This window comes from Streptomyces sp. MMCC 100 (assembly GCF_041538145.2).
Classification (GTDB): Bacteria; Actinomycetota; Actinomycetes; order Streptomycetales; family Streptomycetaceae; genus Streptomyces.
In genome coordinates this window covers 6974131-7087394 of record NZ_JBGORK020000001.1, presented here as the reverse complement: position 1 = coordinate 7087394, position 113264 = coordinate 6974131, and the positions used below count along the sequence as shown (strand labels likewise).

General features: G+C 72.7%; 103 protein-coding genes, 1 pseudogene and 1 riboswitch (1 of these 105 running past the window's edge). Of the genes and pseudogenes, 59 read left to right on the top strand and 45 right to left on the bottom strand.

Annotated features, from left to right (window positions below):
• Both ABS735_RS32665 and ABS735_RS32660 read right to left on the bottom strand, forming a co-directional pair.
• Positions 1-207: the start of a M23 family metallopeptidase gene (locus ABS735_RS32665; RefSeq protein WP_373901525.1), read on the bottom strand. 1434 nt of this gene lie to the left of the window's left edge; 207 of the gene's 1641 nt are visible here — the first part of the coding sequence; the start codon lies at positions 205-207; its stop codon lies off the left edge, out of view.
• A gap of 196 nt (positions 208-403) precedes the next feature.
• On the bottom strand, positions 404-1408 hold the full coding sequence (locus ABS735_RS32660; protein ID WP_373901526.1) for an esterase/lipase family protein: 1005 nt from the start codon (positions 1406-1408) through the stop codon (positions 404-406).
• 423 nt (positions 1409-1831) lie between these two features.
• Here ABS735_RS32660 and ABS735_RS32655 point away from each other — a divergent pair, with 423 nt between their 5' ends.
• Positions 1832-2248: a cobalamin B12-binding domain-containing protein gene (locus ABS735_RS32655; protein WP_373901527.1), complete on the top strand. Its 417-nt coding sequence runs from the start codon at positions 1832-1834 to the stop codon at positions 2246-2248.
• 371 nt (positions 2249-2619) lie between these two features.
• On the opposite strand, the gene ABS735_RS32650 is transcribed toward ABS735_RS32655, so the two are convergent.
• Positions 2620-4401 carry a DUF5691 domain-containing protein gene (locus ABS735_RS32650; RefSeq protein WP_373901640.1) on the bottom strand — a complete coding sequence of 594 codons (1782 nt, stop codon included), beginning with the start codon at positions 4399-4401 and terminating at the stop codon, positions 2620-2622.
• A 235-nt stretch (positions 4402-4636) separates the two neighbouring features.
• The gene (locus tag ABS735_RS32645; RefSeq protein ID WP_373901528.1) at positions 4637-5899 is read right to left on the bottom strand and encodes a hypothetical protein; all 1263 of its coding nucleotides are present in this window, start codon (positions 5897-5899) and stop codon (positions 4637-4639) included.
• 131 nt (positions 5900-6030) lie between these two features.
• Here ABS735_RS32645 and ABS735_RS32640 point away from each other — a divergent pair, with 131 nt between their 5' ends.
• From ABS735_RS32640 to sucD, 6 genes are all read left to right on the top strand, one after another.
• A complete protein-coding gene (locus ABS735_RS32640; protein WP_373901529.1) occupies positions 6031-7140 on the top strand; it encodes an ATP-binding protein in 1110 nt (369 codons plus the stop codon).
• Positions 7141-7263: 123 nt separating this feature from the next.
• Complete coding sequence (locus ABS735_RS32635) at positions 7264-9693, top strand: DUF5682 family protein (protein ID WP_373901530.1); 2430 nt, start codon at positions 7264-7266, stop codon at positions 9691-9693.
• The gene (locus tag ABS735_RS32630) at positions 9690-10886 is read left to right on the top strand and encodes a vWA domain-containing protein (RefSeq protein ID WP_373901531.1); all 1197 of its coding nucleotides are present in this window, start codon (positions 9690-9692) and stop codon (positions 10884-10886) included. The genes ABS735_RS32635 and ABS735_RS32630 overlap by 4 nt, the downstream gene beginning before the upstream one ends.
• A 170-nt stretch (positions 10887-11056) precedes the next feature.
• Entirely contained in the window at positions 11057-12106 is a 1050-nt protein-coding gene (locus ABS735_RS32625) for a hypothetical protein (RefSeq protein WP_373901532.1), read from the top strand.
• A gap of 695 nt (positions 12107-12801) precedes the next feature.
• Positions 12802-13986: an ADP-forming succinate--CoA ligase subunit beta gene (gene sucC / locus ABS735_RS32620; protein ID WP_030145559.1), complete on the top strand. Its 1185-nt coding sequence runs from the start codon at positions 12802-12804 to the stop codon at positions 13984-13986.
• 28 nt (positions 13987-14014) lie between these two features.
• Positions 14015-14899 carry a succinate--CoA ligase subunit alpha gene (gene sucD / locus ABS735_RS32615; protein WP_030145560.1) on the top strand — a complete coding sequence of 295 codons (885 nt, stop codon included), beginning with the start codon at positions 14015-14017 and terminating at the stop codon, positions 14897-14899.
• 141 nt (positions 14900-15040) lie between these two features.
• On the opposite strand, the gene ABS735_RS32610 is transcribed toward sucD, so the two are convergent.
• On the bottom strand, positions 15041-16279 hold the full coding sequence (locus ABS735_RS32610) for a sigma factor-like helix-turn-helix DNA-binding protein (protein ID WP_373901533.1): 1239 nt from the start codon (positions 16277-16279) through the stop codon (positions 15041-15043).
• Positions 16280-16375: 96 nt separating this feature from the next.
• On the opposite strand from ABS735_RS32610, the gene ABS735_RS32605 reads away from it, so the two are divergent.
• Positions 16376-18085, top strand: coding sequence for a cell division protein PerM (locus tag ABS735_RS32605; RefSeq protein WP_373901534.1), 1710 nt, complete (start codon positions 16376-16378; stop codon positions 18083-18085).
• A 314-nt stretch (positions 18086-18399) separates the two neighbouring features.
• Here the strand turns inward: ABS735_RS32605 and ABS735_RS32600 are convergent, their stop codons facing one another.
• Entirely contained in the window at positions 18400-19179 is a 780-nt protein-coding gene (locus ABS735_RS32600; protein WP_373901535.1) for a hypothetical protein, read from the bottom strand.
• Positions 19180-19474: 295 nt separating this feature from the next.
• Here ABS735_RS32600 and purN point away from each other — a divergent pair, with 295 nt between their 5' ends.
• Together purN and purH are read left to right on the top strand one after the other, a co-directional pair.
• Positions 19475-20122, top strand: a complete 648-nt coding sequence (gene purN / locus ABS735_RS32595) for a phosphoribosylglycinamide formyltransferase (protein WP_373901536.1) — start codon at positions 19475-19477, stop codon at positions 20120-20122.
• Positions 20119-21714 (top strand): bifunctional phosphoribosylaminoimidazolecarboxamide formyltransferase/IMP cyclohydrolase, encoded by a 1596-nt coding sequence (gene purH, locus ABS735_RS32590; protein WP_373901537.1) that lies wholly within the window; start codon positions 20119-20121, stop codon positions 21712-21714. Before purN ends, purH begins: the two co-directional genes overlap by 4 nt.
• Positions 21715-21838: 124 nt before the next feature.
• Here purH and ABS735_RS32585 read toward each other — a convergent pair whose 3' ends face one another.
• The 4 genes from ABS735_RS32585 to ABS735_RS32570 all read right to left on the bottom strand — a co-directional run bounded on the left by ABS735_RS32585 (position 21839) and on the right by ABS735_RS32570 (position 25804).
• Positions 21839-22309: a hypothetical protein gene (locus tag ABS735_RS32585; RefSeq protein ID WP_373901538.1), complete on the bottom strand. Its 471-nt coding sequence runs from the start codon at positions 22307-22309 to the stop codon at positions 21839-21841.
• 97 nt (positions 22310-22406) lie between these two features.
• Positions 22407-24338, bottom strand: coding sequence for a serine/threonine protein kinase (locus ABS735_RS32580; RefSeq protein ID WP_373901539.1), 1932 nt, complete (start codon positions 24336-24338; stop codon positions 22407-22409).
• On the bottom strand, positions 24335-25081 hold the full coding sequence (locus ABS735_RS32575; RefSeq protein ID WP_373901540.1) for an FHA domain-containing protein: 747 nt from the start codon (positions 25079-25081) through the stop codon (positions 24335-24337). The genes ABS735_RS32580 and ABS735_RS32575 overlap by 4 nt, the downstream gene beginning before the upstream one ends.
• Before the next feature lie 141 nt (positions 25082-25222).
• On the bottom strand, positions 25223-25804 hold the full coding sequence (locus ABS735_RS32570; protein WP_373901541.1) for a hypothetical protein: 582 nt from the start codon (positions 25802-25804) through the stop codon (positions 25223-25225).
• Positions 25805-26099: 295 nt separating this feature from the next.
• On the opposite strand from ABS735_RS32570, the gene ABS735_RS32565 reads away from it, so the two are divergent.
• From ABS735_RS32565 to ABS735_RS32525, 9 genes are all read left to right on the top strand, one after another.
• Entirely contained in the window at positions 26100-26954 is an 855-nt protein-coding gene (locus ABS735_RS32565; RefSeq protein WP_373901542.1) for a bifunctional methylenetetrahydrofolate dehydrogenase/methenyltetrahydrofolate cyclohydrolase, read from the top strand.
• 232 nt (positions 26955-27186) lie between these two features.
• A complete protein-coding gene (locus ABS735_RS32560) occupies positions 27187-27822 on the top strand; it encodes a DUF3017 domain-containing protein (RefSeq protein ID WP_373901543.1) in 636 nt (211 codons plus the stop codon).
• A gap of 429 nt (positions 27823-28251) precedes the next feature.
• Positions 28252-29565 (top strand): helix-turn-helix domain-containing protein, encoded by a 1314-nt coding sequence (locus ABS735_RS32555; protein ID WP_373901544.1) that lies wholly within the window; start codon positions 28252-28254, stop codon positions 29563-29565.
• A 379-nt stretch (positions 29566-29944) separates the two neighbouring features.
• Positions 29945-30934: a malate dehydrogenase gene (locus tag ABS735_RS32550; RefSeq protein ID WP_373901545.1), complete on the top strand. Its 990-nt coding sequence runs from the start codon at positions 29945-29947 to the stop codon at positions 30932-30934.
• A gap of 247 nt (positions 30935-31181) precedes the next feature.
• Complete coding sequence (locus tag ABS735_RS32545) at positions 31182-32711, top strand: aldehyde dehydrogenase family protein (RefSeq protein ID WP_373901546.1); 1530 nt, start codon at positions 31182-31184, stop codon at positions 32709-32711.
• A gap of 58 nt (positions 32712-32769) precedes the next feature.
• Entirely contained in the window at positions 32770-34302 is a 1533-nt protein-coding gene (locus ABS735_RS32540) for a GMC family oxidoreductase (protein WP_373901547.1), read from the top strand.
• A complete protein-coding gene (locus ABS735_RS32535; RefSeq protein ID WP_373901548.1) occupies positions 34299-35489 on the top strand; it encodes a quaternary amine ABC transporter ATP-binding protein in 1191 nt (396 codons plus the stop codon). The genes ABS735_RS32540 and ABS735_RS32535 overlap by 4 nt, the downstream gene beginning before the upstream one ends.
• Positions 35489-37432, top strand: coding sequence for an ABC transporter permease (locus ABS735_RS32530; protein WP_373901549.1), 1944 nt, complete (start codon positions 35489-35491; stop codon positions 37430-37432). Before ABS735_RS32535 ends, ABS735_RS32530 begins: the two co-directional genes overlap by 1 nt.
• 1 nt (position 37433) lies before the next feature.
• Positions 37434-38408 (top strand): ABC transporter substrate-binding protein, encoded by a 975-nt coding sequence (locus ABS735_RS32525; RefSeq protein ID WP_373901550.1) that lies wholly within the window; start codon positions 37434-37436, stop codon positions 38406-38408.
• 3 nt (positions 38409-38411) lie between these two features.
• Here ABS735_RS32525 and ABS735_RS32520 read toward each other — a convergent pair whose 3' ends face one another.
• The 3 genes from ABS735_RS32520 to ABS735_RS32510 are packed head-to-tail and all read right to left on the bottom strand — an operon-like array spanning position 38412 to position 40092.
• Positions 38412-39131 (bottom strand): isocitrate lyase/PEP mutase family protein, encoded by a 720-nt coding sequence (locus tag ABS735_RS32520; RefSeq protein ID WP_373901551.1) that lies wholly within the window; start codon positions 39129-39131, stop codon positions 38412-38414.
• Positions 39128-39574: a carboxymuconolactone decarboxylase family protein gene (locus ABS735_RS32515; RefSeq protein ID WP_373901552.1), complete on the bottom strand. Its 447-nt coding sequence runs from the start codon at positions 39572-39574 to the stop codon at positions 39128-39130. Before ABS735_RS32515 ends, ABS735_RS32520 begins: the two co-directional genes overlap by 4 nt.
• On the bottom strand, positions 39571-40092 hold the full coding sequence (locus tag ABS735_RS32510; protein WP_373901553.1) for a carboxymuconolactone decarboxylase family protein: 522 nt from the start codon (positions 40090-40092) through the stop codon (positions 39571-39573). The genes ABS735_RS32515 and ABS735_RS32510 overlap by 4 nt, the downstream gene beginning before the upstream one ends.
• 46 nt (positions 40093-40138) lie before the next feature.
• Between ABS735_RS32510 and pdxR the strand changes: the two genes are divergently transcribed.
• From pdxR to ABS735_RS32490, 4 genes are all read left to right on the top strand, one after another.
• Entirely contained in the window at positions 40139-41524 is a 1386-nt protein-coding gene (pdxR, locus tag ABS735_RS32505) for a MocR-like pyridoxine biosynthesis transcription factor PdxR (RefSeq protein WP_373901554.1), read from the top strand.
• An 89-nt stretch (positions 41525-41613) separates the two neighbouring features.
• Complete coding sequence (locus ABS735_RS32500) at positions 41614-42000, top strand: hypothetical protein (RefSeq protein ID WP_373901555.1); 387 nt, start codon at positions 41614-41616, stop codon at positions 41998-42000.
• 8 nt (positions 42001-42008) lie between these two features.
• A complete protein-coding gene (locus ABS735_RS32495) occupies positions 42009-43193 on the top strand; it encodes a glutathionylspermidine synthase family protein (RefSeq protein WP_373901556.1) in 1185 nt (394 codons plus the stop codon).
• A 60-nt stretch (positions 43194-43253) separates the two neighbouring features.
• A riboswitch (ZMP/ZTP riboswitch) is annotated at positions 43254-43342 on the top strand.
• A 35-nt stretch (positions 43343-43377) separates the two neighbouring features.
• Complete coding sequence (locus ABS735_RS32490; protein WP_373901557.1) at positions 43378-44829, top strand: glycine hydroxymethyltransferase; 1452 nt, start codon at positions 43378-43380, stop codon at positions 44827-44829.
• Positions 44830-44856: 27 nt separating this feature from the next.
• Here ABS735_RS32490 and ABS735_RS32485 read toward each other — a convergent pair whose 3' ends face one another.
• Entirely contained in the window at positions 44857-45492 is a 636-nt protein-coding gene (locus tag ABS735_RS32485; RefSeq protein WP_373901558.1) for a hypothetical protein, read from the bottom strand.
• A 121-nt stretch (positions 45493-45613) separates the two neighbouring features.
• On the opposite strand from ABS735_RS32485, the gene trpS reads away from it, so the two are divergent.
• Positions 45614-46633: a tryptophan--tRNA ligase gene (trpS, locus tag ABS735_RS32480; RefSeq protein WP_373901641.1), complete on the top strand. Its 1020-nt coding sequence runs from the start codon at positions 45614-45616 to the stop codon at positions 46631-46633.
• A gap of 176 nt (positions 46634-46809) precedes the next feature.
• A complete protein-coding gene (locus ABS735_RS32475; protein WP_373901559.1) occupies positions 46810-47388 on the top strand; it encodes a 2'-5' RNA ligase family protein in 579 nt (192 codons plus the stop codon).
• A 59-nt stretch (positions 47389-47447) separates the two neighbouring features.
• Here the strand turns inward: ABS735_RS32475 and ABS735_RS32470 are convergent, their stop codons facing one another.
• Positions 47448-48203, bottom strand: coding sequence for a decaprenylphospho-beta-D-erythro-pentofuranosid-2-ulose 2-reductase (locus ABS735_RS32470; RefSeq protein ID WP_373901642.1), 756 nt, complete (start codon positions 48201-48203; stop codon positions 47448-47450).
• A 25-nt stretch (positions 48204-48228) separates the two neighbouring features.
• Positions 48229-49635 (bottom strand): FAD-binding protein, encoded by a 1407-nt coding sequence (locus tag ABS735_RS32465; RefSeq protein WP_373901560.1) that lies wholly within the window; start codon positions 49633-49635, stop codon positions 48229-48231.
• A 133-nt stretch (positions 49636-49768) separates the two neighbouring features.
• Here ABS735_RS32465 and ABS735_RS32460 point away from each other — a divergent pair, with 133 nt between their 5' ends.
• The 4 genes from ABS735_RS32460 to ABS735_RS32445 are packed head-to-tail and all read left to right on the top strand — an operon-like array spanning position 49769 to position 52671.
• Positions 49769-50278: a phosphatase PAP2 family protein gene (locus ABS735_RS32460; RefSeq protein ID WP_373901561.1), complete on the top strand. Its 510-nt coding sequence runs from the start codon at positions 49769-49771 to the stop codon at positions 50276-50278.
• Positions 50271-51236 carry a decaprenyl-phosphate phosphoribosyltransferase gene (locus ABS735_RS32455; protein WP_373901562.1) on the top strand — a complete coding sequence of 322 codons (966 nt, stop codon included), beginning with the start codon at positions 50271-50273 and terminating at the stop codon, positions 51234-51236. The genes ABS735_RS32460 and ABS735_RS32455 overlap by 8 nt, the downstream gene beginning before the upstream one ends.
• Entirely contained in the window at positions 51197-51727 is a 531-nt protein-coding gene (locus ABS735_RS32450; RefSeq protein WP_373901643.1) for a GtrA family protein, read from the top strand. The genes ABS735_RS32455 and ABS735_RS32450 overlap by 40 nt, the downstream gene beginning before the upstream one ends.
• Positions 51715-52671, top strand: a complete 957-nt coding sequence (locus tag ABS735_RS32445; RefSeq protein ID WP_373901563.1) for a YihY/virulence factor BrkB family protein — start codon at positions 51715-51717, stop codon at positions 52669-52671. Before ABS735_RS32450 ends, ABS735_RS32445 begins: the two co-directional genes overlap by 13 nt.
• Here the strand turns inward: ABS735_RS32445 and ABS735_RS32440 are convergent.
• Positions 52619-53893: a D-alanyl-D-alanine carboxypeptidase family protein gene (locus ABS735_RS32440; RefSeq protein WP_373901564.1), complete on the bottom strand. Its 1275-nt coding sequence runs from the start codon at positions 53891-53893 to the stop codon at positions 52619-52621. The two genes, ABS735_RS32445 and ABS735_RS32440, sit on opposite strands and share 53 nt — an antisense overlap.
• Before the next feature lie 91 nt (positions 53894-53984).
• Here ABS735_RS32440 and ABS735_RS32435 point away from each other — a divergent pair, with 91 nt between their 5' ends.
• The gene (locus tag ABS735_RS32435; protein ID WP_003974124.1) at positions 53985-54224 is read left to right on the top strand and encodes an SCO4848 family membrane protein; all 240 of its coding nucleotides are present in this window, start codon (positions 53985-53987) and stop codon (positions 54222-54224) included.
• Positions 54225-54278: 54 nt separating this feature from the next.
• A complete protein-coding gene (locus tag ABS735_RS32430) occupies positions 54279-55589 on the top strand; it encodes a metallophosphoesterase (RefSeq protein ID WP_373901565.1) in 1311 nt (436 codons plus the stop codon).
• On the opposite strand, the gene ABS735_RS32425 is transcribed toward ABS735_RS32430, so the two are convergent.
• From ABS735_RS32425 to ABS735_RS32380, 10 genes are all read right to left on the bottom strand, one after another.
• Positions 55580-56338, bottom strand: coding sequence for a TetR/AcrR family transcriptional regulator (locus ABS735_RS32425; RefSeq protein WP_373901566.1), 759 nt, complete (start codon positions 56336-56338; stop codon positions 55580-55582). The genes ABS735_RS32430 and ABS735_RS32425 overlap by 10 nt on opposite strands.
• A gap of 11 nt (positions 56339-56349) precedes the next feature.
• A complete protein-coding gene (locus ABS735_RS32420) occupies positions 56350-56838 on the bottom strand; it encodes a thiol-disulfide oxidoreductase DCC family protein (protein ID WP_373901567.1) in 489 nt (162 codons plus the stop codon).
• Positions 56839-56844: 6 nt separating this feature from the next.
• Positions 56845-57252, bottom strand: a complete 408-nt coding sequence (locus ABS735_RS32415) for a hypothetical protein (protein ID WP_159323980.1) — start codon at positions 57250-57252, stop codon at positions 56845-56847.
• Between the two features lie 96 nt (positions 57253-57348).
• Positions 57349-57759: a VOC family protein gene (locus tag ABS735_RS32410; protein WP_373901568.1), complete on the bottom strand. Its 411-nt coding sequence runs from the start codon at positions 57757-57759 to the stop codon at positions 57349-57351.
• 41 nt (positions 57760-57800) lie between these two features.
• Positions 57801-58421, bottom strand: a complete 621-nt coding sequence (locus ABS735_RS32405) for a Uma2 family endonuclease (RefSeq protein ID WP_373901569.1) — start codon at positions 58419-58421, stop codon at positions 57801-57803.
• 165 nt (positions 58422-58586) lie between these two features.
• Complete coding sequence (locus ABS735_RS32400) at positions 58587-59360, bottom strand: succinate dehydrogenase iron-sulfur subunit (RefSeq protein WP_373901570.1); 774 nt, start codon at positions 59358-59360, stop codon at positions 58587-58589.
• Positions 59360-61114 carry a succinate dehydrogenase flavoprotein subunit gene (gene sdhA, locus ABS735_RS32395; protein ID WP_153178286.1) on the bottom strand — a complete coding sequence of 585 codons (1755 nt, stop codon included), beginning with the start codon at positions 61112-61114 and terminating at the stop codon, positions 59360-59362. The genes ABS735_RS32400 and sdhA overlap by 1 nt, the downstream gene beginning before the upstream one ends.
• Positions 61115-61133: 19 nt before the next feature.
• Complete coding sequence (locus tag ABS735_RS32390) at positions 61134-61616, bottom strand: succinate dehydrogenase hydrophobic membrane anchor subunit (RefSeq protein ID WP_373901571.1); 483 nt, start codon at positions 61614-61616, stop codon at positions 61134-61136.
• 5 nt (positions 61617-61621) lie between these two features.
• Positions 61622-62002: a succinate dehydrogenase, cytochrome b556 subunit gene (gene sdhC / locus ABS735_RS32385; protein ID WP_031107855.1), complete on the bottom strand. Its 381-nt coding sequence runs from the start codon at positions 62000-62002 to the stop codon at positions 61622-61624.
• Between the two features lie 180 nt (positions 62003-62182).
• Positions 62183-62734, bottom strand: coding sequence for a 2-oxo-4-hydroxy-4-carboxy-5-ureidoimidazoline decarboxylase (locus tag ABS735_RS32380; RefSeq protein ID WP_373901572.1), 552 nt, complete (start codon positions 62732-62734; stop codon positions 62183-62185).
• Between the two features lie 230 nt (positions 62735-62964).
• Here ABS735_RS32380 and ABS735_RS32375 point away from each other — a divergent pair, with 230 nt between their 5' ends.
• The 8 genes from ABS735_RS32375 (at position 62965) to ABS735_RS32340 (ending at position 70447) form a co-directional block, all read left to right on the top strand.
• The gene (locus ABS735_RS32375; protein WP_373901573.1) at positions 62965-64587 is read left to right on the top strand and encodes a beta-N-acetylhexosaminidase; all 1623 of its coding nucleotides are present in this window, start codon (positions 62965-62967) and stop codon (positions 64585-64587) included.
• A gap of 111 nt (positions 64588-64698) precedes the next feature.
• Positions 64699-65310, top strand: coding sequence for a hypothetical protein (locus ABS735_RS32370; protein ID WP_373901574.1), 612 nt, complete (start codon positions 64699-64701; stop codon positions 65308-65310).
• Between the two features lie 87 nt (positions 65311-65397).
• Positions 65398-65967, top strand: a complete 570-nt coding sequence (locus tag ABS735_RS32365) for a hypothetical protein (RefSeq protein WP_373901575.1) — start codon at positions 65398-65400, stop codon at positions 65965-65967.
• A gap of 164 nt (positions 65968-66131) precedes the next feature.
• Complete coding sequence (locus ABS735_RS32360) at positions 66132-66554, top strand: hypothetical protein (RefSeq protein ID WP_373901576.1); 423 nt, start codon at positions 66132-66134, stop codon at positions 66552-66554.
• A 125-nt stretch (positions 66555-66679) separates the two neighbouring features.
• Positions 66680-67297, top strand: a complete 618-nt coding sequence (locus tag ABS735_RS32355; protein ID WP_373901577.1) for an RNA polymerase sigma factor — start codon at positions 66680-66682, stop codon at positions 67295-67297.
• Entirely contained in the window at positions 67294-68136 is an 843-nt protein-coding gene (locus tag ABS735_RS32350; protein WP_373901578.1) for a hypothetical protein, read from the top strand. Before ABS735_RS32355 ends, ABS735_RS32350 begins: the two co-directional genes overlap by 4 nt.
• A 386-nt stretch (positions 68137-68522) precedes the next feature.
• The gene (locus tag ABS735_RS32345; RefSeq protein ID WP_373901579.1) at positions 68523-69185 is read left to right on the top strand and encodes an RNA polymerase sigma factor; all 663 of its coding nucleotides are present in this window, start codon (positions 68523-68525) and stop codon (positions 69183-69185) included.
• Positions 69185-70447 carry a hypothetical protein gene (locus tag ABS735_RS32340; protein WP_373901580.1) on the top strand — a complete coding sequence of 421 codons (1263 nt, stop codon included), beginning with the start codon at positions 69185-69187 and terminating at the stop codon, positions 70445-70447. Before ABS735_RS32345 ends, ABS735_RS32340 begins: the two co-directional genes overlap by 1 nt.
• Before the next feature lie 225 nt (positions 70448-70672).
• Here ABS735_RS32340 and ABS735_RS32335 read toward each other — a convergent pair whose 3' ends face one another.
• Entirely contained in the window at positions 70673-71518 is an 846-nt protein-coding gene (locus tag ABS735_RS32335; protein ID WP_373901644.1) for a L,D-transpeptidase family protein, read from the bottom strand.
• 251 nt (positions 71519-71769) lie between these two features.
• Here ABS735_RS32335 and ABS735_RS32330 point away from each other — a divergent pair, with 251 nt between their 5' ends.
• Positions 71770-73350 carry an acyl-CoA mutase large subunit family protein gene (locus ABS735_RS32330; protein WP_373901581.1) on the top strand — a complete coding sequence of 527 codons (1581 nt, stop codon included), beginning with the start codon at positions 71770-71772 and terminating at the stop codon, positions 73348-73350.
• Positions 73351-73424: 74 nt separating this feature from the next.
• Here ABS735_RS32330 and ABS735_RS32325 read toward each other — a convergent pair whose 3' ends face one another.
• Complete coding sequence (locus ABS735_RS32325) at positions 73425-74852, bottom strand: FAD-dependent oxidoreductase (RefSeq protein WP_373901645.1); 1428 nt, start codon at positions 74850-74852, stop codon at positions 73425-73427.
• 81 nt (positions 74853-74933) lie between these two features.
• Between ABS735_RS32325 and ABS735_RS32320 the strand changes: the two genes are divergently transcribed.
• Positions 74934-75584 (top strand): TetR/AcrR family transcriptional regulator, encoded by a 651-nt coding sequence (locus ABS735_RS32320; protein WP_373901582.1) that lies wholly within the window; start codon positions 74934-74936, stop codon positions 75582-75584.
• Here the strand turns inward: ABS735_RS32320 and ABS735_RS32315 are convergent.
• Both ABS735_RS32315 and ABS735_RS32310 read right to left on the bottom strand, forming a co-directional pair.
• A complete protein-coding gene (locus tag ABS735_RS32315) occupies positions 75569-76588 on the bottom strand; it encodes a class I SAM-dependent methyltransferase (protein WP_373901583.1) in 1020 nt (339 codons plus the stop codon). The two genes, ABS735_RS32320 and ABS735_RS32315, sit on opposite strands and share 16 nt — an antisense overlap.
• Positions 76589-76700: 112 nt before the next feature.
• Positions 76701-77612, bottom strand: a complete 912-nt coding sequence (locus ABS735_RS32310) for a class I SAM-dependent methyltransferase (RefSeq protein ID WP_373901584.1) — start codon at positions 77610-77612, stop codon at positions 76701-76703.
• Between the two features lie 395 nt (positions 77613-78007).
• On the opposite strand from ABS735_RS32310, the gene ABS735_RS32305 reads away from it, so the two are divergent.
• Complete coding sequence (locus ABS735_RS32305) at positions 78008-79081, top strand: acyltransferase (RefSeq protein WP_373901585.1); 1074 nt, start codon at positions 78008-78010, stop codon at positions 79079-79081.
• Between the two features lie 72 nt (positions 79082-79153).
• Here ABS735_RS32305 and ABS735_RS32300 read toward each other — a convergent pair whose 3' ends face one another.
• From ABS735_RS32300 to ABS735_RS32275, 6 genes are all read right to left on the bottom strand, one after another.
• A complete protein-coding gene (locus ABS735_RS32300) occupies positions 79154-80509 on the bottom strand; it encodes a polysialyltransferase family glycosyltransferase (RefSeq protein WP_373901586.1) in 1356 nt (451 codons plus the stop codon).
• A gap of 3 nt (positions 80510-80512) precedes the next feature.
• Positions 80513-81478 (bottom strand): glycosyltransferase family 2 protein, encoded by a 966-nt coding sequence (locus ABS735_RS32295; RefSeq protein WP_373901587.1) that lies wholly within the window; start codon positions 81476-81478, stop codon positions 80513-80515.
• A gap of 144 nt (positions 81479-81622) precedes the next feature.
• Complete coding sequence (locus ABS735_RS32290) at positions 81623-83878, bottom strand: polysaccharide pyruvyl transferase family protein (protein ID WP_373901588.1); 2256 nt, start codon at positions 83876-83878, stop codon at positions 81623-81625.
• Positions 83875-85149, bottom strand: a complete 1275-nt coding sequence (locus ABS735_RS32285) for a hypothetical protein (protein ID WP_373901589.1) — start codon at positions 85147-85149, stop codon at positions 83875-83877. Before ABS735_RS32285 ends, ABS735_RS32290 begins: the two co-directional genes overlap by 4 nt.
• Positions 85150-85395: 246 nt before the next feature.
• On the bottom strand, positions 85396-86778 hold the full coding sequence (locus ABS735_RS32280) for a polysialyltransferase family glycosyltransferase (RefSeq protein WP_373901590.1): 1383 nt from the start codon (positions 86776-86778) through the stop codon (positions 85396-85398).
• Positions 86775-87764 (bottom strand): glycosyltransferase family 2 protein, encoded by a 990-nt coding sequence (locus ABS735_RS32275; RefSeq protein WP_373901591.1) that lies wholly within the window; start codon positions 87762-87764, stop codon positions 86775-86777. The genes ABS735_RS32280 and ABS735_RS32275 overlap by 4 nt, the downstream gene beginning before the upstream one ends.
• A 198-nt stretch (positions 87765-87962) precedes the next feature.
• Here ABS735_RS32275 and ABS735_RS32270 point away from each other — a divergent pair, with 198 nt between their 5' ends.
• The 4 genes from ABS735_RS32270 (at position 87963) to ABS735_RS32255 (ending at position 92811) form a co-directional block, all read left to right on the top strand.
• The gene (locus ABS735_RS32270) at positions 87963-89363 is read left to right on the top strand and encodes a DUF6716 putative glycosyltransferase (protein WP_373901592.1); all 1401 of its coding nucleotides are present in this window, start codon (positions 87963-87965) and stop codon (positions 89361-89363) included.
• Between the two features lie 95 nt (positions 89364-89458).
• A complete protein-coding gene (locus ABS735_RS32265) occupies positions 89459-90745 on the top strand; it encodes a cytidylyltransferase domain-containing protein (RefSeq protein WP_373901593.1) in 1287 nt (428 codons plus the stop codon).
• A 13-nt stretch (positions 90746-90758) separates the two neighbouring features.
• A complete protein-coding gene (locus ABS735_RS32260) occupies positions 90759-91697 on the top strand; it encodes an N-acetylneuraminate synthase family protein (protein ID WP_373901594.1) in 939 nt (312 codons plus the stop codon).
• 43 nt (positions 91698-91740) lie between these two features.
• Positions 91741-92811: a hypothetical protein gene (locus ABS735_RS32255; RefSeq protein ID WP_373901595.1), complete on the top strand. Its 1071-nt coding sequence runs from the start codon at positions 91741-91743 to the stop codon at positions 92809-92811.
• Between the two features lie 80 nt (positions 92812-92891).
• Here ABS735_RS32255 and ABS735_RS32250 read toward each other — a convergent pair whose 3' ends face one another.
• Positions 92892-93338 (bottom strand): ALF repeat-containing protein, encoded by a 447-nt coding sequence (locus ABS735_RS32250; RefSeq protein WP_373901596.1) that lies wholly within the window; start codon positions 93336-93338, stop codon positions 92892-92894.
• 371 nt (positions 93339-93709) lie between these two features.
• Here ABS735_RS32250 and ABS735_RS32245 point away from each other — a divergent pair, with 371 nt between their 5' ends.
• The 9 genes from ABS735_RS32245 to ABS735_RS32205 all read left to right on the top strand — a co-directional run bounded on the left by ABS735_RS32245 (position 93710) and on the right by ABS735_RS32205 (position 104225).
• On the top strand, positions 93710-94948 hold the full coding sequence (locus ABS735_RS32245) for a M20 family metallopeptidase (RefSeq protein WP_373901597.1): 1239 nt from the start codon (positions 93710-93712) through the stop codon (positions 94946-94948).
• Positions 94949-95107: 159 nt separating this feature from the next.
• Positions 95108-96151, top strand: coding sequence for a BMP family lipoprotein (locus ABS735_RS32240; RefSeq protein ID WP_373901598.1), 1044 nt, complete (start codon positions 95108-95110; stop codon positions 96149-96151).
• A gap of 347 nt (positions 96152-96498) precedes the next feature.
• The gene (locus tag ABS735_RS32235; RefSeq protein ID WP_373901599.1) at positions 96499-97545 is read left to right on the top strand and encodes a BMP family lipoprotein; all 1047 of its coding nucleotides are present in this window, start codon (positions 96499-96501) and stop codon (positions 97543-97545) included.
• A gap of 241 nt (positions 97546-97786) precedes the next feature.
• A complete protein-coding gene (locus tag ABS735_RS32230) occupies positions 97787-99463 on the top strand; it encodes an ABC transporter ATP-binding protein (protein WP_373901600.1) in 1677 nt (558 codons plus the stop codon).
• A complete protein-coding gene (locus ABS735_RS32225) occupies positions 99463-100587 on the top strand; it encodes an ABC transporter permease (RefSeq protein WP_373901601.1) in 1125 nt (374 codons plus the stop codon). The genes ABS735_RS32230 and ABS735_RS32225 overlap by 1 nt, the downstream gene beginning before the upstream one ends.
• Entirely contained in the window at positions 100584-101858 is a 1275-nt protein-coding gene (locus ABS735_RS32220; RefSeq protein ID WP_373901602.1) for an ABC transporter permease, read from the top strand. Before ABS735_RS32225 ends, ABS735_RS32220 begins: the two co-directional genes overlap by 4 nt.
• Entirely contained in the window at positions 101855-102247 is a 393-nt protein-coding gene (locus ABS735_RS32215; RefSeq protein ID WP_373901603.1) for a cytidine deaminase, read from the top strand. The genes ABS735_RS32220 and ABS735_RS32215 overlap by 4 nt, the downstream gene beginning before the upstream one ends.
• A gap of 35 nt (positions 102248-102282) precedes the next feature.
• The gene (locus ABS735_RS32210) at positions 102283-103560 is read left to right on the top strand and encodes a thymidine phosphorylase (protein WP_373901646.1); all 1278 of its coding nucleotides are present in this window, start codon (positions 102283-102285) and stop codon (positions 103558-103560) included.
• A gap of 170 nt (positions 103561-103730) precedes the next feature.
• Positions 103731-104225: a Uma2 family endonuclease gene (locus ABS735_RS32205; RefSeq protein WP_373901604.1), complete on the top strand. Its 495-nt coding sequence runs from the start codon at positions 103731-103733 to the stop codon at positions 104223-104225.
• A gap of 1 nt (position 104226) precedes the next feature.
• Here the strand turns inward: ABS735_RS32205 and ABS735_RS32200 are convergent, their stop codons facing one another.
• Together ABS735_RS32200 and ABS735_RS32195 are read right to left on the bottom strand one after the other, a co-directional pair.
• Positions 104227-105147 carry an AEC family transporter gene (locus tag ABS735_RS32200; protein WP_373901605.1) on the bottom strand — a complete coding sequence of 307 codons (921 nt, stop codon included), beginning with the start codon at positions 105145-105147 and terminating at the stop codon, positions 104227-104229.
• Between the two features lie 148 nt (positions 105148-105295).
• A pseudogene (locus ABS735_RS32195) lies at positions 105296-105550 on the bottom strand (hypothetical protein); the annotation flags it as partial.
• A gap of 141 nt (positions 105551-105691) precedes the next feature.
• On the opposite strand from ABS735_RS32195, the gene ABS735_RS32190 reads away from it, so the two are divergent.
• Positions 105692-106078 carry an STAS domain-containing protein gene (locus ABS735_RS32190; protein ID WP_373901606.1) on the top strand — a complete coding sequence of 129 codons (387 nt, stop codon included), beginning with the start codon at positions 105692-105694 and terminating at the stop codon, positions 106076-106078.
• Here ABS735_RS32190 and ABS735_RS32185 read toward each other — a convergent pair.
• Positions 105971-106975 (bottom strand): sigma-70 family RNA polymerase sigma factor, encoded by a 1005-nt coding sequence (locus ABS735_RS32185; protein WP_373901607.1) that lies wholly within the window; start codon positions 106973-106975, stop codon positions 105971-105973. The genes ABS735_RS32190 and ABS735_RS32185 overlap by 108 nt on opposite strands.
• A gap of 129 nt (positions 106976-107104) precedes the next feature.
• Positions 107105-108415 carry an MFS transporter gene (locus ABS735_RS32180; protein WP_373901608.1) on the bottom strand — a complete coding sequence of 437 codons (1311 nt, stop codon included), beginning with the start codon at positions 108413-108415 and terminating at the stop codon, positions 107105-107107.
• Between the two features lie 63 nt (positions 108416-108478).
• Here ABS735_RS32180 and ABS735_RS32175 point away from each other — a divergent pair, with 63 nt between their 5' ends.
• The gene (locus ABS735_RS32175) at positions 108479-109432 is read left to right on the top strand and encodes a LysR family transcriptional regulator (protein ID WP_373901609.1); all 954 of its coding nucleotides are present in this window, start codon (positions 108479-108481) and stop codon (positions 109430-109432) included.
• Positions 109433-109452: 20 nt separating this feature from the next.
• Here the strand turns inward: ABS735_RS32175 and ABS735_RS32170 are convergent, their stop codons facing one another.
• The gene (locus tag ABS735_RS32170) at positions 109453-110214 is read right to left on the bottom strand and encodes an alpha/beta hydrolase (RefSeq protein ID WP_373901610.1); all 762 of its coding nucleotides are present in this window, start codon (positions 110212-110214) and stop codon (positions 109453-109455) included.
• 147 nt (positions 110215-110361) lie between these two features.
• On the opposite strand from ABS735_RS32170, the gene ABS735_RS32165 reads away from it, so the two are divergent.
• Both ABS735_RS32165 and ABS735_RS32160 read left to right on the top strand, forming a co-directional pair.
• Positions 110362-111531 carry an adenosine deaminase gene (locus ABS735_RS32165; protein WP_373901611.1) on the top strand — a complete coding sequence of 390 codons (1170 nt, stop codon included), beginning with the start codon at positions 110362-110364 and terminating at the stop codon, positions 111529-111531.
• A 140-nt stretch (positions 111532-111671) separates the two neighbouring features.
• The gene (locus tag ABS735_RS32160) at positions 111672-112040 is read left to right on the top strand and encodes an ATP-binding protein (protein ID WP_373901612.1); all 369 of its coding nucleotides are present in this window, start codon (positions 111672-111674) and stop codon (positions 112038-112040) included.
• 81 nt (positions 112041-112121) lie between these two features.
• Here ABS735_RS32160 and ABS735_RS32155 read toward each other — a convergent pair whose 3' ends face one another.
• Together ABS735_RS32155 and ABS735_RS32150 are read right to left on the bottom strand one after the other, a co-directional pair.
• On the bottom strand, positions 112122-112325 hold the full coding sequence (locus ABS735_RS32155) for a PspC domain-containing protein (protein WP_003974070.1): 204 nt from the start codon (positions 112323-112325) through the stop codon (positions 112122-112124).
• Between the two features lie 95 nt (positions 112326-112420).
• Positions 112421-112972: a VanZ family protein gene (locus ABS735_RS32150; RefSeq protein ID WP_373901613.1), complete on the bottom strand. Its 552-nt coding sequence runs from the start codon at positions 112970-112972 to the stop codon at positions 112421-112423.
• Positions 112973-113264 lie beyond the last annotated feature (292 nt).

The following is a 113264-nucleotide window of genomic DNA, read 5'->3' as shown; positions in this document are numbered from 1 at the left end:
GCCCGGCATGCTGCCGAAGAGAGGGTCCGCGTCGAAGGCCGAGGAGTCGGAACCGCCGGTGGAGAAACCCGTGGCGTCGTAGCCGACGTACGTGGTGAGGTCGCCGTACTGGGCTTCCCCTGTGCCGTACGACGCGTACTGCGCCGAAGCGGCGTCGGAAGCCGAAGCCGGGGTGTTTCCGGTCCCCGACGGGTGACGGTCGTTCACCAACTTCTCTTTCGCCTCGACAACAGGGGCTGCGAGAGCAGTGCGGCGACTGTACCCGGCGGTATACGGGCACGACAATCTTCGGCAGGTTTCGCGCGCGAAGGAAACGGGCAATCGGCCGTGTTTTGGGGGAGGGCGGGCGCGGGTTTGGGTTTGTGTTCGACCTTTGTTCGAGTCCGAACGGGTTGCTTCGGCCTCAGGCGACGGTGAGTCCGCCGCCGCGCTTGCCTGAATCCGAACCCGTTTCGGTTCCCGTTTCCGGTCCGGCGGTGTCGAGTGCCTGCCGTATCCCCGTGGCGACGGTGGGGTGCACGGGCAGCGCGAGGTGGCCGATGCCGCTCACCCGTACGTTCTGCACGCTCAGGTCGGGATGGTCGAGGCAGGCCGTCTCCAGCGGGTCCATCACGTGGTCCAGGTCGCTCCAGAAGCTGACGAACTGCGTACGGCAACCGGGGGACGGCCGGGTCAGCTCCTCGATCACCGCCGATCCGGGGCGCATCTGCCGCACGATCGGGTGCGCGTTCGCCAGCGGGACCACCTTGGTGCCGGCGTGCGGAGTGCCGAGCGTCACGAGGGTGCGGACCCGGAGGTCTCCGCCGAGGCGCTGCACGTAGTAGCGCGCGATCAGGCCGCCGAGGCTGTGCCCGACGACGTCGACGCGTTCGTTGCCCGTCCGCTCGCAGATCTCCTCGACGTGCCGGCCGAGCAGCTCGGCGGCGGTGCGGATGTCGCAGGTCAGGGGGGAGTAGTTCAGCGACTCGATCTCATGCCTGCCGTGCTGGGCCAGGCTGCGGCGCAGCAGCAGAAAGACCGAGCGGTTGTCGATGAAGCCGTGCAGCAGGACGACCGGGGGACTGGCGGGTGCCGGGAGCCTGGGGGCCGGGGGTGACGGCTCCGGGCCCTGGGCGTCCGTCGGCCGGAGCGCCTGGGCCGGACGGCGCTCCTGGATGATCCCGGAGGGATAGAGGAGAAGGTGCCCGGCGAGGATCGCCGCCTCCAGGGCGCTCGCCTTCAGGAGGGTCAGGGACAGCCCGGTCAGCCGGCCAGGAAGCGCTGCCACGTCGGACAGTCCTGGAAGCGTGGGGAGTCCGGGGAGCCCAGGGAGTCCGGAAAGCCCAGGGAGTCCGGGAAGCCCTGGCAGGCCGGGCAGGAGACGCTGAAAAAGCGGGAGAAGGGGCAGTGCTGCCGTGGTGACCTTCATGGGCCGACCTCCTGTCGGCACGCGCGGGGACGCCTCTGTCCCCCGTGTGCCCTCGTGGAGCGCCGTGACACCAGCGATTGGTGGTGTTCGCGACGTTTATGCACGTCGCAGGGCCTTGCGGGCCATATGAGGCCTGTGGTGTCGGTGAAACGGCGACGAGGCTCGCTCGCTGCTCTCCTGTGCTGCCCTCGCTGCGGCGCTCCGTGCGCATATTGCCGCCGCGCCCTGGAGCGGTGCGCGGCGAACGTGTCCCACGTGTGATTTCCCCCTCTGTATCCACCGCGAAACTGCCGGTTGCGGGATGCTGGCGATAACGTTCGTTCACTTCCCCGGACGCTGTGGTGCGGGGTCTCCGCGCCGCGAGACACGAAGTGTGCGGTACTTGTCGGTACGGATGGATGTAGTCGCTTCATGGAGGCAGTGATGGGTGTGGCAGCCGGTCCGATCCGCGTGGTGGTGGCCAAGCCGGGGCTCGACGGCCACGATCGCGGGGCCAAGGTGATCGCGCGGGCCCTGCGCGACGCCGGTATGGAGGTCATCTACACCGGGCTCCACCAGACTCCCGAGCAGATCGTCGACACCGCGATCCAGGAGGACGCCGACGCGATCGGGCTGTCCATCCTCTCCGGTGCGCACAACACGCTCTTCGCCGCCGTGATCGAGCTGCTCCGGGAACGGGACGCGGCCGACATCCTGGTTTTCGGCGGCGGGATCATCCCCGAGGCGGACATCGCCCCGCTGAAGGAGAAGGGCGTCGCGGAGATCTTCACGCCCGGTGCGACCACGGCGTCCATCGTGGACTGGGTCCGGGCGAACGTGCGGGAGCACGCGGTGGCGTAGCCGCCGCCCGCTGTGCCGGTGCGGGTCCCGCACCGGCGCCGACGCGGGACCGCCTCGGACCGCCGTGGCCGCGGGCGGCGTTCCCGTGACCGTGGGTCGCGTCCGTGAGGGCGCGTCTGCCCCTCGGACTCGCGTTGCCCCCACGGGCGGGTGGCGCTCCGGCGGGTGCCGGGTACCGGGTGCCGGGTGCCGGGTGCGTTCGGGAGTGAAGGGCGGGCACGTGCGCCGGTGGGCGCGGGGCGCATGCCGGTGGGCGCTGGTCTGTGGGCGCTGGTTTGTGGGCGCCGGTCTGTGGGCGCCGGTCTGTGAGTGCTGGTCCGTCGGCGCTGGGCCCTGCACGACGGCGCGCCCGTGCCGATGCGGCGCCATCCCTACCCCGCCCGGAGCTCCTCGGCCATCGCCGCCCGCAACCGCAACGTCGTGACGAGCCGTTGGAACGCCTCCGCCCAGTACCCTCCGGCCCCCGGCGACGCGTCCTCCGGCTCGTCCGGTATTGCCAGCAGGCCGTCGAGGCGGCCCGCCTCCGAAGGGTCGAGGCAGCGTTCGGCCAGCCCCATCACGCCGCTGAAGCTCCACGGGTAGCTTCCGGCGTCCCGGGCGATGTTGAGCGCGTCGACCACCGCGCGCCCGAGCGGCTTGGCCCACGGCACACCGCACATGCCGAGCAGCTGGAACGCCTCGGACAGCCCGTGCGTCGCGATGAACCCGGCGACCCACTCGGCGCGTTCGCCGGTGCTCAGCGTGCCGAGCAGCTTGGCCCGCTCGGCCAGGGACACCGCACCCGGACCGCCGGCCTCGGGCGCCGTGGGCGCGCCCAGCAGTGCCCTCGCCCAAGCGCCGTTGCGCTGCCGTACCGCCGCACGGCACCACGCCGCGTGCAGCTCGCTCTGCCAGCCGTCCGACACCGGCAGAGCGACGATCTCCTCGGCCGTACGTCCCGCGAGCCGGTCCGGCCAGGTGGCGAGCGGGGCCGCCTCCACCAACTGGCCGAACCACCACGACCGTTCACCCCGCCCAGCGGGCGGATTGGCCACCACGCCGTCCCGCTCCATGCCCGCGTCGCACTCGTGGGGCGCCTCGACGACGATCGCCGGTGGGGTGAGAGCGCGGTCGAGGGACACACACGTCGAGGCTCGCGCCCCCATTCGGGCGGCCAGTGCCGAGTGCGGCAGCGCCGACAGCAACTCCGCCGCCGTGGCCCGGACGTTGCGGCTGCGGTCGGCCAGCGCCTGCTCCAGGAACGGCTCGTCCGCCGCTTCCAGCCCCGTCCTCAGCGAGTCCAGGAACATCAGCCGGTCCTCGGCCCGTTCCGTCGCCCAGGTCGACGCCAGCAGCTCGCGTGCGCCGGCGGGGTCGCGGGCGCGCAGGGACGCCAGGAGAGCGACCCGCTCGGCGAACAAGCCCTCGTCCCAGAGCCGCCGCACCCGCTCCGTGACGTCGGATCCGGGCAGCGCGGCAACGCCACCGTGCGTCGCGCGCAGGGCGAACCGCCAGTCCGGGTTCAGCCGGGCCAGCCACAGGGCACGGGGCCCCGCGAACGTCAGCGCCGCCGGCCGCAGGTCCGTACGGCCTCGCGCCGCGTCCAGCAGCGCCGGAAGCGCCTGGGGCGGCGCAGCGAAGCCGCGGGCGTTCGCCGTCGCCAGCCACTGGGGCAGCAACTCCATCAGATCGGGCGCGCTGCCTCTGCGGCCGCCGCCCGCCGTGCCGGGGCGGTCGGTGAGCAGCATCATGAGCCGGCGGGCGGCCGCGGCCGGCAGTGGCGGGCGGGGGTCCTCGGGCGCGGGGTCGGGGCGCCGGGCCGCGTGGGCCGGTCGCAGTCCTGCGCGACGGCGAACGGTCTCCGCGGCCGCCGCGTCCAGCAACGCGGCCGCGGCACCCGGCCCGCGCTCGCCGCCCGGTGGAGTACGCCGGTCCGTACCCAGCAGCGCCGAGGTGACCAGCCCCTCCCACACGCCGGGCCCGGAAGCCACCGCGGGCGGGGAAGAGGCCGCAGGCTCGATGGCTGGTGCTGGTGCTGGTGCTGGTGCTGGTGCGGGTGCGGGTGCGGGTGCGGGTGCCGGAGTGGGAGCGGGACTGGGTTCCGCTGCGGGTCCGGCTTCGGGGCCGGGTCCAGGTCCGTTGGTGGCTGTTGCCTGGACGGCGGTCCGGGGCATGGCGTCAACCTTGGATACGGCGCCCGCCCGGAGCCCGAAGTCTGCCCCGGGCGGTGTGGAGCCCACGGCCGCGTCGGCCGGTGTGGCGATCGTGGGTTCGACGGCCGACCCCGGCACGGTGGCCGACCCCGGCACGGTGGCCGACGCCGGTGCGGACGTGTCCGCGGGGGTGGGCGTCCTGGTCATGTGGTTCCCCTCTGGTTGTGTTCCGGTCCCGCCCGTCGCCTGCGACGGATCAGCACAGCGGCACCGCTGGGCCCGGTCCCGCCGGCCAGGCCGTCAGCGGTGTGAAGCCCCGGTGGCCGCACTCGCCGAAGACCGTGACGGGCGCACCGCCCGACAGGGCGACCAGCCGCCACAGACCCGGCTGGCTTCCGGTGGTCCGGGTGAGCGGCAGCGCCGTGCCCCCGTCGGCGTCCGCCAGTTGCCAGCCGTCGCCGTCCCGTACGGGGACCACCCGGTCCAGGGCCACCGGCACCGAGTCCAGCCACGGGTCGTCGCGGAGGGCCTCGCCGTAACGGACGGCTGCCTGCGATGTCGTGAGCCCCCTCGGGCGTGTCCGCGTGGGCCCGGGCGGTGCGAACCGTCGGCCCAGGGCCGCTCGCTGCCGTCCCGCGCCCGGATACGTCGAGAGCTCCGCGTCCAGGGTCAGCCCCACCGGCAGCGTCAGCTCCGGTGCCCGGCCCGCGGCTCCGTAGGAGAGGAGCAGCGCCGTGCGGTCCGACTCCGCGCCGTGCAACCAGACACGACGGGTCGTCAGCCGCGCGTCCGCGGTGTCGTACTGGGCGAGGACCAGCCAGTGGTCCCGCAGCGGCGGGCCGTCCGCGGCCGCCTGCAGGCCTACGCGCGAACGGACCGTCGCCGCCAGATCGCTCGGCAGTTGCTCGCGGCGCAACCAGCCCTGGTCGAGCAGGTGGAGCAGAGCGCATTCCTCGAGCAGTCGCACCGGCCAGCCGGGGCCCGACGACGGTATGGACCCCAGCTCCCGTACGCGCGAGGCCAGTCCCGGTGCCTGGGCGTCCACCATGCGGGCCGCCGTCTCCTCCCACAGTCCGTGCCCCGCTTGTCCGGCGTCGGCCAGACCGCCGCGCAGGAGATCCGCGAGGCGCTGCTCCAGCTCCGTCGCGCCCGCGGTGATCCGCTCGGCCCGCCGCTCCGCCCGGCGTCGCGCCGCCTCTGGGTCACCGGTCACGGCAGTAGGGGCGGACGGGCCCGCTGTCCCCTCCTCCGCGTGCCCGTGCCGTCCGGCGACCCACCGCTCCGCACGGTCCGGCGTCTCCGCACGGTCCGGCGCCTCCGCCTCCGGCGCCGCACCCTCCCCGCTCGGTCCTTGCACGGCCCGCACACCTCCCCCTCGTCGCATCTCCCCGCCTCGGACCCCGGGCTTCGCCGTGCCGAGCCTGCCGCCCGCCCTGCGTGACGTCGCGTCAAGTGCCGGTGCCGGCACCTGGTCCGTGGTCCGGCGCACCGCCTGCTGACGCACCGCCTGCTGACTCATGCCATCGAAGGTAGATCCCGCCACTGACAATGACCTGGCGGAGAGTGTTTTGGCAGGTCAGAGCGATTGTCAGTGGCGTGGTGCACCGTGGATGGCAGATCGAACCGGCCTAGCTGGAGGGGGAATCAGCCATGTCCACATGCGTAGAGCAGACGTCCGGGGCCGAGGTGTTGCGGCCGCACGCCGAGCACGCGTTCGCGGCCGAACTGGCCGTGCTCGCCGCGCAGGACGACCGTCCGCGTCCGGACCGCTGGAAGCTGTCGCCGTGGGCGGTCGCCACCTACCTGCTCGGCGGCACCCTGCCCGACGGCACGGTGATCAGCCCGAAGTACGTGGGCCCGCGCCGCGTGGTCGAGGTCGCCGTCACCACGCTCGCCACCGACCGCGCCCTGCTCCTGCTCGGCCTGCCCGGCACGGCGAAGACCTGGGTGTCCGAGCACCTCGCCGCGGCCGTCAGCGGTGACTCGACCCTGCTGGTGCAGGGGACGGCCGGCACCCCCGAGGAAGCGATCCGCTACGGCTGGAACTACGCACAGCTCCTCGCCCACGGCCCCGACCGGGACGCCCTCGTGCCCAGCCCGGTCATGCGGGCCATGGCGGAGGGCATGACCGTCCGGGTGGAGGAGCTGACCCGTATCCCGGCCGATGTGCAGGACACCCTGATCACCATCCTGTCGGAGAAGACCCTGCCCATACCGGAGCTGGGCCAGGAGGTGCAGGCGGTCCGTGGTTTCAACCTGATCGCCACCGCCAACGACCGCGACCGCGGGGTCAACGACCTGTCCAGCGCCCTGCGCCGCCGCTTCAACACCGTCGTGCTGCCGCTGCCGGAGAGCGCCGAGGCCGAGGTCGACATCGTCACGCGTCGCGTCGACCAGATCGGCCGCACCCTCGACCTGCCGTCGGCGCCCGACGGCATCGACGAGATCCGCCGTGTCGTCACCGTCTTCCGCGAGCTGCGCGGCGGGCTGACGAGCGACGGTCGTACGAAGGTCAAGTCGCCCAGCGGCACGCTGTCCACGGCCGAGGCGATCTCCGTCGTCACCGGTGGTCTCGCGCTGTCCGCCCACTTCGGCGACGGGGTGCTGCGGCCCGGCGACGTCGCGGCGGGCGTCCTCGGCGCGGTCGTCCGCGACCCGGGAACCGACCGCGTCGTCTGGCAGGAGTACCTCGAGACGGTCGTGCGCGAACGCGACGGCTGGCAGGACTTCTACCGGGCCTGCCGGGAGGTGTCCGCGTGAAGGGCACGGGGATGCGGACACGACGTGGGGCGGGGGCAGCGATGACCGGTACGACGGCAGCGGTGGCCGGTACGACGGGGGACGACGGGGACTCGAGCTGGACCCGCAGGCGAGGGGGACGGTGTGGCGGGCACTGACCGGGCCGGGAGCGGCGCGCCCGGCGGGCCGGGCGGTACCGGTGGGCGGGAGGGCCGGCCGCTGCTGCTGGGCGTCCGTCACCACGGGCCGGGATCGGCCCGGGCGGTGCGGGCCGCGCTGGAGGCTGCCCGGCCCGGGGTCGTGCTGGTTGAAGGGCCGCCGGAGGCCGACGCCCTGATCCCGCTGGCCGCCGACGAGGACATGCGGCCGCCGGTCGCACTCCTCGCCCACGCCGTGGACGAGCCGGGCCGCTCGGCGTTCTGGCCGCTGGCCGAGTTCTCCCCGGAGTGGGTGGCCCTCCGCTGGGCCCTGGAACACGGCGTCCCCGCCCGCTTCATCGACCTCCCAGCCGCACACACGCTGGCGTGGCGAGCGGACGAGGACGTGGACGGGCACGCGGCCGGCAAGGAAGCGGGGGACGCGCCCGGTACGGCTTCCCCCGACGTCCGGGGCGATCCGCTCGCCGTCCTCGCCGCGGCCGCCGGACACGACGACCCCGAGCGCTGGTGGGAGGACGTGATCGAGCACCGGGGCCCGGGGGAGGGGGACGCGTTCGCTCCGTTCGCGGCACTCGAGGAGGCCATGGCGACGCTGCGCGAGACCGAGGAGGACGGCGAGGAGAACGGCGAGGAGGACGGCGAGGAGAACGGCGCGCGCGACCGGGACCTCGTGCGGGAGGCCTACATGCGGCTCCAGGTCCGGGCGGCGCGGCGGGAGTTCGCCCAGGACATGGCCGTGGTCTGCGGGGCCTGGCACGTGCCCGCGCTGCGGCGCAAGACCGCCGTGGCCGCCGACCGGGCCCTGGTGAAGGGGCTGCCCAGGACCAAGGTGGACATGACCTGGGTGCCCTGGACCCATCGCAGACTGTCCCGGGCCGGCGGGTACGGGGCGGGCATCGAGTCACCGGGCTGGTACGGGCATCTGTTCGCCGCGGTCGACCGGCCCGTCGAGCGATGGCTGACCAGGGTGGCCGGACTGCTGAGGGAGGAGGACAGGATCGTCTCCCCGGCCCACGTCATCGAGGCGGTGCGGCTGGCGGAAACGCTGGCGGTGATCCGTGGACGCCCGCTGCCCGGACTGAGCGAGACGACGGACGCCGTGCGGGCGGTGCTGTGCGACGGCTCGGACGTGCCGCTGGCGCTGGTCCACGACCGGCTGGTGGTGGGGGACGTGCTGGGAGAGGTCCCCGCGGGGGCGCCCGCGGTGCCGTTGCAGCGGGACCTGACCCGGACCCAGCGGCGGCTGCGGCTCAAGCCCGAGGCACCGGAGCGTGAGCTGGAACTCGACCTGCGCAAGGAGACCGACGCCGGGCGCAGCAGACTGCTGCACCGGCTGCGGCTGCTCGGCGTCGGCTGGGGCGTGCCGACCGCCTCGCGCGGCACGGGCACGTTCCGGGAGACGTGGCGGTTGCGGTGGGAGCCGGAGCTGTCGGTGCGGGTCGCCGAGGCCGGGGTGTGGGGCACGACGGTGCTCTCCGCCGCCACCGCCAAGGCCGAGGCGGACGCCGTCACCGCACAGGGCCTCGCCGAGGTCACCGCGCTCGCCGAAAGCTGCCTGCTGGCCGAACTGCCGGACGCGCTGTCACCGGTGATGCGGATACTCGCCGACCGGGCGGCGCTCGACACGGACGTCGGCCACCTCGCCGAGGCCCTGCCCGCCCTCGTCCGTTCACTGCGCTACGGCGATGTGCGCGGCACGGACACCGGAGCGCTGGCCGCGGTCGCCGCGGGCCTCGCCGAGCGGGTCTTCGTCGGACTCCCCGCGGCCTGCACCGCACTGGACGCCGACGCGGCCGAGGAGATGCGCCGCCATGTGGATGCCGTGCACACAGCCGTGGGCCTGCTCGGCGACGCCCCCGCGCCGGGCCACGGCGACCTGCGGTCCCGCTGGCAGGCCGTGCTGCGGACCCTGTCCGCACGGGAGGCCGTGCCCGGCATCGTCCGCGGGCGTGCCGTACGGCTCCTGCTGGACAACGGCGAGCTGGCACCGGACGAGGCGGCGCGGACCATGGGCCTGGTGCTGTCCCCGGGGACTCCGCCGGCGGACGCGGCGGCCTGGATCGAGGGCTTCGTCGGCGGCTCGGGCGGCGGCATGCTCCTGCTGCACGACGAACGGCTGACGGCCCTGATCGACGCCTGGCTGACCGGTGTGCCGGCGGACGTGTTCACGGACGTACTGCCCCTGCTGCGCCGCACCTTCTCCGCCTACGAGCCGGGAGTGCGCCGCAGCCTCGGCGAGCTGGTCCGGCGCGGACCGGAGGCGCGGGGGAGCGTGACGACGGCCGGTTCCGGCATACCGGGCTTCGCGGCCGGCCTCGACACCGCGCGGGCCGACGCGGTGCTGCCAGTGGTCCGGCTGCTGCTGGGCCGGGACCCGGCGTCGGACGACAACGACCTGGTGGGAGTGGGCACATGACTGAACACAGGGCCGGACACATGACGGCGACCGGGCCGGTGGACGCCGCCGGGGCGCAGGAGCGGCTGCGGCGGTGGCGTCTCGTCCTCGGCGGTGACCCGGCCGACGGCACCGGCCACACGCTCTCCGGACGGGACGCCGCGATGGACGGCGCGCTCACCGCGCTCTACGGGAAGGGCGGCACACCGCGGTCCGGGCGGGACCGTGCGGCGGGACTCGGGGCCTCCGCACCGGCCGTGGCGCGCTGGCTGGGGGACATCCGGACCTACTTCCCCTCCTCCGTCGTACAGGTCATGCAGCGGGACGCGATCGACCGGCTCGGGCTCGCCACACTCCTGCTGGAGCCGGAGATGCTCGAGGCCGTGGAGGCCGACGTGCACCTCGTCGGCACCTTGCTGTCCCTGCACAAGGCGATGCCGGACACGACGAAGGAGACGGCGCGGGCCGTCGTGCGCAAGGTCGTCGAGGACCTGGAGAAGCGACTGGCCAACCGCACCCGTGCCACCCTGACCGGCGCCCTGGACCGCAGCGCCCGCACCGGCCGGCCGCGTCACCGCGACATCGACTGGAACCGCACGATCGCGGCCAACCTCAAGCACTACCTGCCGGAGCACCGCACGGTCGTACCGGAGCGGCTCGTCGGCTACGGGCGGGCGGCCGGCTCGGTGAAGAAGGAGGTCGTCCTCTGCGTCGACCAGTCCGGGTCGATGGCGGCGTCCGTCGTGTACGCGTCCGTGTTCGGCGCGGTGCTGGCGTCCATGCGCTCGATCGACACCCGGCTCGTCGTCTTCGACACGGCGGTCGCCGACCTCACCGACCAGCTGGACGACCCGGTCGACGTGCTCTTCGGCACGCGACTCGGCGGCGGTACGGACATCAACCGCGCGCTGGCGTACTGCCAGTCGCGGATCACCCGGCCCGCGGAAACGGTGGTCGTACTGATCAGCGACCTGTACGAGGGAGGCATACGCGACGAGATGCTCAAGCGGGTCGCGGCGATGAAGTCGGCGGGGGTGGAGTTCGTGGCGCTGCTGGCCCTGTCCGACGAGGGGACGCCCGCGTACGACCGGGAACACGCGGCGTCGCTCGCCGCGCTGGGCGCACCGGCCTTCGCCTGCACGCCCGATCTCTTCCCGGAGGTGATGGCGGCGGCGATCCAGAGGCGGCCCCTGCCGATACCGGATGACGAGTGACGATTTGTCGATCCGGGGTGACCCGATTCCCACGGGTAAAACGGATATGACTGCCCATCGGTGGAACCGGGCTTGCGCAACCTGTGGATCCCCGTGCGAGTATCGCGCGGCGTGTCGATGCGTTGTTCGACGCGCGGCCCGTTCCGCCGCACGGGAGGAATCTCCCCCTCTTGATCTGGTCAGCAGTCCTGCCCGGTGCCGCTCTGCGCGTCCTGCGCACGGCGGCCGGGCGGCGTGCGCTGCACGTGGCGCTGCTGGTGGGGGGGTTGTTCGTGCTCGGCCTGCTCTGCGGAGGGCGGGCGCAGGCGGCCGACGGGGCGCCGGGATCTTTGAAGGACACGGTCGGCCGGGTCCTCGACGTTCCCGCGCAGACGCAGACGCAGACGCAGACGCAGACGCAGACGCAGACGCAGACGCAGACGCAGAGCCGGCTGGGCGCCGGATCCGTCCAGGACGCCGAAGCCGTCCCGGAGACACGAGCCGACACCGTGCTTCCGGACCTCCGTCCCGTGTCCGACGCCGTGCTTGCGGACCTCCGTCCCGTCCCCGAGAAAGTCGTCGGGGCCGTGAAGGACCGGGTCGTGCGACCGGTCGGTGACGCGGTGGAGACGGTGACCGACGGGGTCGAGGGGCTCGAAACGGTCGTGCGGACCGAGGTGCCGCCGCTGCGGCTGCTCCCCGACCTCTCCGGCCTGACAGACCCGTCGGACGCGACCGACGTGCCGGACCTCACCGATGTGCCGAGCCTGACCGACCTGACCGATCCGACCGGTCCTTCCGGTCCTTCGGCGTCGGCCGTCCAGGACCCGCGGACCGAGCCCGCGCCTGCGGCGACGACGCCGGCAGACACCTCCGACGCAGAGGGCCGGTCCGAGGCCTCCGACCCCCCGGTCGCCGAAGGAGCCGCAAACCCTGCAGGCGTCGTCGGCTACGGGCCGGAGCCCCGCCTCGGAACGGCGCCCGCCGCGCACGCACGCACTCACCCGGCCGGGATCGCGCACAGCGAGTACGCCCCCGCCCAGCCCGAGCCCACCGGCGACCCCGACGGCGCGCTCGGTACCGCGTCCGGTGCCGACCAGTGCACGTCCCGTCACGGGGACGCCCGCGCGGTCACCCCGCTGCACCGGATCACCTTCCGGCTCGTGCCCGGCGCCCCGGAGCGGGCCGACGTGGCCGGCGTCCGGGAGCCGTACCGGGACATTCCCGTCTCTCCCACCTAGAACGGTTGCTTCCTCCGTCGCGCGACCGCCACGCATCCGCTGATCCGCCGCATTCGCCGAACCCGCCGTGCCGGGCAGTGAAGCCCCGCCGTGCCGGGCAGTGAAGCCCGTTCGCCGTCCGGACGTCCCCGCGTCCGGCTCCCACGGTTCGGCGTCCCCGTCCCGGCGTACCGGACACTCCCACCCCACCCAGGTGTCCGGCGCTCGGCACCGGCACCCTCGTGGCCCCGTTGCCGCGGCAGGCACAGACTCCGCGGGGCGGCAGGCCCCGGACGGCCGAAAGCCGTCGGCCTCCGTCCGGCCGAACCCCCGCGGTCCGGGCCGACTGGTCCCCATTGGGGTGGGGATCAGCCGGCCCGTCCCCCGGCGGACCGCACCGCGCGGCCCGCCGGGGGAACCCACGGGCCTCACCGGGTCAACCCCAGCCCGGTGAGGCCCTTCACCTGTGCGCGGAGAGGGCTCACATCCGGCACCCCGTGCCAGTGAGCGCGGCATCATGTGACAGGCATCACCGCTCAGGTGTGACCCACGATTTAGAGACCCTCCGCATGCGGCGATAACCTGCGAGACGGACATGCCGCGCGCTCGGACACCGTGTGCGCCCCCCTTGTGACTCACAGCGGACGTCACGTTGCCCTTCGCGGCACGCCCACGCATCCAACGAACCGCGAGATCACTGATAGGGACGGAAGCGCGTGGACCTGTTCGAGTACCAGGCGAGGGACCTCTTCGCCAAGCACGATGTACCGGTGCTGGCCGGTGAAGTCATCGACACGCCTGAGGCGGCGCGCGAGATCACCGAGCGTCTGGGCGGCAAGTCCGTCGTCAAGGCGCAGGTGAAGGTCGGTGGTCGTGGCAAGGCCGGTGGCGTGAAGCTGGCCGCCTCCGCGGACGAGGCCGTCGCCCGTGCGACGGACATCCTCGGGATGGACATCAAGGGCCACACGGTCCACAAGGTGATGATCGCCGAGACCGCCCCCGAGATCGTCGAGGAGTACTACGTCTCCTTCCTCCTCGACCGTGCCAACCGCACCTTCCTCTCCATCGCCTCCGTCGAGGGCGGCATGGAGATCGAGGAGGTGGCGGCCACCCGACCGGAGGCCGTCGCCAAGACCCCGATCGACGCGATCGACGGCGTGACGCCCGAGAAGGCGCGCGAGATCGTCGAGGCCGCGAAGTTCCCGGCCGAGGTCGCCGACAAGGTCGCCGACATCCTGGTCAAGCTGTGGGACACCTTCATCAAGGAGGACGCCCTCCTGGTCGAGGTCAACCCGCTGGCCAAGGTCGTCTCCGGCGACGTCATCGCCCTCGACGGCAAGGTGTCGCTGGACGACAACGCCGAGTTCCGTCACCCCGACTTCGAGGCCCTCCACGACAAGGCCGCGGCCAACCCGCTCGAGGCCGCCGCCAAGGAGAAGAACCTCAACTACGTCAAGCTCGACGGCGAGGTCGGCATCATCGGCAACGGCGCGGGTCTCGTCATGAGCACCCTGGACGTCGTCGCCTACGCCGGTGAGGCGCACGGCAACGTCAAGCCCGCCAACTTCCTGGACATCGGTGGCGGCGCCTCCGCCCAGGTGATGGCGAACGGCCTGGAGATCATCCTCGGCGACCCGGACGTCCGCTCCGTGTTCGTCAACGTCTTCGGCGGCATCACCGCCTGCGACGAGGTCGCCAACGGCATCGTCCAGGCGCTGAAGCTCCTGGAGGACCGCGGCGAGAAGGTCGAGAAGCCGCTCGTCGTCCGCCTCGACGGCAACAACGCCGAGCTGGGCCGCAAGATCCTCACCGACGCCAACCACCCGCTGGTCCAGCGCGTCGACACCATGGACGGCGCGGCCGACAAGGCCGCCGAGCTGGCTCACGCCGCCGCCAAGTAAGCACTCAGGACGAGGACACCAACACACCATGGCTATCTGGCTCAACAAGGACAGCAAGGTCATCGTCCAGGGCATGACCGGTGCCACCGGCATGAAGCACACCAAGCTCATGCTGGGTGACGGCACCGAGGTCGTGGGCGGCGTGAACCCGCGCAAGGCGGGCACCACCGTGGACTTCGACGGCACCGAGGTACCGGTCTTCGGCACCGTCAAGGAGGCCATCGAGAAGACCGGCGCCAACGTCTCCGTCATCTTCGTGCCGGAGAAGTTCACCAAGGACGCCGTCGTCGAGGCCATCGACGCCGAGATCCCGCTGGCCGTCGTCATCACCGAAGGCATCGCCGTGCACGACTCGGCCGCCTTCTGGTCGTACGCCGGCAAGAAGGGCAACAAGACCCGGATCATCGGCCCGAACTGCCCCGGCATCATCACCCCGGGCCAGTCCAACGTCGGCATCATCCCGGGCGACATCACCAAGCCGGGCCGCATCGGTCTGGTCTCGAAGTCCGGCACGCTGACGTACCAGATGATGTACGAGCTGCGTGACATCGGCTTCTCGACCGCCGTCGGCATCGGTGGCGACCCGATCATCGGCACCACGCACATCGACGCGCTCGCCGCGTTCGAGGCCGACCCCGAGACCGACCTGATCGTCATGATCGGCGAGATCGGCGGCGACGCCGAGGAGCGTGCGGCCGAGTACATCTCGAAGAACGTGACCAAGCCGGTCGTCGGCTACGTCGCGGGCTTCACCGCGCCCGAGGGCAAGACCATGGGCCACGCCGGCGCCATCGTCTCCGGTTCGTCCGGCACCGCCCAGGCGAAGAAGGAGGCCCTCGAGGCCGCCGGCGTCAAGGTCGGCAAGACGCCGACCGAGACGGCGAAGCTCGCCCGCGCCATCCTGGCCGGCTGACACCGCCTCGTGCGCAGGCCGAGCGCCTGATCCACACCGAGTGGCCCGCCCTTTGTCCACAGGGGGCGGGCCACTCGGCGTTCCGGGTGCCGAGCCCCGTCATCCGAGCACCGTTGTCCGAGCCCGGTCATCCGAGCCCCGTCATTCGAGCCTCGGGCTCAGCCGTGCCGGCCCGTCCTGCAACTGGTCCCGCAGCTCCAGCTCCTCGTCCGACAGCGCGCCCTGAGCCGCCCTGGGCGGCACCCCGTGCACGGCCTGCCCGGGGGACACGGGCGGTTCGTAGTGCGTGGGCGCGGTGCGCACGGTCAGGGCCGTGGTCCCGATGAGGGCGACCGTGAAGGCGATCGCGGCCCGGGTCCGGAACCTTGCCCGGCGTTCGCCGCCCCTGCGCACCGTGGGCGGCTGCTCCGCGCCCAGCCGCTCGTTCGACGCCAGCTCGGCCAGCCTCCGGTGCAGTACCTGCGGGTCGGCCAGCGCGGGCAGCCGGTCGGCGACGGCCTCGCGGGCGCGCAGCAGGCGGTTCGCCGCCGCCGGGGTGCTCGCCTCCGTCTCCGCCGCCGTCTCGGGCAGGTCCAGGCCCACACCGTCGTACAGCACGAGCGTGCGGCGGTGCCTCGGGGGGAGCCTGAGCAGGGTGTTCAGCAAGGTGCGGTCGCCGGGGTCGGCGGGTGGCGGCTCCGGGTGCCGGTGGCGCGGGCGGAACCGTTGCCAGGGCGAGAGCGCGTACTCGTACGCCGTCGCCCGCACCCAGCCCACCGGGTCCCGGTCGCGGGCCACCTCGGGCCAGTGCTCCCAGGCCGTCTGGAACGCCCGCTCCACCGACTCGCGCGCCTGCTCGCGACGGCCGGTCAGCAGGAAGGTCTGCCGTACGAGGGCGGGGGCGCTGAACTCGTACAGCGCGTCGAAGGCCTGAGCGGGTGTCAGCGCGACGGGCGCGGGCCGCGGTTCGGGCACCGACTCGGGCCGCGGTTCGGGCACCGACTCGGGCTGCGACTCGGGCGCCGACTCGGGCGCCGACTCGGGCGCCGACTCAGGCTCCGGCTTCGGCTCCGGCTCCGGCTCCGCGTGAGTCTCCGGGTCGGCTGCTGGTTCTGATGCCGGGTCTCGTACCGGTGCCGGCTCCGCGCCCGGTGCCGGTTCCCGTTCCGGTGCCTGGGTGGCCTGTCGTGCCGCCTCTTCCTCGGCCAGCGTCTTCAGCAGCTTCGCGTACGCCTCCCGCTTCCGGCCTCGCGGAGTCGTGCGGCCGCTCTCCCACGCGCGGACCGTCCCGGGAGTGACGCCCACCCGTGTCGCGAGCTGAGTCTGTGTCAGTGCGGCCGTCTCCCGCATGCGTCGGCGTGCCTTGGGGGGTGGGAGCGGGGTTGCGGGGCTGCGGGTCACAGGACGCCCCTTCGTACGAAAAAGTACATAAACATATATTGAGCGACACAACGGGGCTTCGCTCGTTACGCCTGGAAAGCGCGTGTCGTTGGGAGCATGGCGGGCGTGATCCAGACGACCGCCCGTCCAGCCCCGCTCTCCCAACTGCGCACCCGGTGGCGCGACCGGTCGCCCGGGCTGGCCGCCGGCCTCCTGGGAGGCGTGTTCGCGGCACTGCTGGGACTGGCGGCGTGCGCCGCGCTCGTGACGTTGCTGTGGATCAGTTCGCCGTACCCCGACAGCGGGCCGGGCGGCGCCCTCCACGTCGCCGCGGCGCTGTGGGCCCTGGCGCACGGGGCCGAACTGGTGCGTGCCGACACGCTCTCCGGCACCCCCGCGCCCGTCGGCGTCACCCCGCTGCTGTTCCTCCTTCTGCCGGTGTGGCTGCTGCACCGTGCCGCCCGGGACGCCACGGACCCCGGGGACGGGGTGGGCGTGGCCGTCGGGGCGGCTCCGAAGGCGGGAGCCGGCGTGCGCCCGGCGTGGATGGCGGGTGCCCCGGACGCCGGGCCGCCGCCCGTCTCCGCGCGCATGGCCTGGACCGGGGTCGTCCTCGGCTACCTCGGCGTCGCCGCGCCCGTCGTCCTGTACGCGCAGGGCGGCGCGCTGCGGCCCTCCTTGTGGTGGGCGGCGCTGTGTCTGCCGTTGGTCGCCATGGGCGCGGCGGGCGCCGGTGTGTGGACGGCGTTCGGCCGGCCGGGCGGGCCGGTGGGACGGGCGCTGCGCGTGCTGCCCCGGAAGCTGCGGGAGCTGATGGTGGAGCCGGACGCGCGCCTGGGCGCCGCGACGCGCGCCGCGGGCGCCGGTGCGGCGGTGCTCGTCGGGGGCGGCGCGCTGCTGCTCGCGGTGTCGCTCGTGGGGCACGGGGCCGCCGCGGGGGAGGCGTTCCTGCGGCTGACCGAGGGGTGGTCGGGGCGGTTCGCCGTGCTGCTGCTCTGTCTGACGCTGGTGCCGAACGCGGCGGTGTGGGCGGCGGTGTACGCCCTCGGCCCCGGCTTCGTGCTCGGCACCGGGCACGTCGTGGCCCCCGCCTCCTCCGCCCCGGCACCGCTGCTGCCACCGTTCCCGCTGCTGGCGGCGGTGCCGGACGCGGGTCCTGGTACGCCGCTGCACTGGGTGGCCGGGGTGGTGCCGTTGGTGGCGGGCGCGGTGGTGGGGTGGTTCACGGCGCGGGCGGCCACGGCGGGTGTGACGGGTGCGGTGGGTGGGGTTGGTGCGGTTGGCGCGGTGGGTGTGCCGGGAGTGGAGACGGCCGTCGAGGCGTGGTCGTGGCGGCGGACCGCTGCCGCCGCCGTGGTGGCCGCCGTCCTGTGCGCGGTCCTCGTCGCCCTGCTGGCCGCGTTCGCCGGCGGGCCGCTCGGGAGCGCCGCGCTCGCCCGGTTCGGGCCGGTGTGGTGGCAGGCCGGGGGCGCGACGCTGGCGTGGATCGTGGTGATGGCCGTCCCGGTGGCGGTGGCTGCGCGGGCGTGGCGGTGCCGGGGCGCTGCCGCTCGGGAGGGCGGGGCGGAGGCGGCCGGGGGCGGCGAGGCGGTCGACGGAGGTGGGCGTCGGCGTCGGTGGGCGCGGGTTCTGTTGCCCTCCGTGCCTTCCGTGAGGCCGTGGTGGACGCGGGACGTATCGGCCGGGGCCGGGGCCGGGGTGGGGGATCATGGGGTGGACGAGGAGGCGGTGCCGGTCGGGTTGTACGACGTCGACGACGACGGTGGTGCGGCGTATGACTTTCTGCCGGTCGACGGTCCTGTGGAGTCGCCTCGCGGCGGGGTGTGATGCCGGGGGCGGGGCGCCGGCCAGGTTTTTTCGCCCCCGCCGCCCCTTCCCGTTCCCGTCCCTGGGGCTGCCGCCCCCAGACCCCCGCTTCGGCCTGGACGGCCTCGTCCTCAGGCGCAGAGCCGGCTGAAAGACTTGCCGTTCCCGGCCCTGGGGCTGCCGCCCCCAGACCCCCGCTTCGGCCTGGACGGCCCCGCCCTCAGGCGCAGGGCCGGCTGAAAGACTTGCCGTTCCCGGCCCTGGGGTTGGCGCCCTCAGGCACCCGCTTCGGCCTGGACGGCCCCGCCCTCAGGCGCAGGGCCGGCTGGAAGACGTCAGTCGCCCGTGCCCAGCAGGTCCCGCAGCTGTTCCGGCAGGTGGCGCTCGCAGGACTGTTCCGCCGCGTTGGTCAGGGCGTCCTCGCGGCAGGTGTAGTAGTCGCTGTAGATCAACTGGGCGCCGAAGGACGCGGCGACCAGGACGATGGCCAGGGACGACGTGACCAGGCCGCTGATCGCGGCGGTGCGCTGCGGGCGGCCGGTCTGCTCGGCGGGCGGGGCCGGAGCGTCCGGGTCGGAGGCGGCGCGGGGCTTGGTGCGCAGCGCGCTGATGCCCCAGTACAGGGCCAGGGCGCCGAGCAGCAGGGCCACGTACGGCCAGGTGAAGAGGGCGAAGAAGAGGGCCCACATGCCGCTCAGCAGGGCGTAGCGGGCACGCCGCTGGGCGGGGTCCGTCGGGTCCCAGCGCGGGCCCGGGCCGCCGCCCGAACCCTCGGGGCCGCCCGAGCCGCCGGGCCGCTCACCGAAACCGCCGGGGGACCGGCCGGGCTGTCGGTCGCTCCACCGGCCGCCCCAGGGAGACCGCTCGCCGTCGCCCTGGGAATCGCCGTCGCCCGACGGGTGCCGCGGCTGCCAGGGGCGGTCAGGCGTGCCCTCGGGGGGCGGGGCGAACGGGTTGTCCTTGTCGGTGGCGCCGTCCTGCTCGCCGCCGTTCCTCCGGTCCGAGGACGAGTCGGGCGGTGACGAGGGGCGCTCCCGCAGCAACACGGTGCTGCGCTCCCCTGGCTGCGCCGACTGCTGGGGGAGTGTGAGCAGTCGCAGGCTGCGGTCCGGCATCAACTGAGCGTCTTCCCCTTGGCGACGGTGAACGGGCTGCTGGTGGAACGGGCGGGCTGGTGGAGCGGGCGATCCGGTCGGTACATCTGGTGAACGCGTGACGCACGGGCGCCGTTCCCGCTCCGGCTCCACGCAGACGCTACCTTCCGGTCACGCCCCCGTCCCGAGGGGGCCGTCCGGTGTGCCGGTATCGTTGCTGACGGTCGGCCGCTTCGTAGACTTCCCCGTATCCAGGGACGCGAAGCATTCGTACGACCGCACAAAGAGATTCGCTTTCCCGAGAAAGGCCCCCACCGTGGCCGCCAAGCCCGTGGACCGGCGAGCCAAGCGCCTCGTCGTGCTGGTCTCCGGATCCGGCACCAACCTCCAGGCGCTCCTCGACGAGATCGCCGCCACCGGCGTGGAGGCCTACGGGGCCGAGATCGTGGCCGTCGGCGCCGACCGCGACGGCATCGAGGGGCTCGCCCGCGCCGAGCGTGCCGGGGTGACGACCTTCGTACGAAAGGTCAAGGACTACGGGACCCGCGAGGAGTGGGACGCGGCGCTCGCCGAGGCCGTCGCGGCCCACGAACCGGACCTCGTCGTCTCGGCCGGGTTCATGAAGATCGTGGGGAAGGAGTTCCTCGCGCGGTTCGGCGGGAGGTTCGTCAACACCCATCCCGCCCTCCTCCCCAGTTTCCCGGGAGCCCACGGTGTGCGGGACGCGCTCGCGTACGGCGCCAGGGTCACCGGCTGCACCGTCCACTTCGTCGACGACGGCGTCGACACCGGGCCGATCATCGCGCAGGGCGTGGTGGAGGTCCGGGACGAGGACTACGAAGACGAAGGTGTCGCTCTGCACGAGCGCATCAAGGAAGTCGAGCGAAGGCTGCTCGTCGATGTCGTGGGGCGGCTCGCCCGCAACGGCTATCGCATTGAGGGACGAAAGGTAGTTATCCAGTGACCGCCACCGCCACCGCCACCGCCACCGCCACCGCCGGGAGCAACAAGCGGGCCATCCGTCGCGCGCTCGTCAGCGTCTACGACAAGACCGGGCTCGAGGACCTCGCCCGCGGGCTGCACGAGGCGGGCGTCGAACTCGTCTCCACCGGGTCGACCGCCGGGCGGATCGCCGCCGCCGGCGTCCCCGTCACCAAGGTCGAGGAACTGACCGGCTTCCCCGAGTGCCTGGACGGCCGGGTCAAGACGCTGCACCCCAAGGTGCACGCCGGCATCCTCGCCGACCTGCGCCTGGAGAGCCACCGGCAGCAGCTCGACGAGCTGGGCGTGGCGCCGTTCGACCTGGTCGTGGTCAACCTCTACCCGTTCCGGGAGACCGTCGCCTCGGGCGCCACCCCAGACGAGTGCGTCGAGCAGATCGACATCGGCGGCCCCTCCATGGTGCGCGCCGCGGCCAAGAACCACCCCTCCGTCGCCGTGGTCACCAGCCCGGCCCGGTACGCCGACGTGCTCTCCGCCGTCAAGGACGGCGGCTTCGACCTGGCCGCCCGCAAGCGCCTGGCCGCCGAGGCCTTCCAGCACACCGCCGCGTACGACGTGGCCGTCGCCTCCTGGTTCGCCTCCGAGTACGCCCCGGTGGACGAGTCGCAGTTCCCCGACTTCCTCGGCGCCACCTACGAGCGCGCCCACACCCTGCGCTACGGCGAGAACCCGCACCAGCCCGCCGCCCTCTACACCTCCCCCGAGGGTGGCGGCCTCGCCCAGGCCGAGCAGCTGCACGGCAAGGAGATGTCGTACAACAACTACACGGACACGGACGCCGCCCGCCGTGCCGCGTACGACCACGCCGAGCCCTGCGTCGCGATCATCAAGCACGCCAACCCGTGCGGCATCGCGGTCGGCGCGGACGTCGCCGAGGCGCACCGCAAGGCGCACGCCTGCGACCCGCTGTCCGCGTTCGGCGGCGTGATCGCGGTCAACCGCCCGGTCTCCAGGGAGATGGCCGAGCAGGTCGCCGAGATCTTCACCGAGGTCATCGTCGCGCCGGACTACGAGGACGGCGCCCTCGAAGCCCTCACCAAGAAGAAGAACATCCGCGTGCTGCGCGCCCCCGAGGCGCCCGCCGCCCCGGTCGAGGTCAAGCCCATCGACGGCGGCGCCCTCCTCCAGGTCACCGACCGCCTCCAGGCCGAGGGCGACGACCCCGCCACCTGGACCCTGGCCACCGGTGAGGCCTTGTCCGAGGCGGAGCTGGCCGAGCTGGCCTTCGCCTGGAAGGCGTGCCGGGCCGTCAAGTCCAACGCCATCCTCCTCGCCAAGGACAACGCCTCCGTCGGCGTCGGCATGGGCCAGGTCAACCGGGTCGACTCCGCCAAGCTCGCGGTCGAGCGGGCCGGCGCCGAGCGCGCGCAGGGGGCGTACGCCGCCTCCGACGCCTTCTTCCCCTTCCCGGACGGGCTGGAGATCCTCACCGCGGCCGGCGTGAAGGCCGTGGTCCAGCCCGGCGGTTCGGTCCGCGACGAACTGGTCGTCGAGGCCGCGAAGAAGGCCGGCGTCACGATGTACTTCACGGGGACGCGGCACTTCTTCCACTGAGGTCCCGGCCCCCGGCCCGGGCTTCGTACGGCTTCGTACGGCTCCGTACGGCGAAACGGCGGCCCCCGGCCCCCTCCGAGGAGGGAACCGGGGGCCGCCGGACGAGCGGACCCGGGTGAGCGGGTCAGCAGGGACGCAGCGACCAGATCGGGTCCCAGGTGGCGGTGCCCGCCTGGTAGGCCGTCGACGTCCAGCGGACGCTGCCGTCCTTGTTGAAGAACCTGGCGACCGTGCCCCGCGTCTGGTTGTTGGTGAACGGTCCGTCGCCGGTCCAGTTGGTGAGCTTCCACGTCTGGCACTTGTAGAAGTCGAACTTCGTGCCGTGGACGACCATGCACAGGTGGCCGTAGTCGCAGGCCAGGTCCTGGGCGCCCTTGGTCACGGGCGCGTCCGTCACGGTCAGGCCCTCGTACTCGACCGCGTCGGCGGCCACGCGCAGGGGCTTCGGGCTGTCGGCGAGCACCTGGTCGGCCTTCTGCTGGAGGCCGGTCACCCGGGTGCCGTCCGGGCTGTCGGCGGCCGTGGCCGCGACCGTGGAGCTCGCGGCCAGGGCCGTGGCCGCGAGGAGGAGTGCTGCGGGCTTGATGATGTTCATCGTTGTACCCCCGTGAACGTCGGTGTCGTACCGCCGAAGCGGTGTGCACACACCGTCCCCCGGGCTCCCGCCGCGCGGTACCTCGGAACTCTCAGGGTCACTTCCCGCGCCGGGGCGTGTACTCCTTGAGGTGGTGAGCGACGCGGTCGGCGTAGTCGCGGTACTTCGGGGGAACCCCGCCCGCGTCGTTCACCTTCCGGTACGACGTCCGGTAGGCGACGGCGACCAGCACCCCGCGGTCGCCCGGCAGGCCGGCGTCGAGGCGGGGCGTGATCCAGCACAGGTAACGGCCCATCGCCGGAATGGACTCGGCGGGCGGGAACGGCGGCTGGGGCACGGTCTCGCCCGGTGTGCCGTCCTCGTTCATCCACCAGCGCAGCACGCTCGGGGTCCAGCGGGCGATGCCGTACTCGTCCCTGGCCGGGTCGGCGAGGTCCGGGTCGAAGCCGCTCTCGACCTTCAGCATGGCCGCGATCAGGGCCGGGCTGACCTCCTCGTGCCCGCAGTCGTGCGCCGTCTCCACGATCAGCAGGCGGTAGGCGGGCGGTACGTCCCGGTCGGTGCGCAACTCGGCCGCGCCGTAGGAGGCGGCGGCGACGACGCTCGCGGTGCCGCCGGGGCGCGCGCCCGCGACGGGCTCCCGGCCGTCGCCGGCCCAGCGGGCGACGCCGTACCCGAGCGCGGCGAGGGCGACGAGTCCCGCGGCCGCGGCGGCCAGGGCCCTGCGCCGGGGGCGGGCACGGGGCCGGAGCGAGAACCTCGCCGGGCCGCTCGCGCTCCCCGTCGCGTCCGTCACCCGGCGCAGCAGGGCGTCGGTGCCGATCCGGTCGGCGTGCGTACGGGTCAGGCACGCCCGTACGATCTCCCGCCACGGCGACGGCAGTTCGGGTGACAGGCGCAGCTCGTGGGTGCCGCGGGAGTACGCGACGGCGGCGTCCCGGCGGGCCGTCGGGGTGCCGCCGGGCAGCGGGAAGGACCCGGTGAGCACCAGGTGGGCCAGGACGCCGAAGGCCCACACGTCGGCGGAGGGGCGGATCCGGCGGCCCCGTTCGCCGATCTCGGACCACAGCAGCTCGGGCGGCGTGTAGTCAGGGGTGGAGAAGGCGGGCGTGTAGGCGTGGGTGCCCTCCAGCTCGGCGGCCATGTTGAAGTCGGCGAGCCGTACCGAACCGTCCGCCATCAGCAGCACGTTGGCCGGTTTCAGGTCGCCGTGCACCCAGCCCGCCCGGTGCAGCTGGTGCAGGCCCTCGCAGACCTGCGCGAGCAGCGCGGGCCCGGTCGGCGGGCGGGGCGTGGCGGAGAGCAGGGCGGACAGCGATCCCTCGGCCCGCTCCAGGACGAGCACGGTGGCGCCGTCGAGCCGTGGGCGGTCGGGGTCGTCGACGGTGAGGGTCTCGTACATCCGGATCAGCCGGGGCCGCCGCAGCCGGCGCAGCAGCTCGACCTCCCGCTCGATGAGGTCCCGCAGGTGCGACAGCTGCCGCGGGGTGCCGGTACCGGTGGGCAGGAACTTCAGCGCGGCCGTGTCCGGCAGACCCGTGCCGGTGCGACCGTCGCCGACGGTACGGTCCTCGTCGGGGCGACCGTCGCCGACGCTGCCGTCCTCGTCGGGGCGACCGTCGCCGACGCTGCCGTCCTCGTCGGGGCGGCTGGTGTCGGCGGTGCGGTCCTTGCCGGGGCGGCCGGTGCTGCTGGTGCGGTCGGTGCCGTGCGTGGCGTTCGGTTTGGTCGGGTCGTTCGCGCCGTTCACGGTGTTCGGACCGTTCGGACCGTTCGGACCGTTCGGACCGTTCGGGCCGTTCGGGCCGTCCTCGCCGGTGCGGCCCGCGCCGTCCCCGTCCTCGTCGCCGGTGGGACCTGTGCCGTCCCCGTCCTCCCCGCCGGTGCGGCGGCCCGTGTCGTCCGGGTCGGCGTCCACGCGGCGTGCCGCGTACACGCTGCCGAAGGCGCCGGTCGCGATCGGCTCGCGCACCTCCCAGCCGCCCACCCGGTACCCCCTGGGCACCGGGACGGCGTACGGCTCGGTCACCGCAGCGCCTGTCCGGACGGTGCCGCGAGGACCACCAGGTCGTCCTCGCGGACCAGGTCGAAGCGGAGCGCCAGTGAGACCAGCGACTCCTTCTTGCCGTTCAGCCGGGTGCCCGGCTCGGCGGCCTCCGGGCCCGGCTTCAGCCGGAGCTTGACGGCGAGGTAGTCGATGTTCCACTGCACCGACGTACGCGAGGCGGCCGGCCAGGCCGGACGGAGCCGCTCGACGACCTGGTCCATGGTCGGCAGCGGCGCGTGCGGCGCCCCGCGCAGCCGCGGCTCGCACAGCGCGGCCAGCACCGCGAAGTACCGCTTGGTGCGGTCGACGGAGAAGGCCGGGGCGGTCGGCTCGCCGTCGGTGCCGTCCTCGCCGCGCAGGTAGTCGTGGCGCGGCGCCCACACCTCGACCGGCAGCAGGTCACCGGCGGCGGGCAGCACGATCCGCGAGAACTCGAACGGCACCGGGGCGTCGAGGCGGCCCGGCGCCACCTTGATGTGCTCGCCGGCGCCCTCCGGGTTCTCCACCACGTAGGTCTGGTGGGCGGAGAGGTTGCTCACGGTCCAGAAGGTGCCGTGCGCCGTGATCTCACCGGCTCTGCGGGACACCCCGTCGTGCCCGATCAGCAGCCCGCCCTCGGGCACGGACCGCCCGAAGACGAGCCGTTCGCCGGGTGCGAGCCGAAACTGGGTGCTGGTGTCTTCGTCCTCCGTGGTCGGCGGAGGTACCACGATGATGCTGTACAAGGTGCGTCTCCCCGTGCCTGACGGCTACCCGGGCCAGACTAGGGCGACGCACCAGGGCCGTGCCCCCCTCGTACGGGTGAGACACGGCCCTGCGTGGTGATTGGCGCGAACTGTTCAGTCGCCGGTACTCGGTCCCCGCCCTCAGTAGCGGGGACGCTTGTACCAGGCCGATCCGTTCGAGTTGCCGACGAATACGGCGACCAGGATGGCGAGCACCGTGTGGACCAGACCCACGACGATGAACGGGTACAGACCGAGGATCGCGGTGATGATGGCGAAGACCATCGTCGCTATGCGGGCGCCGTTGCCGCCCTTGCCGACCTTGATCGCAGCCAGGAGCGCGAGCACTCCCCACACCAGCGCGAACACTGCGAGACCCCACAGCCTGCCGGACGAGTAGTCGGCCAGCTGCTGGAAGGTGGCGTCGTCCTTCAGCGCGTCGTCGTTCTTCGCGGCGTCCACGCCCGCGGCGCTGATGGCGAAGAGGATCACGCCGACGACCTGGAGGCCGAAAATGATCCACAGCATGACGCGGGCCGCGCTGACCGTGCCGGGCATCGAGGTCGGGGCGGCCGGGTGGCCGTAGCCGCCCGACACCGGGGGAGCCTGCGGGTACCCGTAACCGGGCTGTCCCTGCTGCGGCTGCTGCTGGGGATAGCCGTAGTTCGGCTGCTGGCCGCCCTGCGGCGGGCCGTAGGGGTTGTTCGGATCGCCGAAACTCATGGCGGGTCTTCCTCCGTCGCTGTCAAGTGCGGGGACGACGCGCGGCTCGACTCGGAGGAGATTCTTCGTAAGCGGTTCGTCCCCCCGGTACGGCCCCGCGGCACTGTGCTGCCCAATCGTTCTTGACCGAACTCTTACTTGTCCAGCCCGTCCGCAATGCGTTGTGCAAGTGCAACACCGCCGATCATGAGCGGACAGGGCCGGACGTGTCCCGTGGCGTCCCGAAGGTTCCCGCGCGGTGCCCGCATGCCGACCTGATTGGAACCGGGGGCCGGTCATCCGCGAGGATGGGGGTATGACCGCCCAGATTCTCGATGGCAAGGCCACCGCAGCCGCGATCAAGTCCGAACTGACCGCCCGCGTGGCGGCGCTGAAGGAGAGGGGTGTCACGCCCGGCCTCGGCACCGTTCTGGTCGGCGACGACCCAGGCAGCCAGAAGTACGTCGCCGGCAAGCACCGCGACTGCGCCCAGGTCGGCATCGCCTCCATCCAGCGCGAACTGCCGGCCACGGCCACGCAGGAGGAGATCGAGGCGGTCGTCCGCGAGCTGAACGAGGACCCGGCCTGCACCGGGTACATCGTCCAGCTGCCGCTGCCCCGGGGCATCGACGAGAACCGCATCCTGGAACTGATGGATCCGGACAAGGACGCGGACGGCCTGCACCCGATGAACCTGGGCCGCCTCGTCCTGAACGAGCCGGCGCCGCTGCCCTGCACCCCCAACGGCATCATCACCCTCCTGCGCCGCTACGGCGTCGAGATCAAGGGCGCCGAGGTCGTGGTCGTCGGCCGCGGTGTCACCATCGGCCGCCCGATGCCGCTGCTGCTCACCCGGCGCAGCGAGAACGCCACCGTGACCCAGTGCCACACCGGCACCCGGGACCTGGCCGCCCACCTCAAGCGCGCGGACATCGTGATCGCCGCGGCCGGCTCCCCGCACCTGGTCCGCCCCGAGGACGTCAAGCCGGGCGCGGCCGTCCTGGACGTCGGCGTCTCCCGCAACGCCGAGGGCAAGATCATGGGCGACGTCCACCCCGGCGTGGCCGAGGTCGCCGCCTGGATCTCCCCGAACCCCGGCGGTGTCGGCCCCATGACGCGGGCCCAGCTGCTCGTCAACGTGGTGGAGGCGGCGGAGCGCAGTGCCGGCTGAGGACACCAACTCCCCCGAGCGGCCGGGCGACGCGGGGGCCACGGAGGAAGCGGGGACCTCACGGGCCTCGCGAAAGCCGGACGCCTCGGACAAGGGCGGCAGTACCCCGGACGGCTCTGAGACCCCGGAGAACTCCGGTACCCCCGGAGCGCCTGAGACCTCGGAGAACTCCGGTACTTCCGGGGCGCCTGAGACCTCGGAGAACTCCGGTACCCCCAGGGCGCCTGAGACCTTGGAGACCGCCGCTACCCCCGAGGCATCTGAGACCGCGGAGACTGCCGCTGTCCGGGCGGCCCCTGAGGCCTCTGAGAAATCCGGTACCCCGGAGGCGCGTGAGACCTCCGAGACCGCCGGTGACCCGGAGGCCTCGAAGACCTCCGCGGACGCGGGGGACTCGGGGAGCTCGGAGAGCGCCGGGCACCCGGACGAGATCACCGTCCGCGACCCCGTCAGCGCGCCCGACGCCAAGGGGCGGCCGCGACGTGTCACGCGCCGGTTCCCGCTCTTCACCCGTGACACCGCCCGCCCCGAGGGCGGCGGCCGCGCCGCCGCCCGCGACGCCCCGGCTCCCGCCCGGCAGTGGCCGGTGCTCGCGGTGGTGCTGCTGGTCGGACTCGGCCTGCTGCTGACCGCACTGGACGTGTTCCGCTGGGGCACACTGCTGGTCGGTGCCGCCCTGCTGGTGGGCGCCGCGCTGCGCTGGGTGGTGCCCGACGTCGGCATGCTCGCCGTGCGCTCGCGCTTCACGGACATCACGACCTACGGCATCCTCGGCCTCTCCATCGTCCTGCTGGCGCTGATGGCCCAGCCGAAGCCGGTGCTGGAGATCCCGTTCCTCAAAGACACCCTGCACTTCACGGTCAGCTAGGGCGTCTTCGCGATCGGCCGGCGTGTCTTCTCGATACGACGGCCCGTCCTCACCCCCGTGGAAGGACGGGCCGTCGCCGGGACCAACCTTCCTGCACGCGGAACGCCCTGTTCAACGCCTGTAGGGCGCTGTGGCACGGAAGTGACCGTTCCGCTACTCCGCTACGCGACTCGTTCCCGGGGGTTCCGTTCAGGGCGGGGCAGCGCCGGTGGGACACTGGACCACGGGTCGGTGGGCGTGCGACTGTGCACGCTCACGGCCTCTGTGCTCCTGTGCGCCCCCACCCCGGGAACTGAGATCCTGACCGGGCGCATCCCTGTGGGTAGCCAGAACCAGGTACCGCGCGCTGGACGCCGCGCGGAGACCAGCGGGGGAACGACCAGCACGTCACCGGGGGAAGAGGGGGAAGCAGTGCCTCGTTGGAAGGCCTTGCCGGATGAACTCGATCCGCAGATCAGGGAGTTCACCAGCCAGCTGCGTCGGCTCGTGGACCGCAGCGAGTTGAGCGTCGCGTCGGTGGCCGACGCCACGGGCTACAGCAAGACGTCCTGGGAGCGCTATCTGAACGGCCGTCTGCTGGCGCCCAAGGGTGCCATCGTGGCCCTGGCCGAGGTGACGGGGACCAATCCGATCCACCTGACCACCATGTGGGAGCTGGCCGAGCGTGCCTGGAGCCGCTCGGAGATGCGCCACGACATGACCATGGAGGCCATCCGGATCTCCCAGGCGCGCGCCGCGCTCGGCGAACTGGGCACGCCCGCGGCCAAGTCGGGCGACTCCGCGGCCAAGTCGGGCAACGGCGACAGGAGCGGCGGCAGGAACGGCAGGGGAAGCCGGACCGGTCGCCACGGCGGCGGCTTCTCGGCCGCACCCGGGGTCGCCGGGCCGGCCGGTGTGTCGCCCACGCTGCCGCCGACGGTCCCGGCACAGCCGACCGCCGCCGACAGCCCCGACTCGGTCCTCGGCGCGGTCCGGGGCGGCGGTGGCCCCGGTGCCTCCTCCGCCCCGCCCCCCGGCGGAGCGACCGACGGCAACTCGTGGGGGCTCGCCGGATACCGGGGGCCCGCGCCGACCGGTGACCGCGCGGCCCGGACCCGGACCGGCACCGGCACCGGCACCGGAGAGGCGGCGGGGCCGGCCGGACCCGTCGAGCCGAACGGCCCCGGTCCCGTCACCGTCCCGCCGGGCGCCTACGGCGAGCCTCCCCACGGCGGCCGCCTCCCTTCGTCCGGCCGGTCCCCGGGCGGCGGCAACAAGCGGCTGACGACGCTCGTCGCGGGCGTCGTCGGGGTGCTCGTCGTGGCCGCGGGCGCCTTCTTCCTCCTGAACGACGGCGGTGGCGAGAAGGACGAGGGCACCAAGCCCTCCCCGTCGCCCACCGTGAGCAGCGAACCGAAGCTGCCGCCGGGCGTGAAGTGCGGCGGCGACGACTGCACCGGCAAGGACCCGGAGATCATGGGCTGCGGCGGCGACCTGGTGACCACCGGCGCGACCACCGTCGTCGGCACGGCCGCCGTCGAGGTCCGGTACAGCAAGGTGTGCGGCGCCGCGTGGGCCCGCGTCACCCAGGCCGCACAGGGCGACGAGGTCCAGGTGAACGCCGGCGGTGCGAACGAGCAGAGGGCGACGGTCGGCAACGCCGGGGACACCGCCGCGTACACCGCGATGGTCGCCGTGGACTCCGCGGCCGACGCCACCGCGTGCGCGACGCTGGCGTCGGGCCCGCAGGGCTGCACGAAGTAGGGGCGCGGGGGATGCGTGAGCGGGCGGACCAAGAAAAGTTCGCCCGCGGCACGCATGCCCCGCCGTGTCACGGGCACGCGAGAAGTACCCCCACGGGAGTCCGGCAACGGTATCCCCGAGCGGCGGTCGTCTTCGTCCCCCCTCTCCCGGACAGGCGGCCGCCTCTTTTTCCGCGTCCCCCCTCGCGTCCCCCTCGTGTCCCCCCTCGCGTCCCCCGCGCCCTTCCAGGCAGTCCTGTGGGCCGGGCCACACCGACCCGGACGTGCCGGACACCACGGGCGCGATAGCCTGACGGCTGGATCGATCTCTTGATACCAAGAGATCGATCAAACGCCCGGGGCCGGGACGCCCCACCGCCAGCTGTCATACGGAGAACGCCATGACTCGCACTCCCGTGAACGTCACCGTCACCGGCGCGGCCGGCCAGATCGGTTACGCCCTGCTCTTCCGCATCGCCTCCGGCCAGCTGCTCGGCGCGGACGTGCCGGTCAAGCTGCGCCTCCTGGAGATCACTCCGGCGCTCAAGGCCGCCGAGGGCACCGCGATGGAGCTGGACGACTGCGCGTTCCCGCTCCTCCAGGGCATCGAGATCACCGACGACCCGAACGTCGCCTTCGACGGCGCCAACGTCGCCCTCCTCGTCGGCGCCCGCCCCCGCACCAAGGGCATGGAGCGCGGCGACCTCCTCGAGGCCAACGGCGGCATCTTCAAGCCGCAGGGCAAGGCCATCAACGACCACGCCGCGGACGACATCAAGGTCCTCGTCGTCGGCAACCCGGCCAACACCAACGCCCTGATCGCCCAGGCCGCCGCCCCGGACGTACCGGCCGAGCGCTTCACCGCCATGACCCGTCTGGACCACAACCGCGCGCTGACCCAGCTCGCGAAGAAGACGGGCTCGACGGTCGCCGACATCAAGCGGCTGACCATCTGGGGCAACCACTCCGCCACCCAGTACCCGGACATCTTCCACGCCACCGTCGCCGGCAAGAACGCCGCTGAGGTCGTGGGCGACGAGAAGTGGCTGGCCGACGACTTCATCCCGACCGTCGCCAAGCGCGGCGCTGCCATCATCGAGGCCCGCGGCGCCTCCTCGGCCGCCTCCGCCGCCAACGCCGCCATCGACCACGTGCACACCTGGGTCAACGGCACCGCCGAGGGCGACTGGACCTCCATGGGCATCCCGTCGGACGGCTCCTACGGCGTTCCCGAGGGCATCATCTCCTCCTTCCCGGTCACCACCAAGGACGGCTCGTACGAGATCGTCCAGGGCCTGGACATCAACGAGTTCTCCCGCGCCCGCATCGACGCCTCCGTCAAGGAGCTGTCGGAGGAGCGCGAGGCGGTCCGCGGTCTCGGCCTCATCTGAGCCGACCCCGACGCCCGCACGGGCCCCGTTCCGGTTCAGGCCGGGACGGGGCCCGTGCCCGTTACGGGGCCCGTGCCCGTTTCCGTGCACCCCTATACGTCGTTCGTCCCTTTCCTCCGTGATGCGCCACACTTTCGGCCACCGATTCGGCATGCAAACGGGGCCGCGGGGCAGGGGCTCACGGTCCCCGAGAGCTGCACCCGGGTGACGCAGGGGGTTCGATCAGGAACGAAAGGCAACACCGACCATGGCGAACAGCACGGCAACCCCGGCGGAGCAGGCGCACCGGACCATTCACGCGGGAGGCGAGTGGCTCGCGGCGTCCTCCGGCGCCACGCGCGAGATCCTCGACCCCGCGGACGCCCTGCCGTTCGCCGTGGTCGCGGAGGGCGACGAGAAGGACACCGACCTCGCGGTGGCCGCCGCCCGCCGCGCCTTCGACGCGGGCGACTGGCCGCACACCCCCGTCGCCGAGCGCGCCGCCCTGCTGCGCCGCGTCGCCGGCCTGCTCGTGCGCGACCGCGAGCGGCTCGGTCTGCTGGAGAGCCGCGACGCGGGCAAGACCGTCGAGGAGGGGCGCGTCGACATCGACTGCGTCGCCGACGCCTTCCGCTACTTCGCCGACCTGGTGGCCGGCGAGGCGCCCGGCCGGGTCGTCGACGCGGGTTCGCCCGACATCCACAGCGTCGTCGTGCACGAGCCGGTCGGCGTCTGCGCGATGATCACGCCCTGGAACTACCCGCTCCTCCAGGCCAGCTGGAAGATCGCCCCGGCGCTCGCCGCGGGCAACACCTTCGTGATCAAGCCCAGCGAGGTCACCCCGCTCACCACGGTCGCCCTGATCGGCCTGCTCGTCGAGGCCGGCCTCCCCACCGGCGTCGCGAACATCGTCACCGGGCCCGGCCACACCGTCGGCGCTCGCCTCGCCGAGCACCCGGACGTCGACCTGGTCTCCTTCACCGGCGGTCTGGTCAGCGGCATCAAGGTCGCCCAGGCCGCCGCCGTCACCGTCAAGAAGGTCGCCCTGGAACTCGGCGGCAAGAACCCCAACGTCGTCTTCGCCGACGCCTGCGAGACCGAGGAGGGCTTCGACACCGCCGTCGACCAGGCCCTCAACGCCGCCTTCATCCACAGCGGCCAGGTCTGCTCCGCCGGCGGCCGCCTCATTGTCGAGGAGTCGGTCCGCGAACGCTTCGTCGCCGAACTCGCCCGCCGCGCCGGGAGGATCCGCCTCGGCCGCGGCACCGAGGAAGGTGTCGAGTGCGGCCCGCTCGTCTCCGAGCAGCAGCGTGCCAAGACCGAGGACTTCGTCGCCTCCGCCCTCGCCGAGGGCGCCGAACTCCGCTGCGGCGGCAAGCGCCCCGAGCCGTCGCCCCAGCGGCCCGAGAGCGGCTACTTCTACGAGCCGACCGTCCTCGACCACTGCCACCGCGAGATGAGGGTCGTACGGGAGGAGGTCTTCGGGCCGGTCCTCACCGTCGAGACCTTCCGGACCGAGGACGAGGCCGTAGCCCTCGCCAACGACACCGAGTACGGTCTGGCCGGTGCCGTCTGGACCGCCGACGCGGGACGGGCCCGCCGGGTCGCGGGCCGGCTGCGGCACGGCACCGTGTGGATCAACGACTTCCACCCCTACCTGCCGCAGGCGGAGTGGGGCGGCTTCGGCAAGAGCGGCGTCGGCCGCGAACTCGGCCCCGCGGGCCTGGCCGAGTACCGCGAGAGCAAGCACGTCTACCAGAACCTCGCGCCCAAGCCCGTCCGCTGGTTCGCCGGCTGACCCCACCCGCGTCCCCACGCTCCTCTTCATCGTCCGCTCGTCCCACTGGAGTACCCCCATGCCCGAAACCACTCATGTCTACGACTACGTCGTCATCGGCGGCGGCACCGCGGGGTCGGTGATCGCCTCCCGGCTCACCGAGAACCCGGACGTCACCGTCGCCGTCATCGAGGGCGGCCCCAGCGACGTCGGCCGCGACGACGTGCTGACCCTGCGCCGCTGGATGGGCCTGCTCGGCGGCGAACTGGACTACGACTACCCCACCACCGAGCAGCCGCGCGGCAACTCGCACATCCGGCACAGCCGCGCCCGCGTGCTCGGCGGCTGCTCCTCGCACAACACCCTCATCGCCTTCAAGCCGCTGCCGTCCGACTGGGACGAGTGGGAGGCCGCCGGCGCCAAGGGGTGGGGCGCGGTGCAGATGGAGGCGTACTTCGCCCGGCTGAAGAACAACATCGTCCCGGTCGACGAGAAGGACCGGAACGCCATCGCCCGCGACTTCGTCGACTCCGCGCAGAAGACGCTGGGAGTCCCCCGGGTCGAGGGCTTCAACAAGAAGCCGTTCACCGAGGGCGCCGGCTTCTTCGACCTCGCCTACCACCCCGAGAACAACAAGCGGTCCTCGGCGTCGGTGGCGTACCTGCACCCGGTGATGGACGAGCGCCCCAACCTCACGCTCATGCTGGAGACCTGGGCCCACCGGCTGGAGCTCGACGGCACCCGCGCCGAGGGCGTCCACGTCCGCACCAAGGACGGCGAGGAAATCCTGGTCAAGGCCCGGAACGAGGTCGTCCTGTGCGCCGGCGCCGTCGACTCCCCGCGCCTGCTGCTGCACTCGGGCATCGGCCCGAAGGCCCAGCTGGAGGCCCTCGGCATACCCGTGGCGCTCGACCTGCCCGGCGTCGGCGAGAACCTGCTCGACCACCCCGAGTCGGTGATCGTGTGGGAGACCGACGGCCCCATCCCGGACAACTCCGCGATGGACTCCGACGCCGGTCTGTTCGTGCGCCGCGATCCCGAACACGCGGGCCCCGACCTGATGTTCCACTTCTACCAGATCCCGTTCACGGACAACCCGGAGCGACTGGGCTACGAGCACCCCGAGTTCGGCGTCTCCATGACCCCGAACATCCCCAAGCCGAAGTCCCGCGGCCGCCTCTACCTCACCAGCGCCGACCCGTCCGTGAAGCCCGCCCTGGACTTCCGCTACTTCACCGACGAGGACGACTACGACGGCCGCACCCTCGTCGACGGCATCCGCATCGCCCGCGAGATCGCCAGCACCCAGCCGCTGGCCGGCTGGCTCAAGCGCGAGGTCTGCCCCGGCCCGGACGTCACCGGCGACGAGGAGCTGAGCGAGTACGCCCGCAAGGTCGCCCACACCGTCTACCACCCGGCCGGCACCTGCCGCATGGGCGCCGCCACCGACGAACAGGCCGTCGTCGACCCCGAGCTGCGCATCCGCGGCCTCCAGGCCATCCGCATCGCCGACGCCTCCGTCTTCCCGACCATGCCCGCCGTCAACCCGATGATCGGCGTCCTCATGGTCGGCGAGCGCGCCGTCGAGCTGATCGGCGGTGACGCCCGATGAGCACGACCGCCAACACCACCGCCGCCGCCACCGACACCGTGGCCGAGCGACCCCCGGTCTTCTCCGTGGACGGCCTGTGGAAGGTCTTCGGCCCCAAGGCCGCCCGCGTCCCCGCCGACCCGGACCTCACCGCCCTGAGCCCGGCCGAGCTGCGCTCCCGCACCGGCTGCACCGCCGCCGTCGCGGACGTCTCCTTCGACGTGCGCAGGGGCGAGGTCTTCGTCGTCATGGGCCTGTCCGGCTCCGGCAAGTCCACCCTCGTACGCTGCCTGACCCGCCTCATCGAGCCGACGGCCGGATCCATCGCCATCGACGGCGAGGACGTCCGCGCGATGGACAGGTCCCGGCTGCGCGAACTGCGCCGCCACCGTGCCGCGATGGTCTTCCAGCACTTCGGCCTGCTCCCGCACCGCACCGTCCTGGACAACGTCGCCTACGGCCTGGAGGTCCAGGGCATGGGCCGCGCCGAGCGCCGCGAGCGCGCCGCCGCCGTCGTCGCCAAGGTCGGCCTTGAGGGCCTGGAGCACCGCCGGCCCGGCCAGCTCTCCGGCGGCCAGCGTCAGCGCGTCGGCCTCGCCCGCGCCCTCGCCGTCGACCCCGAGGTACTGCTCTTCGACGAGCCGTTCAGCGCCCTCGACCCGCTGATCCGAAGGGACATGCAGGAGGAGGTCGTCCGGCTGCACCGCGAGGAGGGCCGCACCATGGTCTTCATCACCCACGACCTCCAGGAAGCCCTCAAGCTCGGCGACCGCATCGCCCTGATGCGCGACGGCCGCGTCGTCCAGCTCGGCACCCCGGAGGAGATCGTCGGCTCGCCCGCCGACGACTACGTCCGCGAGTTCGTCCGCGACGTCCCGCGCGAGCAGGTCCTCACCGTCCGTACGGCGATGCGCCCCGCGTCCTCGTCCGACGAGGCGGGCACCGGCCCGGCGATCCGCCCCGAGGCCACGGTCTCGGAGGCCATCGAGGCCGTGGCGAGGGCAGGCACGTCAGCCCGAGTCACGGACGACGGCCGCTGCCTGGGCGTGGTGGACGCGGAGACACTCCTGTCGGTGGTGGCGGGCGCAGCCGCCCCAGCCGCGGGCAGTCGGGCCGCCGGGGCGGCTCCCGTACCGCAGCAAGCGGCACCGGCGACGCGCAGCGAGCCGACCACCCCGCCCCCCGCCACCACCGAGGAGCCGGTCTGATGGCAACGATCACGGCCACGGCCCGAAAACCCGCTCCGCCGGGCGTCCTCGCCCACAGAGCCGTCCGCAAGCTCCTCACCCTGGCGGCGCTGGCCGCGATCCTCGTCCCCCTAGCCGTCACCCAGTGGCCCGGCACCGCCTGGCCCACCGCCCTCACCGTCGACGTCTCCGAACCGCTCGGCAGAACCAGCGACTGGATCATCGACAACCGGGACAGCCACCCCCTGTTCCTCTACTTCCTCGGCCACGTCAGCAACGTCGTCGTCATCGCCGTACGCGCCGTGTACCTCGCCCTCCTCGCCGTCGGCTGGGCCGGGGTCACCGCGGTCGGCGCGCTGGTCGCCTGGCGGGTGGCCGGAGTGCGGCTCGCGGCAGGCACCGCCGCCGCGCTCCTGGCCTGCGGTCTGCTCGGCATGTGGGTGCCCACGATGCAGACGCTCGCCCTGATGGTCGTCGCCGTCCTCGCGTCGGTCGCCGTCGGCGCCCTGCTGGGTCTCGCCGCGGGCCTCTCCGACCGGATGGACCGGGTCCTGCGCCCGGTGCTCGACACCATGCAGGTGCTGCCCGCCTTCGCCTACCTCCTGCCCGTCGTCCTGGTCTTCGGCATCGGCGTCCCCGCCGCCGTCCTGGCCACCGTCGTCTACGCCGCCCCGCCCATGGCCCGGCTCACCTCGCTCGGCCTGCGCGGCGCGGACAAGGAGGTCCTGGAGGCCGTCGAGTCGCTCGGCACCACCGCCCGCCAGCGGCTGCTGACCGCCCGCATCCCGCTGGCCCGCAAGGAACTCCTCCTCGGCGTCAACCAGACGATCATGATGGCGCTGTCCATGGCCGTCATCGCCTCCGTCATCGGCGCCGGCGGCCTCGGCGACCGCGTCTACCAGGCGCTCGCCTCGGTCGACGTCGGCGCCGCCCTCGCGGCCGGCATCCCGATCGTGCTGCTCGCCGTCGTCCTGGACCGTGTGACCGGCGCGGCGGGGGAGCGGCTCGGCGAGTCCGGGAAGTCCCCGGTGACCTGGCTGTACGCCCTCGTCGTCGCCGCGGCCGTCGCGCTCGCCGGGCGGCTGGCCGGCTTCCTCGACTGGCCCGACGGATGGGAGCTGGACATCGCCGAACCCGTCAACCGGGCCGTCGACTGGATGACCGCCCACCTGTACTCCGGCGTCCCCGTCGTCGGCGGCACCGCCGACTGGGCCGCGCACTTCACCAGCTGGGTGCTCAACCCGCTGCGCGAAGGCCTCCAGTGGCTGCCCTGGTGGTCCGTACTCCTCGTCGTCGCCGCCCTGGCCTGGCTGATCGGCACCTGGCGCACCGCGCTCACCGCCGTCCTCGCGATGGCCGCGATCGGCGTGCTCGGCGTGTGGAACCCGTCCCTGGACACGCTCTCGCAGGTGCTCGCCGCCGTCGCCGTGACCCTGGTCATCGGCTTCGCCACCGGCATCGCCGCCGCCCGCAGCGACCGCTTCGAGCGCCTGCTGCGGCCCGTGCTCGACGTCTTCCAGACGATGCCGCAGTTCGTGTACCTGATCCCGGTCGTCGCCCTGTTCGGCGTGGGCCGCGCGCCCGCCGTGGCCGCGGCCGTCGTCTACGCCCTCCCGGCCGTCGTCCGCATCACCACCCAGGGCCTGCGCCAGGTCGACCCGGCCGCCCTGGAGTCGGCCCGCTCGCTCGGCGCCACCAGCGGGCAGCAGCTCCGGCAGGTCCAGCTCCCGCTGGCCCGCCCCGCCCTGCTGCTCGCCGTCAACCAGGGCGTCGTCCTGGTCCTCGCCGTCGTCATCATCGGCGGCCTGGTCGGCGGCGGCGCCCTCGGCTACCAGGTCGTCTTCGGCCTCGCCCAGGGCGACCTGGCGACCGGCCTGGTCGCGGGCGCCGCGATCGTCTGCCTCGGCCTGATGCTCGACCGGGTCACCCAGCCCACCGAACGCCGCGCCAAGAAGGGAGCCTGAGATGCGAATCCGCATGCGCATGCGCGGACGCACCGCCGTCGCCGTCGCCTCGGCCGCCGCGCTGACCCTGCTGACCGGCTGCGGCGCCGCCGACATGACCAAGCAGGCGTCCCCGTACGCGGGCGCCCAGGGCGCGAAGACCGTCACCCTGTCCGTGCAGTCCTGGGTCGGCGCGCAGGCCAACGTGGCCGTCGCCCAGTACCTGCTGGAGCACGAGCTGGGCTACCGCGTCGACACCGTCCAGGTCGACGAGGTCCCCGCCTGGGACGCGCTCAGCCAGGGCCGCGTCGACGCCATCCTGGAGGACTGGGGCCACCCCGAACAGGAACAGCGCTACGTCCAGGACAAGAAGACCATCGCCGCGGGCGGCGACCTCGGCGTCACCGGACACATCGGCTGGTTCGTGCCGACGTACTTCGCGAAGAAGCACCCGGACGTCACCGACTGGAAGAACCTCGACAAGTACGCCGACCTGCTGCGCACCGCGGAGAGCGGCGGCAAGGGCCAACTCCTGGACGGCTCCCCGTCCTACGTCACCAACGACAAGGCCCTGGTGAAGAACCTGAACCTGGACTACCAGGTCGTCTTCGCCGGCTCCGAGGCCGCCCAGATCACCCAGATGCAGCAGTTCGCCAAGGAGAAGAAGCCCTTCCTGAGCTACTGGTACACCCCCCAGTGGCTGTTCGAGAAGGTCCCGATGACCGAGGTGAAGCTGCCGCCGTACAAGGAGGGCTGTGACGCCGACCCGGCGAAGGTCGACTGCGCCTACCCGGTCACCCCGCTGCAGAAGTACCTCAACGCCGGCTTCGCGAAGGACGGCGGCAAGGCGGCGGAGTTCCTCAAGCGGTTCAAGTGGACCACGGAGGACCAGAACCAGGTCTCCCTGATGATCGCCGAGCAGAAGATGCGCCCCGAGGAGGCGGCGAAGAAGTGGGTGGACGGCCACGAGTCCGTCTGGAAGAAGTGGCTGCCCTGACACTCACCCGGCCAGCCGGTCCGCGATCTCCCGTACCGCCCCCGCGGCATGCCGCTGGAGACCCGGACCGAACGTGATCCTGGTGGCCCCGAGTCCGCCGAGTTCGGCGGGCGAGGGGCCCTCCCCGGGACGCGCGACCACGTTCACCGGCCCCTGGATCCCCGCCCGCAGCAGCGGCAGTACGGCGGTGGGGGCGGCGATCGGATACACGCAGTCGGCACCCGCGGCGACGTACGCGGCGGCCCGCTCGATCGCCGCTCCCGGATCGTCGACGCCCCGGATGAACGTGTCGATCCGGGCGTTCAGGAAGAGCCGGTCACCGGCCTCCTCCCGCACCTCGGCCAGCCACGCGGCGTGCTCCGCCGGGTCCTTGAGCCCCTCGTGGGTGGAGTCCTCCAGGTTGCAGCCGACGACGCCCACCTCGAGGAGCCGCTCCACCAGCTCCTTCGGCGCCAGCCCGTAGCCGCCCTCGACATCCGCCGACACGGGTACGTCCACGGCGCGCACGATCCGCGCGACCGCGGCGAACATCTCGTCGGCCGGGGTCGCCCCGTCCTCGTACCCGAGCGAGGCCGCCACCCCGGCGCTCGGTGTCGCGAGCGCGGGGAACCCGGCCTCGGCGAACACCCGGGCGCTCGCCGCGTCCCAGGGCCCGGGCAGGACGAGGGGGTCGTCCGGGACGCGGCCGTGGTGCAGGGCGCGGAACGCGGCGACGTGACTCACGGTGTGTAACCCCCCGGTGGGACCCTGCGGCTGACCATCAGCCGGTTCCAGCTGTTGATGACGGTGATCAGGCCGATCAGATGGGCCAGTTCCCCGTCGCCGAAGTGTACGGCGGCCTCCTCGTACACCGCGTCGGGCACGAAGCCCGCCGTCAGGACGGTCATCGCCTCGGTCAGCGCGAGCGCGGCCCGCTCCCGCCCGTCGTACAGGCCCTCCGCCTCCTCCCAGGCGGCGAGCAGACCCAGGCGCTCCTCGTCCTCCCCGTTCTTGCGGGCCAGGGTGAGGTGCATGTCCAGGCAGAACGCGCAGTGGTTGAGCTGCGAGGCCCGGATCATCACCAGCTCGGCGAGCACGGGGTCGCCGAGCCCCTTCTTGGCCGCGGCGCTCAGCGCGGACAGCGCCCGCCCGACCTCCCGGTCCAGGAGCTGGGTGCGCGCCGTCACGCGTGCTGACCGGGCGTGTAGTGGCCCGGCGTCATCCGGCAGGTCACGCCGAAGCGGTTCCAGGCGTTGATCGTCGTGATCGCGGCGATCAGCTGCGCCAGCTCCGGCTCGTCGAAGTGCTTGGCCGCCCTCCCGTACACCTCGTCCGGCACGAAGCCGTCGGTCAGTACGGTCACCGCCTCGGTCAGCTCGATCGCCGCCAGCTCCTTCTGCGTGTAGAAGTGCCGTGACTCCTCCCAGGCGGCCAGCTGCACGATCCGCTCCACGCTCTCCCCGGCGGCCAGGGCGTCCTTCGTGTGCATGTCCAGGCAGAAGGCGCAGTGGTTGATCTGCGAGGCGCGGATCTTCACCAGTTCGTACAGCTTCGGGTCCAGCCCCCGCCCGGCGGCGGTCTCGAGCCGGAGCATCGCCTTGTAGACCTCGGGGGCGTGCTGGGACCAGTTCAGCCGGACGGGCACCTCGGCGGCGTGCTCCGTGGTCTTCGTGCCATCGGTGTGTTCATCGGTGTGTGTCGTCATGCCTCGACCCTAGGAAGGAAGCAGCCCAGCTGTATGGTCCATTTCCATGGCGGAATCATGGGCCACTCTCGGCATCGACCTGCACCTGGAACCCACCGGTCCTGGCCTGCGCCGCGGTCTCACCGACGCCCTGCGCGAGGCCGTCCGCACCGGCCGCCTGGGCCCCGGCACCCGGCTGCCCTCGTCCCGCGTCCTCGCCGCCGACCTCGGCATCGCCCGCAACACCGTCGCCGACTCCTACGCCGACCTCGTCGCCGAGGGCTGGCTCACCGCGCGCCAGGGCTCGGGCACCCGCGTCGCCGACCGCGTCGCCGCCCCACCGCCCCGCACCCCGGCCCGACGCCCCGGGGAACACGCACGCCCCGCCTACGACCTGCGCCCCGGCACCCCCGACCTCGCCTCCTTCCCGCGCGCCGAGTGGCTCAAGGCCGCCCGCCGCGCCGTCACCGCCGCTCCCAACGGCGCCCTCGGCTACGGCGACGGACGCGGCCGGCCCGAGCTGCGCTCCGCGCTGGCCGGCTACCTCGCCCGGGCCCGGGGCGTGCGCGCCGACCCCGAGACCCTGCTGGTCTGCGGCGGCGTCGCGCACGGCCTCGTGCTGCTGGCCGGCGTGCTGCGGGCGCGCGGCGTGCACACCGTGGCCGTCGAGTCGTACGGCCTCCACGTCCATCGCGACCTGCTCGGCAGAGCCGGTCTGCGGACCGTTCCGCTGCCCGTCGACGAGCGGGGAGCGGACACCGGCGCGCTCGAGCACGCGGGCGCGCTGCTCCTCACCCCCGCCCACCAGTTCCCGACCGGCGTCCCCCTGCACCCCGACCGCAGAGCGGCGGCGGTGGCCTGGGCGGACCGCACCGGCGGGCTGATCCTGGAGGACGACTACGACGGGGAGTTCCGCTACGACCGCCAGTCCGTGGGTGCCCTCCAGGGCCTGGACCCCGACCGCGTCGTGTACCTGGGCACCGCCAGCAAGTCCCTCGCCCCCGGACTGCGCCTGGGCTGGATGGCACTGCCGCCGGCACTGGTCGGGGACGCCATGGACGACCCGGCGAGCCGTACCCCCGGCGTGCTCGACCAGCTGACCCTCGCGCAGTTCCTCGACTCCGGCGCCTACGACCGGCACGTGCGGTCTGCCCGCCTGCGCTACCGGCGCCGCCGCGACGCCCTGGTCGCCGCCCTCGCCGAGCGCGCCCCCGAGGTCCACGTCACCGGCATCGCCGCCGGACTGCACGCCGTCCTCCAACTGCCCCCCGGCACCGAGCAGCAGGTCGCACGGGCGGCCGCCTGGCACGGGCTCGCGGTCCACGGCCTGTCCATGTTCCGGCACCCGGACGCGTCCCTCCCTCCACTGGACGCCCTCGTCGTCGGCTACGGCACCCCGCCCGACCACGCCTGGGCGGGGGCCCTGGACGCGCTCTGCCGCGCGCTGCCGTAAAGTCCACCCGCGACGGCGGCCGTACACTCGACCGGCTCAACTGTCGTACAGGCGCACGGTCAACGGACGGACAACGGGGAGACAGGGACATGGCGGAGACCCGGCGACGGCTGCGGTCGAGCACCGTGGTGCTCGGCGGCATGGGCGTGCTCGCGGCGGCCCTGAGCGCGTGCGGTTCGGACCCCGACCGCCGCTGCGTGGACCGCGACAGCTACGACTACCTCAACGGCTACAAGGTCGTCGCCGACAAGAACTGCAAGTCGACCTCCTCCGGCAGCTCGTCCGGCAGCTCCTCCGGCGGTTCGTACGGCAAGGGCGGCAAGAAGACCGGCTCGTCGGGGCCCGTGGACGACGCCGACTGGTACTACGACGGCGACGTCAGCAACGGCTGGACCGACTCCGGCACCTTCAGCCGGTCCGAGGCCGTCGACCGGGGCGGCTTCGGCTGCTCGGGCTCCGGCAGCGGCGGCGGCTGAGGCCGGCCGTGGAACGCCGCACCACCGAACCTCGCCCCGGCTGGCAGCAGACCGTCGAGGAACAGGGGCTGATCTACCCCCTGACCCGCTACCCCGACGACTCCCTGCGCCCCTACTGGGACGAGAGCGCCTACTACGTCTTCTCCCTGCCGGAGGTCGAGGCGCTGGAGGAGGTCGTCGAGGAACTGCACCGCATGTGCCTGGCGGCCGCCGCACACATCGTCGCCGCGGACCGCTTCGGCGACCTGGGCATCACCGACCCGCGCGTCGTCCGCGCGGTCACCGAGGCCTGGCACCGCCGCGCCGAACTCCCCTCCGTCTACGCCCGCTTCGACCTGCGCTACGACGGCACGGGGCCCGCCAAGCTCCTGGAGTACAACGCGGACACCCCGACCTCCCTCGTCGAGGCCGCGTCCCCGCAGTGGTTCTGGATGGAGGACCGCTTCCCCGGCGCCGACCAGTGGAACAGCCTCCACGAGCGCCTCGTCGGGGCCTGGAAGAAGCAGGCCGCGCTCCTCCCGCCCGGCAGCCCCCTGTACTTCGCGCACTCCTCGGACGACGAACTCGGCGAGGACCTCATGACCGTCGCCTACCTCAAGGAGACCGCCGAGCAGGCGGGCCTGGAGACCGACTGGATCTCCATGGAGGAGATCGGCTGGGACCGCCTCTCCGGCCGCTTCGTCGACAACAGGCTCCGCTTCATCCGCAGCCTCTTCAAGCTCTACCCCTGGGAGTGGCTCACCACCGACCGCTTCGCCGGCCACGTCCTGGACACCCTCGACAACGGCGGCGGCACCGGCACCACCCTGTGGATCGAGCCCGCCTGGAAGATGCTGCTCAGCAACAAGGCCCTGCTGGCCATCCTCTGGGAGCTGTACCCGGACCACCCGAACCTCCTCCCCGCCTTCCTGGACGGCCCGCGCGACCTGGCCGGCACCACGGGCTGGGTCGCCAAGCCCCTCCTGGGCCGCGAGGGCGCGGGCGTCACGATCCACGAGCCGGGCACCGACCCCGCCCCGCGCCCCGAACCGTGCTGCTACCAGGAACTGGCCCCCCTGCCTACCTTCGACGGCAACCACGTGGTCCTGGGCGCCTGGGTCGTGGAGGACGAGTCGGCGGGCCTGGGCATCAGGGAGTCGAGCGGCCTGGTCACGGACGAGTACGCCCGCTTCCTGCCTCACGTGATCTTGTGACCGGCCCGCTCCCGCATCCCGGACACCCACCGCACCCGCGGAGCACAGCCGGTAATCTGGGCCCCGGGCCGTGACTGGCGCGCAGGGATGGGACGAACCATCGGGGAGCGGCCCGCGAGGAACACGTGCCGTGCGCCTGGGCCATCCGTACCGTGAACGCTGACCACAACGTCCGGAGGTCCCCATGTCCGCCGAGCAGCCGCTCACCCCCGAGTCCACCGCCTACCGAGCCGCGCTCGACGTCATCCGCGCCGTGGAGCCCGGCGTCGCCGACGCCATCGGCCAGGAGGTCGCCGACCAGCGCGAGATGCTCAAGCTGATCGCCTCCGAGAACTACGCCTCCCCGGCGACGCTCCTGGCGATGGGCAACTGGTTCAGCGACAAGTACGCCGAGGGCACCATCGGCCGCCGCTTCTACGCCGGCTGCCGCAACGTCGACACCGTCGAGTCCCTGGCCGCAGAGCACGCGAAGGAACTCTTCGGCGCCCGCCACGCCTACGTCCAGCCGCACTCCGGCATCGACGCCAACCTGGTCGCCTTCTGGGCCGTCCTCGGCGCCCGCGTCGAGGTGCCCTTCCTGGAGAAGACCGGCGCCCGCCAGGTCAACGACCTCACCGACGCCGACTGGGCCGAGCTGCGCCAGGCCTTCGGCAACCAGCGGATGCTCGGCATGTCCCTGGACGCCGGCGGCCACCTCACCCACGGCTTCCGCCCGAACATCTCCGGCAAGATGTTCGACCAGCGCTCCTACGGCACCGACCCGGCCACCGGCCTCATCGACTACGACGCCCTGCGCGCCACGGCCCGCGAGTTCAAGCCGCTGATCATCGTCGCGGGCTACTCCGCCTACCCCCGGCTGGTGAACTTCCGGATCATGCGCGAGATCGCCGACGAGGTCGGCGCGACCCTCATGGTCGACATGGCGCACTTCGCCGGCCTGGTCGCGGGCAAGGTGCTCACCGGCGACTTCGACCCGGTCCCGCACGCCCAGATCGTGACGACGACCACGCACAAGTCGCTGCGCGGCCCGCGCGGCGGCATGGTCCTGTGCGACGACTCGCTCAAGGACCAGGTCGACCGCGGCTGCCCGATGGTCCTCGGCGGCCCGCTCCCGCACGTCATGGCCGCCAAGGCCGTCGCCCTCGCCGAGGCCCGGCAGCCCGCCTTCCAGGACTACGCCCAGCGCATCGTCGACAACGCCTGCGCGCTCGCCGAGGGGCTGACCAAGCGCGGCGCCACCCTGGTCACCGGCGGCACGGACAACCACCTGAACCTGATCGACGTGGCCTCCTCCTACGGCCTCACCGGCCGCCAGGCCGAGGCCGCGCTCCTCGACTCCGGCATCGTCACCAACCGCAACGCCATCCCCGCCGACCCGAACGGCGCCTGGTACACCTCCGGCATCCGCATCGGCACCCCGGCGCTGACCACGCGCGGCCTCGGCACGGCGGAGATGGACGAGGTCGCGGGCCTGATCGACCGCGTCCTCACCACCACCGAGCCCGGCACCACCAAGTCCGGCGCCCCGTCCAAGGCCTCCCACGTCCTCGACGCGAAGGTCGCCGACGAGATCGCGCAGCGCGCGACCGACCTGGTGGCCGGCTTCCCGCTGTACCCGGAGATCGACCTCGGCTGACCCCAGCGGTGTCCCCGGCGGGCGCCCCTAGAGGTCGATCAGCTCCTGACGCGGCTCCCCGCGCGGCGGTCCGGCACGGTACCGGTCCGCCGCGCGGCGTATCAGCAGCGTCCCCGCGACGCCCGCCCCGAGCCCGGCGGCCGCGGCCCACCACACCCCGTACCGCCCGCCGTCGTCCCCTCCGGCGCCGGTCCCGTCCGCCGCGAGGAAGCCCTCGCCGGTCAGCCGCTCGTAGGTGTCCCGCGGCACCCGGTGCCAGCGGATGTCGTCGTCCGTCAGGTCCGGCGCCGGGTCCGTGCGCACCCACGGGGTGCCGTCCTCCGCCACGAACAGCTGGTCCTGACGCAGCATCGCCACGTCCCCGCCCGGCGCCCGCTGCGTCTGCGGCCAGCCCCCGACGCCGGTCAGCCCCCACAGCACCGGGGGCCGCCGGCCCTCCGTCCAGGCCTCCGGGACCCGCTCCGTGCCCGTGAAACCCGGGTCGAGCAGGCTCCGGAGCCGGTCGAAGTCGTCCTGGCCCGCGTGCCAGGACGCGGTGCGCCCGTCACCCGCCCACACGACCACGGCCACGTCCGGCTCATCGACGGCCTGAGCACCGTCCGCCGCGACGCCCACCGTCGGGCCCGCCCACCACAGCGCCGCGGCCGCCGCCACCGCACACACCCACCGTCTCCCCACAGGGCCCCCTCCCACCCGCTCCCGCCCTTGTTACACCGCCGGGCACGGAATGGAGCCCCCCTGTACCGAACCAGTGCCCGATCGCCCCGCGAAGCCTGAGAGAATGGTGAACATGGCCAACGATCGTCCCCGCGTGCTCTCCGGTATCCAGCCGACCTCCGGCTCGTTCCACCTCGGCAACTACCTCGGCGCCGTCCGCCAGTGGGTCGACATGCAGAACACCCACGACGCGTTCTACATGGTCGTCGACCTGCACGCGATCACGGTCCCGCAGGACCCGAAGGAGCTGCGCCAGAACACCCGCGTCGCCGTCGCCCAGCTCCTCGCGGCCGGTCTCGACCCGGACCACTGCACCCTGTTCGTGCAGAGCCACGTCCCCGAGCACGCCCAGCTCGGCTGGCTGATGAACTGCATCACCGGCTTCGGCGAGGCGTCCCGGATGACGCAGTTCAAGGACAAGTCCGCCAAGCAGGGCAACGACCGCACCACCGTCGGCCTGTTCACGTACCCGATGCTGATGGTCGCCGACATCCTGCTCTACCAGGCCGACCAGGTCCCCGTCGGCGAGGACCAGCGCCAGCACCTGGAGCTGACCCGCGACCTCGCGGACCGCTTCAACCAGACCTACGGCGACGCCTTCACCGTCCCGAGCGCCTACATCCTCAAGGAGACGGCGAAGATCTACGACCTTCAGGACCCGACCGCCAAGATGAGCAAGTCGGCGGCCACCCCGAAGGGCCTGATCAACCTCCTCGACGAGCCGAAGGCCACCGCGAAGAAGGTGAAGAGCGCGGTCACGGACACCGACACCGTGGTCCGCTTCGACCGCGAGCACAAGCCCGGCGTCAGCAACCTGCTGACGATCTACTCCACCCTCACCGGCGCCGAGATCGCGGAGCTGGAGCAGAAGTACGAGGGCAAGGGCTACGGCGCGCTGAAGACGGACCTCGCCGACGTCGTCGTGGAGTTCGTCACCCCCTTCCGGGAGCGCACCCAGCAGTACCTGGACGACCCGGAGACGCTCGACGCGATCCTCGCCAAGGGCGCGGAGAAGGCCAGGACCGTCGCCGCGGAGACCCTCGCCCGGGCGTACGACATGGTGGGTTTCCTGCCCGCCAAGCACTGACCCGGCGCACCGCCCACGACCTCGCCCGGGACACCGGACCGGGCACCGTCCGTGCGCCCCGGCATGCCGCCGTAGCGCTGCACATCACTCCGGTTGCGCCTGCCCACGGCACGGCGGTGGCCGTACAGTCGATATCCGGGTGTCCGACCGAAGGACACACGACGACAGGAGACGAAGTGGGGACCGTAACGATCGGCGTGTCGATCGCGGTCCCGGAGCCTCACGGCAGCAAGCTCCAGCAGCTGCGCGCGGGCTTCGGCGACGCCGCTGCTCACGGCATCCCCACGCACGTCACCCTGCTGCCGCCGACCGAGGTCGACGGCGCCGCGCTGCCCGCGGTCGAGGCGCATCTGGCGGAGGTGGCGGCGCGCGGCCGGCCCTTCCCGATGCGGCTGTCCGGCACCGGGACCTTCCGCCCGCTCTCGCCCGTCGTCTTCGTCCAGGTGGTCGAGGGCGCGGCGGCCTGCTCCTGGCTGCAGAAGCGGGTGCGCGACGCGTCCGGCCCGGTCCCACGCGAACTGCAGTTCCCGTACCACCCGCACGTCACCGTGGCGCACGGCATCGACGAGGCGGCGATGGACCGCGCCTACGCGGAGCTGTCCGACTACGAGGCCCAGTGGCCCTGCACCGGCTTCGCGCTGTACGAGCAGGGCCCCGACGCGGTGTGGCGCAAGCTGCGCGAGTTCCCCTTCGGCAGCGCCACGGTGCCCCCGCAGGCCGGACGCGTGGAGACCGGCTCCCTGCCGACGCGGTAGCCGCGCCCTACATCGGCAGCCGCCGGAACACCGTCACATCGGCAGCCGCCGGAACACCGTCACATCGGCAGCCGCCGGAACACCGTCCGCGGCAGGTGCCGCACCGCCGACATCACCACCCGCAGCGCACCCGGCACCCACACCGTCTCCGAGCGCCGCCGCAGCCCCAGCTCGATCGCCGTGGCGACCGCTTCGGGCGTCGTGGCGAGCGGCGCCTCCTCCATCCCCTCGGTCATCCGCGACCGCACGAACCCGGGACGTACGACCATCACGTGCACGCCCGTGCCGTGCAGCGCGTCGCCCAGGCCCTGCGCGAAGGCGTCCAGGCCCGCCTTGCTGGAGCCGTAGATGAAGTTGGCGCGGCGGGCCCGCTCCCCGGCGACGGAGGAGAGCACCACCAGCGAGCCGTGCCCCTGCGCCTGCAGGGCACGGGCGGCGACCAGCCCGGCGGAGACCGCGCCGGTGTAGTTGGTCTGCGCGACCCGTACGGCGTTCAGCGGCTCGCGCTCGTCGTGCGCCTGGTCGCCCAGGATGCCGAAGGCCAGCAGCACCAGGTCGATGTCGCCCTCGGCGAACACCTTGCCGAGCGCCGCCTCGTGGGACTCGGGGTCCAGCGCGTCGAAGGCGACCGTGCGCACCTCGGCGCCGAGGCCGCGCAGCTGCCCGGCGGCCGCCTCCAGGGCGGGGGAGGGGCGCCCGGCCAGCCACACCGTGCGGGTGCGGCGGGCCACCAGACGGCGCACGGTGGCGAGCGCGATCTCGGACGTACCGCCGAGGACGAGGAGGGACTGGGGGAGGCCGAAGGCGTCCTTCACGACTGCTCCAGACATGTCAGGGGTGTCAGAGGGCGAGGCGGCGGGCCAGGTCGGAGACGAACACCCCGCGCGGGTCCAGCTCCGCGCGCAGGGCGCGGAAGTCGTCCAGGCGGGGGTACATCGCGGTGAGCAGTTCCGGGCGCAGCCGGGAGTCCTTGGCGAGGTAGACCCGGCCGCCGGCGTCCGCGACCTCCTCGTCCAGCTCGTCCAGGAACGCGCCGAGGCCGGGCAGGCCCGCCGGGATGTCCAGCGCGAGGGTCCAGCCCGGGACGGGGAAGGAGAGCCAGCCCGGGTCGGCCTCGCCGAAGCGCTTGAGGACGGCGAGGAAGGAGGGGCAGCGGCGGGCGGAGATGCGGCGCACGATCCGGCGCAGGGCCTCCTCCCGGCCGTGTCCGACGACGAACTGGTACTGCACGAAGCCCCCGCGGCCGTAGACCCGGTTCCAGTGCGGGACGCCGTCCAGGGGGTGGAAGAAGGTGGAGATCCGCTGGAGCCGGCCCCGGCTCACCCGGGGGGCCTTGCGGTACCAGACCTCGTTGAACAGGCCCACCGTCGTCCGGCTGAGCAGTCCGCCCGGCAGGAAGTCGGGGGTCGCGGGGAGGCGGGAGGTGCGGAAGGCCAGCGGCTCGCGCCGCGCGCGCGAGCGGGCGGGCAGCGCGTCCAGCGGGGCGTGGTCGCCGCGGGTGAGCACCGCGCGGCCGGTCGCCCGGCCGCGCGCGAGGAGGTCGATCCAGGCGACCGAGTAGCGGTAGCGGTGGTCGGTGGCGGTCAGACGGGCCATCAGGTCGTCCAGGTCGCCGGCCCGCTCGGTGTCCACCGACATCAGCGCCGTCTCGACCGGCTGGAGCCGCAGCGTCGCGGTGAGGATCACGCCGGTCAGCCCCATGCCGCCCGCGGTCGCGTCGAACAGGGGCGTGCCCGGGGCCACGGTGCGGACCCGGCTGTCCGCGGTGAGCAGCTCCAGGGAGAGCACGTGGCGCGAGAAGGACCCCGAGACGTGGTGGTTCTTGCCGTGGATGTCCGCGCCGATCGCCCCGCCGACCGTCACGTAGCGGGTGCCGGGCGTCACCGGCACGAACCAGCCGAGCGGCAGCAGGACCTGCATCAGCCGGTGCAGCGAGACGCCCGCGTCGCACAGCACGGTGCCGCCGGCGACGTCGACGGCGTGCACGCGGTCCAGGGCCGTCATGTCGAGGACGGCACCCCCCGCGTTCTGCGCCGCGTCCCCGTACGCCCGTCCCAGCCCCCGCGCGATGCCGCCGCGCACCCCGCAGTCCCGGACGGCGACGGCTGCCTCCTCGTACGTCCGCGGACGGACGACGAGCGCCCCGGTGGGCGCCGTACGGCCCCAGCCGGTGACGGTGTCCCAGTCGGCGTCGGGGTGGCGGGCGCCGGGGTCCCGGTCGGTGTCGGGCACGGTGTCGGCAGACATGGCGGTGACCGTATCGCCCCTATGTGAATGATTAGTTCCAAAACATTCAGGCCGTCCCTGAAACGGGTGATTAATGGTATGTCGCTCCGGCGTGCCCGACTTCCCGTGCCGCGGGCGTGGACAGTGAGTCCACATGGACGACCTCGACGACATGGACCACCGGATCGTCACCGCGCTCAGGGCCTGCGGCACCGACCCGCGCGTCGCGGGCGCGGCGCGCGCCCTGTCCTGGGCCGGGGAGCACGGGGCGCTGTGGCTCGCGGCGGGCCTCGCCGCGGCCGCCGTCGACGCACCCCGGCGCACGGCCTGGCTGCGCGGCACCGCGCTCACCGCCGGCGCCCACGTCGTCAGCATGGGCGTGAAGCGCGTCGTGCGCCGCCCCCGCCCCGCGCACGTCGAACCCCTGGTGCGCACCGCGGGCCGGCACTCCTTCCCCAGCTCGCACGCCACCTCGGCCGCCGCGGCCGCCGTCGTCTTCGGGGCGCTCGGGGTGCGGGCCGCCTGGCCGCTCGCCGCCGCCGTGTGCGCCTCCCGGCTGGTCGTCGGCGTCCACTACCCCTCCGACATCGCGGCGGGCGCCGCCCTGGGCGCGCTCACCGCCCGCCTCGGCGCCGACTGGATGCGCGGAGGCACCCGTGACTGACACGGCCGTCACCGACGGCGCCGTCCTGCACCAACGCGCCCCGGAACAGGAGCAGGAGCCCGCACCGCCCCGCGCGACAGGCGTCCTCGCCGGGCTGCTGCGCACCGCGCGCCCCCGGCAGTGGATCAAGAACGTCCTGGTCGTCGCCGCCCCGGCCGCCGCCGGCGAGCTGTTCTCCGTCCACGCCCTCGGCCGGCTCGCGCTCGTCTTCGTCCTGTTCACCGCCTGCGCCGCCGCCGTCTACCTCGTCAACGACGCCCGCGACGCCGAGGCCGACCGCGCCCACCCCGTCAAACGGCACCGCCCGGTCGCCGCCGGACAGGTCCCGGTGCCGCTCGCCCACGCCGTCGGCGGAGTCCTGGGCGTCCTCGCGCCCGTCGCCGCGGCCTGGCTGTGCCCCCCGCCCGTCGCGGCCCTGCTGACCGCCTACCTGGTGATGCAACTGGCGTACTGCGTCAGCCTCAAGCACGTCCTGGTCGTCGACCTCGCCGTCGTCACCACCGGTTTCCTGATGCGGGCGATGATCGGCGGACTCGCGCTCGGCATCCCGCTGTCGCGCTGGTTCCTCATCACGACCGGTTTCGGCGCCCTTTTCATGGTCGCCGCCAAGCGCTACTCCGAAGCCGTCCAGATGGCCGGGAAGGAGGGCGCCACGCGCGCGCTGCTCACCGAGTACACCACCGGCTACCTGCGCTTCGTCTGGCAGCTCGCCGCCGGTGTCGCCGTCCTCGGCTACTGCCTGTGGGCCATGGAGGAGGGCGGCGTCCCGCACACCAGCGTGCTGCCCTGGCGCCAGCTGTCCATGGTCGCCTTCGTCCTCGCCGTCCTGCGCTACGCGGTCTTCGCCGACCGCGGCACCGCCGGCGAACCCGAGGACGTCGTCCTGCGCGACCGCGCCCTCGCGCTGATCGGCGTGGTCTGGCTCGCGATGTACGGGCTGGCGGTGGCCAATTGGTAGCCGACCGGCGCGAACTGCTGGGCTTCGCCTCGGCCGGGCTGCTCGCCTACGCCGTCGACCTCGGCCTCTTCACCTGCCTGCGCGGCCCGGCCGGACTCGACCCGCTCACCGCCAAGACCCTCTCCTTCGTCGCCGGGTGCTCGGTCGCCTACGCGGGCAACGCGCTGGGCACCTACCGCCACGTCCGCCGCCCCCGGGGCCTGCGGCCCTGCGTCGTGTTCTTCGCCGTGAACGCCGCCGGCGCCGCCGTACAGCTGCTCTGCCTGGCCGTCAGCCACTACGGCCTCGGCCTCACCTCGCAGCGGGCCGACACGGTCTCCGGTGCCGGGGTCGGCATGATCCTGGGCACGATCCTGCGCTTCTGGGGCACAAGAACACTGGTCTTCCGGTCCGGGACCGGAGCCGGTGACCACACCGGCGGCGGATCCGGTGGCCGGACGAGATCATGGAACGGGACGAGCGGGGGCAGGGTCGGATCATGGACTGGCTGAAGAAGCTCCCCGTCGTGGGGCCCTGGATCGCGCGCCTGATGACCACGCACGCCTGGCGCTCGTACGAGCGGCTCGACCGGGTGAAGTGGTCCCGGCTCGCCGCCGCCATGACCTTCACCAGCTTCGTCGCGCTCTTCCCGCTGCTCAGCCTCGCCGCCGCCGTCGCCGCCGCCACGCTCAACAAGAAGCAGCAAAACAAGCTCCAGGACAAGCTCGCCGAGCAGATCCCCGGCATCTCCGACCAGCTGAACATCCAGGGCCTCGTCGACAACGCCGGCACCGTCGGCGTCATCGCCGCCCTCCTGCTGCTGTTCACCGGCATGGGCTGGGTCGAGGCCACCCGGGGCTGTCTGCGCGCCGTGTGGGAGGTGCCCGACGAGGAGGAGAACCCGATCCTGCACCGGGCCAAGGACGCGGGCGTCCTCGTCGGCCTCGGCGGCGCGCTGCTGGTCACCGTCGGCATCTCCACCGTCGCCTCGGCGCTGGTCGGCTGGATCATCCGCACGGCCGGACTCGCCGAGGGCGGTGTCGGCGGCGTCCTGCTCTACGTCGCCGCCTTCGCCGTCGCCGTCCTCGCCGACTTCCTCCTGCTGCTGTACGTCCTGACCCTGCTCCCCGGCGTCCAGCCCGAACGCCGCCGCCTGGTGGTGGCCGCACTGATCGGCGCGGTCGGCTTCGAGCTGCTCAAGCTGCTGCTCAGCGGCTACATCCAGGGCGTCGCCGCGAAGAGCATGTACGGCGCCTTCGGCGTCCCCGTCGCCCTGCTGCTGTGGATCAACTTCACCGCCAAGCTGGTGCTGTTCTGCGCCTCCTGGACGGCGACGGGCAGCAAGGAGCAGGAGGTGGGCGACGAGGGCGCCGGGGACGACGGAGCCGGGGGCGACCCGGACGTCAAGGACGGGTCCGGCGGCGGACCAGGTCCGGCAACGGCCACTTCCGGTTGATCAGGAACGCGCCGCCCGCGAGCAGCACCAGCACCCCGGCGGTGATGCCGGCGGCGATCCCGACCCCGCCGGCGCCGCCCGCGGCCGGGGCGCCCGCCACCGGCTTCGTGCCTCCCGCGCCCTTGCCGGTGCCGCCGGCCTCACCGGAGGCCTCGGCCGAGGGGCTCGCCTGAGCGGCGCTCCTCGGTCCCACCAGCTGCCCCACCGGCCGCGCCTTGCCGGCCGCCGCGAACCCCCAGTCGAACAGGCGGGCGGTCTCCTTGTAGACCTCGTTGTGCTCGTCCTTCGCCGGGTTCATCACGGTGACGAGCAGCACCCGGCCGTCGCGCTCGGCGACGCCCGTGAAGGTGGCGCCCGCGTTGGTGGTGTTGCCGTTCTTCACGCCCGCGATGCCCGGGTAGACCTCCACGTCGTAGTCGCCGGCCAGGAGCCGGTTGGTGTTCTGGATCTCGAAGGGCTTGCGGGACGTCTTGCCCTTCTTGTCCTTCTTCGTCTCGCCCGGGAACTTCGCCCGGACGGTCGAGGCGTACTCGCGGAAGTCCTTCTTCTGCAGCCCCGAACGGGCGAACAGCGTCAGGTCGTACGCGGAGGACACCTGCCCCGGCATGTCGTAGCCGTCGGGGCTGACCGCGGTGGTGTCGAGGGCCTGCAGTTCCTCGGCGTGCGCGTTCATGTCCGCGACGGTCTTCTCGACGCCGCCGTTCATGGCGGACAGCACGTGCACCGCGTCGTTGCCGGAGCGCAGGAAGACCCCGAGCCACAGGTCGTGGACGGTGTAGGTCTCCTCCTCCTTGACACCGACCATGCTGGACCCGGAGCCGATGCCCGCGAGGTCCGAGACCTCGACCTTGCGCTTCGTGGTCTTCGGCCACTTCGGCAGCAGCGTGTCCGCGAACAGCATCTTCAGGGTGCTCGCCGGAGCCAGCCGCCAGTGCGCGTTGTGCGCGGCCAGCACGTCGCCCGACTCGGCGTCCGCCACGATCCACGAACGGGCCGTGAGGTCCTTCGGCAGCACCGGCGCCCCGCCCGCCAGGTCCACCTGCGTCCCGGGCTTCCCGAGCCTTGCGCCGCCCACGATCGACGTCGACGCCGGGGGAGTGGCCGACGGGCTGGCCGACGGACTGGGTGCGGCGAGCGCGGCGGGGGAGAGGAGGGCGAGAGCGGTCAGGGCGGCGGAGGTGACCGTCAGGGATCGCCTGAGGGTCTTCTTGGGAGCGGGCACGAGCGGAAACGTACCCCCAGTGATCGCGTCGGTCCCACCCCCCTCCCCACCCCGTGCACGGATCCGGACACGCGGCGGAGATACTGAACCCATGAAGCTCAGCCGCCCCGTCTCCTGGTTCCTGCTCGCTTTCGGGGTGTGGAGCTGGATCATCTGGATCACTTTCGTCAAAAACCTGGTCAAGGACGGCAGCGGGCTCGCCTTCGAGGACGGCGACCCCACGGCGTACTTCTGGGTGCACCTGCTGCTCGCGATCGTCTCCTTCGTATTGGGGACGGTCGTCGGGGTCATCGGGTTGCGCGGGGTGCGCGCACTGCGCCGAACGTCATAGGCGTCGAGGACGGCCCGGACGCCCCGGGCGTCACAACCGAGGGGATACGACGGCATGGTGGTCGTCTTCGTGCTGGTCGCGTTGCTGGTGGTGGGCGTCCTCGTGACGGCCAACCGGTACGTGTGGCGGCGCCTGTTCCGAGACACGACCAGCGCTCCGGGCCCGGTGCGCCGGATCGGCGCGGCGGTGATCGCCGGGGGCTGGCTGCTGGCGGTCGGCGCGCTGGTCGCCGAGCGCGCGGGTGCCCCGTTCTGGCTCCAGCGGGCGCTGGCCTGGCCGGGCTTCCTGTGGCTGGCCCTGTCGATCTACCTGCTGCTCGCGGTGGTCGCGGGCGAGATCGTCCGGCCGCTGCTGCGGCGGTTCCTGGAGCGCCGGGCGGCCGCGCGGCGCACGGAGGGGGCGGAGCCGTCGGTGTCCCAGGCCGAGGACACGAAGCGCATACCGGCCGGAACGGCTCCGCCGAAGGCGCCCGAGACGCCTGAGGCACCCGAGGTGCCGGGCCCCGGCGCCGAGAACGCGTCCGTGAGCCCCCTGGCCGTCCCCTCCCGCCGGCTGTTCGTCTCCCGCGTCGTCGCCGGTGCCGCCGCCGCGGCGGCCGTCGGGACGGTCGGCTACGGCACGTACGGCGTGCTGAGCGGCCCGAAGGTGAAGCGGGTCACCGTGCCGCTGGCCAAGCTCCCGCGCGCGGCGCACGGTTTCCGCATCGCCGTCGTCAGCGACATCCACCTCGGCCCGGTGCTCGGCCGGGGCTTCGCGCAGCAGGTCGTCGACACCATCAACGCCACGCAGCCCGACCTGATCGCCGTCGTCGGCGACCTGGTCGACGGCAGCGTGAAGGACCTCGGCCCGGCCGCCGCCCCGCTGTCCCGGCTGAGGGCACGGCACGGCGCGTACTTCGTCACCGGCAACCACGAGTACTTCTCCGGCGCCGAGCAGTGGGTCGCCGAGGTGCGGCGGCTCGGGCTGCTCCCGCTGGAGAACGCCCGCACCGAGCTGCCCCACTTCGACCTCGCCGGGGTCAACGACGTGGCGGGCGAGGACGAGGGCCAGGGCCCCGACTACGCCAGGGCCCTCGGCGACCGGGACCGCTCCCGCGCATGCGTGCTCCTCGCCCACCAGCCGGTGCAGATCCACGACGCCGTCGACCACGGCGTCGACCTCCAGCTCTCCGGCCACACCCACGGCGGCCAGCTCTGGCCCGGCAACCTCATCGCGGCCGCCGCCAACCCGACGGTGGCGGGCCTGGAGCGCTACGGCGACACCCAGCTGTACGTCAGCCGCGGCGCGGGCGCCTGGGGGCCTCCCACGCGCGTGGGGGCGCCCTCGGACATCACGGTGATCGAGCTGGCGTCCCGTCAGGCCTGATCGCCGGGCTCGCGGGCGGTCTTGCGGGAGGCGGGGTCCGGCAGGGCCTTCGTCATCCCCGGCAGGAAGTCCGTGAACAGCTCGTGCACCTCGCGTACCAGCGGACGCAGCACCCGGAAGCGGGCCAGCACGACGCCCCGCGCGGTGAGCCGGGCGCCGCGTTCGGCGAGGCGGTAGCTGCGCTCGCGGCCCTCGGTGCGGTCGAAGATCCAGTACAGGACCAGGCCCATCTGGGAGAGCCACATCAGCTCGGGCAGGATGTCCCGCAGCTCCTCGGGCACCTTGGTCTTCGCCCCGGCGAGCACCGCGCGGTGGATGCTGATGGCCTCCACGCGCGCGTGCTCCGACTCCGGGGAGAAGGGGCTGAGCGGGCTGTCCGGGTCGGCGGCGTTCTTGAAGAACTGCACCGCGAACTCGTGGTACGGCGTGGCGATGTCCAGCCAGACCTTCAGCACGCCCGCCAGCCGTGCCTCCAGGTCGGTCTCCCTGGCCAGGACCTCGCGGACCGCCGCCTGGTGCTCTGCGGCGATCCGGTCGTAGAAGCCCTGGATCAGGTGTTCCTTGCCGGCGAAGTAGTAGTACGCGTTGCCGACGGAGACCCCGGCCTCCTGGGCGATGGCCCGCATCGTGGTCCGGTCGTAACCCCGTTCCTGGAACAGCCGCATGGCCGTCTCCAGGATCAGCGCGCGGGTCTGCTCGGACTTGCTGAGGTGGGCACCGTCGTCGGGGCCGTCGTTGGTCGCAGGCACGGGTCCAGAGCCTATCCAGTGGTACAGGTGCTGTCGTCACAGCCCGGCCCGGTGTACAGCCACCCCAGGCCGGGCTCGTAGACCCAGCCGTCCGCGCGGCGGTATCCGTTGCCGCCCCACTGCCGCTGCCCGCCCCGCCACTTGGCGGCGGCCAGGACGGCCCCGCGGGCCAGCCAGGCGCCCTTGGGCGTACTGAGCCGGTGGGCGAGCCTGCGGTACCGGCGCAGCGCCCACAGGACGACCACCCAGGCGGCGGCGCCCCGGTAGACCTGCCCGGCGTCGCCCACGGCGGTGACCTCGTCGAGGGTGGCCCCGTGGTCGAGCCCGGGGAAGCGCCTGCGCGCCTCGTCCGAGGCGGCCGGGACCAGCTCCAGCGGCACCAGCCGGGGCTGGTGCAGCAGCCAGTCACGTACGTGGGTGCACAGGGAGCACTCGGCGTCGTAGAGGACGGTGAGCCGGCGCACGGGGGCGCCGGCCGTCGTCCCGGCAGCGGGAGCCATCGGTGTTCAGGCCCCCGCCGTCGGTGCCACCCAGCCCTGCGGCGGGACCGGCGGCACCTGCTCGCGCTCCATCAGCCCGCGCCGCCGGATCTTGTTGAGCACGTACACGTTGCCCAGGTGCATCACGCCGAGCACCAGCAGCACCACGCCGAGCTTGGTCGACAGCGCCTCGAAGATGCCCCGGGTGTCGGTGATGGTCTCGTCGTCGCTCAGGTAGAGGGCGACGAAGCCGAGATTGACGAGGTAGAAGCCGACCACCAGGAGGTGGTTGACGGCGTCCGCGAGCTTCTCGTTGCCGTGCAGGACGTCGGCGAGGAACACCCGTCCGTTGCGGCTGAGCGTGCGGGCCACCCAGACGGTCAGACCGATGCTGACGGCCAGGTAGATGACGTAGGCGATGACGGTGCGGTCCATGCCCCACCCCTTCTTGAACGCGTTCAAAACGCTGACAGGGCTGACTGTAGACCTGTTTTTGAACGCGTTCAAGCCTGATCCGCGGGCGCGGGCGGCTCAGGGGCGGCGGCCCAGTTCCGGGCGCTTGGAGTAGTCCGTGAGGCCGATGACGTTGCCCCACGGGTCGGCGAACTCGACGGTCCAGCCGGTGGCCACGGGGAACGGCTCGTCCAGCGGCGGCACCCCCGCCTCGCGCAGCGCGCGGGCCGCCTCCCGGGCGTCGGTCACCTCCAGCCACACCCGCGCGGAGGGCCACATCGGCGGCTGGCGCCCGAACTCCTCCTCCACGCGCAGCAGGAGCCCCGGCGTCTCGACGCCCACCTTCAGCAGTGCGATCCCGGCTTCGTCGAGCCGGTAGGCGACCGGGAAGCCGGCCCGCTCGTAGAACCCGACGGCCTCGGCGAGGTCCCCGACGGGCAGCAGTACGTTGTCGAACCCGAGCAGTTCGTACGACTCGTCATCTGACATGGCGTCAGGTTAGGACGATCGTCGCCCGGAACGGCTGATTGTCAGCCCTCGTCGGGCGCGGGCTTCGGCCGTCCGGCGGCAAGGATCTCGGCGACGTCCAGCGTGACCTCGGCACCGAGGGAGTCGGGGAGGGTGACGGTCTCACCGGGGGAGTGGACGCGGTGGGTGGAGTAGTCGGCGCAGTCGGGGTCGGTGAGGACGTGCAGGCGCTGGTGCTTGCGGTCGACGATCACGTAGACGGGGACCATGGCGGCGGCGTAGGCGGTGACCTTGGTCCTCAGGTCGTTCTTCCAGTTGCTGGAGGTGACCTCCAGGACGAGGCGGAAGCAGACCGGGTCGTAGCAGTTGTTCTCGACGAGGTGGTCGTCGATGTCGGCGTCCACGATCGCCAGGTCGGGAATCGCGTAGTCCTCGGCGTCCATGGGCAGCCAGAGTCCGATGCCCTGGTGTACTTCGGTCTCGCCATCGTCCAGGCCCGCCGCGATGAACGGGCGCATGAGTTTGGTGAGGGCCCGCGAGTGCGGAACGTCCGGTGGCGGGGTCACGACGAGCTGGCCTCCGATGATCTCGACGCGGTAGCCCGGATTGCGCTCCATGAGGCGGTTCGCCTCCGCGATCAGCGGAAGGTCGCCGTGGGGCAGCTCGACGGATGCTGCGGACATCGCGTGCCTCCTAGGGGCTGGTGTCGAGGCCATCATCGTAGGACGGAGGGTAGCTGTACGGCCCGTTGCCGACGGGTTCACCCGATGGTGTGGCATATGCCAGAGGGCCCCGCTTCCAGGGGAAACGGGGCCCTCACAGCCGTGAACCGGCGTACACCGACGGAGTCAGAAGCGGCGCGTGATCAGCGCTCGCTTCACCTCCGCGATGGCCTTGGTGACCTCGATGCCGCGCGGGCAGGCGTCCGTGCAGTTGAAGGTCGTACGGCAGCGCCACACGCCGTCGCGGTCGTTCAGGATCTCCAGCCGCTGCTCGCCGGCCTCGTCGCGCGAGTCGAAGATGAAGCGGTGGGCGTTGACGATCGCGGCCGGGCCGAAGTACTGGCCGTCGTTCCAGAACACCGGGCACGAGGACGTGCAGGCGGCGCACAGGATGCACTTGGTCGTGTCGTCGAAGCGCTCGCGGTCCTCGGCGGTCTGGAGGCGCTCACGCGTCGGCTCGTTGGTGTCCTTCGTGATCAGGAAGGGCATCACGTCCCGGTACGCCTGGAAGAACGGCTCCATGTCGACGACCAGGTCCTTGAGGACCGTCAGGCCCTTTATGGGCTCGACCGTGATCGGCTTCTCGGGGCCGAGGTCCTTGATCAGCGTCTTGCAGGCGAGGCGGTTCTTGCCGTTGATCCGCATGGCGTCCGAGCCGCAGATGCCGTGCGCGCAGGAACGGCGGAACGTCAGGGTGCCGTCCAGTTCCCACTTGATCTTGTGCAGCGCGTCGAGGACGCGCTCCTTCGGGTCGATCTCCAGCTGGAAGTCTTCCCAGGTCGCCTCGGCCGCGACCTCCGGGTTGAACCGCCGGACGCGGAAGGTGACCGTGATGTAGGGAGAGTCGGCGAAGCCCGGCTCCGGGGCCTTGTCGCTCTTCTCCATGACAGGGGTAGCCATCAGTACTTACGCTCCATCGGCTGGTAGCGGGTCTGGACGACCGGCTTGTAGTCGAGCCGGATGGACTCGGCGCCGTCGTCGCCCACCTCGCGGTACGCCATGGTGTGGCGCATGAAGTTGACGTCGTCGCGGTTGGGGAAGTCCTCGCGGTAGTGACCGCCGCGCGACTCCTTGCGGGCGAGGGCGGAGACCGCCATCACCTCGGCCAGGTCGAGCAGGTTGCCCAGCTCGACGGCCTCCAGCAGGTCGGTGTTGAAGCGCCGGCCCTTGTCCTGGATCGACACGTTCTTGTAGCGGGCGCGCAGCTCGGCGATCTTCTCGACGGCCGTCTTGATCGTCTGCTCGGTGCGGAACACCATGACGTTGGCGTCCATGCACTCCTGCAGCTCGCGGCGGATCGTCGCCACCCGCTCGGTGCCGGTGGACGACCGCAGCCGCTCGATCTGCTCGACGACCAGGGACTCCGGGTCCTCGGGCAGCTCGACGAAGTCCGCCTTCTGCGCGTACTCCGCGGCGGCGATGCCCGCGCGGCGGCCGAAGACGTTGATGTCGAGCAGCGAGTTGGTGCCCAGGCGGTTGGCGCCGTGCACGGACACGCAGGCGACCTCGCCGGCCGCGTACAGGCCGGGGACGACGGTGGTGTTGTCGCTGAGGACCTCACCCTCGACGTTGGTCGGGATGCCGCCCATGGCGTAGTGCGCGGTGGGCTGGATCGGGATCGGGTCCGTGTAGGGCTCGATGCCGAGGTAGGTCCGCGCGAACTCCGTGATGTCGGGCAGCTTGGCGTCCAGCTGCTCCGGCGGGAGGTGGGTGAGGTCCAGGTAGACGTGGTCGCCCTCGGGGCCGCAGCCGCGGCCCTCGCGGATCTCCGTGTAGATGGAGCGCGAGACGACGTCACGCGAGGCGAGGTCCTTCATGACCGGCGCGTACTTCTCCATGAAGCGCTCGCCGTCCTTGTTGCGGAGGATGCCGCCCTCACCGCGGGCGCCCTCCGTCAGCAGGATGCCCATGCGCCAGATGCCGGTCGGGTGGAACTGGAAGAACTCCATGTCCTCCAGCGGCAGCCCGCGCCGGTACACGGCCGCCTGGCCGTCACCGGTGAGCGTGTGCGCGTTGGAGGTCACCTTGAAGAACTTGCCGGTGCCGCCGGAGGCGTAGATCACGGACTTCGCCTGGAAGACGTGGATCTCGCCGGTCGCCAGCTCGTAGGCCACCACGCCGGCCGACTTCTTGACGCCGTCGACCTCGGTGATCAGCTGGTCCAGGACGTAGAACTCGTTGAAGAACTCCACGCCCTCCTTCACGCAGTTCTGGTACAGCGTCTGGAGGATCATGTGACCGGTGCGGTCGGCCGCGTAGCAGGAGCGGCGGACCGGGGCCTCGCCGTGGTTGCGGCTGTGACCGCCGAAGCGGCGCTGGTCGATCGTGCCGTTCGGGGTCCGGTTGAACGGCAGGCCCATCTTCTCCAGGTCGAGGACCGAGTCGATGGCCTCCTTCGCCAGAATCTCGGCGGCGTCCTGGTCGACCAGGTAGTCACCGCCCTTGACCGTGTCGAAGGTGTGCCACTCCCAGTTGTCCTCCTCCACGTTGGCCAGCGCGGCGGCCATGCCGCCCTGCGCGGCACCCGTGTGGGAGCGGGTGGGGTAGAGCTTCGTCAGCACGGCGGTGCGGCTGCGCTTGGTCGACTCGATGGCCGCGCGCATGCCGGCGCCACCGGCGCCGACGATGACGGTGTCGTACTTGTGTACCTTCATGATTTTCGCAGCCCCGTGCCTAGCGGATGTTCGGGTCGAAGGTGAAGATCACCAGCGTGCCCAGCAGGATGGTGAACACCGTGGCGGTGTAGAGCAGGCCCTTGAGCCACAGCCGGGTGTTCGGACGCTCCGCGTAGTCGTTGATGACCGTGCGCAGGCCGTTTCCGCCGTGCAGCATCGCGAGCCAGAGCATCAGGAGGTCCCAGACCTGCCAGAACGGCGAGGCCCAGCGGCCCGCCACGAAGGCGAAGCCGATCTTCGAGACACCGCCGTCGAGCACCAGCTGGAGCAGCAGGTGGCCGATGACCAGGACGACCAGCACGACGCCGGACAGGCGCATGAAGAGCCAGGCGGCCATCTCGAAGTTGCCCCGGGTGGACTTCGGGGTCTTCTTCGTGCGCTGGCGGGGGGCCTCGATGAGCGGCGCCGGGTTGTCGACCGTGTACAGGGAGGCGCCCTCGACGGGGCCGATCCCGGAAGCGGGGGATTCAGTCGTGGACATTGGCGTCAGCTCCCGAACAGTTCACGAGCGGCGTGGCCGAGGACGGGGTAGATCGCCCCGAGCATCAGCACGACCCACAGGGCGACGACGGTCCAGAGCATCTGCTTCTGGTAGCGGGCGCCCTTGATCCAGAAGTCGACGGCGATGACACGCAGGCCGTTGAGCGCGTGGAAGAGGATGGCGGCGACGAGGCCGTACTCCAGCAGCGCGACGATCGGCGTCTTGTACGTGGCCACGACGGTGTCGTAGGCCTCGGGGGACACCCGCACGAGAGCGGTGTCCAGCACGTGAACGAACAGGAAGAAGAAGATGAGGACGCCGGTGACTCGGTGAGCCACCCAGGACCACATTCCTTCCCGGCCGCGGTACAGCGTTCCAGCCGGCACGGAAATTTCCTCCGGGAGCGGGGATTGGGGCCGCGCCGGCTTTCCTTGTCGGTCGGGCCCGGCCGGGTACGGTCCACCGGCCCCCAGCATGGTAGCGACGGTTGCCCGCGGCGCTTACGGGGGGCCTGCCGTTGTGATCAAACTTGCACTCAAAGGAGCAGTGGGGTTCCTGCGCGGCGGCTAAAGGAGTGGGGGTTCGGGGTGATTTGCCGGGTGCGGGCTGTGGGTGGCTGGTCGCGCAGTTCCCCGCGCCCCCAGATGTCGGCACACTCGCCCGTGCGCCAAGCGGCGCAGTTCCTCGGACGCGACCAGGCGTTCCTCTTCCGGATCGTTGGCCAAACGTGACCGGATGCCTGCAAGTACGTGATCCAAGGCCTCGTTCGCCTTCAGATCATCCAGACAGATGACGAACGCGTGTCCGAAGCGGGACTCGTAGGCCGCGGCGGCCGCGCTGAGCGCCGTGTGGGCCGCCGCGTACGTGTCCTCCGGCAGGGCCGGCAGCGCCTCCGCGGCCAGGGCCTCGGTCAGGTCGTCCGGGGAGAGGTCGTACGCCGCCTCGTCCGCTGCCGCCAGGAGGGCGGTGAGGTCCGGATAGGGGCGGTGGGCGACGAGGCGGTGGGCCCAGGCGTGGCTGTTCAGGCAGGCGAGGAGGGTCCGGGCGGCCTCCTCGGCCGGGGCCGTGTTGAAGCGCTCCAGCGGGGTGGCCGTTGCCGGTGTGGCGCGTGTTTGCACCGGTACCGGTATGGCCACTCGGCGGGGGAGGTCTGGGAGACGGTGCGCAGGCAGCGTGTGTCCTCGTGGGCTTCACGTGTGTGTCGGCAGGGGATTGTGCGAAAGATGTGGCGTCACGTTATCGAGTGACGGCAACACGTGTCCGTCCGATGCCCGAATTTCACCCGAACGGGAGAGTTTCAGAACATGTGGTGGACGCATGACGGCAACGGCGGCCCTAGGTTGGCGCTGTGAGCCAGCACGGAAGCCGGACACCGGCGCACAAGGTGAGACAGCGGGCCGTGATCGCCGGCGCGGTGGTCGCCGCGCTCGGCGTGGGAGTCGGTCTGTGGGCCACGGACGGCGATGGCGGCGGAGGCGGACGGGAGGGCTCGGCAGCCCGGTCCTCCTCCGACGAGGCGGCCGCGCCCAGTCCCAGCCGGTCCTACCCGCTGTCCGAGGAGCCGCGCACCATACCCGCCGTGCGCGAGCACACCGCCGCCCGCGGCCCCGGCTGGCAGCCCGGGAAGGGTCACCGGGTCGTCGTCGCCGACGCCGGCCTCGCCGACGAGGGGAAGCAGATCGCCGGCGAGCTGGGGATGACGTACGCGGGGGAGAAGGACGACGAACGCGCCGGGGACCTGCTGCTCGACGTCAAGGCCGACAAGGGCGCGAATGCGGAGTCGTACACCATGACCGTGCGCGACGGCCGCGTCACCGTCACCGGGCCCGCCGAGGCCGGCGTCTACTACGGCACCCGCACCCTGAAGCAGGCGGTGGACGGCGGCGGCACCGCGCCGGAGGGCGTGGTGAAGGACGAGCCGGCCAAACCGAAGCGCGGCTTCTCGCTCGACATCGCCCGCAAGCACTACGACGCCGACTGGATCAAGGACCGGATACGCGAGCTGGGCGACCTCAAGTTCAACGAGCTGGGCCTGCACTTCTCCGACGACCAGGCCTTCCGCATCGAGTCCGACTCGCATCCCGAGATCGTCTCGGACGAGCACCTGACCAAGGCGGAGATGAAGGAGATCATCGATCTCGCCTCCTCGCGCCACATCACCGTCGTTCCCGAGATCGACTCGCCGGGCCACCTCGGCGCCGTGATCGCCGCGCACCCGGACCTGCAGCTGCGCAACGCGCAGGGCACGGCCACCCGCGGCGCCATCGACATCTCCAAGCCGGAGGCCGCGAAGATCGTCGACGACCTGCTGAACGAGTACGCCGACCTCTTCCCCGGCTCCCAGTTCCACCTGGGCGCCGACGAGTACCAGGCGCTCGTGGTGCCCGACCCGGAGGCGTCCTACCCGACGCTGGCCGCCGCCGCCCGCAAGGCCTACGGCTCCGACGGCACCGTCGCCGACCTGACCACCGGCTGGCTCAACGGCCGCGCCAAGACGGTCATGGCCCACGACCGCACCCCGCGCGCCTGGAACGACGGCTTCTTCAAGGACACGTCCGTCGAGCCGATCGAGGACATCAAGGTCGCCTACTGGACCGGCAAGGAGATCGGCGCCCGCCCGCCGACGGAGTACCTCAGCGCGGGCCGCCAGGTCCTCAACTACAACGACGAGTTCCTGTACTACGTGCTCGGCCAGCCGCAGACCTTCGTCTACCCGACCGGCGAGCGCATCTACGAGCAGTGGACCCCGCGCGTCCTGCGCGGCACCACGGCCGTCGACGCCAAGTACGACGACCAGATACTCGGTGGCAGCTTCGCCGTCTGGGGCGACTTCCCGAACGCCCAGACCCAGGCCCAGGTCGCCGAGGGCATCCGGCTGCCCCTGGCCGCGACGGTCCAGAAGCTGTGGGATCCCGGCAAGCCCGAGCTGTCCTGGGCGGACTTCAAGTCGCTGGCGGACCGGCTCGACTGACGCCTCACGTCCCGGTGCCGACGCGCCGATTGTCCGATCCTGCTGCGAACTCCCGTACGGCTGTGGTGGTCTTTTGACCGAGCCGAACCGACACGCCGGGGGGACCGGGACATGGGCTACTGGGGGTACTTCGTCGTCGGCCGCGCCGAGCGGCCGCTCGCGGAGCTGGAGGCGCTGGCCGGCGCCGCGGACATGACCCTGCGCCAGTCCGCGCCGGACGGATGGCAGGTGTGGGAGTTCCCGGGCGGCGACGGAGACGTCGGGAACATGAACGACCTGGCCGCGCAGACCGGCGCGCCCGCGCTGTTCGGGTACGTGATGGACAGCGACTGCGTGGTCGTGGAGGCGGCGGCGCCCGACAGCGGGGCGTGGACGACCTGCCTGGCGCGGACGGCCATGGCGGGGTACCTGGGCGCCGAGCGGGACGGGCTCACCCTGGAGGACTACTTCCTGGATCCCCGCGACGCCGCCGAGCGCGCCGTCGCCTGGGCCGCGGAGGCGGGGTGCGCCGCGAGCGCCGGGGAACTGACCGAGGTGCTGTCGGACGATCCGGGCGCGGCTCCGGTTGCGGCTCCGGTTGCGGATGCGGATGCGGATGCGGCTCCGGATGCGGACGGGGACTCGGGTGGGGACTCGGGCGGGGTGTCCGCCGCTGCCTCCGGTCCGGTGGCCGAAAACCTGTTCTTCCGGTTCCTCGACCGGCTGGGCGTCGTGCCGCTGTGACACTCCCGGCCCGTCGCACGCAGTAAGGGTCAGTGCGGGCTCCGTGGTGGTGGGCGGGGCGAAGCGGCAGGAACAGGGAGGCACCCGATGAGCCTGGTGGAACTGATCGCGCGGGCCGACGCACGCGGACTCGCCGCGAGCGGGCTGGCTTGTTTGGATCGCTGTGTCCCTCTGCTGGACGGCGACGACGAGGCCCTCAGACCCCTGTGGGCGACCCTGGCCGACGACACCGGCGACGAGGCCGGGCGCGACTGGGCCGAGTGCCTGGCGCAGGTGCGGGACAAGCTCGCCGGCCCCGACGCCACCGGCGAGGACGAGGCAGTGGTCCTGGCCCGCCGCATGCTCGAGGCCGCGCCGGCCGAGTGCTCCGGCCCGGCGATGCGGACGTGGGCCGACGCCTGTTCCGTCGCCTCGCTCCGGATCCACCGGCTCCTCGACCCCGCGGCGGACGCCACCCCGGAGGCCGACGTCCCCCGCGCCGGCGGTACGGAGGGACTGCCACCGCTCGTCGCCGCCGAACTGCGCCGCCAGACCGGCGTACTGGAACTGCTCGCCGAGCGCGGCGCGGCCGGGCTGCGTCCGGCCCTGGAGATCTCCACGGACGGGCGCCGGGTGCTGCGCGCGGTGGTCTCCCGCCGGGCACGGGGACGGGGCTGAACGCCGGGCCCACCGCCGGTCCCCTGTGACCGTGGTGCGGGGAACGCGCGGTGGCGGTGCGGCGGACGTGGGGGAGGTGGGGCGGTCCTGCGCCGGTTGCGGAACGACCGGCCCCCGCGTGTGACGCAACTCCGTCCCACGGCGCTTTAGCCCATGTGACGACTGTGACCAGCGGATTGACGAGCGGATTGACGAGCGGATCGACGAGCCCGCAGCAGACCCGCCCCGCGGCCGCCGCGAAGCCGGTGCGGTGGGCGGCGGACGCGGTGGCCACGATGCGCGAGGGCGCCCGGCTGCGCCTGGACTATTCGGCGCAGAGCCTGTGGCGCGTCGACCGGGTGATCGACGGCATCCGGCGTGAGGAGGCGCCGTACGCCGCCGTGGAGACGGCGCTGCGCGGACTGGGCGCGTACGCGGGAGAGGTGATCGTCCGTCAGACGGGTGGCGAGTGGTGGACGACCGGCGGGGACCACTGGGTCCGCACCCCGGACGGCCGTCTGTGGGACCCGATGGACGAGGCCCGCCGCTGCTTCGCCGGAGACGGATCGCTCCGCCTGCTGTGCCGGGACGCGACGGCGGGCCCGTGACGCCCGGCCGGGTCCACGGCGGGGTCCGGCGTTCCCTGTGACACTTCTGTGCGCGCCGACGCTGATGACCTTGGGGGCGGGCTCACCCGAGCGCGCGGAGGACTCGGTACGGACGAGGACGGTTCTTGGGCCAGCGAGGGGAACCCCGCCGCGTACAGGCGCACGACGGGGAACTGGGCGCGGCTGTCGCGCGGGCCCAGGAAGGTGACGAGGCCGCCTTCGCGGTCGCCTACCGGTTCGTGCAGCCCGGCCTGTTGGGCTACCTGCGCGGGCTGGTCGGGGACGACGCCGAGGACGTCGCGGCGGACGCGTGGCTGGAGATAGCCCGTGACCTGCGGCGCTTCCGGGGGGACGGGGCCGGTTTCCGGGGCTGGACGGCGACGATCGCCCGGCACCGGGCCCTGGACCACCTGCGCCGCCAGAAGGTGCGGCCCCGGCCCACGGCGCTGGAGCAGGACGTCCTGGACCTGCCCGGCCCGCACTCCACGCACGACCAGGCCCTGGAGGCGCTCTCCACGCAGACCGCGCTGAAACTCGTCGCGGGGCTGCCGCGGGACCAGGCCGAGGCCGTCCTGCTGCGGGTCGTCGTCGGTCTCGACGGGCCGTCCGCCGCCCGCGTCCTCGGCAAGCGGCCGGGCGCGGTGCGCACAGCGACGTACCGGGGGCTGAAGCGGCTGGCACGGCGGCTGGGCGCCGACGGTGTGACGGATGACGGTCCCAGGACGCTGGGGGAGTCGACATGAGGGGCGCCCAGGACGGCGGCCCGGCGGACCGAGCGGGAGCGGAGGCGGGTATGGGTGCACGGCACGGGGAGGGCGACGGCCGCGACACCGGTCCCCGGCCCGCACCCGGCAGCGCCCCCGGCACGGAGGCGCTGCTCGCCGCGGCGCTGCGCGGGGAGGGTGCCGACGCCGAGGGCGAGCGGCGGGCCGTGGCCGCCTTCCGGGCCGCACGGGACGCGGAACCGGGCCGGGCCGCGCGCACTCGGCGTCGGGACGACTGGCGGCCACGGGCCGGGAGACACCCGGGGCGCTCGCTGAAGACCGCCCTCTGTGTCCTGCTGGCGAGCCTCACCCTGGGCGGTGTCGCCTACGCGGCCATGGGCGGAGGCGGCTCCGGCGCGGACGACGGCGGCCCGGACCGGACGCGCCCGCCCGCCGCCACCGACGACGCCCCGGTCCGGCCGGTCGCCACCCCGCCCGCCACCACGCCGGGTACCGCCGCCACTCGGGGCCCCGCCAGCACGGCCTCCGGTGCCTCCGCGCCGCCGGACCGTCCGCCCGCCGCCCGGGACACCGAGGCCCATTGCCGCGCCTACGAGCGAGTGGCGGGCCGCGGCAAGGCACTGGAGGCCACGGCCTGGCAGTGGCTGGTCACGGCGGCGGGCGGCGCGGAACTGGTCGAGGCCTACTGCGCCGAGCAGCAAGCCCGGCCGACCGGACCGGGACCGTCGAGCGCCGACGGCAACAACGGCGAAAACGAGAACAAGGGCGAAAACGAGAACAACGGCGAAGGCGGCGCCAAGCGGGGGACCGGCGGCAGCGGTAACGCCGCGGGACAGGCCCCCGGCCGGGACCAGTAGCCCCCTGTCAGGGACGACTGCCAGGAACGACCGCCAGGGACGACCGTGGCGGCCAAGGCAACGGCCGGGGCCGCCACCCCCCACAGGAGAGGCCCCGGCCGTCGCGCGGCACGGGCCGCGCGGCCCGTACTCCCTTCAGCGCCGCGCCTGCGTTTTCTGTCACACCTCACCGCGTCACGGGTTAGTTGCATCTTGTACGGCAATGCGATGGGGACATGGACGAGTGGCGGTTTCAAGACGTAACGTGCCATTCGCGCCGATGCTGCGGGGGCTCCCTCCCGCGACGGGGTGGCGGGAGACCACCGCAACCATCGATTGAGAAACCACGACGGCGAGGACCACGTCCGCGAGAGCGGCGCCGGTTTAGGCGCAGAAAGGCCTTCTCGGTGCTGGGGGACGACGCGGAGCTGACCGCCGCGGTGCGTGCGGCACAGGACGGGGACGAGACCGCGTTCCGGACTGTGTACCGCGCCGTGCATCCGCGCATGCTGGGGTACGTACGCACGCTCGTCGGCGATCACGACGCCGAGGACGTGGCGTCCGAGGCCTGGCTGCAGATAGCCCGTGACCTGGAACGGTTCGACGGCGACGCCGACCGGTTCCGCGGCTGGGCCGCCCGCATCGCCCGCAACCGCGCGCTCGACCACATCCGCATGCGCGGCCGCCGGCCGGTGATCGGCGGCGACGAGACGGAGCTGACCGGCAAGCCCGCGGAGTCCGACACCGCGGGTGAGGCCATGGAGGCACTGGCCACCGGCAGCACCCTTTCCCTCATCGCCCGGTTGCCCCAGGACCAGGCCGAGGCGGTCGTCCTGCGCGTGGTGATGGGCCTCGACGCCAAGAGCGCCGCCGAGGCGCTGGGCAAGCGGCCCGGTGCCGTCCGCACGGCGGCGCACCGTGGCCTGAAGCGCCTGGCCGAGCTGCTCGGCGGCGATCCGGAATCGGGCGGTGGGCTCGACGCCCTGCCGCCGCAGCGAGAACCGCGCGGTCGTGCGGTGACGTCCGCGAGTGTGACGCATACGCGTGCGCGGACGCAGAAGGACATGTGATGGCCGACGAGCAGGACAAGTGGCTGGACCGCGAAACGGCGGAGCTCCTGCTGCGCGGAGAGCCACTGGAGGGTCTGGAGAGTACCGACCCCGCGACCCGCGACCGGGCCGGACGACTCGTCGCGGCCCTCGGCGTGCTGTCCGCCCCACCGGCGCCGACCGGCGAGGAACTCCCCGGCGAGGCCGCCGCGTTGGCCGCCTTCCGCAAGGTGCGCGCCGAGCGGGCCGACGCGTCGGCGGGTGCGCCGGCCCCCCTCGGGCACGGCACCGCACCCGGGTCGTCCGACGCCGGTCTCGTCCGCATCGGCCCGCGCGGCGACGGCACCCGGCGGGTGCACTGGAGCCGCCCCCTGCGCCTCGGGCTGGCCGCCGCGCTGACCGTCGGCATGGTGGGCGGCGTGGCGGTGGCGGCCGGAACCGGAGTGCTGCCGACGCCGTTCGACCGCACCGAACCGGAACCCGCCGTCACCGTGTCGGCCGCCGCCTCCCCGGACCGTCCGCTCGCATCGCCCTCGCCGCTGGACGGCGTGCGGGGCGGGGCGGATCCCGGCACCGCCCCGGGCGCGCCCGGCGGGGACACCGCCCGAGGCGGCGGCAAGCCCGCAGACCGCGACACCGACGACCGGGACACGGGCGGCTCCGACGGACGGCGGTCGAACCTCGCCGCGTCCTGCCGCAAGGTGCGCGCCGGCAAGCAGCTCGACGCCGCCCACCGGCGCGCGCTGAAGGAGGCGGCCGGGGGAGCGTCCCGGGTCGGGAAGTACTGCGGCAACCTCCTCACCGGCACCGGCACCGGCACCGGCACCGGTACCGGCACCGGCACCGGCACCGGCACCGGCACCGGCACCGGCGGCCGGGACGGCGCGGGGCGCGGCGACTCGGGAGAGTCGGCTCACGAGGGCGAACTGCGCAAGGACACCGGCGACGGCGACGGCCAGGGCGACCAGGGCGGCAAAGGCAGCAAGAACAGCAAGAACAGCAAGAACGACAAAGGAAGCAAAGGCGACAAGGACGGTAAAGGGGACAAGAGCAAGGGTGGAGAGAAGGACGACGACGGCCGGGGCGGCACCGGAAACCAGGACGACGACGGTGACGACGGCGGCAACGGCGATGACGACGACGCCGACATAACCCCGCCCGCCCACGGCCCCCACCGCCCCCACGGCCCGCACCGCCCCCACGGCCCGCACGCCCCGTCGGCCCACGAGCCCCGGTCGCCCGCCTACACGCCCCACGCCACGAACCCCGCGAATGCCGCCTGACCTGCCCTTTCGTGGACGGCGAAGATTCCCTCGCCGAGGGTGTGACACTTTCGGCCGCCGTGACGCAGTAATGAGTGAGCCGACTGGTCATCGGCTTTCGCACCGAGCCGGGGTTCCCCCCGTACCTGCGGCTCGTGCACCTCGGCGCGGGCGGGACACGTTCCCCCGGTCCCGCCCGCGCCCCATTCGCCGCACGGCGGTGTTCCGCCCCGCCGCCCCGCCGCCTCACCGGTACACGACGACCTTGTCGCCGTTCCTCACCTGCGCGTACAGATCCGCGATCGCCGCCTCGTCCCGCACGTTGACGCAGCCGTGCGAGGCACCCGCGTAACCGCGGGCCGCGAAGTCGTAGGAGTAGTGCACGGCCTGGCCGCCGCTGAAGAACATGGCGTACGGCATGGCCGAGTCGTAGAGCGTCGACCAGTGGTGGCGGGACTTCCAGTAGACCTGGAAGACGCCCTCCCGGGTCGGTGTGTGCTGCGAGCCGAAGCGCACGGACATCGTCGACACGGTCCGCCCGTCGATCATCCAGCGCAGCGTCCGGCTGGACTTGCTGACGCACAGCACCCGGCCGGTGGTGCAGCGCGGGTCGGATGCGGCGGCGGGCTGCCCGCCCATCAGGTACAGCTCCCACTTGCCCGGCTCGTGCGACATCCCGAGCAGCCGCTGCCAGGTGACGGTGTCCGTCCGGCCGGTCCTGGGCAGCCCGCGCTTGCCCTGGAAGCCGCTGACGGCGCGCTCGGTCAGGTCGTCGTACGTCCCGGTCGGCCCGTCCACGAGCCACTCGACCTGTCGCAGCCGGGCCTGCAGCTCACGGACGTCCCGGCCGCTGTCGCCCCGCTTCCACAGCACCCTGGCCGCCTTCGTACCGCCGGGCGGCGCGCTCGACGACCGCCGGTGCCCGGGCGGCGTGCTCTTCGGCGGGGCCCCGGTGATGACGTCTATGCGCACCGGCGCGTGCCCCTTGCCGTCCGGCCCGGTGCCCTGCACGGTGCAGCCGCCCGCCGCCAGTACGGCCCCCAGGGCGACGGCGATCGCCCGTCCCGTGTTCCCCATGCCCGCCATACGCATCACGGCCCCCCGTCGTCTCACGGACCCGCACCGACGTCCCCCTGAGTCGTTCCCGCGGATGACGCGCCGCGAACGCCGCGGCATCGTTGTGACCGGGACCGCATCGGGGTTGTGAGGAAGGTCCCAGCGTGCGCCTCTCCACCGGGTGCACGCGCGCGGATACAGTCCGTCGAAGGATCGGTCTGTACTGGCGGGTAAATGACGGGTAGTTCGAGCAAGTCGAACATGTGCTCAGCGGGAGGCATCACACCATGACGCGCGAGTCCGAGTCCGGGCTGCCCATCGAACCGGTCTACGGGCCCGACGCCCTGGCGGACTGGGACGCGGCCGAGAAGCTGGGCGAGCCCGGGAAGTACCCCTTCACCCGGGGTGTCTACCCGTCGATGTACACGGGCCGGCCGTGGACGATGCGCCAGTACGCCGGTTTCGGCACGGCGACCGAGTCCAACGCCCGCTACAAGCAGCTCATCGCCAACGGCACCATGGGCCTGTCGGTCGCCTTCGACCTGCCCACCCAGATGGGCCACGACTCCGACGCCCCGATCGCGAGCGGCGAGGTCGGCAAGGTCGGCGTCGCCATCGACTCCATCGACGACATGCGCGTGCTGTTCGGCGGGATCCCGCTGGACAAGGTCTCCACGTCGATGACGATCAACGCCCCGGCCTCCCTGCTGCTCCTGCTCTACCAACTCGTCGCCGAGGAGCAGGGCGTGAGCGCCGACCGGCTCACCGGCACGATCCAGAACGACGTGCTGAAGGAGTACATCGCGCGCGGGACGTACATCTTCCCGCCCAAGCCCTCGCTGCGCCTGATCGCGGACATCTTCAAGTACTGCAGGGCCGAGATCCCGAAGTGGAACACCATCTCGATCTCCGGCTACCACATGGCCGAGGCCGGCGCGTCCCCCGCGCAGGAGATCGCGTTCACCCTCGCGGACGGCATCGAGTACGTGCGCACCGCGGTCGCGGCCGGCATGGACGTGGACGACTTCGCGCCCCGCCTCTCCTTCTTCTTCGTGGCCCGTACGACGATCCTGGAGGAGGTCGCCAAGTTCCGCGCGGCCCGCCGGATCTGGGCCCGGGTGATGAGGGAGGAGTTCGGCGCGCAGAACCCCAAGTCGCTGATGCTGCGCTTCCACACCCAGACGGCGGGCGTGCAGCTGACCGCCCAGCAGCCCGAGGTGAACCTGGTCCGCGTCGCCGTGCAGGGTCTGGGCGCGGTCCTCGGCGGCACGCAGTCGCTGCACACCAACTCCTTCGACGAGGCCATCGCGCTGCCGACCGACAAGTCCGCGCGCCTCGCCCTGCGCACCCAGCAGGTCCTCGCCTACGAGACGGACGTGACGGCGACCGTCGACCCGTTCGCCGGCTCCTACGTCGTCGAGAAGATGACCGACGACGTCGAGGCGGCGGCCCTGGAGCTGATGGGCAAGGTCGAGGACCTCGGCGGTGCCGTCAACGCCATCGAGCACGGCTTCCAGAAGAACGAGATCGAGCGCTCCGCCTACCGCATCGCCCAGGAGACCGACTCCGGCGGGCGGGTCGTGGTCGGCGTCAACCGCTTCCAGCTCGACGAGGAGGAGCCCTACGAGCCGCTGCGCGTCGACCCGGCCATCGAGGCCCAGCAGGCCGACCGCCTGGCCAGGCTCCGCGCGGAGCGTGACCAGGCGGCGGTGGACTCGGCACTGGCGGCCCTGAAGAAGGCGGCCGAGGGCGAGGACAACGTCCTGTACCCGATGAAGGACGCGTTGCGCGCCCGCGCGACGGTCGGCGAGGTGTGCAACGCGCTGCGGGAGGTGTGGGGGACGTATGTGCCGTCGGACGCGTTCTGACGGCTGCTGAACCGGCCGCCGTCGACACCCTCCTCGACGGCGACGACCGAGCTGGACGGGACCCGGTTCGGGATTCAGGCGCCCAGCCCGAACCGGCCCAGGTAGGCGTCGAGGCCCTCCGGCGTGTCTCCGGCCCACCCCACGTACCCGTCCGGCCGTACGAGGAACAGCCCCGTCCCGTACGCCCCGTGCGGGCCCCCGCGCACCACCCGTACTGCCGGGCCCACGCCACCGCCGGGCGCGTCGGTGCCCAGCGCCAGCAGCGTCCAGTGCGGCCCCCGGAAGGCGTCGAAGAGCCGTATGCCGTCCACCGTCCCGTCGGGCGCGCGGTCGCCGGCCCGTACCGCCTCCTCGCCGACAGCGTCCCGCGCCTCCACCGTCAGCGACGAGTCCCGGTACCCGATCCCCAGCTGCCGGGTCGCCCCGCCGCGCCGCACCTCGCCGCGGTGGACGGCGGTCGACAGGTCGAGCATCTGCGCGGCGATCGGGCGTCGTTCCTCCTCGTAGCTGCCCAGGAGCGCGGCCGGGGCACTGCCGGTCAGCACCGCGCCCAGCTTCCAGCCCAGGTTGTAGGCGTCCTGGACACTGGTGTTCAGGCCCTGGCCGCCCGCGGGTGAGTGCACGTGCGCCGCGTCGCCGGCGATGAAGACCCGGCCCGAGCGGAAACGGTCGGCCAGGGCCGCCCGGGGCCGGAAGTCGGACACCCAGCGCACCTCGGTCACGTCCTCGGCGGCGATGTGCGAGCGCTCCGCGACGACCTTGCGGACGCCGTCCGGGGAGGTGTCCACGTCCGCGCCCTCCGGGAACCGCGCCATCACCTGGAAGTCCTCGGTGCCGGCCAGCGGACAGACGGCGAGGAGGCCGGCGCCGTCGCGCGGCGGGAAGACGTGCCAGTTGTCGCGGTCCAGGCCGCGGATCCGGACGTCCGCCACCAGCGTCGGGCTCGGGTCGACCGTCTCGCCGGTCATGCCGATGCCCAGCGCGCGGCGCACCGCCGACCGGCCGCCGTCCGCCGCGACCAGGTAGCGGGCGCGCACCGTCCCGCCGGAGGAGAGGAGCGCGGTGACGCTCTCGTCGTCCTGCGTGACACCGACGACCTCGTGGTGGAAGGCGACCTTGCTGCCCAGTTCCGCGAGCCGCGCCGCCAGGATCTCCTGCGTACGCCACTGCGGCACCATCCACGCCCTGTTGTACGGGGAGTCCTCGCTCGGCTCGGCCGGGTCGAACATGTGGTGCTCGCCGACCCGCTCGCCGTTCTGCCAGATCATGCCGGTCGGGTAGGTGCCGCCCGCCGCGTGGATGGCGTCGATGACGCCGAGGTCGTCGAAGACCTCCATCGTGCGGGGCTGGAAGCCCTTGCCCCGCGAGCCCGGGAACAGCTCCCCGGCGCCCTCCAGGACCAGCGCGTCCACCCCGCGCCGGGCCAGGTCGACACCGAGGGTGAGTCCGGTGGGACCGGCGCCGACGATCAGTACATCCGTGTCCACGACGTGCGTATCCATGACATTCACGACAACTCTCCTTAACGATGTTAAGTCCTGTGTGCGTCCGAGGATGGACCTAACGCCGTTAAGGTGTCAAGCGTGAGTACGGAACGACGCGCCCCCCTCGACCGCCGACGGGTCGCGGACACGGCGCTGAAGCTGCTGAACGAGGTCGGCCTGGACGGCCTGACCCTGCGCACCATCGCCAGGGAGCTGGACGTCAAGGCGCCCGCCCTCTACTGGCACTTCAAGGACAAGCAGGCCCTGCTCGACGAGATGGCCACCGAGATGTACCGGCGGACGGTCGCCGGCACCCCCCTCGACCCGGCCGACACCTGGCGGGAGCGGCTGCTCAAGGCCAACCGCGGCCTGCGCGCGTCCCTGCTCGCCTACCGCGACGGCGCCAAGGTGTTCAGCGGCTCACGCTTCACCGGCGCGGTGCACGCCGAGCAGATGGAGGGGACCCTGCGGCTGTTCACCGCCGCCGGATTCACCCTCGCGCAGGCGGTCCGGGCGAGCACGACGACGTACATGTTCACGCTCGGCTTCGTCACCGAGGAACAGGGCGTCGAGCCCTTGCCCGGCGAGCGCCGGGAGGGCTTCGACGTGGACGAACGCGCCCGCCTGCTGGCCGACTACCCTCTGACGGCCGCGGCGGGCGCGGAGATCTTCACGGACTACGACCGGCACTACGAGGAGTCGCTGGCCCTGGTGATCGAGGGGATCGCGGCGACCTACCGCCCCGACTGAGCCGCCCCCGACGCCCCGCCCGCCTTCGCGCGCTGCGCCGCCCGGTACCGGCGCACCGTGCGCGTGACGAGAGGCGGCAGCAGGTCCAGGGCGAGCCGCCGGGTGCGGTCCCGCGGGGCCGACGCGCGAGCCGCACGGACCGCGCGGGCCGCCGGACGGGCCTGCGCGGTCTGCCCGGGCACCGGCGCGGCGTCCGGCCGGCCCGCGCCCGGCACCGGGGCGGACGCAGGAGCGGGCGCCGGGTGCCGCGAGGACGGCAGCGAGGGCGGCCGCAGCCGCTTGCCCCTGGCGCGGGTCCGCACCAGCCGGTGCCCGGCGGCCCGCTCCACGGTCACGGCGATGTCGTCGCGCCCGCGCAGCGCTGCCAGCAGCTCCTCCTGCACCGGCTCCGGGTCGCCCCAGGTGCCGTACAGCTTCTGGCTGCTCAGGCAGACCGGGCGCAGCCCCCGGTTGAGCACCGCCTCCCAGGCCGCGACGGCGACGCCCGGGGTGTGCTCGCTGCGGAAGTCGTCCAGGACGACGATGCCGTCGGGCCCCAGCAGCTCCTTGGCGGCGCGGATGTCGCCCTCGACGTGCTCGTACAGGTGCGAGGCGTCGATGTGCACGAAGCGGCAGGTGCCCGGCGCGACCTCGTCGACGATCGCGGAACTGGGCGCCTGGATGATCGTCGGCAGGGTGTCGTGGAAGGAGAGGTAGTTGCGTTCGAAGGCCTGGCGGGTGAGCGAGGAGTACGACTTCGCCGCCTCCGCCCGGTTGGCCGCGTCCGGCGGCTCGGCGCCGAACAGGTCGCAGACGGTGAGCGTCTCGCCGTCCCGCAGCCGGTGCCCGAGCAGGATCGCGCTCTTGCCCAGGTAGGCGCCCAGTTCGAGCAGGTCGCCGCGGGTGTCCAGCCGCTCCTGCCGCTCCAGGAACCAGGAGAACAGCACCTGGTCGAGCGGCCAGAACCAGCCGGGGACGTCGTTCAGCTCACCGGGGTACTCGTGCGTCTCTTGCGCAGTGGCCATGAGGGGAGGATGCCCCCTCGGCGGCGGAAATGAAGGAGGCACGCGCGATCCGACGGTCAGAAAATCGCACGTATCGCCCAACGTGTCCGGGCCGGCACCCTACGCCGCCCGCTCAGGCCGCCCGCAGGAAGGCGGAGTGGGCGGCCTTGCCGAGGTAGGTGAAGCGGGTGTCGTCCTTCAGGTGCTCGTCGAGGGCCTCCTCGATGCCCGGCCAGTTCGGGTCCCCGAAGTCGTCCAGGACGACGATCGCGCCGGGCGCGGCGATCTCCTCGGCCCACTGGAGGTCCTGGCGCACCCCCTTCGCCGAGTGGTCGCCGTCGACGACGATCACGCCGTACGAGCGGTCGGACACGGCCGCACGGGTCGCGGGGTCCTCGGAGAACCCCTGCCGGATGCGGGCCGCCGCACCGGCCGGACCGGCCAGGGCGAGGTTGGTGCGCACCGCGTGCTCGTCCACGGGCGTGCCGGTCGGGTCGGGGCGCACAGTGGTGCCGGGCTGCAGCTGGACGCCGGCGAACGGGTCCACGATGGTCAGGGCCGGACTGCGGCCGTCGCGCTCCAGCATCCGCACGAGACCGGTGGAGAACATGCCGTACAGCGTGCCGATCTCCAGGACCTCGTCGTTCGGCGGGCCGAGCAACGGGATCGCGGCGAGCTTTCCGCAGATGTTCATGGTGCCGCCCGCGACCCGGCCCACGCCCAGGGACTCCAGCGCGATCAGGAGACGGTAGGCGGCGGCCACGTTGCGCTCCGCCGCACCGCGGTCCCCGGCCAGGGCCGCCACCTCGCGGTGCAGGCGTTCCAGGGACCCCTTGGCCACCATCCGGGAGATGCCGCGCCCGGACGGGCCGACCAGCAGCTCGAAGGTGAGCTGCTGCTTCTCGGTCACCTCGGCGTCGGGCACCGGGGGTCTGCGGGCCTCGGCCGCGCGGATCCGTCGCTCGATGCGCTGATCGACGAGCTCGGCGACGGGACGCAGCAGGCGCCGGCCGGCAGAACTGCGGAGCAGGGTACGGCTGTTCATGGGTCAACGACCTCTATCCGTCACGGAAGTGAACGTGGGGTGCGTGGAACGCCAGTGGGGTGGGTGGGGCCAGACTAGGGAGATCCCGCACCGGAGTCGGAGCTGTCCGACGGACCACGGGGAGAACTTCTGCGGAACGCCGGGTGACCGGACGATGGAGGCTCCCGGTGTTCACCGGGGGGCCACGCACATGTCGCCGATGTTCATCCGGCGGCGCTTTCCGGCGCTCACGGCCCTCTCATAGCCTGCACCGATGTGCGCCGCGCGGCGCCGCCGGCTGCGGGCGCGCGCGACGCGGCATGTCGATCCCCGGCCCGGCCCACACCGCCGGGCCCGCGCGTCCAATCCGGGAGTGACCACCCATCGCCGCCGAGCCCCTGACCGCCACCGAGTCCGTGCGCCCCTCCGCTCCCGCCGTCGCGGAGGCGGAGACGACGCGTCCCCGCGCGGAGCACCGGTACGACATCGACCTCGTTCGGGTCCTGGCCTCGGTCGGCGTCATCGTCTGCCATGCCGCGGGCGAACTGATGAAGGCCGTCGACCGCGACCCCGCGCAGGGCGGGCCCGTCTACTGGACCGCGCTCACCGGGGACGCGCTGAGCCGCTGCGCCGTGCCGCTGTTCTTCGCGATCGCCGGCTGGGTCGTCCTCAGCGGGGCCCCGCCCCGCGACGGCCGGCAGGTCCGCACACGGCTGACCCGCATCGTCGTGCCGCTGGCCGTGTGGACCGCCGTCTACCTGCTGTGGGACTGGGCCCGGGACGCCAACACCGAACCCACCGGGCAGCTCGCCCGGGACGCGGTGTTCGCCTCCGTGCGGCCCGCCTTCCACCTCTGGTACCTGTACGCCTACGTCCCGGTGATCCTGCTGCTGTCGGTGGCCGTGCTGGTAAGGAACGGCAAGCGGCCCTGGGGCGCGGGCGCCGCGCTGCTCGGCCTGGCGCTCGCCCCGACCCTCCTGGGCGACCTCGGGCGCCTCCTCGACGTACGCGTGCCCCCCTTCGCCTGGCAGTTCGGCGTCTACCAGATCGCGTACGCCGTCGCCGGGGCCGTCCTGCTCTCGCTGCCCGGGTCCGCGGTCGCGGGCCGGGGCCGACGCCTGCTGTGGCTGGCCGGCGGGCTGTGCGCGTGGGCCGCGGTCGCCGTCTACGAGCACCGGGTGCACTTCCCGAGCCCGTACGCCTCCGTGGTGGTGGCGCTGCTCGCCGGAACCCTGCTCATGGCGCTCGACCGGATCAGGGTGCCCGAGCGGTTCCGGCCGCTCCTCGGCAGGCTCGCCGGGGCCTCCTTCGGCGCATACCTGGCCCACCTGCTGTTCCTGGAGGCTCTCGCCCCGCGGCTGGTGTCGGCGGACGCCGGGTGGGCGGGCGCCGTGGGCGGGCTCGCCGGTCTGACGGCCGTCACGGTCGTGCTGTCGTTCGCCGCCGCCCTGCTGTGGACGCGGCTGCGGCTGGGCCGCTGGCTGGGCTGAGCCGGACGGCGCGAAGACGCCGGAGCCCCCGCCCGGGTGGGCGGGGGCTCCGGCGTCGGTGGTCCGGCGCGCTCACTTCCGCCCGGTGCCGCGCCGCACGGCCCTGCGCACCACGCGCCTGGCCCGCCGCACCTGGAGCTTCGCGCGCAGCTGCGGACGGCTGCCGGGCAGGCCCAGCTCGGTCAGCCGCAGCTCGGGGAAGTAGTAGCCGGGGGTGCCGGAGAGATGGCCGTGCAGCCACTCCTCCGTCGGCCTGCGCAGCTCCGCGTACGTCTTGGGCTGCATGCAGAAGCCGATCGCCCGGACCAGCGGCGACAGGGACTCGGGCGCCGCGCCGACGAGCGCCGGGTCCTGGCCGGCCTCCAGGTCGGGCACCAGGTGGTCGACGACGGCCAGCGGGACCCGGTTGCTGTTCGGGTACGGCTTGAGCCGCTCCATCACCAGCGCCGTCCCGACCCGGGCGACCGGCACCTCGTAGTAGGCGGAGGCGGTCACCATCGCCGTCGAGAAGCAGCCGACGACGAGTTCGGGGGCGCAGTGGTCGTACAGGGTCTCGGCGAGCAGGGGCGCGTCCAGCACGGTGAGCCGCACGCCCGTGTCCGCCGCCGCCTTGCTCAGGGCCGCCGTGTAGCCGGCGGGTGCCGTCGGGTGGGGCTTGAAGACCACGGAGCGGTGCCCGGCCCGCGCGGCCCCGGTCAGCATGCGGACGTGGAGGTCCTCCTCCTCCCGCGCGGTGAGGATGTTGATCGCCGCCAGGTACTGGCCGAGCAGCACGGCGGTCGGCTTCTCCCGTATGACGGGCGCGAGTTCGGGGCCGTCGGCCGCTTCCCGTGAGATCTCGTCGAGCACCGCGCGGAACGCCGCGTCGGGCACGACCTCGGGCTCGACGCCGTACTCCGAGAGCAGCATCGGCCTCAGGCCCGGGATCAGATCGAGGTGGAGCAGGCGGCGGATGCGGCGCGCGAGGGTCAGCGGCAGCTTCTCGCGGGTCGGGCCGTAGCTCATCAGGCCGTCGGCGTACACGTGCAGGCCGGCCTCGGAGAAGATCGCCGCCAGCGCGCGGGCCGGGTTGACCTGGATCGACTCGACGGCCAGCTCGATCAGGTCCCGCTCGCCGATGCCCCAGGCAAGCCGGAACGCCTTCTGCCACAGGGACACGTCGTTGCCCCGCGGGCCCCAGGCGCTGGGGTGGTGCGGACGGATGGCCTCGTTCCAGCTGACCACGGAGTCGAACCGGCCGGATATTCGCCCGTAGCCGTGCATCTCGTCCAGGCGCAGGGCGGTCTCGGGTATCGCCGCGTTGTTGGACACCAGCAGGACGCGCCGGGCCTCCTCGCGCGGCCCGAACAGGCCCGCGTCGAGCGCCGCGGCGAGGGTGGCCGCGCCGTAGAGGGTGGAGACCTGGAAGATCTGGGTCTTGTGGGGCATGGATCAGGCAGCCTTCCGCCCGTCACGCAGGCGGCCGAGCAGCCTGCTGCGAGTCCTGTCGATGGTCCGGAGGGTCTCCTCCAGCACGTGCTGGGGCATGCGGTGCAGCGCGTCCCGCGCCTCCCGCCGAAGCCGCTGGGCCGCCGACGACTCGTACTCGTCCACCTTGCCGAGGTGGAAGGCGATCATGGCGCAGTAGGTCCGTACGGCCTTGGGGAGGAAACGCTCCGCTTCCCGGTCCTCCAGCAGCTCCTTCAGGAGCATGTCGTAGGCCGGTATGAAGTCCAGCTGCCGGGAGTCCTTTACCTGGGTGAGCGAGGTGGCGACGCCCCGCCGGTAGAACACCCCGTGCAGCCCCACCGACGCGTACGTGGCGGCCTTCAGGTGCAGACGCCAGATCCACAACCGGTCCTCGGCGGTGCGCAGTTCGGTCGCGAAGCGCATGCCGCCGTCGTCGAAGAGGTGCCGCCGGTAGATCCCCGCCCAGACGAAGGGGTAGTCGACCATCGTCTCCATGTGCGGCGGCGCGATGCCGTCGCGCGGGTCCATCACGACGTTGCGCGCCGGGGCCGGGGGCCGCCGGATCACCCGCTCGGTGCCGGTGGCCTGCACATGGTCGGTGCGGGCGAAGTCGCAGCCCAACTCCTCCACGAAGCGCACCAGTTCGGTGAGGTAGCCCGGCCCGTACCAGTCGTCGCCGTCGAGGAAGGTGACGAAGTCGCCCTGGGCCGCGTCGATGCCGCTGTTGCGTGCCTGGGCTATGCCCCGGTTCGTCTCGTGCCGGATCACCCGGGTGTCGGTGCGCCCCTCCGCCCAGCGGTCGATCTGCCACGGCGTGGAATCCGTGGAGCAGTCGTCGACGAGCAGGAATTCGAAGTCCGGGTCCGCGTTGTTGGCGAGACTTCTCAGAGTGCTCTCGGCGAAGGATTCCACATTGTGCATGGGAACGACGACGGACAGTTTCGGCACGCGGGCCTCTCACGTTCGATGATGGGAGAGATGAGGGAGACAAGGGGAGATCGGAACAGGCTAACCACGCGCCCGGATCCGGCGGTGACCGAGCGGGCTCGGAAAGGCGAACTCCGTTCGCAGTGGAAGTGAATTCTTGGTGTTTCAGGCCTGTTCCGGGGTTCTCCCGAGACCGAACGTGTCCCGCAGTTCCCCGATGTTCGACCGGGTCGTCTTCCACAGGAGTTCCTGCGCGCCGTGCACGTCGGCCACCGCCGCCGCGTGGTCGTCGAGCAGCGCGGACGCCCGCTCCGCGAGCCGCGGGCCCAGCTGCCGGTCGTGCACCGACAGCCCCCACTCCGGGCGCCCGATGTCCGACAGGAAGTAGGCGAGCTTCGGATGGGACACCAGGCTCAGGATCGGTGTTCCGCAGCCGAAGGGGATCATCCCGGCGTGCCCGCGCATCCCGATCACCAGCCGCGCACGCCGGTACAGGTCGCGGATCGTGTCGTTCGGCAGGTCGTAGAGCTGCTCGACGGGCAGCGCGATGCCGTGCTCGCGGCGCAGGTCGTGCACGAAGCGCTCGTCGGCCGGCATGTGGGCCGCGTACCGGACGTCCGCCCGGTCCCGCAGGGCGCGCAGCGCGGTGGCCAGCTGGGCGAGGAAGTGGCCGTAGTCGTGCCCGAAGCGCAGACCCGCGCGGTCGTAGGCGCAGTTCACCAGGACGGTGTCGGACCGCTCGGCCGGATCCGTCCACCTCGGGACCAGGTGCCGGGCGACCGTGGTCGGGCACGGCTGGTAGCGCACCCGGTCGCGCAGCGAGGCGGGGAGCAGCTCACGGACCCGCTCGATCGAACCGTGGTTGCGCAGCCCGAAGAACGCCGACCGCTCGACGAGGGCCCGCAGGCTCTCGGCGAACCGGCCCCGCCGGTAGCGCTGCCCGTCGAACACGTTGTAGCCGACCGCGAACACCGCCAGCGGCGCGGTGACGCGGGCCAGCAGCTCGTCCGGGACGTTCCACTGCCAGTGGCTGTTGCCGTTGGGCGAGGTGTCCGGCAGGAAGAGCCCGCCGCCGCCCACGATCACCCCGCGCCGCGCGTTCAGCTCCTCCAGCGCCGCCTCGTCGACCAGCCGGTGCACCGGCTGCGGGTACCAGCGGCGGGGGCCGGTGTCCGCGCCGAAGCACAGACGCACCGCCTCGGGCAGGACCCGGTCCCCGGCGTTCTCCCGGCCCTCCGCGAACAGCGCCACGTGCGCCAGCTGTTCGGCGGCGGCGCCGTCGGGCCGCCGCGGCTCGGGGACGTCCGGACGGGTGCGGGCGTACCAGGCGTGGCAGCCCGCGTCCGTGGGGTCGGCGGCCAGGCCCTCGCGGGCGTAGGCGTGTGCGTCCCCATCCCGCCCGCACAGCCAGGCCAGCCGGGCCAGCTGTGCGAAGGCGCGCGGTGCGAGGTCGGGGGAGGCGGCCGCCAGCAGCAGGTGCGCCTCGGCCTCGTCGTAGCGCGACAGCGCCATCAGGCAGACGCCCAGCGTCTCGTGGCAGCGCGGCGCGTCCAGCCGGTCCGCCACGACCGGGGCGAGAACGTCCACGGCCTCGTCGTAGCGGCCCTGCCCGCGGTACACGTCGGCGACCGTGCGGGCGAGGTCCAGCGAGGGCCGTGCCCTGAGCAGCGGCGGCGCGAGGTGCGCCAGCAGGTCGGGGTGCTTGCCGCCGGGCAGGGCGCGGTACGCGGCCCGGAACTCCTCGTCGCTCAGCTCGAAACGGCGCCACGCCTCGGCGGCCGGACCGTACCCCGGCCTGTCGACCGGTCCCGTGAAGCGCAGCACGGCGACCGAGGCGGGCACCGGCAGGTCGTCGTACAGCCGGCGGGCGAGGAAGTCGTAGCGCGCGTCGAGCGGTGTCACGCCGCCGTCGGTCACCGGGTCCGCGCCGTCCGGGTCGCGGAGCCGGTCGGCCAGGGCGTCGTCCACGTCGGCGCACTGGATCACGAACAGGCCGTCCGGCAGTACCGCCCGCCGCTCCCCGCTCTCCCCGGCGCACAGCACCTGCGGCACGGCACCCACGCCGTACCGCATCCGCAGCAGCTCGCCGAGGTCGCCCAGGACGACCGTCCCGGCACCGAGGGCGACGACGGTGTCGTACCCCTCCAGCCGGAAGACGGCGCCGCGGTCCTCGGCCCGGCGCGTCACGACGCGCGGGTGCAGCCGGCGCAGCGCGTCGAACGCGGAGTCCGGCAGGCCGGGGTGGAGGACCACGAAGTCCTCGCACACCCCCGGGTTGGTCAGCGCCAGGCTGCGGACCAGTACGGACACGCCGGGCAGGCCCTCCTCGTCGGTGTGGACGGCGAAGGCGATCCGGCGTCTGCCGGTGACGGCGCTCCGGTCGTCCGCGAAGGAGGCGGCGGAGGCGGAGGGGTGGGTCATCGCAGGGCGATCCTCATCTTGCTGTCGTCGACGTGCGTCGCGCGCTCCCCGACCCACTCGGCCTCCCGGGGCCGCAGCCGGCCGGGCGGGGTGAAGCCGACGAGGTCGAGGCGGGGGCTCGCGTCCAGGAAGTCCAGGAGCCGGAGCACGGTGAAGGCCGTGGTCGTCGCCGCGCCCCAGCCGTCCTCGCCCAGCAGCGCCGGGTCGCTCAGCGGACGGCGCAGCGAGGCGTCCGTGACGTGGTCCTGAGCGCCGGGCACGAGCCGCTCCCGGAGGGCGCGGCGCCAGCCGGCGACCGGGTCGCCGAACACCAGCCGGACACCGGCCCGCTGCGTCCAGGCCGGCCCGTCCCACGGGGTGTCGCCCCGCAGGGTGACGGCGTGCAGGCCGGTGCGCCCGCCGGTGCCCTCGGCGCGGAGGCGGAAGGAGTCGCAGCGCACCACCAGGTCGTAGCCGTCGATCTCGGCGCCCAGCGTGCTCCCGGCGACGTCACCGGCGTTCGCGACGACGCACACCGTCCGCCCCGCGACCAGGGCCCGCAGCCCGCCGACGTCGACCGGGGTGCTGCCGCCCAGCAGCGGGTCGGGCGCCCGGTCCCGTTCGACGAGCCGCCGGTAGGAGCCGTACAGCGCGAGGAGGCGCCGTACCGCGGGATCGCCCGCGCCGTGCCCGGCCACGCCCGCCCGCACGTACGCGTCGAAGCGGGGCGCGAGGACCGCGGTGGTCGCGGTGGGCTCCTGGAGCAGTTCCCGCAGGTCGGAGCCCTCCCCGGGGAAGAGCTCGACGGCCGCCTCCAGGCACTCCCGGCGGCGGCGCAGGGTGGCCGTCCTGCGGGCGACCTCGGGCGCCGGGCGGCCGTCGGGCAGCAGCGCGGCGTAGCGCTCGTAGCACTCCAGGGCCTCGTCGCCGCGGCCCAGCCCGTCCAGGGCCAGGCCGCGCAGCCGCCACGCCCCCTTGGACCGCTGCCGGATCCCGGCCGCCGACTCGGCCAGTCCCAGCGCGAGGCCGAGACCCTGCTCCCCACCCGCCTCCAGCGCGCGCTCGCCGACCTGGAGCAGGGCGTCGAAGGGGTCCGCCGAGGGACTGTCGAGGGAGGCCGCGAAGGCACCGATCGCCCGGGTCAGACGGACCTGCGGGCCGCTCGCCCCGGCGGCCCCGGGCTCCTGTGCGGCGAGGTGCTCGCCGCACAGGCGCATACTCCGGGCGTACGGGGCCCGTCCGGCGGCCTCCTTCTGCCGTGCCTTGAACAATCCCGCCAGGGGCTTCGTCACGCGTTCCACCGTTCTCCGACCGGAGGCCGAATGTGCCCCAGAGCGACGGTCCGCGGGTGGCGTCCGGGCGGACGGCGGGTGAACACTCGCCCTCCGGTGGGCGGCCGTCCGGTCGCCACCCGCTTTCCGGTGGGCGGTCTTCCGGTCGTCACCCGCTTTCCGGTGGGCGGTCTTCCGGTCGTCACCCGCTTTCCGGTGGGCGGTCTTCCGGTCGTCACCCGCCTTCCGGTGGGCGCCGGCCGGTCGTCACCGCCCGATCGAGCGCCGGATCGCACGTGCCCGGCGTACGACCCTGCGTGCCGTGGAGTTGTGCGGCAGGAAGCCCAGCCGGGCCGGGATACCGCCCGGCAGGCCCAGGGAGGTCAGCCTGCGCTTCTTGAAGTACCGCCAGGTGCGGGCGTCCAGGTGGGCGCGCAGATACGCCTCCGCCGCCGGCCGCAGCTCCGGCAGGACCTTCGGCTGCATCGCGAACCCGACGGCCCGCACCAGCGCGGCGAGCTCGTCGGCGTCCACGTCCCGCCGCCCCTCCGCGACGGCGGCCGGGTCCGACAGGTCCGGCAGGAGGGCGTCCACGAGGGTGGCGGGCACGCGGTTGCTGTTCTCGTACGGCGTCAGCCGGTCAAGCAGCGTCTCGGTGCCGACCCGGGCGACCGGCAGGCCGTACAGGACGGACGCGGTCAGCAGGGCCGTCGAGAAGCAGCCCACGACCAGCGCCGGGCGCGTCCGCTGGAACAGCACCTCGGCCAGGACCGGCGTCTCCACCACGGTGAGGTCGACCCCGAGCCGATCGGCCTCCCGCTCCAGGACCCGGGTGAAGCGGGCCGGGGCCGTGGGGTGCGTCTTGAACAGCACGCGCGTGTGCCCGAGTGCGGCGACGCCGGTCAGCATCCGCACGTGCAGGTCTTCCTCCTCCTCGGCACGGAGGATGCCCAGGGCCGACAGGTACTGGCCGAGCAGCACCGCCGGCCGCTCCGCGTCCGGCAGCCCGGCACCGGTGTCGGTGTCGGTGCTGGTGCTGGTGCTGGTGCTGGTGACGGTGTCGGTGTCCGCCAGCTCGGCCAGCACCTTGGTGAACGCCGCGGACGGCACGATCTCGGGCTCGACGCCGAACTCCGTCAGCAGCAGCGGCGTGAGCCCCGGCACCAGGTCCAGGTGGAGCAGCCGCTCCACGCGCGTGCCGACCAGCGGGGCGAGCTTGGTGCGGGTGGGGCCGTAGCTCATCAGGCCGTCCGCGTACACGGTCAGGGGCGCGTCGGTGAAGATCTGCGCCACGCCGAGCGCCGGCGGCACCTGGATCGACTCCACGGTCAGTGCCACGTCGTCGTCGCCGAGCCCCCAGGCCAGCCGCAGGTGCCGTTCCCACAGCGGCACGTCCCCGGCGCGGGGCGACCAGTCGCCGGGATGGAAGGGGAAGATCGCCTCGTTCCACGACACCACGTCGTCGAACCGGCCCCGCAGCCGCTCGAACCCCGGCATCGCGTCCAGGGACGGCGTCGTCTCGGGCGTCGCCGCGTTGTTGGTGACCAGCAGGATCCGCCGGTCGGCCGCGTCGAAGCAGCCGGAGTCCACGGCCGCGGCGAGCGTGGCCGTGCCGTACAGCGTCGACGCCAGGAAGATCTGTGTGGTCATGCCGCCGCCCCCTCGGCCGGCCGGACCGAGGCCGCGCGCCGGCGCAGCCTGCGCAACCGCGTGGCACGATCGGCGTCCATCGTGTCGAGCACCTCGTCGAGCGCGCCCTGCGGCATCCGCCGCAGCGCCGCCGCGCTCCGCTCCTTCAGTATCCGGGCGACGGCGGGCTCGAACCGCTCGATGGAACCGATGTGGTGGGAGATGATCGCGCAGTACGTGCGGACCGCCTTCGGCACCAGCCGCGCGGCGTCCGGGTCCCCGGCCGCCCCCGCGAGCACCTCGTCGAAGGCGCGGATGAAGTCCAGTTGACGCACGTCACCGATCTGGGTGAGCGAGGACGCCACCCCGCGCCGGTAGAACACGCCGAGCAGCCCGGTCACCGCGAAGGACTCCGCCTCCCGGTGCAGCTTCCAGATCCACGGCCGGTCCTCGGCCGTGCGCAGCCCGTCGGTGAAGTGCAGCAGACCGCGCTCGGCCAGCCGGCGGTGGTAGACGCCCGCCCACGCGTAGGCGTAGTCGACGGAGGTGGTGCGGTGCGCGGGCAGGATCGCGTCGCGCGGGCGCAGGGCCGTGTTGCGGCGGCCGTGCGGGACCCGGTGCAGGGTGCGGTTGCGTCCCGTGCACTGCACGTGGTCGGTGCGCACGAAGTCGACGTCCAGCCTCTCGATCGCGGCCACCAGGGCGGCGCAGTGGCCGGGCGCCAGCCAGTCGTCGCCGTCCAGGAAGGTGACGTACTCGCCGCGCGCCCGGTCGATGCCGGTGTTGCGGGCCGTCGCCAGGCCACCGTTCTTCTCGTGTATGACCAGCACCGCCCCCGGCAGCTCGCGCTCCGCGCGCGCGAGGAGGTCCGCGGTCCCGTCGGTGGAGCAGTCGTCGACGAGAATGAACTCGAAGTCGTCCCGCGCGTTGGCGCGCAGACTCCGCAGGGTGTCTGGGGCGTATTGCCGCACGTTGTAGAACGGCACGATGACGGAGAGCTTGGGCACGTGAGCGACGTTATGCGACGGTCCGGCATCCGGCTTTACCGGTTCCTTGATTCCGGGTGAACGCGCCGTGGCGAAGCGGTGAAGCGGACACTTTTCCGCGCCCCCGGCGGCCCGATTCCCCATTCGTCGATGTGCTGTTCACCATTTGTTGGATTCCGGTTGGGCGGTTCCTAGGAATCGCTTCCTAGCGTCTACGACGTGCCAGCAAGTGCAACGAAGGCCCTCAGAGTCGCCGTCCTGGCGGACTCCGACACCCGGTGGAAATGGGGCGCGCTCACCGCGACCCGCGTCCGCCCCGGGGACACGGAGATCCACCTCGACGGCTACCTCCTGCGCGGCCGAGCCACCCCCACCGCCCGCCAGCTGCGGGAAGTCGGCGTCAGCGCGGACTCGCTCCGCGAGGTGACCGCCGTCGAGTTCCTGCGCGCCATGGAAGGGGCGCGGGGCGAGGAGTCGTACGACGTCCTGGTCCTCGCCCTGGTCGGCGGCGGGGTCCAGGCGATGCTGCACGGGCTCGGCCGCGTCTGGCAGGACCGCGCCGAGCGGCCCGTGGTCGTCACCGGATACGTCGGCGTCGTCTACGAGAAGCTCGCCGACGGCCTGCTGCTGCGCCACGGCGCCGACCTCGTCCTCGCCAACTCCCGCCAGGACGCGGACCGTTTCCGCGCCGTGTACGAGGGGGTGGGCGCCGACGCCGCCGCGGTGACCGAGGTCGCCCTGCCCTTCCTGGGCGGGGCCGCCTACGCCGGTGAGCCGGGCGGCGTGGACGGCGAGATGCCGGAGGGAGGCGAGGCGCCGGAGGGAGGCGAGGCTCCAGAGGGAGGCGGGGGCCGCCCCTACACGGTCGTGTTCGCCGCCCAGCCCTCCGTGCCGGACAGCCGCAAGGACCGTACGTACCTCCTCGAACGGCTGATCCGGCACGCCCGTCTGCACCCCGAGCGCGAGGTGCTGCTCAAGCTGCGCTCCAAGCCCGGCGAACACACCACGCACATCGAGGAACTGCCCTACCAGAAGCTGGTGCAGCGGGCCGACCCGCCGGCCAACTTCCGTCTGGTCTACGGGCACATGGGCGAGGTCCTCGACCGCACCGACCTGCTGGTCACCGTCAGCTCCACGGCGGCCCTCGAATCCCTGCACCGCAGTGTCCCCACGGTCGTCCTGACCGACCTGGGCGTGCGCGAGGCGCTGGGCAACCACCACTTCGTGGGCTCCGGCTGCCTCGCCTCCTGGGACCAGCTCGACGCGGGCCACCGCCCGGCGCCCGACCCCGAGTGGGTCGCCCGGCAGGGTGTGGCGGCGGACGGCGGCTACGAGACCGCCTTCGACGAGGCCCGTGAGCGCATCGCCGCCCTGCTGGCCCGGCCCGGCGGCCTGCCCCCGCTCGCCCCCTACTACACCCTCGTCACCGCGCCCGGTTACCTCCCCGGCATCCTCGCCCGCCACCACCTCGCCCCCGACGGCACCCCGCTGCCCGGCGCGCCGGCCGCCGACAAGTCCCCCGGCCCCGTCCGGCAGGTCGTGCGCCGCGCGGCTCGCGGGGCGTACCGGCACGGCGTGCAGCGGGTCGCCCCGGTGATCCGGCGGATGGGGGAGCTGTGACCGCCCCGGCACCCCGGCCCGCCCCGATACCCGAGACCCCCGCGGTCCCGCCCGCGTCCGCGGCGCCCGCGACACCTGCGCAAGGAGCAGATCCCATGTCCAACCCGGAAGCGGGCCAGGGCGCTTCGGTGCGCCGGGTGCTCGCCGTGATTCCCGCGCGCGGCGGCTCCAAGGGAGTGCCCGCGAAGAACCTCGCCCCCGTCGGCGGCGTCCCCCTGGTGGTCCGCGCGGTGCGCGAGTGCCTGGCCGCCCGCCTCGTGACGGACGTCGTCGTCTCCACCGACGACCACGCCATCGCCGCGGCGGCCCGCGAGGCCGGCGCCGAGGTCGTACTGCGGCCCGCCGCCATCGCCGGGGACACGGCCACCTCCGAGGCCGCCGTACTGCACGCGATGGACACCCACGAGGCCCTGCACGGCGCCGCCGTCGACGCGGTCCTGCTCGTCCAGTGCACCAGCCCCTTCCTGGTCCGCGAGGACATCGACGGGGTGGCCGGCGCGGTCGTCGAGGACGGCGCGGACACGGCCGTCACCGTCGCCCCCTTCCACGGCTTCGTCTGGCGGGACGGCGCCGACGAGACGGGCGGGGCCGACGGCGGCCACGGCGTCAACCACGACAAGGCGTACCGCCCCCGCCGCCAGGACCGGCCCCAGGACCTGCTGGAGACCGGCGCCGCCTACGCCATGGCCGCCCCCGGCTTCCGCAAGCACCGGCACCGCTTCTTCGGCCGCACCGAACTGGTCCGCACCGACCCGGCCCGCGTCCTGGAGATCGACGACCCGCACGACCTGGCCCGCGCCCGCGCCCTGGCCCCGCACTTCGACGCCGCCAGGCCCGGCGCCCTTCCGACCGCGGCCGACATCGACGCCGTAGTCCTCGACTTCGACGGCACCCAGACCGACGACCGGGTGCTGATCGACTCCGACGGACGGGAGTTCGTCTCCGTGCACCGCGGCGACGGACTCGGCATCGCCGCCCTGCGCCGCAGCGGCCTGACGATGCTGATCCTGTCCACGGAGGTGAACCCGGTCGTCGCCGCCCGCGCACACAAGCTCAGGCTCCCCGTGCTGCACGGCATCGACCGCAAGGACCTCGCCCTCAAGCAGTGGTGCGAGGAACAGGGCATCGCGCCCGACCGCGTCCTCTACGTCGGCAACGACGTCAACGACCTCCCGTGCTTCGCCCTCGTCGGCTGGCCCGTGGCGGTCGCCAGCGCCCACGACGCCGTACGCGGCGCGGCCCGCGCGGTCACCACCGTCCCCGGCGGCGAAGGCGCCGTACGGGAGATCGCGACCTGGCTCCTGGGCCCCTCACTCGACGCCCTCGGCCCCACCGATACCCCCGACTCCCTCGAATCCCCCACGCTCACCCAGTCCAAGTAAGGAATCCCCAGCCATGAGCACCAACTCCCGCATCCGCACCTTCGGCACCCGCGAGGCCGGCCCCGGCCGCCCCGTCTACGTCACCGGTGAGATCGGCATCAACCACAACGGCGAGCTGGAGAACGCCTTCAAGCTGATCGACGCCGCCGCCGAGGCCGGCTGCGACGCCGTCAAGTTCCAGAAGCGCACCCCCGAGATCTGCACCCCGCGCGACCAGTGGGACATCGAGCGTGACACCCCCTGGGGCCGGATGACGTACATCGACTACCGCCACCGCGTGGAGTTCGGCGAGGACGAGTACCGGCAGATCGACGAGTACTGCAAGACGAAGAACATCGACTGGTTCGCCTCCCCGTGGGACACCGAGGCCGTCGCCTTCCTGGAGAAGTTCGACGTCCCCGCCCACAAGGTCGCCTCCGCCTCGCTGACCGACGACGAGCTGCTGCGCGCCCTGCGCGCCACGGGCCGTACGGTCATCCTCTCGACGGGGATGTCCACCCCTCGCCAGATCCGTCACGCGGTCGAGGTCCTCGGCAGCGACAACATCCTCATGTGCCACGCCACCTCGACGTACCCGGCGCAGGCCGAGGAGCTCAACCTCCGCGTCATCAACACCCTCCAGCAGGAGTACCCGAACGTCCCGATCGGCTACTCCGGCCACGAGACCGGCCTGCAGACCACGCTGGCCGCGGTCGCCCTCGGCGCCACCTTCGTCGAGCGCCACATCACCCTCGACCGCGCCATGTGGGGCTCCGACCAGGCCGCCTCCGTCGAGCCGCAGGGCCTGACCCGGCTGGTGCGCGACATCCGCACCATCGAGGCCTCCCTCGGCGACGGCGTCAAGAAGGTCTACGACTCCGAGCTGGGCCCGATGAAGAAGCTGCGCCGCGTCCCCGGCGTCGTCGCCGAGGCGGAGATCGCCGCCGCCGCGGGCGAGCCCGTCACCGTCTGACCACCGCCCACCGAGTCACTCACCACGGGACGGTCCCACACCGATGAGCCCCCGCGCCGGGAACGCCGGCCCCCGCACTCTCGCCTTCGTCGAGAGCCCGGTACAACTGCTGAACGTGCTGGAGTGGGCGCACACCCGCGCACCCGGCGCGGAGCTCACCCTCGTGGTCCTCTCGCCCGTCGACCCGATGACCCGCGGCCAGCTGCGCCGCATGGCGGAACTGGCCCGCAAGGAGGGCCACGAGATCCGCTGGGAGGAGGCGCGCGGCGGTGCCACGGCCCCCTTCCGCACGATCGGCGGCCTGACGACCTTGCTGCGTCAGGCGGAACGGATCGTGCTGGGCGACCCCTTCTCCCGCTACGTACAACTGCTCCTCACCATCACCCGCGCCCACGACCTGGTCGTCGTGGACGACGGCACGGCCACGATGGAGTTCGTCACCCAGCTGGCCCACGGCGAACGCCTGGTGCGCTGGCACCGCAAGGGCAGCCGCCCAGGACCGCGCGACCTGCTCTTCGCCCCCGTCTCCCGGTCCGCCCGCCACCGCCTCACCCCGACCCCGGACCGCCAGGTCTCGGTCTTCTCCTCCATGCCCATCGAGGACGTCCCCGAAGGCGTCACCGTCACCGCGAACGACTTCGCCTGGACCAGGGACCGCTTCGGCCCGCCCCGCATCACCAAGGGCGCCGACATGGTCGGCACCTCCCTGGTCGAGACCGGCGTAGTCGACGCCGACCGCTACGTGGCCGCCGTACGCGGCCTGGCCAAGACCCACGGGGCCGCCCGCTACTTCGCCCACCGCCGCGAGAGCGCCGAGAAGCTGCACCGGCTGGCCGTGGAGACGGGCCTGCAGATCGTGCGCCCCGACCTCCCGCTGGAGCTGATCGCCCGCCGCGGCCCGGTCGGCCGCACCGTCCTCAGCTTCCCCTCCACCGTCGTCCACACCCTGCCGCTGGCCCTCGCCGGCACCGAGGTCCGCGTCGCCGTCTGCGACATCGACCCGGCCTGGCTCACCGAGTCGGCCTCACCGCGGGCCCGCGGCTTCCTGAGCGGCGTCACCGGCTCGGCACGGGACGTGCACCGGCTGTCGGCGGTGGCGGGCGGCGCGACGTGAGGTAGGCCGGACAGGCCTCCGCCCCGGTCGCGGGCGGGCTCGTCGGTCATCCGCGCGTCACCGCACCCGAGTGACAGGCCCTATGCGTCGACCTCGTACCGCCCGACCTCGAGGAAGTGACGCAGCGCTTCCGGGGTGCCGTCGTCCAGGGCCCCGCTCGCCGCCGCGCGCAGGGCGTCGCTGATGTCGGGGTCGCCGAGTATGCGGAAGATGGCGACGCGGTCGTCCTCGGCCTGTGCGAGGCGGTAGCCGGTCTTCAGCCAGGCGCGCATCTGCTCCACGGTGCCGTCGTCGAGGAGCTCGCCGGCCTCGCGCGTCACGCGTCGGCCGCTGTCGGGGTCGGCGAGAATCCTGGCGATGGCCACGCGCAGGTCGTCGACGTCCGTCTCGTCGTAGGCGGAACCCGCGTCCGACACCACCGCGGCGGTCGACGGCGCCGCGCCGGCGGCGAGGGAGGGTGTGGAGAGGAGCAGGGCCGGTGCGAGGGCGCCGGCGGCCAGAGCGAGCGTCGCGCGAGTCAGTCTCACGGAAACAACCACCTTGTGTCGTAGTCGCGTTGTGCCGTCGTCGCATCGTTCCAAGGCGCGGCGGGCCGGATCACTGCAGAACCACGCAGTCTTCACGGGCCCTTCATTGCCGCCGTCCTCACGGCCGGGCGGCGCGTGGGGCGGTCGTTGCGTGGTACCTGTACATCGAGCGGGTGCCACCGGGCGGTGCGTGCCGCTCCCGGTGGATCTCTCATGATCGACGTGGCTCGAAAGGCGGACGATTTTACCCAGGCAAGACAGTGGCTATGCGTAGGGCGGCCGAGTTTTCTTCCCCTAACGGGCTGAATTTTTGTTGATCGTGGGTCCACCGGTCGCTCGGGCGCCCTACGCTGCAAAGGGTGAACGTGTTGATGTCCCCAGAGTCCGAGGCCGACACTCCCGGTGAAGCCGTGCTCCCCGGCACCTTGCCGGACGCGCTGCGCGCGGAGCTCGTGGCCTTCCGCCGCGACCTGCACATGCACCCCGAGCTGGGCAACCAGGAGTTCCGCACCACCGCCGCGATCAAGGAACGGCTGGAGCGGGCCGGACTCAAGCCGCGCGTGCTGCCCATCGGCACCGGGCTCGTCTGCGACATCGGCACCGGCACCGACTCGGGACAGTGGTCCGGCGGGCCGCGCATGCTCGCCCTGCGGGCCGACATCGACGCCCTGCCCATCCCCGACAGCAAGACCGACTGCGCCTACCGCTCGCAGGTGCCCGACCGCGCCCACGCCTGCGGGCACGACGTGCACACCACCGTCGTCCTCGGCACCGGCCTCGTGCTCGCCGCCCTGCACGAGCAGGGCCTGCTGCCCCGGCCCGTGCGGCTGGTCTTCCAGCCGGCCGAGGAGGTCCTGCCCGGCGGCGCCGCCGACGCCATCGAGGGCGGCGCGCTCGACGGGGTGCGCCGCATCCTGGCCGTGCACTGCGACCCCCGCGTGGACGCCGGGAAGATCGGGCTCAGGGTCGGCCCCATCACCTCCGCCTGCGACCGCATGGAAATCGCCCTGAACGGCCCCGGCGGCCACACCGCCCGCCCGCACCTCACCACCGACCTGGTCACCGCCGCCGCCCGCGTGGCCACCGACGTGCCCTCGCTCGTCGCCCGGCGCGTGGACAGCCGCAGCGGGCTCGCCCTGACCTGGGGGCGGATCGAGTCCGGCCACGCCCCGAACGTCATCCCGCAGCACGCCGAACTCGCCGGCACCGTGCGCTGCCTCGACCTCGACGCCTGGCGGCAGGCGCCCGACCTGGTGATGGGCGCCATCGACGAGATCGCCAACCTGTACCGGGCCAAGTCCGAGATCACCTACGTCCGCGGCGTCCCTCCGGTCGTCAACGAGGTCACCAGCACCGAACTGCTCCAGGCCGCCATGGTCGCCCGGCGCGGCACCGACGCCGTCGAGAGCACCGAGCAGAGCCTCGGCGGCGAGGACTTCTCCTGGTACCTGGAGCACGTGCCCGGCGCCATGGCCCGCCTCGGCGTCCGCACACCCGGCGAACGCACGGTCCGCGACCTCCACCAGGGCGACTTCGACGTGGACGAGCACGCCATCACGGTCGGCGTGGAGATGTTCACCGCGGCGGCGCTCATCGACGCGGTGCAGTAGAAAGTCCCCCTTCGATCCGGTCGTTAACAGGGCGGTAACCGGCCAGCGGCACGAATGGATAACGGCGCCGCGCAACCCCGTTCCCAGGAGTTTCTACGCGCGTTAATCTGCGCCGAACCGAGCGCCCGCTGCGGGGCTTTGGAGAATGGGGAACTTCAGATGCGTCGGATATCGAGACTGACCCGCGTCGCGGTGGGAGTCGCATCGCTCGCACTCGCCGCCACGGCCTGCGGCGGCACCAGCAGTGAGAGCGGCGGCGACGACGGCGGCGACAAGGGCCTCGCCATCGCGTACGACGTCGGCGGCAAGGGCGACCAGTCCTTCAACGACGCCGCGTACCGGGGTCTGGAGCGGGCCAAGAAGGAGTTCGGCTACAAGACCGACGACATCGAGCCCACCGACGGTGAGACGGACGCCGACAAGGAGCAGCGGCTGTCCTCGCTGGCGAAGCAGGGCTACAACCCGGTGATCGGCGTCGGCTTCGCCTACGGCACGGCGATGAAGGCCGTCGCCGCCAAGTACCCGGACACCACCTTCGGCATCGTCGACTCCGTGGTCGAGGGCAAGAACGTGGCGTCCCTCGTCTTCGCCGAGAACGAGGCGTCCTACCTGGCCGGTGTCAGCGCCGCCAAGGCCACCAAGACGAACACGGTCGGCTTCGTGGGCGGTGTGAACGTCCCGCTGATCCACAAGTTCCAGGCCGGCTACGAGCAGGGCGTCAAGGACACCGACCCCAAGGTCAAGGTCGTCTCGCAGTACCTGACGCAGACCGCGGAGGAGGGCGGCTTCGCCAGCCCCGACAAGGGCAAGGCCGCCGCCGAGGGCCAGATCGAGAAGAAGGCCGACGTCGTCTACGCGGCGGCCGGCCTGTCCGGCCAGGGCGTGATCGAGGCCGCCGCCAAGGCGAAGATCTGGGCGATCGGCGTCGACTCCGACCAGTACAAGCAGGAAGCCCTCGCCAAGTACAAGGACTCCATCCTGACCTCCGCCCTCAAGGACATCGACGGCGCGGTCTTCGCGCTGGCCAAGTCCGTCGAGGACGGCAAGCCGCTCACCGGCACCCACACCTTCGACCTGAAGTCCGACGGCGTGGGCCTGTCCGACAGCAACCCGAAGTTCGCCGAGGTCCCGGGTGCCAAGGAGGCCGTGGAGAAGGCCAAGGCGGGCATCGTCGACGGCTCCATCAAGGTCGCGACGGAGTAACCGCGACGGCGCGGTGCACAAGCCGACGAAGCGGACGGGCGCCCCGGGCATCCGTCCGCTTCGGTGCGCCGGGACGCCGGGGTCCCGGCGCACCCTCGACGTGCCGGGACGCCGGGGCCCCCGGCGCACCCTCCACGTGCCGTGCCCCGGGGGCCCGGGCGTCACCCTCCGCCACCCCCCGTTTGCGTCCGGCAAGCCCGATACCCCCATTCGCGTCCCCTTGCTCACGGGCGGATAACAAGGTGGACAGAAGGGGTTTTCAGGCAGGTCTACGCGCGTTAATCTGCGGCGAAAGCCAGCGCCGCAGCCGTACCGTCCCCGGCGCTTGTACGACAGGAGCACCAGACATGCGCCGGATTTCCCGGATCACGGTCGCAGGCGCAGCGACCGCCTCCCTGGCCCTCGCCCTCGCCGCCTGCGGTGGTACCTCGACCGACTCCGGTTCGGAGTCCAAGGGGGACAAGGGCCTCGCCATCGCGTACGACGTCGGCGGCAAGGGCGACCAGTCCTTCAACGACGCCGCGTACCGAGGCCTGGAGCAGGCCAAGAAGGAGTTCGGCTACAAGACCGACGACATCGAGCCCACCGACGGCGAGACCGACGCCGACAAGGAACAGCGTCTCGTCTCCCTGGCCAAGCAGGGCTACAACCCGGTCGTCGGTGTCGGCTACGCGTACGCGGCGCCGCTGAAGGCCGCCGCGGAGAAGTACCCGGACACCACCTTCGGCATCGTGGACGACGCCACGATCGAGGCGAAGAACGTGGCCGACCTGGTCTTCAACGAGGAGGAGGCCTCCTACCTCGCCGGTGTCGCCGCGGCCAAGAGCACCAAGACCAAGACGGTCGGCTTCGTGGGCGGCGTGAACATCCCGCTGATCCACAAGTTCCAGGCCGGCTACGAGCAGGGCGTCAAGGACACCGACCCCAAGGTCAAGGTCGTCTCGCAGTACCTCACGCAGACCGCGGAGGAGGGCGGCTTCGCCAGCCCCGACAAGGGCAAGACCGCCGCCGAGGGCCAGATCGAGAAGAAGGCCGACGTCGTCTACGCGGCGGCCGGTCTCTCCGGCCAGGGCGTGATCGAGGCCGCCGCCGCCAACAAGGTCTGGGCGATCGGCGTCGACTCCGACCAGTACAAGCAGGAAGCCCTCGCCAAGTACAAGGACTACATCCTGACCTCGGCCACGAAGGACGTCGCGTCGGCGGTGTACAACCTCGCGAAGTCGGTCGAGGACGGCAAGCCGGAGACCGGTATCGTTCGGGGCGATCTGAAGTCCGGCGAGGTCGGTCTCTCGGACTCCAACCCGAAGTTCGCGGACGACGCCGAGCTCCAGGCAGCCATCAAGACGGCCAAGGAGAAGATCATCAGCGGCGAGATCAAGGTCAAGAGCAGCTGAACGGCTGAGTAGCACCTGCAACACCTCGAACAGCGTGTAACCGCGCCGGTTGCGCCGCGCGGCGGGGTACGGGAAGAGCGGCCCGAGAGAGTCGCCCTCCTCGTACCCCGTCGTGTCGATGTGCCGCCGCCGCTTTTAGATGCCGTAGGGGCGCTACGCGCGTAGACGGCCCCCGTCCCCAGGAGAGTGCGCCATCAACGCGTCCAGCAGCCCTCCGGCCGGAGCGGCGGTCAACGATTCGGTGACCGCCGTCGAACTCGCCGGGATCACCAAGCGTTTCCCCGGAGTCGTGGCCAACCACGACATCCACCTCACCGTCCGCAAGGGCACCGTCCACGCCCTCGTCGGCGAGAACGGCGCCGGCAAGTCGACGCTGATGAAGATCCTCTACGGCATGCAGAAGCCGGACGAGGGCACCATCGCGGTCGACGGCGAGAAGGTGGCCTTCTCCTCGCCCGCCGACGCCATCGCCCGCGGCATCGGCATGGTCCACCAGCACTTCATGCTCGCCGACAACCTCACGGTCCTCGAGAACGTGGTCCTCGGCAGCGAGAAGCTGTACGGCATCGGCGGCAGGGCCCGCCGGAAGATCAAGGAGATCTCCGAGCGGTACGGCCTCGGCGTGCGCCCCGACGTCCTGGTCGAGGAGCTCGGCGTCGCCGCCCGCCAGCGCGTGGAGATCCTCAAGGTCCTCTACCGCGGCGCCCGCACGCTGATCCTCGACGAGCCCACGGCCGTCCTGGTGCCGCAGGAGGTGGACGCCCTCTTCGACAACCTGCGCGAGCTGAAGGCCGAGGGCCTGTCCGTCATCTTCATCTCCCACAAGCTGGGCGAGGTCCTCTCGGTCGCCGACGAGATCACCGTCATCCGCCGCGGCACGACGGTCGGTACGGCCGTCCCCGCCGGGACGACGCCCCGCCAGCTCGCCGAGCTGATGGTCGGCAGCGAACTGCCCACCCCTCAGACGGCGGAGTCCACGGTCACCGACCAGCCGGTCCTCACCGTCGACACGCTGCGCCTGGCCGCGCCGAGCGGCAAGGCCCTGCTCGACGACATCTCCTTCACCATCCACGCCGGTGAGGTACTGGGCATCGCCGGCGTCGAGGGCAACGGCCAGACCGAGCTGGTCGACGCGCTCATCGGCCTGCGCCACGCCGACTCCGGCAGCATCCGCTTCCTCGACCAGGACATCACCGCGCTGCCCACCCGCAAGCGCCGCGAGCAGGGCGTCGGCTACATCCCCGAGGACCGCCACCGCCACGGACTGCTCCTGGAGGCCCCCCTCTGGGAGAACCGCATCCTCGGCCACGTCACCGAGAAGCCCAACAGCAAGGGCGTCTGGCTGGACCTGAAGAGCGCCCAGCAGGACACCCGCCGCATCGTCGAGACGTACGACGTCCGCACCCCCGGCATCGACGTCACCGCGGCCTCGCTCTCCGGCGGCAACCAGCAGAAGCTGATCGTCGGCCGCGAGATGAGCCACAAGCCGCGCTTCCTCATCGCCGCCCACCCCACCCGCGGTGTGGACGTCGGCGCGCAGGCCGCGATCTGGGACCACATCCGCGAGGCCCGCCGCGAGGGTCTGGCCGTACTGCTGATCTCCGCCGACCTGGACGAGCTGATCGGCCTGTCCGACACCCTCCGCGTGATCTACGACGGCAAGCTGGTCGCGGACGCCGACCCGGCCACCATCACCCCCGAGGCGCTCGGTTCGGCGATGACCGGCGCCGCCTCCGGACACCTGGAGGACGAAGAGACCCCCGAGACCCCGGCCGCCCCGGCCGACGTGTCGAAGTCGCCGAAGTCGCCGAAGTCGCCGGACGCCTCCGAGCCGTCCGAGCCGTCCGAGCCGTCCAAGTCACTCAAGTCCCCCGAGACTCCTGAGTCCCCCGAGTCTCCGGAAGACGAGGCCCGCTGATGAAGAAGTTCGACAAGGAGCGCGTGCTCCTCGCGGTGGCCGGACCGGTCATCGCGCTCGCCGTGGCCTTCGTGCTCAGCGCGATCGTCCTGATCGCCTCGGGCAAGAACCCGGTCGAACCGTTCGCCCTCATGCTCGAGCAGGCCGGTTTCTCCGACATCCAGGTCCTGATCGTCAACCAGGCCTCGCTGTACTACATCGCGGCCCTCGCGGTGGCCATCGGCTTCCGGATGAACCTGTTCAACATTGGCGTGGACGGCCAGTACCAGCTCGGCGCCTTCATGGCCGCCGTCGTCGGCGCCCACGCGAACCTGCCGGCGTTCCTCCAGGTCCCGCTGCTGCTCCTGACCGCCGTCCTCACCGGTGCCTTCTGGTCCGGCATCGCCGGTGTCCTCAAGGTCACCCGCGGCGTCAGCGAGGTGGTCGCGACGATCATGCTCAACGCGATCGCCACCTCGCTCATCGTCTACATGTGGAAGCCGGACGTCTTCGGCGTCAAGGTCGGCAACAACAGCACCACCGGCGAGATGCACGAGTCCGGCTGGATCCCCGGCTTCGACATGGGGGCGGCCGGCGAGATCTACGGCCTGCTGGTCCTCGCCGTCCTCCTCGGTATCGGCTACTGGATCGTCCTCAACCGCACCCGCTTCGGCTTCGACCTGCGCGCCTCCGGCGCCTCCGAGTCCGCCGCCGCGGCCAGCGGCGTCGACCCCAAGCGCATGGTGCTCACCGCGATGCTCATCTCCGGCGCCCTCGCCGGTCTCGCGGGCCTGCCGATCCTGATGGGCGACGCCCACACCTACAACCTCAACTTCCCCACCGGGGTCGGCTTCCTCGGCATCGGCATCGCCCTGCTCGGCCGCAACAGCCCGGTCGGCATCGCCTTCGCCGCCCTGCTGTGGGCCTGGCTCGACAAGGCCTCGCCCGAGCTGGACTACCACGGCTTCGACAAGGAGATCGCGGTCATCATGCAGGGCCTGATCGTCCTCTCGGTCGTCGTCTCCTACGAGGCCGTCCGTGAGTGGGGCCTGCGCCGCCAGCAGCGCCGGGTCGGCGCGGAGCTGGCCGCCGGTCACGTCCTCGGCGCCACCGACAACTCGAAGAAGGAGGTGGCCGGCCGATGACCGCTCCGACCACAGCGACCGACGTCAACCAGCCCTCGCTGCAGCCCGGGGCGCCGACCGGCCGCCGCATGTCGTGGCCCGTGCTGCTCCTGGTCATCGCCGGAGCCCTGGCGCTGACCTCGATCGTCCGCCTGATCACGGGCGCCAACGGCATCACCAACGTCAGCCAGATGTCCACCGCGCTCCAGCTCGCCGTGCCGATCGGCCTCGCCGGTCTCGGCGGTCTGTGGGCCGAGCGCGCGGGCGTCGTCAACATCGGCCTCGAGGGCATGATGATCCTCGGCACCTGGTTCGGTGCCTGGGCCGGCTTCCAGTGGGGCCCGTGGACCGGCGTCCTCGTCGGCATCGTCGGCGGCTGCCTCGGCGGCCTGCTGCACGCCATCGTGACGATCACCTTCAACGTCAACCACATCGTCTCCGGCGTGGCCATCAACATCCTCGCCCTCGGCGCCACCCGCTACCTCGCCCCGCTCGCCTTCGAGGGCCACCAGGGCGGCTCGGCCAAGCAGTCCCCGCCGGTCGACTCCCTCGGGCACTTCTCGATCCCGGGCCTGTCCGACTGGCTGGACAGCCTCAACGACCAGCACTGGTTCTTCGTCTCGGACATCGCCGGGCTGCTCGGCGGCCTGGTCACGAACGTCTCCTGGCTCACCCTGATCGCGGTCGCCCTGGTCCCCGCCACCTGGTGGATCCTGTGGCGCACCCCGTTCGGCCTGCGCCTGCGCTCCTGCGGCGAGAACCCGATCGCCGCCGAGTCCCTCGGCGTCAACGTCTACAAGTACAAGTATCTGGCCGTGATCATCTCCGGCGGCCTGGCCGGCCTCGGCGGTGTCTTCCTCTCCATCGTGGCCAACCCCTTCTACCTGGAGGGCCAGACCAGCGGCCGCGGCTACATCGGCCTCGCCGCGATGATCTTCGGCAACTGGATGCCGGGCGGCCTCGCCATCGGCGCCGGCCTCTTCGGCTACACCGACAGCCTCAACCTGCGCGGCGGCTCCGCCAACGTGCACGCCCTGCTCCTGCTCGGCGCGCTGCTGCTGCTCGCCGGCGCCATCTGGCTGGCGATCCGCAAGAAGTACGTCAAGGCCGCGATCACGTTCGTCATCGGCGCCCTGGTCTTCGCCTGGTACGCCGGCACCAACGAGGTCCCCAACCAGGTCGTCTCCGCCACGCCCTACGTCGTCACCCTCGTCGTCCTCGCCCTGTCCGCGCAACGGCTGCGGATGCCCAAGGCGGACGGCATGCAGTACCGGAAGGGGCAGGGCAAGTGACCGGCGTCGACTGGGCGGCCCTGCGCACGGCGGCCCGGGACGCGATGTCCCGGGCGTACGCCCCCTACTCGGGGTACGCCGTGGGTGCCGCCGCCCTGGTCGACGACGGCCGCACCGTCACCGGCTGCAACGTGGAGAACGCCAGCTACGGCATCGGCCTGTGCGCCGAGTGCGGTCTCGTCTCCCAGCTGCAGCTGACCGGCGGGGGCCGGCTGACGCACTTCGTGTGCGTCGACGGCGAGGGGGAGGTACTCGTCCCCTGCGGCCGCTGCCGGCAGTTGCTGTTCGAGTTCGGCGGCCCGGAGCTGCTGCTGGAGACCCCGGAGGGGGTCCTGCCCCTGTCCCGGATGCTCCCGCAGGCCTTCGGCCCCGACCACCTCACGAAGTAATCCCGCACGACCGTTAGGAAGAGCCAGGTATGGCCATGGACGTCATCTCCGTCATCCGCACCAAGCGGGACCGCGGCGAGCTCAGTGGCGAGCAGATCGACTGGGTCATCGACGCCTACACGCGCGGCGAGGTGGCCGACGAGCAGATGGCGTCGCTCGCGATGGCGATCCTGCTCAACGGCATGAACCGCGGCGAGATCGCCCGCTGGACGGCCGCGATGATCAACTCGGGCGAGCGCATGGACTTCTCGTCCCTGTCCCGCCCGACCGCCGACAAGCACTCCACGGGCGGCGTCGGCGACAAGATCACCCTGCCGCTCGCGCCCCTGGTGGCGGCGTGCGGCGCGGCCATCCCGCAGCTCTCCGGCCGCGGCCTCGGCCACACCGGCGGCACGCTCGACAAGCTGGAGTCGATCCCCGGCTGGCGCGCGCTGCTGTCCAACGAGGAGATGCTGAACGTCCTGGACACCACCGGCGCGGTGATCTGCGCGGCGGGCGACGGTCTCGCGCCCGCCGACAAGAAGCTGTACGCGCTGCGCGACGTGACGGGCACGGTCGAGGCGATCCCGCTGATCGCCTCCTCGATCATGTCGAAGAAGATCGCGGAGGGCACCGGTTCGCTGGTCCTCGACGTGAAGGTGGGCTCCGGCGCCTTCATGAAGACGATCGAGGACGCGCGGGAGCTGGCGTCCACGATGGTCGGCCTCGGCACCGACCACGGCGTGAAGACGGTCGCGCTCCTCACCGACATGGCCACGCCCCTCGGTCTCACCGCGGGCAACGCCCTGGAGGTCCGCGAGTCCGTCGAGGTCCTGGCCGGCGGCGGCCCCTCCGACGTGGTCGAGCTGACCCTCGCCCTGGCCCGCGAGATGCTCGACGCGGCGGGCCTGAAGGACGCCGACCCGGCGAAGGCGCTGGCCGACGGCTCCGCGATGGACGTCTGGCGCCGCATGATCGCGGCCCAGGGCGGCGACCCGGACGCCACGCTGCCCACGTCGAAGGAACAGCACGTGGTGAAGGCCGCCTCCTCCGGCGTCCTGACCCGCCTCGACGCCTACGACATCGGCGTCGCCGCCTGGCGCCTGGGCGCGGGCCGCGCCCGCAAGGAGGACCCGGTGCAGGCCGCCGCGGGCGTCGAACTCCACGCCAAGCCCGGCGACACGGTCACCGCGGGCCAGCCCCTCCTCACCCTCCACACGGACACCCCGGACCGCTTCGAGTACGCGCTCGCGGCGGTGGAGGGCGCGTACGACGTGGCCCCGGCCGGCACGGACTTCACGGCGTCGCCGGTCGTGCGGGAACGTATCGCCTGATCAGGGGCTTCCCCGATCGAGTGAACGGGACCGGTGGGCCCCCGCCGGTCCCGTTCGGCATGTTGACTGCCCGCATGCGGGAAATCGAGGGCGACTACATCCTGGCCGACAACGCCTGGGACGAACTCGTCTGGGTCTGACGCCGGACGGAGGCACCCAAAGCCTGCAAGGTGGAGATCGTCGAAGGGCTGATCACGGTCGCACCGCTTTCCTCCGTCGGGCACAACCTCGTCGCCGAACGCGTACAGCGACGCCTCTACGACGTGATCCCGGACGAGTGGGGGATCTACCAGCGGCTGCCTCTGACCGTACCGGCCAGGCTCGGCCTCTACGTGCCGGACCTCGCCGTGGTGGCGCGTGCGGCGCTGCGTGCCGGGGACGAACAGCTCATCCCCGCCTCCAGGGCGGAACTGGTCGGGGAGGTCACCTCCAGGGCTACGGCCACCAACGACCGAACCCGCAAACTCGCGGGCTACGCGGAAGCGGGCGTCCCGCTGTACCTCCTCGTCGACGGCCTGGCCCCGGGCGGCCCGACGGTCACCCTCTACGGTGAGCCCGAGGACGGGGCCTATCGCGTCCTGCGCAGCGGGAGCGTCGGTACTCCGGTCACGCTGCCGGAGCCCTTCGGCTGCACTCTGGAGATCGCCACGCCGCCAGCACGGTGACTCACCCCAACACCGCCGCCACCCCCACCAGCACCGGCACGGACACCACCGTCGAGACCAGGATCGCGTCGCGGGCCAGTCGCTCGCCCACCCCGTAGGTCGACGCGTACGTGTACAGGTTCTGCGCGGCGGGCAGTGCCGACGTCACCACCACGTCGAGCAGTTGGGCGCCCCGCAGACCGAAGACGCCCGACGCCAGCGCCCAGGCCACCGCGGGCTGGCCCACCGCCTTCAGCGCGACCGCGAGCAGCACCGGCCGCCGTTCCACGCCCCGCAGCGGCATCGTGGAGCCGCACAGGCCGATGCCGAAGGCCAGCAGCACCGCCGGGACCGACATGTTGCCGATCAGCGTCACCGGGTCCATGACCGCTCCCGGCACCCTGAGCCCGCTCGCGGCCACCGCGACCCCGGCGAGCGAACCCAGCGCGATCGGATTGCGCAGCGGAGTCAGCAGCCGCCGCCACAGGGTGCCCTCGCCACCGCCGCGCGACAGGTCCAGGATCGTCACCGCGACCGGTGTCACCAGCACCAGCTGGAACAGCAGCACCGGCGCCACCAGCGAGGCGTCGCCCAGGACGTACACGGCGATCGGGATGCCGAGGTTCCCGGAGTTGACGTAGCCGGAGCAGAGCGCACCGATCGTCGTACGGCCCACGCCCCAGCCGCGTACGACGCCCACCGCGACGAACGCACCGGCCACCGCCACCGTGGACAGGGCCGTCACGAGCAGCCGCGCGGAGAAGACCACCGACAGGTCGGCCGTCGCGAGGGTCGTGAACAGCAGGGCCGGTGACGCCACGTGGAAGGCCAGCTTGGTCAGCACCTCGCGGCCCTGGGGGCCGAGATGGCCGCGCAGGCCGAGCACATAGCCGACCCCGATCACCACCGCGATGACCGCGAACCCGGTCAGCACCCCCTGCACGTCGCCCCCTCCCGGACACGGACGCGGGTGCCGGGCGGCGCGGAGGCGGGACGGGGTATGTGGGGCATACAGCGAACCGTAGCTATTCAGTGAGCAGGAGTGAGTCCTGGACCCATTCCTGCCCGCTGCGGGCACCCCGAACGGTGTTGGTGAGTCCGACGTCGGGCAGCTGGTGCCTGAGGCGGGCCAGCCGTTTGCCGCCGCGCACCACGTGTACCCTCCCGGCCGCCCAGTCCGCGCGTGCCCGTGCCAGCCGGTCCTCCAGAACGTGCAGGCGCCGGGCCTTCGCATGCCACTCCCGCCGACTGCGATACCCGCCAGGAGCGCGCTTCGAGCCGTTCTCACCGATCGGCAGCGACAGCCGGTGCCGCAGGGTCCGCACCCCCGCCTCCAACGACTGGAGGCGGACTCGGAGCCCTCCTGCCGCACCACCGGGCTCACCCATGCGCCCCAGAGCACCCTGCGCAGTCAACGGCCAGCAGTTCCCGACCCTCTGTTGGAGGGCACGCGCAGGTCAATGTGATCCCCGACGGGCCCGGCACCGATGAGTTCCGGTGGCACGCCGGGTCTACCGCACGTGGACGCCGTGACACCCGCCGTACTCGTGCTGCCGGGGCCTGTCTCCCGAGGGGAGACGCCCCGGTTCTGCGACGAGGTGCGCGCGCTGCTGGAAACCACCCGGGCCGGGGTGGTCGTCTGCGACGTCGGCGGTCTAGGGCCACCGGGGCTCGCCGTCGTCGACCTGCTGGCCCGCCTGGAGCTCACCGCCCGGCGGGCCGGGGGCCGGATCAGGCTGCGTGACCCCGATCCGGCCCTGCACGCCTTACTGGACCTCGTCGGCCTCCGCTTCGAGACGGAGCGGCAGGTCGAACAGCGGGAACCACCGCTTGGTGTCGAGGAAGCAGTGGAACCCGGTGATGCGGCCGTCTGAGATCTCCAGCACCTGGACCGCCCACGGCGCGAAGCCGCCCGCCTCCGGGTCCGGCTTGTAGTGCGCGAAGGCCGGCAGCCCGTTGGCCTCCACCCGCAGCAGCCGGGAGCCCGCGCACGCGGCGCCGAGCGTGGTCATGAAGCCGGTGATGTCCGCCGGACCGGCCAGCCACAGGTCGAACGGCGGCATCGTCATGACCGCGTCCTCGTGCAGGAGGGCCGTCAGCGCCGTCATGTCGTAGCCCTCGAAGGCCGCGACGTAGCGTTCCAGGAGCTTCTGCTGCTCCTCGTCCAGCGGGTCGGACACCGCCGCGTCGGCCCCCCGGTCCTCCCGCTCGGCGAGCGTCGCGCGGGCGCGCTGCAGGGCGCTGTTGACGGAGGCGACCGACGTGCCGAGCAGCTCGGCGACCTCGCTCGCCTTCCACGCCAGCACCTCGCGCAGGATCAGCACCGCCCGCTGCTTGGGCGGCAGCTGCTGCAGGGCGGCCATGAAGGCGAGCCGCACCGACTCCTTGGCGACCGCGGCCTCGGCCGGGTCGGCGGTCTGCGGCAGCACGCGGGCGTCGGGCATCGGCTCCAGCCAGGTGTGGTCCGGGCGGGGGGACAGCGCGGCCTGGGCGAGCGGCGTCGACTCCGTCAGGTCCATCGGGCGCGCCCGCTTGTTGCCCGCGCTCAGCATGTCCAGGCAGACGTTGGTCGCGATCCGGTACAGCCAGGAGCGCAGGCTGGAGCGGCCCTCGAACTTGTCGTAGCTCCGCCAGGCGCGGACCAGCGTGTCCTGCACCGCGTCCTCGGCCTCGAAGGAGGAACCGAGCATCCGGTAGCAGTACCCCGTCAGCTCGGGCCGGTGCTTCTCCAGCGCGGAGTCCAGCTCCGTCGTCACGGTGCCGTTGGTCATCGTCCACCCACCCCTGTGGCGTCCCGTCGTGCGCGTCTTCGCGCCTCGCACTTCGGAAGCTACCGCAGGGGACTGACAATGGCCTGTGCAGTCAAAGAAGCCGCAGGTCGCAGAGGGTGCGCGCAAGCCTCAGCGGGACAGGCTCAGCGCCTTCACAGGGGCGGCGCCGCCTGCCTGGCGGCGGGCGGCCAGCGATCCGGACACCGTGATCGCCACGACGCCCAGCACCGCGAGGACCCCCACCGCGACCGTCCCGGCCCAGCCGCCGGAGTGGAAGGCCACCGCACCGACCGTGCTGCCCGCGCTGGAACCCACGTAGTAGGCGGACTGGTACAGTGCCGAGGCCTGGGCGCGGCCGTGCTGAGCGGTCTTGCCGACCGCCGAGGAGGCCACCGCGTGCCCGGCGAAGAAGCCCGCCGTGATCAGCACCAGGCCCAGCAGGACCAGCGGCAGCGACGGCGCCAGGGACAGCAGCAGACCCGCGGCCGTCGTACCGGCCCCCAGGTACAGCGCCCCGCGGCGGCCGAGGCGGCCCACCAGGCGGCCCGCCGTCGACGCCGAGACCGTGCCGACCAGGTAGACCAGGAAGATCGAGCCGATCAGGCCCTGCGGCAGCGAGAACGGCGCCTCCGTCAGGCGGTAGCCGATCACCGTGTAGACGCCGCCGAACACCGTCATGAACAGCGCGCCGATCGCGTACAGGCGGCGCAGCAGCGGGTCGGCGAGGTGGTCGCGGACCGTGCGGACCAGGACCCGCGGGCGCAGCGAGCCCGGCGTGAAGTGCTTCGGCGCCGGCAGCAGCAGCCGGAAGGCCACCGCGCACGCCACCGCGACGAGACCGATGATCCCGACGGCGACCCGCCAGCCCCACTCCTGGGCGACCCAGCCGGTGATGACCCGGCCGCTCATCCCGCCGACGCTGTTGCCCGCCACGAACAGGCCGATCGCGGTGACCAGCGCCCGCGGCCGCACCTCCTCCGCGAGATACGCCGTCGCCGAGGCCGGCAGCCCCGCCAGCGCCGCGCCCTGCACCGCCCGCAGCGCGACCAGCGCCGGCAGCGACGGGGCGAAGGGCACCAGCAGGCCGACGGTCACCGCGACCGCCAGCGAGCCCGTCATGACCGTACGCCGGCCGAACCGCTCCGACAGCGCGCTCATCGGCAGCACGAACACCGCGAGGCCACCGGTCGCGGCGGCCACCGTCCAGCTCGCGTCGCTCGCCGTGACGCCCATGTCGCCCGAGATCAGCGGCAGCAGGGCCTGGGTGGAGTACAGGAGCGCGAAGGTCGCGACGCCCGCCAGGAACAGCGCGAGACTCATCCGGCGGTAGCCGGGGCCGCCCGGGGCCATGCGCGAGTCGGGCGTCTCGGGGACATCGGGGGCGGAGACTGCGGGCGCGGCGTCCACGCTGGTGGACGCCCCGGTATCGGCGGGAGTCATGCCACGAAGGTACGAAGCCCCTTACTCATCCGTCCAATGCATGGAATGGCCATAATCGTTCCCATGGTGCATCAGCAAAGCTCAGGGCCCCGCCTGTCACCGTCCGGTGACACAGAAGACATCGTCGCGCTGCTCGCGCCCCGCCTCGCGCACTTCGCCGGCGTGGCCCGCACCGAGCACGTCACCCGCGCCGCCCAGGAGATGAACGTCCCCCAGTCCACCCTCTCCCGGGCCCTCGTCCGCCTGGAGGAGGATCTCGGCGTCGACCTGTTCGTGCGCCGTGGCCGCACCCTCGCGCTGACCGTCGCCGGGCGCACCTTCCTCGGCTCCGTCGAACGCGCCCTCGCCGAGGTCGAGCGCGCCGCCGACGAGGTCCGCGCCGACGCCGACCCGGCCACCGGCAAGGTCGCCTTCGGCTTCCTGCACACCATGGGCGCCGAGACCGTCCCCGGCCTGCTGCACGCCTTCCGCGCCGACCACCCCCGCGTCCGCTTCAGCCTCGTGCAGAACTACGGCGAGGCCATGCTGGAGCGGCTGCGCGCGGGGGAGCTGGACCTCTGCCTGACCTCGCCGGTCCCCGACGCCCCCGACCTGGTCGCCCGCCGCCTCGACGAGCAGAAGCTGCGCCTGGTCGTCCCGGCCGACCACTCCCTGGCCGGACGCAGGCGCATCCGCCTCGCCGAGGCCGCCGACGAGATCTTCGTGACCCTGGAACCCGGCTACGGCCTGCGCCGCATCACCGACGCCCTGTGCAAGGAGGCCGGTTTCCGGCCCAAGGTCGCCTTCGAGGGCGAGGAGGCGGAGACGCTGCGCGGCCTGGTCGCGGCCGGACTCGGTGTCGCCCTGCTGCCGCCGCCCGCCGTGCCCCGCCCCGGCGTGGTGGAACTGACGGTCACGGCCCCGCGCGCCGCCCGCGAGATCGGCGTGGCCTGGCTGGCGGGCCGCACGGACACGCCACCCGTGGCGGCGTTCAAGAAGTTCCTGCTGTCGAGGCGGGGCAGCCTGCTGCCGTCCTGAACCCGCCGCCGGGCCGCGTGCTACCGCCGCAGCGACTTCCCGAACCCCGCCGCGAGCGGCATCCTCAGCCCCAGCGGCGGGGGAGCGGCCAGGGCATCCTCCACGGGACGCGAGAAGGACTGCCCGAACAGTGCGCCCATCACGAAGTCCTCCGCCAGCGCGGCGACTTCGTCCCGGTACTGGCGCAGCCCGTGGCCGTCGGAATGCACCTCGAACCGGCACACGGAGCGGTTCGCCTTCTTCGCCCGGGAGGCGAGCCGGAACGACAACTCCGGGTCGCTGCGCCCGTCGTTCGTGCCGTGCACGATCAGCACCTGCCGCCCGGCGAGCTGTTTCACCGGTTCGGGTGGCGCGGCCACGTCGTCCTCCGGCAGCCAAGGGGCGATCGCCAGCACCGAGTTGACGGCCTCGTGCCCGGCCGCCCGCAACGCCGCCCGTCCGCCCATGCCGGTGCCGAGCAGACACAGGGGCACGTCGCCGTAGCGCCGTACCGCTTCACCGGCGGCCCATTCGGCGTCCCGGGCGAGATGCGCCTCGGCGCCGTTCCAGCCGCGGTAGCGGTAGTGCACGACATGCGTGGCCAGCCCCTCCTCCCGGCCCGCGCGTGCCAGTCTGCGCCCCAACGGGCGTACGGACGCGGCCGCGAGCAGCGCGGAGGGCCTGCGGTCGGAGACCTCGTCGCCCCCGGGGAGCAGCAGCACCACACCGCTCACCGCCGTCCCCTCCGGACCGAGCGTCCGCCCCAGCCGGGCCCGACGGACCGGCGTCGCTTGCTGTGCCATGGCAGAAGATTCTCAGAAGACCGGGTGTACGCCACCCGTCCGCGCAATCACCGTTACATATCGGCCGATCCGTAAAGCCGGGGTCACCGCTCCACGCGTCCGGCCGTTCGCCCGGTGCTCTACGCGCGTAGGAGTTAGAGTGCGGAAATGACGAGCCAGAGCACCGCGAAGACCAGCGAGAGGACGCCGACGCCGGACCACATCCGCCGGGCGCCGAAGGTTCTGCTGCACGATCACCTCGACGGCGGGCTGCGCCCCGGCACGGTCGCCGAACTCGCCCGCGCCACGGGCTACTCGGGCCTCCCGGAGGCCGACGCCGACCGGCTCGGCGCCTGGTTCCGTCAGGCCGCCGACTCCGGTTCGCTGGAGCGGTACCTGGAGACCTTCTCCCACACCGTCGGCGTCATGCAGACCCGCGACGCGCTGGTCCGGGTAGCCGCCGAGTGCGCCGAGGACCTCGCCGAGGACGGCGTCGTCTACGCCGAGGTGCGGTACGCCCCCGAACAGCACCTGGAGAAGGGGCTGACCCTCGAAGAGGTCGTCGAGGCCGTCAACGAGGGCTTCCGGGAGGGCGAGCGGCGCGCGCGGGAGAACGGCCACCGCATCCGGGTCGGCGCCCTGCTCACCGCGATGCGCCACGCCGCCCGCTCCCTGGAGATCGCCGAACTCGCCAACCGCTACCGCGATCTCGGCGTGGTCGGATTCGACATCGCGGGCGCCGAGGCGGGCTACCCGCCCACCCGGCACCTGGACGCCTTCGAGTACCTGAAGCGGGAGAACAACCACTTCACCATCCACGCCGGCGAGGCCTTCGGGCTGCCGTCCATCTGGCAGGCCCTCCAATGGTGCGGCGCCGACCGGCTCGGGCACGGCGTGCGCATCATCGACGACATCCAGGTCCACGAGGACGGCTCGGTCAAGCTCGGACGGCTCGCCTCCTACGTCCGGGACAAGCGCATCCCGCTGGAGCTGTGCCCCAGCTCCAACCTCCAGACCGGTGCCGCGGACTCCTACGCCGAGCACCCCATCGGGCTGCTGCGCCGACTGCACTTCCGGGCCACCGTCAACACCGACAACCGGCTGATGTCCCACACCAGCATGAGCCGCGAATTCGAGCACCTTGTCGAGGCGTTCGGTTACACGCTCGACGACATGCAGTGGTTCTCCGTCAATGCGATGAAATCAGCGTTCATTCCTTTCGATGAACGACTGGCCATGATCAATGACGTCATCAAGCCCGGATATGCGGAGCTGAAGTCCGAATGGCTGTTCCAGCAGACGGCCTCCACCAGCGGTTATTCGGAGGGCGAGGAGTGATCGTGGGGCGACGGTAATACGGAAACGCGGACGGGCTTTCACAATCCGTCCGCATTTCGATGTTTGCCGCCGGGGGTGAAACGTGTTTACGGTCGAGCACCGCTCACATCCCCGTCACCCCATTACGAGGACGCATTTTCATGAAGCAGTCTGCTGCCAAGACCCTCGGTGTCGCCGCCCTCGGTGCCGCCTTCGCCGCCGCCGGTGCGGGCGCGGCCACCGCGGCCCCCGAGCTCCCGGACACCGCGCAGACGGTGGACTCCGTCGCCCGCACCCTCCCCGCGGAGACCGTCTCCCAGGTGGCGCCCGGCGCGGGCAACGTGCTGGAGCAGGGCCGCAGGATCTCCGGCACCGGCCTGACCGCCGCGCAGCCGGTCGTCGAGCAGGTGGTCGCCGAGCAGCTCGCCGAGGGCCCGACCGAGCCGGTCGCCAAGCTGCTCGGCGGGGTGCCGCTGAAGGGGCTGCCCACCCAGGGCCTGCCGGTCAACGGTCTCCCGATCGGCGGCTGACCCGCGCCTTCCCCACGCGCCGATGGGGCGCACCCGGTCTCCGGGTGCGCCCCATCGGTGTACCAGAGGGGAGGTACGTCGTCACCAGGCCGTGCGGGCGGCCTTCTCCTCGGACGGGAGCAGGATCCACAGGGCCAGGTAGAGCAGGAACTGCGGGCCGGGCAGCAGGCAGGAGACCAGGAAGATCACCCGCATCGTGCCGGCGGAGGTGCCGAAGCGCCGGGCCAGCGCGGCGCACACTCCGCCGATCATGCGGCCATGGGTGGGGCGGGCGAGGCTGGACATCGCGGCTCCTTCGTGAGCGTGTGGGTGGGGCTGCCCTCCGGCTTCCCCTTCATCTGCCCTCCACGCTACGGAGACGAACGGCACAAAGCGTCGCTCTACGGGGCGATACCGACCCTGGGAATCGTCGGGGTCCGACCCTGAGCGACCTCCTCCTGGGGTACGTCCTCCCGCCCGCCCTGCCGGTACCGGCGACGGATCCGGGCCCGGCCCGCCGGGACGACGGCGAGGTGCGCCAGGGCCACGCCCGCCGTGTTCAGCAGGACCGAGTCGATGTCGACGACCTGACCGGGCACCCCGGTCTGCAGCAGCTCGATGCCCAGCGACAGCAGGGCGGCCGCGGCCATGGTGCGCAGCAGGGAGGCCAGCGGCGAGACGGTCAACCGCCCGCCGGCCATCGGCAGCAGGACGCCCAGCGGCGCCAGCAGCGCCAGCCCGCCACCGAGCGAACGCGCGGCCTCGGGCCCGCCCAGCGCCAGGTCGGCACGGATCCCGGCGAAGGGCTCGAGGTTCGGAGGCAGCACCCAGGGAACGTCCAGCGGCCGCAGCGCGTACCAGGCGACGAACGCGAGATGTGCGACGAGGAGAACACTTCCTGTCACACGGATGCGGAGCGCGACGCTGCCGCCGGGGAACCCATGACGCTGCACGTCCCCCTAGACGCGGCCCGCGCCGCGCGCGGTTCCGGCCCCTGACCCGCAAGGGTGAGGCTTGCGCCACATGGCCCCACGCGGCGCGTGGCCCGACGCGGCGCGTGGCCCGACGCGGGCGCATGGTCCCACGCGGTGCGTGGCCCACGGCGGCATGCGCCTACTGCGGTGCGTGGCCCACGGCGGCATGCGCCTACTGCGGTGCGTGGCCCACGGCGGCATGCGCCTACTGCGGTGCGTGGCCCACGGCGGCATGCGCCTACTGCGGTGCGTGGCCCACGGCGGCATGCGC

Excerpts from the sequence above, each read along its gene's own strand:
- ABS735_RS32640 (WP_373901529.1), top strand. The coding sequence starts at position 6,031 with ATGTCCACATGCGTAGAGCAGACGTCCGGGGCCGAGGTGTTGCGGCCG.
- ABS735_RS32530 (WP_373901549.1), top strand. The coding sequence starts at position 35,489 with ATGGCAACGATCACGGCCACGGCCCGAAAACCCGCTCCGCCGGGCGTC.
- ABS735_RS32155 (WP_003974070.1), bottom strand. The coding sequence starts at position 112,325 with ATGTCCAGCCTCGCCCGCCCCACCCATGGCCGCATGATCGGCGGAGTG.
- ABS735_RS32240 (WP_373901598.1), top strand. The coding sequence starts at position 95,108 with ATGCGTCGGATATCGAGACTGACCCGCGTCGCGGTGGGAGTCGCATCG.
- sdhA (WP_153178286.1), bottom strand. The coding sequence starts at position 61,114 with ATGAAGGTACACAAGTACGACACCGTCATCGTCGGCGCCGGTGGCGCC.
- ABS735_RS32310 (WP_373901584.1), bottom strand. The coding sequence starts at position 77,612 with ATGAACAGCCGTACCCTGCTCCGCAGTTCTGCCGGCCGGCGCCTGCTG.
- sucD (WP_030145560.1), top strand. The coding sequence starts at position 14,015 with ATGGCTATCTGGCTCAACAAGGACAGCAAGGTCATCGTCCAGGGCATG.
- ABS735_RS32160 (WP_373901612.1), top strand. The coding sequence starts at position 111,672 with ATGAAGCAGTCTGCTGCCAAGACCCTCGGTGTCGCCGCCCTCGGTGCC.
- ABS735_RS32525 (WP_373901550.1), top strand. The coding sequence starts at position 37,434 with ATGCGAATCCGCATGCGCATGCGCGGACGCACCGCCGTCGCCGTCGCC.
- ABS735_RS32660 (WP_373901526.1), bottom strand. The coding sequence starts at position 1,408 with ATGAAGGTCACCACGGCAGCACTGCCCCTTCTCCCGCTTTTTCAGCGT.
- ABS735_RS32265 (WP_373901593.1), top strand. The coding sequence starts at position 89,459 with ATGTCCAACCCGGAAGCGGGCCAGGGCGCTTCGGTGCGCCGGGTGCTC.
- ABS735_RS32245 (WP_373901597.1), top strand. The coding sequence starts at position 93,710 with ATGTCCCCAGAGTCCGAGGCCGACACTCCCGGTGAAGCCGTGCTCCCC.
- ABS735_RS32370 (WP_373901574.1), top strand. The coding sequence starts at position 64,699 with ATGGGCTACTGGGGGTACTTCGTCGTCGGCCGCGCCGAGCGGCCGCTC.
- ABS735_RS32325 (WP_373901645.1), bottom strand. The coding sequence starts at position 74,852 with ATGGATACGCACGTCGTGGACACGGATGTACTGATCGTCGGCGCCGGT.
- ABS735_RS32315 (WP_373901583.1), bottom strand. The coding sequence starts at position 76,588 with ATGGCCACTGCGCAAGAGACGCACGAGTACCCCGGTGAGCTGAACGAC.
- ABS735_RS32410 (WP_373901568.1), bottom strand. The coding sequence starts at position 57,759 with ATGTCAGATGACGAGTCGTACGAACTGCTCGGGTTCGACAACGTACTG.
- ABS735_RS32165 (WP_373901611.1), top strand. The coding sequence starts at position 110,362 with ATGACGAGCCAGAGCACCGCGAAGACCAGCGAGAGGACGCCGACGCCG.
- ABS735_RS32510 (WP_373901553.1), bottom strand. The coding sequence starts at position 40,092 with ATGACGACACACACCGATGAACACACCGATGGCACGAAGACCACGGAG.
- ABS735_RS32335 (WP_373901644.1), bottom strand. The coding sequence starts at position 71,518 with ATGCGTATGGCGGGCATGGGGAACACGGGACGGGCGATCGCCGTCGCC.
- ABS735_RS32540 (WP_373901547.1), top strand. The coding sequence starts at position 32,770 with ATGCCCGAAACCACTCATGTCTACGACTACGTCGTCATCGGCGGCGGC.
- ABS735_RS32330 (WP_373901581.1), top strand. The coding sequence starts at position 71,770 with ATGACGCGCGAGTCCGAGTCCGGGCTGCCCATCGAACCGGTCTACGGG.
- ABS735_RS32430 (WP_373901565.1), top strand. The coding sequence starts at position 54,279 with ATGGTGGTCGTCTTCGTGCTGGTCGCGTTGCTGGTGGTGGGCGTCCTC.
- ABS735_RS32415 (WP_159323980.1), bottom strand. The coding sequence starts at position 57,252 with ATGGACCGCACCGTCATCGCCTACGTCATCTACCTGGCCGTCAGCATC.
- ABS735_RS32340 (WP_373901580.1), top strand. The coding sequence starts at position 69,185 with ATGGCCGACGAGCAGGACAAGTGGCTGGACCGCGAAACGGCGGAGCTC.
- ABS735_RS32220 (WP_373901602.1), top strand. The coding sequence starts at position 100,584 with ATGACCGCTCCGACCACAGCGACCGACGTCAACCAGCCCTCGCTGCAG.
- ABS735_RS32465 (WP_373901560.1), bottom strand. The coding sequence starts at position 49,635 with ATGTCTGCCGACACCGTGCCCGACACCGACCGGGACCCCGGCGCCCGC.
- ABS735_RS32565 (WP_373901542.1), top strand. The coding sequence starts at position 26,100 with ATGACCGCCCAGATTCTCGATGGCAAGGCCACCGCAGCCGCGATCAAG.
- ABS735_RS32585 (WP_373901538.1), bottom strand. The coding sequence starts at position 22,309 with ATGAACATCATCAAGCCCGCAGCACTCCTCCTCGCGGCCACGGCCCTG.
- ABS735_RS32550 (WP_373901545.1), top strand. The coding sequence starts at position 29,945 with ATGACTCGCACTCCCGTGAACGTCACCGTCACCGGCGCGGCCGGCCAG.
- ABS735_RS32255 (WP_373901595.1), top strand. The coding sequence starts at position 91,741 with ATGAGCCCCCGCGCCGGGAACGCCGGCCCCCGCACTCTCGCCTTCGTC.
- ABS735_RS32600 (WP_373901535.1), bottom strand. The coding sequence starts at position 19,179 with ATGCCGGACCGCAGCCTGCGACTGCTCACACTCCCCCAGCAGTCGGCG.
- ABS735_RS32185 (WP_373901607.1), bottom strand. The coding sequence starts at position 106,975 with ATGACCAACGGCACCGTGACGACGGAGCTGGACTCCGCGCTGGAGAAG.
- ABS735_RS32490 (WP_373901557.1), top strand. The coding sequence starts at position 43,378 with ATGTCCGCCGAGCAGCCGCTCACCCCCGAGTCCACCGCCTACCGAGCC.
- ABS735_RS32180 (WP_373901608.1), bottom strand. The coding sequence starts at position 108,415 with ATGACTCCCGCCGATACCGGGGCGTCCACCAGCGTGGACGCCGCGCCC.
- ABS735_RS32545 (WP_373901546.1), top strand. The coding sequence starts at position 31,182 with ATGGCGAACAGCACGGCAACCCCGGCGGAGCAGGCGCACCGGACCATT.
- ABS735_RS32535 (WP_373901548.1), top strand. The coding sequence starts at position 34,299 with ATGAGCACGACCGCCAACACCACCGCCGCCGCCACCGACACCGTGGCC.
- ABS735_RS32225 (WP_373901601.1), top strand. The coding sequence starts at position 99,463 with ATGAAGAAGTTCGACAAGGAGCGCGTGCTCCTCGCGGTGGCCGGACCG.
- ABS735_RS32260 (WP_373901594.1), top strand. The coding sequence starts at position 90,759 with ATGAGCACCAACTCCCGCATCCGCACCTTCGGCACCCGCGAGGCCGGC.
- ABS735_RS32605 (WP_373901534.1), top strand. The coding sequence starts at position 16,376 with ATGGCGGGCGTGATCCAGACGACCGCCCGTCCAGCCCCGCTCTCCCAA.
- ABS735_RS32170 (WP_373901610.1), bottom strand. The coding sequence starts at position 110,214 with ATGGCACAGCAAGCGACGCCGGTCCGTCGGGCCCGGCTGGGGCGGACG.
- ABS735_RS32420 (WP_373901567.1), bottom strand. The coding sequence starts at position 56,838 with ATGGCTCCCGCTGCCGGGACGACGGCCGGCGCCCCCGTGCGCCGGCTC.
- ABS735_RS32300 (WP_373901586.1), bottom strand. The coding sequence starts at position 80,509 with ATGCCCCACAAGACCCAGATCTTCCAGGTCTCCACCCTCTACGGCGCG.
- ABS735_RS32405 (WP_373901569.1), bottom strand. The coding sequence starts at position 58,421 with ATGTCCGCAGCATCCGTCGAGCTGCCCCACGGCGACCTTCCGCTGATC.
- ABS735_RS32630 (WP_373901531.1), top strand. The coding sequence starts at position 9,690 with ATGACTGAACACAGGGCCGGACACATGACGGCGACCGGGCCGGTGGAC.
- ABS735_RS32400 (WP_373901570.1), bottom strand. The coding sequence starts at position 59,360 with ATGGCTACCCCTGTCATGGAGAAGAGCGACAAGGCCCCGGAGCCGGGC.
- ABS735_RS32175 (WP_373901609.1), top strand. The coding sequence starts at position 108,479 with ATGGTGCATCAGCAAAGCTCAGGGCCCCGCCTGTCACCGTCCGGTGAC.
- ABS735_RS32500 (WP_373901555.1), top strand. The coding sequence starts at position 41,614 with ATGGCGGAGACCCGGCGACGGCTGCGGTCGAGCACCGTGGTGCTCGGC.
- ABS735_RS32435 (WP_003974124.1), top strand. The coding sequence starts at position 53,985 with ATGAAGCTCAGCCGCCCCGTCTCCTGGTTCCTGCTCGCTTTCGGGGTG.
- ABS735_RS32390 (WP_373901571.1), bottom strand. The coding sequence starts at position 61,616 with ATGTCCACGACTGAATCCCCCGCTTCCGGGATCGGCCCCGTCGAGGGC.
- ABS735_RS32365 (WP_373901575.1), top strand. The coding sequence starts at position 65,398 with ATGAGCCTGGTGGAACTGATCGCGCGGGCCGACGCACGCGGACTCGCC.
- ABS735_RS32570 (WP_373901541.1), bottom strand. The coding sequence starts at position 25,804 with ATGAGTTTCGGCGATCCGAACAACCCCTACGGCCCGCCGCAGGGCGGC.
- ABS735_RS32210 (WP_373901646.1), top strand. The coding sequence starts at position 102,283 with ATGGACGTCATCTCCGTCATCCGCACCAAGCGGGACCGCGGCGAGCTC.
- ABS735_RS32290 (WP_373901588.1), bottom strand. The coding sequence starts at position 83,878 with ATGACCCACCCCTCCGCCTCCGCCGCCTCCTTCGCGGACGACCGGAGC.
- ABS735_RS32280 (WP_373901590.1), bottom strand. The coding sequence starts at position 86,778 with ATGACCACACAGATCTTCCTGGCGTCGACGCTGTACGGCACGGCCACG.
- ABS735_RS32235 (WP_373901599.1), top strand. The coding sequence starts at position 96,499 with ATGCGCCGGATTTCCCGGATCACGGTCGCAGGCGCAGCGACCGCCTCC.
- ABS735_RS32650 (WP_373901640.1), bottom strand. The coding sequence starts at position 4,401 with ATGCCCCGGACCGCCGTCCAGGCAACAGCCACCAACGGACCTGGACCC.
- ABS735_RS32645 (WP_373901528.1), bottom strand. The coding sequence starts at position 5,899 with ATGAGTCAGCAGGCGGTGCGTCAGCAGGCGGTGCGCCGGACCACGGAC.
- ABS735_RS32190 (WP_373901606.1), top strand. The coding sequence starts at position 105,692 with ATGAGTTCCGGTGGCACGCCGGGTCTACCGCACGTGGACGCCGTGACA.
- ABS735_RS32445 (WP_373901563.1), top strand. The coding sequence starts at position 51,715 with ATGGACTGGCTGAAGAAGCTCCCCGTCGTGGGGCCCTGGATCGCGCGC.
- ABS735_RS32655 (WP_373901527.1), top strand. The coding sequence starts at position 1,832 with ATGGGTGTGGCAGCCGGTCCGATCCGCGTGGTGGTGGCCAAGCCGGGG.
- ABS735_RS32460 (WP_373901561.1), top strand. The coding sequence starts at position 49,769 with ATGGACGACCTCGACGACATGGACCACCGGATCGTCACCGCGCTCAGG.
- pdxR (WP_373901554.1), top strand. The coding sequence starts at position 40,139 with ATGGCGGAATCATGGGCCACTCTCGGCATCGACCTGCACCTGGAACCC.
- ABS735_RS32350 (WP_373901578.1), top strand. The coding sequence starts at position 67,294 with ATGAGGGGCGCCCAGGACGGCGGCCCGGCGGACCGAGCGGGAGCGGAG.